General features: G+C 58.8%; 110 protein-coding genes and 2 pseudogenes (1 of these 112 running past the window's edge). 56 read left to right on the top strand and 56 right to left on the bottom strand.

Translation table 11 applies throughout. The annotated features are described in order from the left end of the window. Positions 1-764: the 5' portion of an AraC family transcriptional regulator gene (locus IE038_RS00555; protein WP_163933509.1), read on the bottom strand. Its footprint begins 193 nt before the window's first position; the window shows 764 of its 957 coding nt (coding positions 1-764); its start codon is at positions 762-764; its stop codon lies beyond the left edge, outside the window. 130 nt (positions 765-894) lie between these two features. Here IE038_RS00555 and IE038_RS00550 point away from each other — a divergent pair, with 130 nt between their 5' ends. From IE038_RS00550 to IE038_RS25125, 3 genes and pseudogenes are all read left to right on the top strand, one after another. Beyond that, the gene (locus tag IE038_RS00550) at positions 895-1,782 is read left to right on the top strand and encodes a LysR family transcriptional regulator (protein ID WP_163933507.1); all 888 of its coding nucleotides are present in this window, start codon (positions 895-897) and stop codon (positions 1,780-1,782) included. A 534-nt stretch (positions 1,783-2,316) separates the two neighbouring features. After that, positions 2,317-3,033 (top strand): annotated as a pseudogene (locus IE038_RS25130) (HAMP domain-containing protein); the annotation flags it as partial. A gap of 153 nt (positions 3,034-3,186) precedes the next feature. Further along, positions 3,187-3,891 carry a methyl-accepting chemotaxis protein gene (locus IE038_RS25125; RefSeq protein WP_407682253.1) on the top strand — a complete coding sequence of 235 codons (705 nt, stop codon included), beginning with the start codon at positions 3,187-3,189 and terminating at the stop codon, positions 3,889-3,891. 58 nt (positions 3,892-3,949) lie between these two features. Here IE038_RS25125 and glmS read toward each other — a convergent pair whose 3' ends face one another. The 21 genes from glmS to rpmH all read right to left on the bottom strand — a co-directional run bounded on the left by glmS (position 3,950) and on the right by rpmH (position 24,186). Beyond that, the gene (gene glmS / locus IE038_RS00540) at positions 3,950-5,785 is read right to left on the bottom strand and encodes a glutamine--fructose-6-phosphate transaminase (isomerizing) (RefSeq protein ID WP_189394941.1); all 1,836 of its coding nucleotides are present in this window, start codon (positions 5,783-5,785) and stop codon (positions 3,950-3,952) included. An 11-nt stretch (positions 5,786-5,796) separates the two neighbouring features. Next, positions 5,797-6,564 carry a DeoR/GlpR family DNA-binding transcription regulator gene (locus tag IE038_RS00535; protein ID WP_163933501.1) on the bottom strand — a complete coding sequence of 256 codons (768 nt, stop codon included), beginning with the start codon at positions 6,562-6,564 and terminating at the stop codon, positions 5,797-5,799. A gap of 207 nt (positions 6,565-6,771) precedes the next feature. Further along, positions 6,772-8,139, bottom strand: a complete 1,368-nt coding sequence (gene glmU, locus IE038_RS00530) for a bifunctional UDP-N-acetylglucosamine diphosphorylase/glucosamine-1-phosphate N-acetyltransferase GlmU (RefSeq protein WP_163933498.1) — start codon at positions 8,137-8,139, stop codon at positions 6,772-6,774. Positions 8,140-8,254: 115 nt separating this feature from the next. Then, entirely contained in the window at positions 8,255-8,680 is a 426-nt protein-coding gene (locus IE038_RS00525) for a F0F1 ATP synthase subunit epsilon (protein WP_065759577.1), read from the bottom strand. A 44-nt stretch (positions 8,681-8,724) separates the two neighbouring features. Next, positions 8,725-10,101, bottom strand: coding sequence for a F0F1 ATP synthase subunit beta (atpD, locus tag IE038_RS00520; protein ID WP_065759576.1), 1,377 nt, complete (start codon positions 10,099-10,101; stop codon positions 8,725-8,727). A 27-nt stretch (positions 10,102-10,128) separates the two neighbouring features. Further along, positions 10,129-10,989: a F0F1 ATP synthase subunit gamma gene (gene atpG / locus IE038_RS00515; protein ID WP_065759575.1), complete on the bottom strand. Its 861-nt coding sequence runs from the start codon at positions 10,987-10,989 to the stop codon at positions 10,129-10,131. A 50-nt stretch (positions 10,990-11,039) separates the two neighbouring features. After that, the gene (gene atpA, locus IE038_RS00510; RefSeq protein WP_065759574.1) at positions 11,040-12,584 is read right to left on the bottom strand and encodes a F0F1 ATP synthase subunit alpha; all 1,545 of its coding nucleotides are present in this window, start codon (positions 12,582-12,584) and stop codon (positions 11,040-11,042) included. Between the two features lie 21 nt (positions 12,585-12,605). Next, a complete protein-coding gene (locus IE038_RS00505; protein WP_065759573.1) occupies positions 12,606-13,142 on the bottom strand; it encodes a F0F1 ATP synthase subunit delta in 537 nt (178 codons plus the stop codon). A 12-nt stretch (positions 13,143-13,154) separates the two neighbouring features. Beyond that, a complete protein-coding gene (locus IE038_RS00500; protein WP_065759572.1) occupies positions 13,155-13,625 on the bottom strand; it encodes a F0F1 ATP synthase subunit B in 471 nt (156 codons plus the stop codon). Between the two features lie 57 nt (positions 13,626-13,682). Next, positions 13,683-13,940, bottom strand: coding sequence for a F0F1 ATP synthase subunit C (gene atpE / locus IE038_RS00495; protein WP_003097235.1), 258 nt, complete (start codon positions 13,938-13,940; stop codon positions 13,683-13,685). 144 nt (positions 13,941-14,084) lie between these two features. Next, positions 14,085-14,954 carry a F0F1 ATP synthase subunit A gene (atpB, locus tag IE038_RS00490; RefSeq protein ID WP_065759571.1) on the bottom strand — a complete coding sequence of 290 codons (870 nt, stop codon included), beginning with the start codon at positions 14,952-14,954 and terminating at the stop codon, positions 14,085-14,087. A 16-nt stretch (positions 14,955-14,970) separates the two neighbouring features. Then, positions 14,971-15,378, bottom strand: coding sequence for a F0F1 ATP synthase subunit I (locus IE038_RS00485; RefSeq protein WP_065759570.1), 408 nt, complete (start codon positions 15,376-15,378; stop codon positions 14,971-14,973). Between the two features lie 149 nt (positions 15,379-15,527). Continuing rightward, positions 15,528-16,400 (bottom strand): ParB/RepB/Spo0J family partition protein, encoded by an 873-nt coding sequence (locus IE038_RS00480; RefSeq protein WP_163936450.1) that lies wholly within the window; start codon positions 16,398-16,400, stop codon positions 15,528-15,530. A gap of 9 nt (positions 16,401-16,409) precedes the next feature. After that, positions 16,410-17,201: a ParA family protein gene (locus IE038_RS00475; RefSeq protein WP_065759568.1), complete on the bottom strand. Its 792-nt coding sequence runs from the start codon at positions 17,199-17,201 to the stop codon at positions 16,410-16,412. An 18-nt stretch (positions 17,202-17,219) separates the two neighbouring features. Continuing rightward, the gene (rsmG, locus tag IE038_RS00470) at positions 17,220-17,855 is read right to left on the bottom strand and encodes a 16S rRNA (guanine(527)-N(7))-methyltransferase RsmG (protein ID WP_176717420.1); all 636 of its coding nucleotides are present in this window, start codon (positions 17,853-17,855) and stop codon (positions 17,220-17,222) included. 5 nt (positions 17,856-17,860) lie between these two features. Beyond that, a complete protein-coding gene (gene mnmG, locus IE038_RS00465; protein ID WP_189394940.1) occupies positions 17,861-19,753 on the bottom strand; it encodes a tRNA uridine-5-carboxymethylaminomethyl(34) synthesis enzyme MnmG in 1,893 nt (630 codons plus the stop codon). A 515-nt stretch (positions 19,754-20,268) separates the two neighbouring features. Further along, on the bottom strand, positions 20,269-21,639 hold the full coding sequence (gene mnmE / locus IE038_RS00460) for a tRNA uridine-5-carboxymethylaminomethyl(34) synthesis GTPase MnmE (protein WP_189394939.1): 1,371 nt from the start codon (positions 21,637-21,639) through the stop codon (positions 20,269-20,271). An 83-nt stretch (positions 21,640-21,722) separates the two neighbouring features. Beyond that, positions 21,723-23,396 carry a membrane protein insertase YidC gene (gene yidC / locus IE038_RS00455; protein WP_189394938.1) on the bottom strand — a complete coding sequence of 558 codons (1,674 nt, stop codon included), beginning with the start codon at positions 23,394-23,396 and terminating at the stop codon, positions 21,723-21,725. Positions 23,397-23,398: 2 nt separating this feature from the next. After that, on the bottom strand, positions 23,399-23,644 hold the full coding sequence (gene yidD / locus IE038_RS00450; protein WP_163937592.1) for a membrane protein insertion efficiency factor YidD: 246 nt from the start codon (positions 23,642-23,644) through the stop codon (positions 23,399-23,401). Beyond that, on the bottom strand, positions 23,637-24,038 hold the full coding sequence (gene rnpA, locus IE038_RS00445) for a ribonuclease P protein component (protein WP_065759563.1): 402 nt from the start codon (positions 24,036-24,038) through the stop codon (positions 23,637-23,639). The genes yidD and rnpA overlap by 8 nt, the downstream gene beginning before the upstream one ends. A 13-nt stretch (positions 24,039-24,051) precedes the next feature. Then, positions 24,052-24,186, bottom strand: a complete 135-nt coding sequence (gene rpmH, locus IE038_RS00440; protein WP_002551315.1) for a 50S ribosomal protein L34 — start codon at positions 24,184-24,186, stop codon at positions 24,052-24,054. Positions 24,187-24,768: 582 nt separating this feature from the next. Here rpmH and dnaA point away from each other — a divergent pair. The 4 genes from dnaA to gyrB are packed head-to-tail and all read left to right on the top strand — an operon-like array spanning position 24,769 to position 30,964. Then, complete coding sequence (dnaA, locus tag IE038_RS00435; protein WP_163937595.1) at positions 24,769-26,274, top strand: chromosomal replication initiator protein DnaA; 1,506 nt, start codon at positions 24,769-24,771, stop codon at positions 26,272-26,274. 40 nt (positions 26,275-26,314) lie between these two features. Continuing rightward, the gene (gene dnaN, locus IE038_RS00430) at positions 26,315-27,418 is read left to right on the top strand and encodes a DNA polymerase III subunit beta (protein WP_163937598.1); all 1,104 of its coding nucleotides are present in this window, start codon (positions 26,315-26,317) and stop codon (positions 27,416-27,418) included. Positions 27,419-27,438: 20 nt separating this feature from the next. Next, the gene (gene recF / locus IE038_RS00425) at positions 27,439-28,542 is read left to right on the top strand and encodes a DNA replication/repair protein RecF (RefSeq protein WP_163937602.1); all 1,104 of its coding nucleotides are present in this window, start codon (positions 27,439-27,441) and stop codon (positions 28,540-28,542) included. Between the two features lie 4 nt (positions 28,543-28,546). Further along, positions 28,547-30,964: a DNA topoisomerase (ATP-hydrolyzing) subunit B gene (gene gyrB, locus IE038_RS00420; RefSeq protein ID WP_189394937.1), complete on the top strand. Its 2,418-nt coding sequence runs from the start codon at positions 28,547-28,549 to the stop codon at positions 30,962-30,964. A gap of 185 nt (positions 30,965-31,149) precedes the next feature. On the opposite strand, the gene IE038_RS00415 is transcribed toward gyrB, so the two are convergent. Beyond that, the gene (locus IE038_RS00415; RefSeq protein WP_163937605.1) at positions 31,150-31,578 is read right to left on the bottom strand and encodes a GNAT family N-acetyltransferase; all 429 of its coding nucleotides are present in this window, start codon (positions 31,576-31,578) and stop codon (positions 31,150-31,152) included. Between the two features lie 383 nt (positions 31,579-31,961). Here IE038_RS00415 and IE038_RS00410 point away from each other — a divergent pair, with 383 nt between their 5' ends. From IE038_RS00410 to IE038_RS00375, 8 genes are all read left to right on the top strand, one after another. Then, positions 31,962-33,095 carry a PAS domain-containing protein gene (locus IE038_RS00410; protein WP_163937608.1) on the top strand — a complete coding sequence of 378 codons (1,134 nt, stop codon included), beginning with the start codon at positions 31,962-31,964 and terminating at the stop codon, positions 33,093-33,095. Beyond that, a complete protein-coding gene (locus IE038_RS00405; protein WP_163937611.1) occupies positions 33,092-34,546 on the top strand; it encodes a sigma-54 interaction domain-containing protein in 1,455 nt (484 codons plus the stop codon). Before IE038_RS00410 ends, IE038_RS00405 begins: the two co-directional genes overlap by 4 nt. A 256-nt stretch (positions 34,547-34,802) precedes the next feature. After that, positions 34,803-35,405: a dimethylamine monooxygenase subunit DmmA family protein gene (locus IE038_RS00400; protein WP_163937615.1), complete on the top strand. Its 603-nt coding sequence runs from the start codon at positions 34,803-34,805 to the stop codon at positions 35,403-35,405. Continuing rightward, complete coding sequence (locus IE038_RS00395) at positions 35,402-36,370, top strand: PDR/VanB family oxidoreductase (protein WP_189394936.1); 969 nt, start codon at positions 35,402-35,404, stop codon at positions 36,368-36,370. Before IE038_RS00400 ends, IE038_RS00395 begins: the two co-directional genes overlap by 4 nt. A gap of 13 nt (positions 36,371-36,383) precedes the next feature. Continuing rightward, a complete protein-coding gene (locus IE038_RS00390) occupies positions 36,384-37,424 on the top strand; it encodes a heme-dependent oxidative N-demethylase family protein (RefSeq protein ID WP_189394935.1) in 1,041 nt (346 codons plus the stop codon). Between the two features lie 105 nt (positions 37,425-37,529). Then, the gene (locus IE038_RS00385; RefSeq protein WP_163932827.1) at positions 37,530-39,056 is read left to right on the top strand and encodes an APC family permease; all 1,527 of its coding nucleotides are present in this window, start codon (positions 37,530-37,532) and stop codon (positions 39,054-39,056) included. Between the two features lie 88 nt (positions 39,057-39,144). After that, positions 39,145-40,569: a gamma-aminobutyraldehyde dehydrogenase gene (locus IE038_RS00380; protein WP_163932824.1), complete on the top strand. Its 1,425-nt coding sequence runs from the start codon at positions 39,145-39,147 to the stop codon at positions 40,567-40,569. Between the two features lie 530 nt (positions 40,570-41,099). Beyond that, positions 41,100-41,351 carry a DUF2790 domain-containing protein gene (locus tag IE038_RS00375; RefSeq protein ID WP_163932821.1) on the top strand — a complete coding sequence of 84 codons (252 nt, stop codon included), beginning with the start codon at positions 41,100-41,102 and terminating at the stop codon, positions 41,349-41,351. A 129-nt stretch (positions 41,352-41,480) separates the two neighbouring features. On the opposite strand, the gene pmrG is transcribed toward IE038_RS00375, so the two are convergent. Next, on the bottom strand, positions 41,481-42,134 hold the full coding sequence (gene pmrG / locus IE038_RS00370) for a lipopolysaccharide core heptose(II)-phosphate phosphatase PmrG (RefSeq protein ID WP_163932818.1): 654 nt from the start codon (positions 42,132-42,134) through the stop codon (positions 41,481-41,483). A 123-nt stretch (positions 42,135-42,257) separates the two neighbouring features. Then, the gene (locus IE038_RS00365; RefSeq protein ID WP_163932815.1) at positions 42,258-43,574 is read right to left on the bottom strand and encodes a sigma-54 interaction domain-containing protein; all 1,317 of its coding nucleotides are present in this window, start codon (positions 43,572-43,574) and stop codon (positions 42,258-42,260) included. A gap of 238 nt (positions 43,575-43,812) precedes the next feature. Between IE038_RS00365 and IE038_RS00360 the strand changes: the two genes are divergently transcribed. The 3 genes from IE038_RS00360 to IE038_RS00350 are packed head-to-tail and all read left to right on the top strand — an operon-like array spanning position 43,813 to position 46,828. Next, a complete protein-coding gene (locus tag IE038_RS00360) occupies positions 43,813-44,697 on the top strand; it encodes an MBL fold metallo-hydrolase (RefSeq protein WP_163932812.1) in 885 nt (294 codons plus the stop codon). Positions 44,698-44,735: 38 nt separating this feature from the next. Continuing rightward, a complete protein-coding gene (locus IE038_RS00355; RefSeq protein ID WP_163932809.1) occupies positions 44,736-46,013 on the top strand; it encodes an NAD(P)/FAD-dependent oxidoreductase in 1,278 nt (425 codons plus the stop codon). Beyond that, a complete protein-coding gene (locus IE038_RS00350; RefSeq protein WP_189394934.1) occupies positions 46,010-46,828 on the top strand; it encodes a sulfite exporter TauE/SafE family protein in 819 nt (272 codons plus the stop codon). Before IE038_RS00355 ends, IE038_RS00350 begins: the two co-directional genes overlap by 4 nt. A gap of 9 nt (positions 46,829-46,837) precedes the next feature. Here the strand turns inward: IE038_RS00350 and IE038_RS00345 are convergent, their stop codons facing one another. Then, on the bottom strand, positions 46,838-47,725 hold the full coding sequence (locus IE038_RS00345; RefSeq protein ID WP_163932803.1) for a LysR family transcriptional regulator: 888 nt from the start codon (positions 47,723-47,725) through the stop codon (positions 46,838-46,840). A gap of 137 nt (positions 47,726-47,862) precedes the next feature. Between IE038_RS00345 and IE038_RS00340 the strand changes: the two genes are divergently transcribed. Together IE038_RS00340 and IE038_RS00335 are read left to right on the top strand one after the other, a co-directional pair. Next, complete coding sequence (locus tag IE038_RS00340; RefSeq protein WP_163932800.1) at positions 47,863-49,509, top strand: GMC family oxidoreductase; 1,647 nt, start codon at positions 47,863-47,865, stop codon at positions 49,507-49,509. 105 nt (positions 49,510-49,614) lie between these two features. After that, entirely contained in the window at positions 49,615-51,237 is a 1,623-nt protein-coding gene (locus IE038_RS00335) for an MFS transporter (RefSeq protein WP_163932798.1), read from the top strand. A 169-nt stretch (positions 51,238-51,406) separates the two neighbouring features. Here IE038_RS00335 and IE038_RS00330 read toward each other — a convergent pair whose 3' ends face one another. The 4 genes from IE038_RS00330 to glyQ all read right to left on the bottom strand — a co-directional run bounded on the left by IE038_RS00330 (position 51,407) and on the right by glyQ (position 55,821). Continuing rightward, entirely contained in the window at positions 51,407-52,177 is a 771-nt protein-coding gene (locus IE038_RS00330; RefSeq protein WP_163932795.1) for a lysophospholipid acyltransferase family protein, read from the bottom strand. Positions 52,178-52,285: 108 nt separating this feature from the next. After that, a complete protein-coding gene (gene gmhB / locus IE038_RS00325; protein WP_163932792.1) occupies positions 52,286-52,819 on the bottom strand; it encodes a D-glycero-beta-D-manno-heptose 1,7-bisphosphate 7-phosphatase in 534 nt (177 codons plus the stop codon). A 3-nt stretch (positions 52,820-52,822) separates the two neighbouring features. Further along, a complete protein-coding gene (gene glyS, locus IE038_RS00320) occupies positions 52,823-54,877 on the bottom strand; it encodes a glycine--tRNA ligase subunit beta (protein WP_163932789.1) in 2,055 nt (684 codons plus the stop codon). Next, positions 54,874-55,821, bottom strand: coding sequence for a glycine--tRNA ligase subunit alpha (gene glyQ / locus IE038_RS00315; protein WP_099773224.1), 948 nt, complete (start codon positions 55,819-55,821; stop codon positions 54,874-54,876). The genes glyS and glyQ overlap by 4 nt, the downstream gene beginning before the upstream one ends. A gap of 82 nt (positions 55,822-55,903) precedes the next feature. Here glyQ and IE038_RS00310 point away from each other — a divergent pair, with 82 nt between their 5' ends. Both IE038_RS00310 and IE038_RS00305 read left to right on the top strand, forming a co-directional pair. Continuing rightward, positions 55,904-56,455 (top strand): DNA-3-methyladenine glycosylase I, encoded by a 552-nt coding sequence (locus IE038_RS00310; RefSeq protein WP_189394933.1) that lies wholly within the window; start codon positions 55,904-55,906, stop codon positions 56,453-56,455. A gap of 39 nt (positions 56,456-56,494) precedes the next feature. Then, positions 56,495-57,382 (top strand): lysophospholipid acyltransferase, encoded by an 888-nt coding sequence (locus tag IE038_RS00305; protein WP_163932786.1) that lies wholly within the window; start codon positions 56,495-56,497, stop codon positions 57,380-57,382. A gap of 61 nt (positions 57,383-57,443) precedes the next feature. On the opposite strand, the gene IE038_RS00300 is transcribed toward IE038_RS00305, so the two are convergent. Genes IE038_RS00300 through def form a run of 5 tightly spaced genes read right to left on the bottom strand, consistent with a single transcriptional unit; the run spans position 57,444 to position 61,972 of the window. Then, the gene (locus tag IE038_RS00300; protein WP_163932783.1) at positions 57,444-57,758 is read right to left on the bottom strand and encodes a tetratricopeptide repeat protein; all 315 of its coding nucleotides are present in this window, start codon (positions 57,756-57,758) and stop codon (positions 57,444-57,446) included. A gap of 12 nt (positions 57,759-57,770) precedes the next feature. After that, on the bottom strand, positions 57,771-59,144 hold the full coding sequence (trkA, locus tag IE038_RS00295; protein WP_163932780.1) for a Trk system potassium transporter TrkA: 1,374 nt from the start codon (positions 59,142-59,144) through the stop codon (positions 57,771-57,773). A gap of 23 nt (positions 59,145-59,167) precedes the next feature. Then, positions 59,168-60,478 carry a 16S rRNA (cytosine(967)-C(5))-methyltransferase RsmB gene (gene rsmB, locus IE038_RS00290; protein WP_163932777.1) on the bottom strand — a complete coding sequence of 437 codons (1,311 nt, stop codon included), beginning with the start codon at positions 60,476-60,478 and terminating at the stop codon, positions 59,168-59,170. Next, positions 60,475-61,407 (bottom strand): methionyl-tRNA formyltransferase, encoded by a 933-nt coding sequence (fmt, locus tag IE038_RS00285; protein WP_163932774.1) that lies wholly within the window; start codon positions 61,405-61,407, stop codon positions 60,475-60,477. Before fmt ends, rsmB begins: the two co-directional genes overlap by 4 nt. Before the next feature lie 58 nt (positions 61,408-61,465). Then, positions 61,466-61,972 carry a peptide deformylase gene (def, locus tag IE038_RS00280; RefSeq protein ID WP_102053005.1) on the bottom strand — a complete coding sequence of 169 codons (507 nt, stop codon included), beginning with the start codon at positions 61,970-61,972 and terminating at the stop codon, positions 61,466-61,468. A gap of 232 nt (positions 61,973-62,204) precedes the next feature. On the opposite strand from def, the gene dprA reads away from it, so the two are divergent. Then, positions 62,205-63,308 carry a DNA-processing protein DprA gene (gene dprA / locus IE038_RS00275; RefSeq protein ID WP_189394932.1) on the top strand — a complete coding sequence of 368 codons (1,104 nt, stop codon included), beginning with the start codon at positions 62,205-62,207 and terminating at the stop codon, positions 63,306-63,308. A gap of 37 nt (positions 63,309-63,345) precedes the next feature. Further along, entirely contained in the window at positions 63,346-63,903 is a 558-nt protein-coding gene (gene tsaC / locus IE038_RS00270; RefSeq protein ID WP_163932771.1) for an L-threonylcarbamoyladenylate synthase type 1 TsaC, read from the top strand. 99 nt (positions 63,904-64,002) lie between these two features. Here tsaC and IE038_RS00265 read toward each other — a convergent pair whose 3' ends face one another. After that, complete coding sequence (locus IE038_RS00265; RefSeq protein ID WP_189394931.1) at positions 64,003-64,980, bottom strand: NADPH:quinone reductase; 978 nt, start codon at positions 64,978-64,980, stop codon at positions 64,003-64,005. Positions 64,981-65,114: 134 nt separating this feature from the next. Between IE038_RS00265 and hemF the strand changes: the two genes are divergently transcribed. Further along, positions 65,115-66,044: an oxygen-dependent coproporphyrinogen oxidase gene (hemF, locus tag IE038_RS00260; RefSeq protein ID WP_163932768.1), complete on the top strand. Its 930-nt coding sequence runs from the start codon at positions 65,115-65,117 to the stop codon at positions 66,042-66,044. Positions 66,045-66,112: 68 nt separating this feature from the next. Further along, positions 66,113-66,937, top strand: coding sequence for a shikimate dehydrogenase (gene aroE / locus IE038_RS00255; protein WP_163932765.1), 825 nt, complete (start codon positions 66,113-66,115; stop codon positions 66,935-66,937). Here aroE and IE038_RS00250 read toward each other — a convergent pair. Next, on the bottom strand, positions 66,934-68,505 hold the full coding sequence (locus IE038_RS00250; protein WP_163932762.1) for a SulP family inorganic anion transporter: 1,572 nt from the start codon (positions 68,503-68,505) through the stop codon (positions 66,934-66,936). The two genes, aroE and IE038_RS00250, sit on opposite strands and share 4 nt — an antisense overlap. 114 nt (positions 68,506-68,619) lie before the next feature. Between IE038_RS00250 and IE038_RS00245 the strand changes: the two genes are divergently transcribed. Further along, entirely contained in the window at positions 68,620-68,955 is a 336-nt protein-coding gene (locus tag IE038_RS00245) for a DOPA 4,5-dioxygenase family protein (RefSeq protein ID WP_163932760.1), read from the top strand. Between the two features lie 53 nt (positions 68,956-69,008). Here IE038_RS00245 and trpA read toward each other — a convergent pair whose 3' ends face one another. Continuing rightward, complete coding sequence (trpA, locus tag IE038_RS00240; RefSeq protein ID WP_163932757.1) at positions 69,009-69,821, bottom strand: tryptophan synthase subunit alpha; 813 nt, start codon at positions 69,819-69,821, stop codon at positions 69,009-69,011. Beyond that, a pseudogene (gene trpB / locus IE038_RS00235) lies at positions 69,818-71,018 on the bottom strand (tryptophan synthase subunit beta). Before trpB ends, trpA begins: the two are co-directional and overlap by 4 nt. Before the next feature lie 111 nt (positions 71,019-71,129). Here trpB and IE038_RS00230 point away from each other — a divergent pair. The 3 genes from IE038_RS00230 (at position 71,130) to IE038_RS00220 (ending at position 72,655) form a co-directional block, all read left to right on the top strand. Next, positions 71,130-72,026, top strand: coding sequence for a LysR family transcriptional regulator (locus IE038_RS00230; protein WP_189394930.1), 897 nt, complete (start codon positions 71,130-71,132; stop codon positions 72,024-72,026). A gap of 75 nt (positions 72,027-72,101) precedes the next feature. After that, positions 72,102-72,317, top strand: a complete 216-nt coding sequence (locus IE038_RS00225; RefSeq protein WP_163932750.1) for a dodecin — start codon at positions 72,102-72,104, stop codon at positions 72,315-72,317. 113 nt (positions 72,318-72,430) lie between these two features. Then, positions 72,431-72,655, top strand: coding sequence for a DUF1161 domain-containing protein (locus tag IE038_RS00220; protein WP_163932748.1), 225 nt, complete (start codon positions 72,431-72,433; stop codon positions 72,653-72,655). A gap of 73 nt (positions 72,656-72,728) precedes the next feature. On the opposite strand, the gene IE038_RS00215 is transcribed toward IE038_RS00220, so the two are convergent. Continuing rightward, positions 72,729-73,736, bottom strand: coding sequence for an LLM class flavin-dependent oxidoreductase (locus IE038_RS00215; RefSeq protein WP_163932744.1), 1,008 nt, complete (start codon positions 73,734-73,736; stop codon positions 72,729-72,731). Between the two features lie 182 nt (positions 73,737-73,918). Between IE038_RS00215 and IE038_RS00210 the strand changes: the two genes are divergently transcribed. After that, on the top strand, positions 73,919-74,152 hold the full coding sequence (locus IE038_RS00210; protein ID WP_163932741.1) for a DUF1161 domain-containing protein: 234 nt from the start codon (positions 73,919-73,921) through the stop codon (positions 74,150-74,152). A gap of 3 nt (positions 74,153-74,155) precedes the next feature. Here IE038_RS00210 and IE038_RS00205 read toward each other — a convergent pair whose 3' ends face one another. Both IE038_RS00205 and IE038_RS00200 read right to left on the bottom strand, forming a co-directional pair. Beyond that, entirely contained in the window at positions 74,156-74,566 is a 411-nt protein-coding gene (locus IE038_RS00205) for a PA0061/PA0062 family lipoprotein (RefSeq protein WP_163932738.1), read from the bottom strand. 52 nt (positions 74,567-74,618) lie between these two features. Further along, complete coding sequence (locus tag IE038_RS00200; protein WP_163932736.1) at positions 74,619-75,032, bottom strand: PA0061/PA0062 family lipoprotein; 414 nt, start codon at positions 75,030-75,032, stop codon at positions 74,619-74,621. Positions 75,033-75,097: 65 nt separating this feature from the next. Here IE038_RS00200 and IE038_RS00195 point away from each other — a divergent pair, with 65 nt between their 5' ends. Next, positions 75,098-76,183, top strand: coding sequence for an aminopeptidase (locus tag IE038_RS00195; protein WP_189394929.1), 1,086 nt, complete (start codon positions 75,098-75,100; stop codon positions 76,181-76,183). Positions 76,184-76,209: 26 nt separating this feature from the next. Here IE038_RS00195 and IE038_RS00190 read toward each other — a convergent pair whose 3' ends face one another. Together IE038_RS00190 and IE038_RS00185 are read right to left on the bottom strand one after the other, a co-directional pair. Continuing rightward, the gene (locus IE038_RS00190; RefSeq protein ID WP_163932733.1) at positions 76,210-76,854 is read right to left on the bottom strand and encodes an HAD family hydrolase; all 645 of its coding nucleotides are present in this window, start codon (positions 76,852-76,854) and stop codon (positions 76,210-76,212) included. 28 nt (positions 76,855-76,882) lie between these two features. Next, positions 76,883-77,431 carry a gamma carbonic anhydrase family protein gene (locus IE038_RS00185; protein WP_065759086.1) on the bottom strand — a complete coding sequence of 183 codons (549 nt, stop codon included), beginning with the start codon at positions 77,429-77,431 and terminating at the stop codon, positions 76,883-76,885. Positions 77,432-77,530: 99 nt separating this feature from the next. Between IE038_RS00185 and prlC the strand changes: the two genes are divergently transcribed. The 4 genes from prlC to IE038_RS00165 all read left to right on the top strand — a co-directional run bounded on the left by prlC (position 77,531) and on the right by IE038_RS00165 (position 81,844). After that, positions 77,531-79,582 (top strand): oligopeptidase A, encoded by a 2,052-nt coding sequence (gene prlC, locus IE038_RS00180; protein WP_189394928.1) that lies wholly within the window; start codon positions 77,531-77,533, stop codon positions 79,580-79,582. Continuing rightward, positions 79,579-79,860: a YheV family putative zinc ribbon protein gene (locus IE038_RS00175; protein ID WP_163932727.1), complete on the top strand. Its 282-nt coding sequence runs from the start codon at positions 79,579-79,581 to the stop codon at positions 79,858-79,860. The genes prlC and IE038_RS00175 overlap by 4 nt, the downstream gene beginning before the upstream one ends. A gap of 89 nt (positions 79,861-79,949) precedes the next feature. Then, positions 79,950-81,008 carry a PA0069 family radical SAM protein gene (locus IE038_RS00170; RefSeq protein WP_163932724.1) on the top strand — a complete coding sequence of 353 codons (1,059 nt, stop codon included), beginning with the start codon at positions 79,950-79,952 and terminating at the stop codon, positions 81,006-81,008. A gap of 116 nt (positions 81,009-81,124) precedes the next feature. Then, the gene (locus tag IE038_RS00165) at positions 81,125-81,844 is read left to right on the top strand and encodes a carbonic anhydrase (RefSeq protein ID WP_163932721.1); all 720 of its coding nucleotides are present in this window, start codon (positions 81,125-81,127) and stop codon (positions 81,842-81,844) included. Between the two features lie 74 nt (positions 81,845-81,918). Here IE038_RS00165 and IE038_RS00160 read toward each other — a convergent pair whose 3' ends face one another. Beyond that, positions 81,919-82,566, bottom strand: a complete 648-nt coding sequence (locus IE038_RS00160) for a hypothetical protein (protein WP_163932718.1) — start codon at positions 82,564-82,566, stop codon at positions 81,919-81,921. Positions 82,567-82,929: 363 nt separating this feature from the next. Between IE038_RS00160 and coxB the strand changes: the two genes are divergently transcribed. The 4 genes from coxB (at position 82,930) to IE038_RS00140 (ending at position 87,221) form a co-directional block, all read left to right on the top strand. Then, complete coding sequence (gene coxB / locus IE038_RS00155; RefSeq protein WP_189394927.1) at positions 82,930-84,057, top strand: cytochrome c oxidase subunit II; 1,128 nt, start codon at positions 82,930-82,932, stop codon at positions 84,055-84,057. A 70-nt stretch (positions 84,058-84,127) separates the two neighbouring features. After that, positions 84,128-85,720: a cytochrome c oxidase subunit I gene (ctaD, locus tag IE038_RS00150; protein ID WP_189394926.1), complete on the top strand. Its 1,593-nt coding sequence runs from the start codon at positions 84,128-84,130 to the stop codon at positions 85,718-85,720. Positions 85,721-85,751: 31 nt separating this feature from the next. Then, on the top strand, positions 85,752-86,321 hold the full coding sequence (locus IE038_RS00145) for a cytochrome c oxidase assembly protein (RefSeq protein WP_163932715.1): 570 nt from the start codon (positions 85,752-85,754) through the stop codon (positions 86,319-86,321). A 12-nt stretch (positions 86,322-86,333) separates the two neighbouring features. Next, positions 86,334-87,221 carry a cytochrome c oxidase subunit 3 gene (locus IE038_RS00140; RefSeq protein WP_163932713.1) on the top strand — a complete coding sequence of 296 codons (888 nt, stop codon included), beginning with the start codon at positions 86,334-86,336 and terminating at the stop codon, positions 87,219-87,221. A 6-nt stretch (positions 87,222-87,227) separates the two neighbouring features. Here the strand turns inward: IE038_RS00140 and IE038_RS00135 are convergent, their stop codons facing one another. Further along, positions 87,228-87,431: a twin transmembrane helix small protein gene (locus tag IE038_RS00135; protein ID WP_163932709.1), complete on the bottom strand. Its 204-nt coding sequence runs from the start codon at positions 87,429-87,431 to the stop codon at positions 87,228-87,230. 60 nt (positions 87,432-87,491) lie between these two features. Here IE038_RS00135 and IE038_RS00130 point away from each other — a divergent pair, with 60 nt between their 5' ends. From IE038_RS00130 to IE038_RS00110, 5 genes are read left to right on the top strand one after another with little or no spacing between them, the layout of a single operon-like run. After that, the gene (locus tag IE038_RS00130; protein WP_163932706.1) at positions 87,492-88,232 is read left to right on the top strand and encodes an SURF1 family protein; all 741 of its coding nucleotides are present in this window, start codon (positions 87,492-87,494) and stop codon (positions 88,230-88,232) included. Next, positions 88,198-88,791: a PA_0111/PP_0108 family redox-active disulfide protein gene (locus IE038_RS00125; protein ID WP_163932703.1), complete on the top strand. Its 594-nt coding sequence runs from the start codon at positions 88,198-88,200 to the stop codon at positions 88,789-88,791. The genes IE038_RS00130 and IE038_RS00125 overlap by 35 nt, the downstream gene beginning before the upstream one ends. A 9-nt stretch (positions 88,792-88,800) precedes the next feature. Next, positions 88,801-89,883 (top strand): COX15/CtaA family protein, encoded by a 1,083-nt coding sequence (locus tag IE038_RS00120; protein WP_189394925.1) that lies wholly within the window; start codon positions 88,801-88,803, stop codon positions 89,881-89,883. Continuing rightward, a complete protein-coding gene (gene cyoE / locus IE038_RS00115; protein ID WP_163932697.1) occupies positions 89,868-90,767 on the top strand; it encodes a heme o synthase in 900 nt (299 codons plus the stop codon). The genes IE038_RS00120 and cyoE overlap by 16 nt, the downstream gene beginning before the upstream one ends. Further along, positions 90,764-91,396, top strand: a complete 633-nt coding sequence (locus IE038_RS00110; protein ID WP_189394924.1) for an SCO family protein — start codon at positions 90,764-90,766, stop codon at positions 91,394-91,396. Before cyoE ends, IE038_RS00110 begins: the two co-directional genes overlap by 4 nt. Positions 91,397-91,443: 47 nt before the next feature. Here the strand turns inward: IE038_RS00110 and IE038_RS00105 are convergent, their stop codons facing one another. The 7 genes from IE038_RS00105 to zur form a co-directional block, all read right to left on the bottom strand. After that, entirely contained in the window at positions 91,444-92,217 is a 774-nt protein-coding gene (locus IE038_RS00105; RefSeq protein ID WP_189394923.1) for a MetQ/NlpA family ABC transporter substrate-binding protein, read from the bottom strand. A gap of 60 nt (positions 92,218-92,277) precedes the next feature. Beyond that, positions 92,278-92,949, bottom strand: coding sequence for a methionine ABC transporter permease (locus IE038_RS00100; protein WP_065759069.1), 672 nt, complete (start codon positions 92,947-92,949; stop codon positions 92,278-92,280). Further along, entirely contained in the window at positions 92,949-93,956 is a 1,008-nt protein-coding gene (locus tag IE038_RS00095) for a methionine ABC transporter ATP-binding protein (RefSeq protein WP_189394922.1), read from the bottom strand. The genes IE038_RS00100 and IE038_RS00095 overlap by 1 nt, the downstream gene beginning before the upstream one ends. Before the next feature lie 227 nt (positions 93,957-94,183). Continuing rightward, complete coding sequence (locus IE038_RS00090) at positions 94,184-94,897, bottom strand: PA5502 family lipoprotein (protein WP_163935231.1); 714 nt, start codon at positions 94,895-94,897, stop codon at positions 94,184-94,186. A 144-nt stretch (positions 94,898-95,041) separates the two neighbouring features. Further along, on the bottom strand, positions 95,042-95,824 hold the full coding sequence (gene znuB / locus IE038_RS00085) for a zinc ABC transporter permease subunit ZnuB (protein ID WP_163935235.1): 783 nt from the start codon (positions 95,822-95,824) through the stop codon (positions 95,042-95,044). Beyond that, positions 95,817-96,596 (bottom strand): zinc ABC transporter ATP-binding protein ZnuC, encoded by a 780-nt coding sequence (gene znuC, locus IE038_RS00080; protein ID WP_163935237.1) that lies wholly within the window; start codon positions 96,594-96,596, stop codon positions 95,817-95,819. Before znuC ends, znuB begins: the two co-directional genes overlap by 8 nt. Beyond that, positions 96,596-97,078 carry a zinc uptake transcriptional repressor Zur gene (gene zur / locus IE038_RS00075; RefSeq protein ID WP_163935240.1) on the bottom strand — a complete coding sequence of 161 codons (483 nt, stop codon included), beginning with the start codon at positions 97,076-97,078 and terminating at the stop codon, positions 96,596-96,598. Before zur ends, znuC begins: the two co-directional genes overlap by 1 nt. A gap of 66 nt (positions 97,079-97,144) precedes the next feature. Between zur and IE038_RS00070 the strand changes: the two genes are divergently transcribed. After that, positions 97,145-98,062 (top strand): zinc ABC transporter substrate-binding protein, encoded by a 918-nt coding sequence (locus IE038_RS00070; protein WP_163935243.1) that lies wholly within the window; start codon positions 97,145-97,147, stop codon positions 98,060-98,062. 26 nt (positions 98,063-98,088) lie between these two features. Here the strand turns inward: IE038_RS00070 and IE038_RS00065 are convergent, their stop codons facing one another. Both IE038_RS00065 and IE038_RS00060 read right to left on the bottom strand, forming a co-directional pair. Continuing rightward, positions 98,089-99,039, bottom strand: coding sequence for a homoserine kinase (locus IE038_RS00065; RefSeq protein WP_163935246.1), 951 nt, complete (start codon positions 99,037-99,039; stop codon positions 98,089-98,091). 64 nt (positions 99,040-99,103) lie between these two features. Then, complete coding sequence (locus IE038_RS00060) at positions 99,104-99,388, bottom strand: DUF2782 domain-containing protein (RefSeq protein ID WP_189394921.1); 285 nt, start codon at positions 99,386-99,388, stop codon at positions 99,104-99,106. 74 nt (positions 99,389-99,462) lie between these two features. On the opposite strand from IE038_RS00060, the gene polA reads away from it, so the two are divergent. Beyond that, the gene (gene polA / locus IE038_RS00055; protein ID WP_189394920.1) at positions 99,463-102,225 is read left to right on the top strand and encodes a DNA polymerase I; all 2,763 of its coding nucleotides are present in this window, start codon (positions 99,463-99,465) and stop codon (positions 102,223-102,225) included. Positions 102,226-102,517: 292 nt separating this feature from the next. Here polA and yihA read toward each other — a convergent pair whose 3' ends face one another. Beyond that, on the bottom strand, positions 102,518-103,150 hold the full coding sequence (yihA, locus tag IE038_RS00050) for a ribosome biogenesis GTP-binding protein YihA/YsxC (RefSeq protein ID WP_189394919.1): 633 nt from the start codon (positions 103,148-103,150) through the stop codon (positions 102,518-102,520). Positions 103,151-103,344: 194 nt separating this feature from the next. On the opposite strand from yihA, the gene IE038_RS00045 reads away from it, so the two are divergent. The 9 genes from IE038_RS00045 (at position 103,345) to gltP (ending at position 112,831) form a co-directional block, all read left to right on the top strand. Further along, a complete protein-coding gene (locus IE038_RS00045; protein ID WP_163939090.1) occupies positions 103,345-103,635 on the top strand; it encodes a c-type cytochrome in 291 nt (96 codons plus the stop codon). A 46-nt stretch (positions 103,636-103,681) separates the two neighbouring features. Next, positions 103,682-104,299 carry a c-type cytochrome gene (locus IE038_RS00040; RefSeq protein WP_163939092.1) on the top strand — a complete coding sequence of 206 codons (618 nt, stop codon included), beginning with the start codon at positions 103,682-103,684 and terminating at the stop codon, positions 104,297-104,299. Positions 104,300-104,500: 201 nt separating this feature from the next. Then, a complete protein-coding gene (gene dsbA / locus IE038_RS00035; RefSeq protein WP_163939095.1) occupies positions 104,501-105,130 on the top strand; it encodes a thiol:disulfide interchange protein DsbA in 630 nt (209 codons plus the stop codon). A 12-nt stretch (positions 105,131-105,142) separates the two neighbouring features. Further along, complete coding sequence (locus IE038_RS00030; protein WP_163939097.1) at positions 105,143-105,997, top strand: endonuclease/exonuclease/phosphatase family protein; 855 nt, start codon at positions 105,143-105,145, stop codon at positions 105,995-105,997. Between the two features lie 28 nt (positions 105,998-106,025). Then, positions 106,026-108,035, top strand: coding sequence for a GGDEF domain-containing protein (locus IE038_RS00025; RefSeq protein WP_163939099.1), 2,010 nt, complete (start codon positions 106,026-106,028; stop codon positions 108,033-108,035). Positions 108,036-108,256: 221 nt separating this feature from the next. Beyond that, positions 108,257-109,033, top strand: coding sequence for an N-acetylmuramoyl-L-alanine amidase (locus IE038_RS00020; RefSeq protein WP_163939101.1), 777 nt, complete (start codon positions 108,257-108,259; stop codon positions 109,031-109,033). A gap of 75 nt (positions 109,034-109,108) precedes the next feature. Continuing rightward, the gene (locus IE038_RS00015) at positions 109,109-110,728 is read left to right on the top strand and encodes an EAL domain-containing protein (protein WP_163939103.1); all 1,620 of its coding nucleotides are present in this window, start codon (positions 109,109-109,111) and stop codon (positions 110,726-110,728) included. 30 nt (positions 110,729-110,758) lie between these two features. Beyond that, a complete protein-coding gene (locus tag IE038_RS00010; protein ID WP_163939105.1) occupies positions 110,759-110,917 on the top strand; it encodes a DUF1328 domain-containing protein in 159 nt (52 codons plus the stop codon). A gap of 582 nt (positions 110,918-111,499) precedes the next feature. Beyond that, positions 111,500-112,831 carry a glutamate/aspartate:proton symporter GltP gene (gene gltP / locus IE038_RS00005; RefSeq protein ID WP_163939107.1) on the top strand — a complete coding sequence of 444 codons (1,332 nt, stop codon included), beginning with the start codon at positions 111,500-111,502 and terminating at the stop codon, positions 112,829-112,831. Positions 112,832-112,940: the final 109 nt, after the last annotated feature.

Raw genomic sequence — 112,940 nt, 5'->3', positions numbered from 1 at the left:
AGGCCAGCATGGCGCTCAAACAGGGAGTACAACGTGCGCTCACTGACCCGCGCCACGTTCATCAACTGCACGATGCTGATGTCTTGATTCAGGTTGGCGTCGATGTACTCCACCAACTGCTCAAAGGAATGAGCCTGAACCTGCGGCTCTCCCCGTTGAATGTTGTTATCCAGCAAGGTCAGCAGCTTGCTGGCGACAATACGACCGTAGTGTTCCTGGACCTGCAACAGCGAATTGTCGGACTCGGCCTCAGCACAGACCAACCCGAGCAAACCGATGAAACCATCCAGCGGTTGGGTCTTGTGACGGGCCGACGTAAAGCGAATACCGCCCTCTGGCACCTGCCAGCGCTGTTCCAGGCAGGTCTGTTCAAGCAGACTGGCCGGCAGCTTGAGGATGAATTTCTCGCAGTCGGCCGAATAGGTCAGGTCTACCGGATCATCGGGGTTGATCAGCAACAACTCACCCGGGACGTAAGGGTGCTCATTGCCACGGCAGGCCGAGCGGCAATGACCCTTGAGCAGGATCTGCAAGTGATACAGGCTGCCCAGCGCAGGTGAGGTGACCTGCGCCTTGCCGCCATAGCTCAGGCGGCACAAGTCGAGGCTGGCGAACTTGCGATGGTTGATACTGGCTTGCAGCTCGCCGGTTCTGGGCAAGCGCAAGCAATGACCACCAACATGCTGATTGACGTAGTCGGAGACCGCATAAGGGTCGGCACGCTCGAATACACGGCTGCGCTCGCTCAGCAGGAGACTGCTCATGGGCTGGCCTCGTTTTATTATTATGATGTCGATATCCACAGGGTCTGGTTATCCACAGGCGATCAGCTTGCGTTAGTCGATGTGGGCAGTCCAATATCCGTTAAGTGGGTAACCATACCTTGGAGGTATCATGGAACTGCGCCATTTGCGTTATTTCCGCGTGCTGGCGCAGACCCTGAATTTCACTCGCGCCGCCGAACAACTGCACATTGCTCAGCCGCCGTTGAGTCGACAGATCCGCCAACTGGAGGAAACCCTTGGCGTAGAGCTGCTGGAGCGCAGCCGCCCGCTACGCCTGACCGAAGCCGGGCGCTTCTTCCATGAACAGAGCGCCGCCTTGCTCGACCAGCTCGAACAGGTCGCCGAAGCCACCCGGCGCATTGCCAACAGTGAGCGCCAGTGGTTGCGGATCGGTTTCGCGCCTTCGACGTTGTACGACCTGCTACCGGAGCTGATTCGCCAACTGCGTCGCTCCGAGGATCTGGAACTGGGCCTGCAGGAGATGATTACCCTGCAACAAGTCGAGGCACTGAAGGCCGGGCGTATCGATATCGGCTTCGGCCGTATCCGCATCAATGACCCGGCTATTGAACAGCATGTGTTGCGCGAAGACCCGTTAGTTGCCGCCTTGCCTTGCGGGCATCCCTTACTGGGGCAGCCGCTGGACCTGGCACGGCTGGCACGCGAACCCTTTGTGCTCTACCCCGCCACGCCACGACCGAGTTATGCCGACCACATCATGGCGCTGTTCGCCAACCATGGCCTCAGCGTCAGGGTAGTGCAATGGACCAACGAACTGCAGACCGCCCTCGGGCTGGTGGCGGCCGGGCTGGGGATAACCTTGGTACCCGCGTCGGTACAAACCCAGCACCGCGCAGACATTGTCTATGCACCACTGACCGAGACGTCGGCGGTTTCACCCATCATTCTCAGTCGCCGGGCTGGGGATAACTCCCCCTTGCTCACGCACTGCCTGGCCTTGATCGACCAAATGCAGGCTGTGGATAACAACACCTGAAGCGCCAGTGGACGGCTACCTTGCAGATGCCAAGGGGTAAGGAGAAAACGGTTAGCTGAAATTTAAAACCATAAAAATCAACTACTTACACAATATACAATGCACTTACGAATAGGCCAGTAGCTGCGTATCGCTCTCAACTAATGTTGTTCGAGTTGACCTGAATCAATACAGCATCACCGTCATGTAGTGATGTTGATTAATAACTCATCGGCCTACCTATTACCTTCAACAGAAACCAGTACTTAAGTACATGAAAACTAATTGAAAAGTGAATTACAGGCATGCCCGGTCAATAGTAATATACCCCCCATAACTCCCCCAACGACTCAACTAAACCATCTCGTTGCGCTCGCGCCCAGTGCCGTTCCATCACTGGAAACGATCATTAATAAACTGATTTACCCACACGTCACTACGAGCCGTATGAACAGCGCTTAAGACTCAGGCGCTGTTGAATACGGCTCATGTTCTAGATCGCACGATTTAACTAATAGTAAGGAGCGTTTCGTGAAGTTCACCATCACACGCCTGATGATCAGCAGCGCAACAGCACTGATCCTTGTGGCGCTGGGGCTGTCATTCTGGATATCTCATCAGGTAAACCACCTGGATGATCTCAGTCGGCAGTTGGAAAACCTGAGTAGTGCCCAGCAAGAGGTGGAAGAACTTCGTTATCACACGGCACAAATTCAACAGTTTTACACCGACGCAAGCTTGACCGGCGAAAACGAGGCAGCAGCGGCCGCACATCGACACTTTCAGCGGATGCGAGACAAGCTGGGTGAACTCAAACAGGCAATTCCAGCATTCAGCCTCGAACTGGAGGCGATGAACGCTCCGGCAGAACGACTCGACAGTGAAGGCCTGCGCATGTTCCAGGCCTACAGCGGCGCTGGTAAGGCGGCTGGCGACAAGGTGATGGAAGACTTCGACCAGCGTTCGGCAGAAGTGATTCGTACGTTCGCCGGGCTACGTGACCCGCTGTCGGCCAAATACAAGGCCACCCTCAACGAAACCAGCGCAGTGCGTGAGTCACTGAAGGTCAATACGCTCGTGGCCTGGGGCATAGCACTGCTGCTGATCCTTGGTACCCTTTGGCTGATCAGCCGCCGCGTCCTGCCTCCCCTTAAGCGGATGTCCAGTTCGTTACGCGATTTGAACACCGGTAATGGTGACCTCAGCCGTACCCTGCGCCAGGACAACGATGATGAGATCGGTGAGGTGGTTGCGGGCTTCAATCAGTTCGTTGCCGGCCTCAGGGGGCAAATTGCGACGGTAGCCCAGGTAGGCTGCACCTTGGGCCAGTCATCGACGCATTTGGTCAATGATGCGCAAGCTGCCGAAGCGAGCGCCGAAACCTTGCGTTCGGAAGTGGATCAGGTGGCCACAGCGGTCAATCAGATGGCTGCTACCGTACAGGGCGTGGCCGCCAACGCACAGGCAAGCTCGGCCCAAACCGGTGATGCTGATCGCCAGACGCAAGAAGCCATTGGCGTGGTGAACCAGACGATTGTCGAGATCCGTACCTTGGCCAACGAAGTAGGCCGGGCATCCGAAGTGATTCAGACCCTGGAAACCCACTCACGCTCCATTGGTGGCGTATTGGAGGTAATCCGGACCATCGCCGAACAGACCAACTTGTTGGCATTGAACGCAGCCATTGAAGCGGCACGCGCCGGCGAGCAAGGCCGAGGCTTTGCCGTGGTCGCCGATGAAGTACGCACGTTGGCCAGCCGCACCCAGGCCTCGACCCAAGAAATCCATGGCATGATCGAACGCCTGCAGAATGCGTCCCAAGAAGCCGTCGCGGTCATGCAGGAAAGCCGTACCTATGCCGAGAAAGGTGTTATGCAGGCCGAAATAGCCGGTCAGGCACTGGTGAACATCAGTACCTTGATGGCCTCGGTGTCGGGGATGAGCTTGCACATCGCTGAAGCGGCTCGCGAGCAGTCCATGGTCAGCGATGAAATCAACCAGCGGATCAGCAGCGTGGCAAATGTCGCCGGGCGTACCGCAGAACTGTCAGAAAGCACGCTGGCAAGCGGCCGAGCGGCTGGTGAAGACGCTCGACGGCTGGATGAGATTGTCAGCCAGTTCAGGCTCTAGGCCGGCCTGAAACAGGCGAGCAGCGCTGGTAAGCAACGCGCTCGCCTCAACCGCAGCCTTACTCCACGGTCACCGACTTGGCCAGGTTCCGTGGCTGGTCAACGTCGGTGCCTTTGAGCACGGCAACGTAGTACGACAGCAACTGCAGCGGAATGGTGTAGAGAATCGGCGCCAGGGCATCAGCGATGTGCGGCATCGCAATCACGTGAGTGCCTTCACCATTGCTCATGCGAGCTTGCTCATCGGCAAAGACGACCAACTGACCACCCCGGGCGCGAACTTCCTGCAAGTTGGACTTGAGCTTCTCCAACAGTTCGTTGTTCGGCGCTACGGTAACCACCGGCATATCGTTGTCGACCAGTGCCAACGGGCCATGCTTGAGCTCGCCAGCCGGGTAAGCTTCGGCGTGGATATAAGAGATCTCCTTGAGCTTGAGCGCCCCCTCCATCGCCACCGGGAACTGCGCGCCACGACCGAGGAACAAGGTGTGGTGTTTGTCGGCGAACAGCTCAGAGATTTTCTCGATGGTGGCATCCATCGCCAAGGCTTCGCCCAAGCGAACCGGCAGGCGGCGCAATTGCTCGACCAGATCAGCCTCGACACCCGCCCCCAGGGTGCCACGCACTTGGCCCAGGGCCAGGGTCAGCAGCATCAATGAGACCAGTTGGGTGGTGAACGCCTTGGTGGAGGCCACACCGATTTCCGGGCCAGCCAGGGTCAGCAGGGTCAGGTCCGATTCACGTACCAGCGAGCTGATCCCGACGTTGCAAATTGCCAGGCTGGCCAGGAACCCCAGCTCCTTGGCATTACGCAGCGCCGCCAGGGTGTCTGCTGTCTCTCCAGACTGAGAGATCGAAACAAACAGGGTATCGGGTTGCACAACCACCTTGCGGTAGCGGAACTCGCTGGCCACTTCGACCTGACACGGAATACCGGCCAGTTCTTCCAGCCAGTACCGCGCAACCATACCCGCGTGATAACTGGTGCCACAGGCAACAATCTGAACATTGCGAACCTTGGCAAACAGCTCGGCGGCTTGCGGGCCAAAGGCCTGAACCAGCACATGGTCACTGCCCAGACGACCTTCTAGCGTGCGTTGCACCACGGTAGGTTGCTCGTGGATTTCCTTGAGCATGAAGTGACGGTATTCACCCTTGTCAGCCGCTTCTGCACCTTCGTGGTACTGCACCGCTTCACGCTGAACAGCTTGGCCGGCCTGGTTCCAGATACTGACCTTGTCGCGGCGAATCTCGGCGATATCACCTTCTTCCAGGTACATGAAACGGTCGGTGACCTGACGCAGGGCCAGCTGATCGGACGCCAGGAAGTTTTCCCCATGGCCCAGGCCAATCACCAGCGGGCTGCCGCTACGCGCCGCAACGAGGCGATCCGGTTGCTTGGCACTGATAACGGCCAGGCCATAGGCACCGTGCAACTGCTTGACCGCCACCTTCAACGCTTCGGTCAGATCAGGCTGAGTCTTGAGGGTGTGATGCAACAGGTGAACGATCACCTCGGTATCGGTTTCCGAGCTGAACACATAACCCAGGCCTTTGAGCTGCTCACGCAGTTCTTCATGGTTCTCGATGATGCCGTTATGCACCACCGCCAAGTCATGGCCAGAGAAATGTGGGTGTGCGTTGTGCTCGCTTGGCGCGCCGTGAGTCGCCCAACGAGTGTGGGCAATACCCAGTTTCCCCGATAGCGGTTGCGCAGCAACGGCCGCTTCCAGTTCACTGACCTTGCCAATGCGGCGACGGCGTTCCAACGCACCTTGTGCACTGTAGACGGCCAAGCCGGCACTGTCGTAACCACGATACTCGAGGCGCTTGAGACCTTCGATGAGGATGGTGGTGATGTTACGTTCGGCGACGGCACCAACGATTCCACACATAGAAATTACTCCTAGCTGATTGCGGCACAAATCACGTTTACGCCGCGGGCTTCAATCTGTTCGCGTGCCGCTTGGGGCAGGCGTTCATCTGTAATCAGGGTATTGATGCTGCTCCAGGGCAGCTCGAGATTCGGTATCTTGCGACCGACCTTATCCGACTCGACCATGACAATCACTTCCCGCGCGACCTCGGCCATGACCCGGCTCAAACCCAGCAACTCATTGAATGTGGTTGTGCCACGCACCAGGTCAATGCCGTCGGCGCCAATGAACAACTGGTCGAAATCGTAAGAGCGTAATACCTGCTCGGCGACTTGGCCCTGGAATGACTCGGAATGCGGATCCCAGGTACCGCCGGTCATCAGCAGCACCGGTTCATGCTCAAGCTCGCTGAGGGCGCGGGCAACATTCAACGAATTGGTCATCACCACCAAGCCCGGTTGCTGACCAAGCTCAGGGATCATGGCGGCAGTCGTACTGCCACTGTCGATAATGATCCGCGCATGTTCGCGAATCTTGCCTACCGCAGCACGGGCAATGGCCTGTTTGTAGGCAGATACCGGCTGTGCTTGATCAGCAATCAGCTCCTGGGGCAGTGTGACCGCACCACCATAGCGACGCAGCAGCAGGCCATTGGCCTCAAGCGCAGCCAGGTCTTTGCGGATAGTGACTTCCGAGGTCTCGAAACGTTTGGCCAACGCATCGACACTGACCTCGCCCCGCTCATTCAGCAGCGCGAGAATGTTGTGCCGTCGTTGTGGAGTGTTTCGTTTCGACATTTTGGCTTTAAGTTTCGTTTCGTAAGTTAGTGAAGCCAATCAAAACCTAAAGCTTTCACTTCGTCAAGGGCGATACCTGTGTTTTTGCCTGTGCATAACTAGACATGACTGACGCTTTTATCCTCAATGACCGACCTAGAGCGTCTGGCACAAAAAAAGCCGACTTATGCACAATCCAGTCGGCTTTTTATTCACATGTGGATAACGTCAGTTCTTCTTGATTTTCTCTGGTCGCTTCCAGCCATCAATGTTGCGCTGACGTGCCCGACCAACGGCTAACTGAGCCGTATCGACATTCTGCGTAATGGTCGAACCGGCTGCCGTTGTAGCGCCAGAAAGGATATCCACAGGCGCGACCAGGGAGTTGTTGGAGCCGATAAAGACATCCTCACCCAACACGGTCTTGAACTTGTTCGCACCGTCATAGTTGCAGGTGATGGTGCCCGCGCCAATGTTGGTCCGCGCGCCGACTTCCGCGTCGCCCAGGTAGGTCAGGTGACCGGCTTTGGCGCCTTCGCCCAGGTGAGCATTCTTCAACTCGACAAAGTTACCCACATGGGCTCGTGCTTCCAGCACGCTGCCAGGGCGCAGGCGCGCAAATGGGCCGGCATCGCTGCCCTCACCCATGATGGCACCTTCGATATGGCTATTGGCCTTGACCACCACGCCCTTGCGCAGCGTACTGTTCTTGATCACACAGTTAGGGCCGATCACCACGTCGTCTTCAATCTCGACGCGGCCTTCCAGGACTACGTTGATGTCGATCAGCACATCGCGGCCGACGGTAACCTCACCGCGTACATCAAAGCGCGCCGGATCACGCAGGGTGACGCCCAGCGCCATGAGTCGACGCGCCTCACGCAATTGATAGTGACGCTCCAGCTCAGCCAATTGGCGACGGTCATTGGCGCCCTGCACTTCCATCGGATCGTGCGGCTGCTCGGTGGCCACCACCAGGCCATCGGCAACGGCCATGGCAATCACGTCGGTGAGGTAGTACTCACCCTGTACGTTGTTGTTGGACAGTCGGCCAAGCCACTCTGCCAAACGTGCACCCGGGACAGCGAGGATACCGGTGTTACCTTCCTTGATCGCCCGCTGTGCTTCGCTGGCATCCTTGTGCTCGACGATAGCCGCCACCTGACCCTGTGCATCACGCACAATGCGGCCATAGCCTGTCGGGTCGTTCAGCGTCACGGTCAGCAAGCCCAGTTGCTGCGGAGTGACCTTGGCCAGCAACCGCGTGAGGGTGTCGACTTCGATCAGCGGCACATCACCATAAAGGATCAACACGGTATCGGCGGTCAGATGTGGCAGCGCCTGTGCAACAGCATGGCCAGTGCCTAGCTGCTTGTCCTGCAGGACAAAATTCAGATCGTCGGCAGCCAAACGCTCACGAACCACTTCTGCGCCATGCCCGATCACCACATGCATGCCCTGTGGCTGAAGCTGCCGGGCGCTGTGGATAACATGACCCAGCATGGAATTGCCTGCAACCGGGTGCAGCACTTTGGGCAAGGCAGAGCGCATGCGCGTGCCTTGGCCCGCAGCGAGAATAACGATATCGAGAGACATGACTGGCTACCAATCCTGGGTGGTCAGCGACTGCGACCAAAAAGAAGGAATTACAGAAAAAGAAAAAGGGTAGCCGAGGCTACCCTTTAACTCAATCACACGACAGAGGCTCGGCTTAACCGCCGAACTTCTTGCGGATCTGCTGGACGGTGCGCAGCTGGGCTGCGGCTTCGGCCAGACGTGCAGCGGCGGAACCGTAGTCGAACTCCGCGCCTTTTTCGTGCAGAGCCTTTTCAGCAGCCTTGACGGCTTCCTGAGCGGAGGCTTCATCCAGGTCGCTGGCGCGTTGCACAGTATCGGCAAGCACCTTGACCATGTTCGGCTGGACCTCGAGGAAACCACCGGAGATGTAGAACACCTCCTTGTCGCCACCCTGCTTGGTCAGCGTGATCGGACCCGGCTTCAGATCAGTGATCAGCGGGGCGTGGCCTGGAGCGATACCGATATCACCCAGGTTGCCGTGCGCAACCACCATCTCGACCAGACCGGAGAAAATTTCTCCTTCCGCACTGACGATATCGCAATGGACTGTCATAGCCATCTGCTTGCCTCAACCTGATTAGCGCCCCTTTCGGGGCGCCGGGATTACAGTTTCTTGGCTTTCTCGATCGCTTCTTCGATGCCGCCGACCATGTAGAACGCTTGTTCTGGCAGGTGGTCGTAGTCACCGTTGAGGATGCCTTTGAAGCCAGCAATGGTGTCTTTCAGGGAAACGTATTTACCCGAAGCACCGGTGAAGACTTCAGCCACGAAGAACGGCTGGGACAGGAAGCGCTGGATCTTACGAGCACGGGATACCAGTTGCTTGTCGGATTCGGACAGTTCGTCCATACCCAGAATAGCAATGATGTCCTTCAGCTCTTTGTAGCGCTGCAGCACGTACTGAACACCGCGAGCGGTTTCATAGTGCTCAGTGCCGATGACCAGAGGGTCCAGCTGACGCGAAGTCGAGTCCAGTGGATCGACCGCTGGGTAGATACCCAGGGAGGCGATGTCACGGGACAGTACCACGGTGGCGTCCAAGTGGGCGAAGGTGGTCGCTGGCGACGGGTCAGTCAGGTCGTCCGCAGGTACGTATACGGCCTGGATCGAGGTGATCGAACCTTGCTTGGTCGAAGTGATGCGCTCTTGCAGCACGCCCATCTCTTCAGCCAGGGTCGGCTGGTAACCTACTGCGGAAGGCATACGGCCCAGCAGTGCGGATACTTCGGTACCGGCCAGGGTGTAACGATAGATGTTGTCGACGAACAGCAGAACGTCGTTACCTTCGTCACGGAACTTCTCAGCCATGGTCAGGCCGGTCAGCGCTACGCGCAGACGGTTTCCTGGCGGCTCGTTCATTTGGCCGTATACCAGAGCAACCTTGTCCAGTACGTTGGAATCCTTCATCTCGTGGTAGAAGTCGTTACCCTCACGAGTACGCTCACCCACACCGGCGAACACGGAGAAACCGCTGTGCTCGATGGCGATGTTACGGATCAGTTCCATCATGTTTACGGTTTTGCCTACACCGGCACCACCGAACAGACCGACCTTACCACCCTTGGCGAATGGGCAAACCAGGTCGATAACCTTGATACCGGTTTCGAGCAGGTCGTTGCCACCAGCCTGTTCTGCGAAGGAAGGTGCGGCACGGTGAATGCCCCAACGCTCTTCTTCGCCGATCGGACCGGCTTCGTCGATTGGGTTGCCCAGGACGTCCATGATACGGCCCAGAGTCGCTTTACCGACTGGAACGGAGATGGCTGCCTTGGTGTCAACGACGTCCAGACCGCGCTTCAAGCCTTCGGTCGAGCCCATCGCAATGGTACGTACTACGCCGTCGCCCAGCTGCTGCTGAACTTCCAGAGTAGTTTCCGCGCCCTGTACTTTCAGCGCGTTATAGACACTCGGTACGCTGTCACGTGGGAATTCCACGTCAATGACGGCGCCGATGATTTGAACGATACGTCCGCTACTCATAGCTGGATCCTCTGAATATTTGAACCGTTAAACCGCGGCAGCGCCGCCGACGATTTCCGAGATCTCTTGGGTGATCGCAGCCTGACGTGCCTTGTTGTAGATCAGCTGCAAATCGCTGATCAGGTCGCCGGCGTTGTCGGTGGCGTTTTTCATTGCGATCATCCGCGCAGCTTGTTCAGCCGCGTTGTTCTCGACTACCGACTGGTAGACCTGCGACTCCACGTAACGCACCATCAGGCCGTCCAGCAGCTCTTTGGCATCGGGTTCGTAGAGGTAGTCCCAGTGGTGCTTGAGTTCTTGATCCGGGGTTGCGACCAACGGAATCAACTGCTCGACCGTTGGTTTTTGCGTCATGGTATTGATGAACTTGTTCGACACCACGGACAGGCGATCGATACGACCTTCCAGGTATGCGTCCAGCATGACTTTGACGCTGCCAATCAGATCGTTGATCGATGGCTCTTCGCCCAAGTGGCTGATTGCAGCAACGACGTTACCGCCGAAGTTACGGAAGAATGCCGCACCTTTGCTGCCGATCACGCACAGGTCGATCTCGACGCCTTGTTCGCGGTTTGCCGACATGTCCTTGACCAGGGCCTTGAACAGGTTGGTGTTCAAGCCGCCGCACAGACCACGGTCACTGCTCACCACGATATAACCGACACGCTTGATGGCGCGATCGATCATGAACGGGTGGCGGTATTCCGGGTTGGCGTTGGCCAGATGACCAATCACCTGGCGGATGCGCTCCGCGTAAGGACGGCTAGCAGCCATACGCAGTTGAGCCCTGCGCATCTTGCTGACCGCCACTTTTTCCATGGCGCTGGTAATTTTTTGCGTGCTTTTGATGCTCGCAATCTTACTGCGAATCTCTTTTGCGCCTGCCATGTAACACCTATCAGGTTAGCAAGCGGGGGCTGCAAAGCCCCCGCTGCGGCTTACCAGGTTTGGGTGGCCTTGAACTTCTCGATACCGGCTTTGATGCCAGCGTCGATTTCGTCGTTGAAGTCACCCTTCACGTTGATCTTCGCCATCAGTTCGGCGTGATCACGGTTGAAGTAAGCAATCAGCGCTTGTTCGAAGCTACCGATCTTGGCGATTTCAACGTCGACCAGGAACCCACGCTCAGCGGCATACAGCGACAGCGACATGTCAGCGATGGACATTGGCGCGTATTGCTTCTGCTTCATCAGCTCGGTAACACGTTGACCGTGCTCGAGTTGCTTACGGGTGGCTTCGTCCAGGTCAGAGGCGAACTGGGCAAATGCAGCCAGTTCACGGTACTGAGCCAGAGCGGTACGGATACCACCGGACAGCTTCTTGATGATCTTGGTCTGAGCGGCACCACCTACACGGGATACCGAAACACCGGCGTTAACTGCAGGGCGGATGCCCGAGTTGAACATGGCCGATTCCAGGAAGATCTGACCGTCGGTGATCGAAATCACGTTGGTCGGAACGAACGCGGAAACGTCGCCAGCCTGGGTTTCGATGATCGGCAGAGCGGTCAAGGAACCGGTTTTGCCAGTTACTGCACCGTTGGTGAACTTCTCGACGTACTCTTCGGAAACGCGCGATGCACGCTCCAGCAGACGGGAGTGGAGATAGAACACGTCACCTGGGTATGCTTCACGTCCTGGTGGACGACGCAGCAGCAGGGAGATCTGACGGTAAGCAACAGCTTGCTTGGACAGGTCATCGTAAACGATCAGCGCATCTTCACCGCGGTCGCGGAAGAATTCGCCCATGGTGCAACCGGCGTATGGCGCCAGGAATTGCAGTGCGGCGGATTCCGAAGCACTGGCAGCAACAACGATGGTGTTAGCCAGAGCGCCGTTTTCTTCCAGCTTGCGAACAACGTTGGCGATGGTCGATTGTTTCTGACCAACGGCGACGTAGACGCAGAAGATGCCACTGTTTTTCTGGTTGATGATCGCGTCAACCGCCATAGCGGTTTTACCGATCTGACGGTCACCGATGATCAGCTCACGCTGGCCACGGCCGACTGGAATCATGGCGTCGACGGATTTGTAGCCAGTCTGTACAGGCTGGTCTACCGATTTACGCCAGATAACGCCCGGAGCAACTTTCTCGACCGCATCGGTCTCGGTGTTGTTCAGTGGGCCTTTACCGTCGATTGGGTTACCCAGTGCGTCGACTACGCGACCCAGCAGTTCCTTACCAACCGGAACTTCCAGGATGCGGCCGGTGCACTTGGCACTCATGCCTTCAGCAAGGGAGGTATATGCGCCCAGTACTACCGCACCAACGGAGTCTTGCTCCAGGTTGAGGGCCATACCGTAAACGCCGCCCGGAAACTCGATCATTTCGCCGTACATAACGTCGGCCAGACCGTGGATCCGCACGATACCGTCAGAAACGCTGACGACAGTACCTTCGTTGCGGGCTTGAGAGGCGACATCGAGTTTCTCGATGCGACCCTTAATGATTTCACTAATTTCGGAAGGATTGAGTTGCTGCATTGCTCTGCTGCCCCTTCAAACTCAAGATTTCAATGCTTCGGCCAGTTTCGCGATTTTGCCGCGAATCGAGCCATCGATTACCAGGTCGCCGGCGCGGATCACGACACCACCTATGAGGGAGGTATCCTCCACAGCGTGCAGTCGCACTTCCCGGCTGAGCCGTGCACTGAGAACCTTGGCGAGTTTGTCTTGCTGTTCTTGGTTCAACGCAAAAGCACTAGTGACTTCCACGTCCACGGATTTCTCCTGCTCGGCCTTGTACAGCTCGAACAGCGACGAAATCTCCGGCAACAGCAGGAGACGGTCGTTTTCCGCGGCAACATGAATGAAATTCTGTGCCTGGGCATCAAACTTGTCACCGCACACTTCAATAAAAGTGGCGGCCTTTTCTGCGCTCGTCAGTCGCGGGGCCTTGAGCAGGCGCTGCATGGTGCCGTCTTGCGACACCGCAGCAGCCAGGCCGAGCATGGCTGACCAATTGGCCAGTTGCTGATGGGCCTGGGCATGCTCAAAGGCAGCCTTAGCGTAAGGTCGGGCCAACGTGGTCAATTCTGCCATGATCGCCCTCGCTTAAATTTCAGCGGCCAGTTTGTTAACCAGCTCCGCATGCGCGTTTTGATCGATTGTGGCACCAAGGATCTTTTCAGCGCCGTTAACGGCCAGGCTACCCAGTTGGGCACGCAGCGCGTCTTTGACACCGTTAAGTTCCTGTTCGATCTCGGCCTGAGCCTGAGCCTTCACACGGTCAGCTTCGACGCGGGCCTGATCACGGGCTTCCTCGACGATCTGAGCACCGCGCTTCTTGGCTTGCTCAATGATTTCAGCTGCCTGAGCTTTCGCTTCGCGCAGTTGCTGACCCACTTTATCTTGGGCCAGCTCCAGGTCGCGAGCTGCTCGGCTGGCAGCGTCCAGTCCATCCGCGATCTTCTTCTGACGTTCTTGCAATGCCGCGATGACCGGAGGCCACACGAACTTCATGCAGAACAGTACAAAGATGAAGAACGCAACGGACTGGCCAATCAGGGTTGCATTAATGTTCACGCCAACACCTCGCTCGTTCTTTGTCCATCACACCAGACCACTCGAAAAATCGAGTGATTAGCCGGCGATTTGACCAACGAAGGGATTAGCGAAGGTGAAGAACAGAGCGATACCAACACCGATCATGGTTACGGCGTCGAGCAGACCGGCAACGATGAACATTTTAACTTGCAGCATTGGAACCATCTCTGGCTGGCGAGCAGCGCCTTCCAGGAACTTGCCGCCCAGCAGGCCGAAACCAATGGCGGTACCCAGTGCACCCAGGCCGATCAGCAGAGCAACAGCGATAGCGGTAAGACCAACTACAGTTTCCATCTTTCCTCCCGACTTTTACGTCGTATTGGTTAGGTTTTTTAGTTTGAAGCGGTAAAACAAAATCGTTTTGTACAGCTGCCCTTGCGGACCTTTTTCGACCCTTCCCCGTACTGGCGAAAGGGCCTTCAGACACGCCAGGCGGTCTTAATGGTTATCTTCGTGAGCCATCGACAGGTAGACGATGGTAAGCATCATGAAGATGAACGCTTGCAGGGTGATGATCAGGATGTGGAACACAGCCCACGCCCACTGCAGCACCACGCCCAGGCCACTGAGCCAGAGCAGACCGGCGCCGAACATCACGGCAATCAGGATGAACACCAGCTCACCGGCATACATGTTGCCGAACAGACGCAGTGCCAGAGAGATTGGCTTGGCGATCAGGGTCACGAATTCCAGCAGGAAGTTAACTGGAATCAGCAGGATCTGAACGAAAATATTCTTGCTGCCAAACGGATGCAGGGTCAGTTCGCCGAGGAAACCGCCGATGCCCTTGACCTTGATGCTGTAGAAAATGATCAACGCGAACACGCAGAAGGCCATGGCCAGGGTAGCGTTCGGGTCAGTCGTGGAGACCGCACGGAAAGGAATGTGCTTGTCGCCGGAAATCAGCATGGCCAGTTGAGGAATCCAGTCAACCGGTACCAGGTCGATGGCGTTCATCAGGAAGACCCAGACGAAGATGGTCAGCGCCAGAGGGGCAATAACCGGGCTACGACCGTGGAAACTGTCCTTGACCGAACCGTTGACGAACTCCACCAGCACTTCAACGAAGTTCTGCAGACCGCCAGGTTGACCGGATGTTGCTTTCCGGGCCGCCATGCGGAACAGGAGAATGAAGATCAGACCCAGCGCAAAGGACCAACCCAGGGTGTCCACGTGGAACGCCCAGAAGCCCATTGCTTTGGCTTCTGCTGCGGAATGGGCAAAGCCCCAACCGCCGTCTGGTAGTTGACCGTAGGTCAAGTTCTGCAAGTGGTGCTGGATATAGCCCGAAGCGGTTTCTGCTGCCATGTTTGCCTCAAACGCCCTAAGGTCTCGAAAGTCTTGTTTTCACTAGCAGGGGCGCGAACCAGCTGACCAACTGGGTCAGCAGAAAGACGCCGAATACTGCTAATGGCGCCAATGGCTTCACTCCTGCAAACGTCAGCGCGAACAGCACTGCCGTCAAAATCAATTTGCCTGCCTCGCCAGCGTAGAACGACTTGACGATGGCCTGCGCTGCCCTGGCTCCGGTAAACCTAAAAGCCTTCCAGGCAAAGTACACATTCGGTAGCCAGGCAATCAGCCCTCCGCAGAGGCCTGAATATCCGTCGACTGCCCCGCGCCACTGCCACAACGCCAAGGCTGCCAACAGAAACACGACACACTGAGCCAGCAGTACCGGAAAAACCGCCCAGCGATGGAAAGGCAAGCGGTTTGGCGTGCGGGTTTCCATCACAACTGCTCCTCAAAAGCCGGCCAACCCGTCAACTCTGACTTGGCATAATTTGTGCCGACAAAATGCGCGCAGAGTATAGGGGCGGTTTAACCCCTATTCAACTGCTGGGTAGTGATTTCCGATTGTGCGCTACAACAGGAATTGTTTCAGCGGATGTGAGCAAGGACACCCTGCAACTCATCCAGCGAGTTATAACGAATCACCAACTGGCCTTTGCCCTTGTTGCCATGACGGATCTGGACAGCCGAGCCCAACCGCTCTGCGAGCCGCTGTTCAAGGCGTGCGATGTCCGGATCAGGCTTGGCCGGTTCGACCGGTTCAGGCTTGCCACTGAGCCACTGGCGAACCAGCGCTTCAGTCTGGCGCACCGTCAGTCCACGTGCGACAACATGTCGCGCCCCATCAACCTGTTGCTCATCCGGCAATCCGAGCAATGCACGTGCATGGCCCATTTCCAGATCACCGTGGGAAAGCATGGTCTTGATGACTTCCGGCAGAGTGATCAGACGCAGCAGGTTAGCCACGGTGACCCGCGACTTGCCCACAGCATCGGCAACCTGTTGCTGGGTCAGCTGGAACTCATGCTGCAGGCGCTGCAGTGCAATCGCCTCTTCCACCGGGTTGAGGTCCTCGCGCTGGATGTTCTCGATCAGGGCCATTGCGATGGCAGCCTCATCAGGTACATCGCGCACCATTGCCGGAATGGTTTCCATGCCGGCCTGCTGGCTGGCTCGCCAGCGGCGTTCACCGGCAATGATCTCATAGCGGTTTTCAGCGATCGGACGAACCACGATCGGCTGCATGACGCCCTGGCTGCGGATCGAGTGCGCCAGTTCTTCCAGCGCCTGCGGATCCATGTCCCGGCGAGGTTGGTACTTACCGCGCTCGATCAGGTCGAGCGGCAGGTGTTGCAGTTCTTTCTGATCGACCTTGACAGCCTGCTCTTCGAGCGCGCTGACGGTCGGACCACTCAGCAGTGCATCCAACCCACGTCCGAGACCTCGTTTCTTAACGGCCATGCGGATTCCTTAAGTTGCTTGTGCAGTGCGAGATTGACGACGCTGGCGACGTACCATCTCACCAGCCAGGGCCAGATAGGCCAAGGCTCCGCGCGATTGCTTGTCATAGGCCAACGCCGGCATACCGAAGCTTGGAGCCTCAGCCAGGCGAATGTTGCGCGGGATCACGGTGTCGTAGAGTTGATCACCGAAATGCTCCTTGAGCTGCGCCGATACATCGTTGATCAAGCTCAGGCGCGGGTCGTACATGGTCCGCAGCAGGCCTTCGATCTTCAGTTGCGGATTGAGCCGTTCGGCAATCCGCTTGATGTTATCCACAAGGTCACTCAGACCTTCCAGTGCAAAGTATTCACATTGCATTGGAATGATCACGCCATCGGACGCAACCAAGGCATTGAGGGTCAACATCGACAGCGATGGCGGGCAATCGATGAGGATGTAGTCGTAACTTTCCCGGATCGGCGCCAACGCAGTGCGCAGACGGCTCTCCTTCATCTGCATTTCCAGCAACACCACCTCGGCGGCGGTCAGGTCACGGTTGGCCGGCAGCAGTTGATAACCACCGTGCTCGGAGAAGCGCATGGCCTGGGCCAGATCGCATTCACCGATCAACAGGTCATAGACCGAATGTTCCAGGACGTGTTTATCCACACCACTGCCCATGGTGGCGTTGCCCTGTGGATCGAGATCGATCAGCAACACGCGGCGCTTGGTCGCCACCAGCGATGCTGCGAGATTGATACAGGTGGTGGTCTTACCCACACCACCCTTCTGGTTCGCGATTGCGAATACCTTAGCCATTCTTGCTTGTGTTCCCAGTCATGCCGTGCGGCGCAGTATCAGCAGATGGCGCTGGCCTTGGCAACCCGGTACGGTCAAGGCCTGCTCGCTATCCACTTTGAAATCTGCCGGCAATGCTACCAGCTCATCAGCTGGATGCAGCCCTTTCATTGCCAGCCACTGCGTCTGGGTATCACCCAGGTGCCGCGTCCAGTTAGTGAAGTTTTCCATGCTGCTGAAAGCACGCGAAATGATTCCGGTGAAAGGGCGCTCCGGCTGGAACGCCTCAACCCGATTGTGGATAACTTGCAGGTTATCCAGTTTCAATTCCAGCTTTACCTGAGTCAGGAAGCGGGTTTTCTTGCCATTGCTGTCGAGTACGGTGACCTGTTTTTCCGGATGCAGGATAGCCAATGGAATACCCGGCATGCCACCGCCGCTGCCGACGTCGAGCCAACGCTCGCTGTGGATAAACGGCATTACACTCAGGCTGTCGAGCAGATGACGGGAAACCATCTCGTCCGGGTTACGCACAGCGGTCAGGTTATACGCCTTGTTCCACTTGATCAGCAGTGCCAGATAGGCCAGCAGTTGCTCCTGCTGGCTGGCACTCAGCTCGACGCCCAGTTCGCGGGCGCCTGTGGACAACTCTTCGGCATGTTGAGGGGTAACCATGGAACTCAAGCGCTTTGCTCCAACTCACGGCCTGCGCCGCGTTTTTTCAGGTGAATCAGCAACAGTGAAATTGCTGCCGGGGTGACGCCAGGGATACGCGATGCCTGACCCAACGTTTCCGGACGAGTCTGGCTGAGTTTGCTCTGAATTTCCTTGGAAAGCCCGGAAATGTTCGTGTAGTCGATATCCTCGGGCAGACGGGTATCTTCGCTGGCACGCAGACGAGCAATTTCTTCCTGCTGGCGATCGATGTAGCCGGCGTACTTGGTCTTGATTTCGACCTGCTCGGCAACTTGTGGATCAACCCCTTCGGCACCGGTGACTTCGATCAACCCGGCGTAATCGATTTCCGGACGGGTGAGCAGGTTGAGCAGGTTGTACTCATGGCTCAGCGGCGTACCGAATTTCTCTGCAATGGCCTGGCCTTGCGCCGTGCCTGGGCGTACCCAAGTGCTTTTCAAACGTTGTTCTTCGCGCTCGATACCTTCGCGCTTGGCGGTGAACGCGGCCCAACGGGCATCGTCGACCAGGCCCAGTTCGCGACCTTTTTCGGTCAGACGCAGGTCGGCGTTGTCTTCGCGCAGGATCAACCGGTATTCGGCCCGAGAAGTGAACATGCGGTACGGCTCTTGAGTACCGAGGGTGATCAGGTCATCGACCAACACACCGATGTACGCCTCATCGCGGCGCGGGCACCAGCTTTCACGGCCTTGCGCACGCAGCGCGGCGTTGGTCCCGGCCAGCAATCCTTGTGCACCGGCTTCTTCGTAGCCGGTGGTGCCATTGATCTGGCCGGCAAAAAACAGGCCGCCGATCACTTTGGTTTCAAGGCTGTACTTCAGGTCTCGTGGATCGAAGTAATCGTACTCGATGGCATAACCCGGGCGAACGATATGCGCGTTCTCCATGCCGCGGATCGAGCGAACGATCTGCAGTTGCACATCGAATGGCAGGGATGTGGATATCCCGTTCGGATACAACTCGTGGGTCGTCAGGCCTTCAGGCTCGATGAAGACCTGATGGCTCTCCTTGTCCGCAAACCGGTGAATTTTGTCTTCGATCGACGGGCAGTAACGCGGACCAATACCCTCGATGACACCGGAATACATCGGCGAACGATCAAGGTTCGACGCAATGATTTCATGGGTGCGTGCGTTGGTGTGGGTAATCCAGCAACTGACCTGGCGCGGGTGCATCTGCTGCGACCCCATGAACGACATCACCGGGGTGGGCGTATCACCCGCCTGTTCGGTCATTACCGAGAAATCCACAGAGCGGCCATCGATGCGCGGCGGGGTACCGGTTTTCAGACGACCAACCCGCAATGGCAATTCACGTAGGCGACGGGCCAAGGCAATCGACGGCGGATCGCCGGCACGACCACCGGAGTAGTTCTGCAAACCGATGTGGATAAGTCCACCCAGGAAGGTACCGGTGGTCAGTACCACCGCATCGGCGAAGAAACGCAGGCCCATCTGAGTAACCACGCCACGCACCTGGTCCTGCTCGACGATCAGGTCATCGCACGACTGCTGGAATATCCACAGGTTGGGCTGGTTCTCAAGGATCTCGCGCACTACTGACTTGTAGATCGCACGGTCTGCTTGTGCACGTGTGGCACGTACCGCTGGACCTTTGCGGTTGTTCAGAACGCGGAACTGGATACCACTCTTGTCGGTTGCCAGCGCCATTGCGCCACCGAGTGCATCGATTTCCTTGACCAGATGGCTTTTGCCGATACCACCGATGGCCGGGTTGCAACTCATGTGACCGAGGGTTTCCACGTTATGGGTCAACAGCAGGGTTTTCACACCCATGCGTGCTGACGCAAGCGCAGCCTCGGTACCGGCATGGCCGCCGCCGATGACGATCACTTCAAAACGGGAAGGGAAATCCACCACGCACCTCGTGCCTGTTTCGCGAATAAATAAGGGATAGCCGACAAGTATAGGGACTTCACCCCCTCTAAAGGAACCTTTTGCACAAAATTTAACCAGCCTGTGGATGAGTGGCAGGTAATAGAAATTAGAGAGAGAAATTTATTAAAGCTTTGTTTTTATGTTTATTCTTATGCAGCCACCTTTCTGTGGATAAAGCTCTACAGGCCTTTAAATACGTCGTGTACAGCGATTTATAAGCCTGTGATCTAGTGGGTCTGAGCGTTCTGGATAAGCGGTTTAAGCCTGTGGATTAAATGGCCACTTACCCACAGCGCAGGTTATCTCCAACCTTGAAGGCCAGTTATCAACGGAGCTGAAGGTTAGTTTTCCACAGGGCTTAATTCACAGGCAGCCGACACGCGGGCAGGGAAAATCCTCAGGCGTGACCTGTGACGACATTCGTGTCAGGAGAGAAAGGCAGGAGATGACGCGCAGCAGTCGGCTCGAAACCGAGCCGACTGTGGATAAGGTGCTTACTTGCCGATGCAGAAGCTGGAGAAGATTCGGCCCAACAAGTCATCGGAGCTGAATGCGCCGGTGATTTCACCAAGCGCTTGTTGTGCCTGGCGCAGGTCTTCGGCCAAGAGCTCACCAGCGCCAGCCAGGGTCAGTTGGGCACGACCGTGTTCAAGGTTGTCGCTAGCCTGGCGGAGCGCTTCCAGATGGCGCCTGCGGGCACTGAAGCTGCTCTCGGCAGTCTGTTCGTAACCCATGCAGGCCTTGAGGTGTTCACGCAGCAGATCAAGCCCCATGTCCGCATCCTTGGCACTCAGGGTAATGGTGACGTGGCCATCATCACTGTGCGTCATGGTGATCGGTTCGCCACTGAGGTCGGCCTTGTTGCGAATCAGAGTCACCTTGGCGGGATCCGGACGCAGATCAAGGAACTCAGGCCAGAGCGCAAAGGGATCGCTGGCTTCAGGTGCGGTGCTGTCCACAACCAGCAATACCCGGTCGGCCTCGCCAATGGCTTTCAGTGCACGTTCCACACCGATCTTTTCCACATGGTCGTCGGTGTCACGCAAACCGGCGGTATCGATGACATGCAGCGGCATACCATCGATGTGGATATGTTCACGAAGAATATCCCGGGTAGTACCGGCAATATCAGTCACGATGGCTGCCTCGCGACCGGCGAGCACGTTCAACAGGCTGGATTTACCGGCATTGGGACGCCCGGCGATCACCACGTTCATGCCATCACGCAGCAAGGCCCCCTGCCCGGCTTCGCGCAGTACTGTGGATAATTCAGCACGTACCTGATCAAGCATGCTCAAGACATGGCCATCGGCAAGGAAGTCGATTTCCTCTTCGGGGAAGTCGATAGCGGCTTCCACATAGATGCGCAGGTTGATCAACCTCTCGGTGAGTTTATCCACACGTCGGGAAAACTCACCCTGCAACGAACGTAAGGCATTACGTGCCGCTTGTGCAGAACTGGCCTCAATCAGGTCAGCAATTGCTTCAGCCTGAGCCAGATCAAGCTTGTCGTTGAGGAAAGCACGCTCGCTGAATTCACCTGGGCGAGCAAGCCGGCAGCCTAACTGCAGGCAACGCTGCAAGAGCATGTCCAGCACCACAGGGCCACCGTGCCCCTGGAGTTCCAGTACGTCTTCACCGGTAAACGAATTCGGCCCTGGAAAGTACAGCGCCAGCCCTTCGTCGATGACGTGGCCATCGTCACCGCGAAACGGCCCGTAGTGGGCATAGCGCGGGGTCAGTGTCCGTCCAGCGATCGACAACCCGGCTTGGCTCGCCAAGGGACCGGAGATACGCACAATACCTACCCCTCCGCGCCCTTGGGCGGTAGCGATGGCAGCGATGGTTTCACGCGGAGTATTCATGATCGACAGCCTCACGACAAAAACGACAGATAGCAAAACGCCCCACGAGGGGGCGTTTATCCACAGGTTAGCTGGCTAACCCGTTATGCAGCAGCTTTCTTGCTGGCTGCTTCGATGCTACGGGTGATGTACCACTGCTGAGTGATGGACAGCACGTTGTTCACAACCCAGTACAGCACCAGACCTGCTGGGAACCACAGGAAGAAGAAGGTGAAGATGATTGGCATCAGCTTCATCACCTTGGCCTGCATCGGATCCGGCGGGGTTGGGTTCAGGCGCTGCTGAATGAACATGGTCGCGCCCATGATGATCGGCAGGATGAAGAACGGATCCTTGATCGACAGGTCGGTGATCCAGAACATCCAAGGTGCCTGGCGCATTTCCACGCTTTCCAGCAACACCCAGTACAGCGAAAGGAAGACTGGCATCTGCACCAGGATCGGCAAGCAGCCACCCAGCGGGTTGATCTTCTCTTTCTTGTACAGCTCCATCATGGCCTGCGACATTTTCTGCCGGTCATCGCCAAACTGCTCTTTCAGCGAAGCAAGCTTAGGTGCCACGGCACGCATGCGCGCCATCGAACGATAGCTGGCAGCCGACAGCGGGAAGAACAGTGCCTTGATCAGCATGGTCAGGACAATGATCGACCAGCCCCAGTTACCCAGGAGGCTGTGGATATGTTGCAGCAACCAGAAAATTGGCTGAGCAATGAACCAGAGAATGCCGTAGTCGACGGTCAGTTCCAGGCCTGGGGACAACTCCTTGAGCTTGGACTGAATTTTTGGACCGGCATACAGCATGGTGCTGGTTTCGACTTTCCCGCCGGCAGCGACATTCAGTGTCGGGCCAGTAAAGCCGATGATGTAGTTGCCTTGGCTGTCCTTGCGCGTCTGAACGATGTTGTTGTCAGACTTGTTCGGAATCCAGGCCGTCACGAAGTAGTGCTGCAGCCAGGCTACCCAACCGCCGGACACATTTTCTTTCAGATTGCCCTTGTCGATATCTTTCATCGACACTTTTTTGTACGGCTCTGCACTTGTCCACAGGGCTGCACCCAGGTAAGTGGCAGTACCGGTCGCGGTGCTCGAGGACGGATCCGAGCTGGCATCGCGCTTGAGCTGGGCGAACAGGTTACCGCTCCAGGCCTGGCTGCTCTGGTTGTCGATCAGGTAACTGACGGTCAGGTCGTACTCGCCGCGCTTAAGCGTAAAGCGCTTGATGTAGTTGACGCCGTTGTCGCTGAACTTCAGGTCGACGACCAGTTGATCCTGACCATCGGCCAGTTGATAACTTTTTTGCTCGGTGGCGTACAGCGGACGACCAGACGGACGTGCATCCGGACCATTGGTACCGGTCAGGCCGCTCTGCGCCAGGTAAACACGTTCACCACCGTTGTCGAACAGCTGGAACGGAATATCTGGATGGTCCTGACGACGTGGATATTTCGGCAGCATCAACTGCGCGATATCACCACCGTTGGGATCGATAGCCAGATCAAGAACATCAGTCTTGACCCGAATCAGGTCTTTGCTGATGGCAACCGGGGCCAATTCGGTCGAATGCGACTCGGGGTTGGCGCTCGGTACATCGGCACTGGCGGAATTGCTTGCGGCCCGCGCGGTGTCCGGCAACGCCGGCGCGGTGGCGGCGTTCTGGGTCGGCAAGGCTGCCTGTCCGTAGTCCTGGTTCCACTTAAGAACCATGACATAAGACACGATTGCCAGGGCGACGATCAGGATCGTGCGTTTAATATCCATGATTACTCGGCTATCGAAGAAGTACGGGAAGAAGAAGCGGGCGGAACCGGGTCGTATCCACCAGGGTTCCACGGATGGCAACGCCCCAGTCGACGAACGGTCAGCCAACTGCCACGCAGAAGACCATGAGATTCAATGGCTTCGAGTGCGTAGCAGGAGCAGGAGGGGTAAAAACGACAGTGACTGGCCATCAGAGGACTAATGGCATAACGGTAAAACTGGATCGGAACGAGTGCCAGTTTACGCATCTGGACTGTCTACCCCTACGGATTCGGTGGGCGCTGGAGCGGGCCGATTACGCGCAAGACGCTTCCAGAGCTTGCCAAAATGTTGGTGCAATTCTGGGTTTTCGATCTCGCCCAGGCCTTTGCGCGCAACGATAACGATATCCCAACCTGCCAATAAATCTTGGTGAAGGCGGAATGAGTCGCGCATCAATCGCTTGAGTCGATTTCGCTGAACGGAGAGCTTGACGCTCTTTTTCCCGATCACAAGCCCCAAACGGGGATGATCCAGACCGTTCTCGCGGGCAAGGAGCAAAAGATTCTTGCCTGGAACCTTGCCGGTTGGGGAGTCGAAGACCGCTTTGAAATGTCGGGGGGTCAGCAGACGCTTTTCCCGACTGAAGTCCTGACTCACCACCTGTGCCGAATGATCAAACGGCCAGACGCTTACGGCCTTTGGCACGACGACGCGACAGAACGGCACGACCGTTCTTGGTGGCCATACGGGCACGGAAACCGTGAGTGCGAGCGCGCTTGATGGTGCTTGGTTGGAAAGTACGTTTCATGGCGTGTTACCTGGTTCGTCGACTACGGGCCGGAATGGCCCCCGTTTTAAGAGATCGGCGATTCTAGAGAAAGCAAGGCCATAGGTCAATTTCCAACCAGCTTTTCCTTATAGGTGGTCACGTCGGTGAGGGCTGGAGGTGAACGCGTCGAGGAACAGGGTTCACACCTAAACATAAAAAAAGAGAGAGGAATTATTTAAAGCTTTTCTGTAAATCTTATAAAGCTTATGTAGAAGAATTCTGTGGATAAGGTTCTACAGGCCTTTATTTTCATGGTGTACAGAGAACTGAAACCTTGTCGGGAAGCGGTGCTTTGGCTGTGCCGAACGCTCGGAAAATCTGTGGATAAAAAAGCGAGTTATCAACATGCGAGTTATCAACAGATTTCGACCCGGACTTGTGCAAAGACCTCAGGCGCGGTTATCCACAGGGCTTATTCACACCCCTCCAGCATCATTTTGTTCACTAAGTTGCTGATCTATCACCTCGCTCATCGCATCGGCATGTGGATAACTGCGCGGCCGGTCGGGTACAATGGCCGCTTGTTTTTGCCTCACCGGCTTTCAAACTCAGGGGATATCCGTGTCAGTGGAACTTTGGCAGCAGTGCGTGGAGCTTCTGCGCGATGAACTGCCTGCCCAGCAATTCAACACCTGGATCCGTCCGCTACAGGTCGAAGCCGAAGGCGACGAGTTGCGCGTTTATGCGCCCAACCGTTTCGTTCTCGATTGGGTCAATGAGAAGTACCTTGGGCGTCTGCTCGAACTGCTAGGCGAACAGGGCAACGGCATTGCGCCAGCGCTTTCCTTATTAATAGGCAGCAGACGCAGCTCTGCGCCTCGCGCTGCGCCTAATGCGCCGCTGGCGGCTGCCGTTGCCGCTTCCCAGGCACAAGCCGCTCAAGTTGCCCCGCCGGTCGTTGAACCGATCGCTGCGCCAGTTGTGGCTCAAGTCGAGGATGCGCCTTCACGCGATAGCTTCGATGCCATGGGTGACGCCAACGCTTCTCCCGCATCTGGCGGCAGGGCCGAACAGCGAACAGTGCAGGTTGAAGGTGCGTTGAAACACACCAGCTACCTGAACCGGACCTTTACCTTCGAGAACTTTGTCGAAGGTAAGTCCAACCAGCTTGCCCGTGCCGCTGCCTGGCAAGTCGCCGACAACCCGAAACATGGTTACAACCCCCTCTTCCTTTATGGGGGCGTTGGCCTGGGTAAAACGCACTTGATGCATGCTGTGGGTAACCACCTGCTCAAGAAAAATCCGAATGCCAAGGTGGTCTACCTGCATTCCGAGCGTTTTGTTGCGGATATGGTGAAGGCACTGCAGCTCAATGCCATCAACGAATTCAAGCGTTTCTACCGCTCGGTCGATGCGCTGCTGATCGATGACATTCAGTTCTTTGCCCGTAAAGAGCGTTCGCAGGAAGAGTTTTTCCACACCTTCAACGCCTTGCTTGAGGGCGGTCAGCAGGTCATTCTCACCAGTGACCGTTACCCGAAGGAAATCGAAGGCCTGGAAGAACGCCTGAAGTCTCGTTTTGGATGGGGGTTGACGGTTGCCGTCGAACCGCCGGAGCTGGAGACGCGGGTCGCAATCCTGATGAAGAAGGCCGATCAGGCCAAGGTCGATCTTCCGCATGATGCGGCGTTCTTTATCGCCCAGCGGATTCGTTCCAACGTCCGTGAACTTGAAGGTGCGCTGAAGCGCGTTATCGCACACTCGCACTTCATGGGTCGTGACATAACCATCGAACTGATTCGAGAGTCACTCAAGGATCTTCTGGCGCTACAGGACAAACTGGTGAGTGTGGATAACATCCAGCGCACCGTTGCCGAGTACTACAAGATCAAGATCTCCGATCTGTTGTCCAAGCGACGTTCCCGCTCGGTCGCACGACCACGACAAGTGGCGATGGCGTTGTCCAAGGAGCTGACCAACCACAGCTTGCCCGAAATCGGCGACGTATTTGGCGGTCGTGACCACACCACGGTGTTGCACGCTTGCCGCAAGATCAACGAACTCAAGGAATCCGACGCGGATATCCGCGAGGACTACAAGAACCTGCTGCGGACGCTGACAACGTGATGACTGTCAGCGCAGCTTATTAAAGGCAAGGGACTAGACCATGCATTTCACCATTCAACGCGAAGCCCTGTTGAAACCCCTGCAACTGGTCGCAGGCGTCGTCGAGCGCCGTCAGACCTTGCCGGTATTGTCCAATGTGCTGCTGGTTGTCCAGGGCCAACAACTGTCGCTTACCGGTACTGACCTGGAAGTGGAACTGGTTGGCCGTGTGCAATTGGAAGAGCCTGCCGAACCAGGCGAGATCACCGTACCTGCGCGCAAGCTGATGGACATCTGCAAAAGCCTGCCAAGCGATGCGCTGATCGACATCAAGGTTGATGAGCAAAAGCTGCTGGTGAAGGCGGGTCGCAGCCGCTTCACCCTGTCGACATTGCCTGCCAACGATTTCCCGACGGTCGAGGAAGGCCCGGGTTCGTTGACCTGCACCCTGGAGCAAAGCAAGCTGCGCCGATTGATCGAGCGCACCAGCTTTGCCATGGCTCAGCAGGATGTTCGTTACTACCTCAACGGTATGCTGCTGGAAGTATCCACAGGCACACTGCGGGCAGTGGCTACCGATGGTCATCGCCTGGCAATGTGCTCGATGAGCGCGAACATCGACCAAGCGGATCGTCATCAGGTGATCGTGCCACGCAAGGGTATCCTCGAGCTGGCGCGTCTGCTGACCGAACCGGATGGCACGGTCAGTATCGTGCTTGGCCAACATCATATCCGTGCGACCACTGGCGAGTTCACCTTCACCTCGAAACTGGTGGACGGCAAGTTCCCAGACTATGAGCGCGTGCTGCCTAAGGGGGGTGACAAGCTGGTAGTGGGCGACCGCCAGGCACTGCGTGAAGCGTTCAGCCGTACCGCAATTCTGTCCAACGAAAAGTACCGTGGTATTCGTCTGCAACTGGCTAATGCCCAGCTGAAGATTCAGGCGAACAACCCGGAGCAGGAAGAGGCAGAAGAGGAAATCAGCGTCGACTACAACGGCAGCTCGTTGGAAATCGGTTTTAACGTGAGCTACCTGCTGGATGTACTGGGTGTCATGACCACCGAGCAGGTTCGCCTGATTCTGTCTGACTCCAACAGCAGTGCATTGCTGCAGGAAGCAGGCAATGACGATTCCGCATACGTCGTCATGCCGATGCGTCTGTAATCTTGTCTCGCATAGTCTAGATGTCCCTCAGTCGTGTTTCTGTCACCGCGGTGCGTAACCTGCACCCGGTGACATTCTCCCCCTCCCCCCGCATCAACATTCTGCATGGCGCCAACGGCAGCGGAAAAACCAGCGTTCTTGAAGCGATCCACTTGTTGGGGCTTGCCCGCTCTTTTCGCAGCACGCGTTTGAACCCTGTTATTCAATATGAGCAGTTGGCCTGCACCGTGTTCGGTCAGGTTGAATTGGCTGAGGGTGGTTCAAGCAACCTGGGTATTTCCCGTGATCGCCAAGGGGAGTTCACTATTCGTATCGACGGGCAGAATGCCCGTAGCACGGCTCAATTAGCTGAGATTTTGCCGTTGCAATTGATTAACCCAGACAGCTTTCGACTGCTCGAAGGGGCTCCGAAAATTCGCCGGCAGTTTCTCGATTGGGGGGTGTTCCACGTGGAACCACGCTTCATGGGAACCTGGCAGCGACTGCAGAAGGCCCTGCGGCAGCGGAACTCATGGTTGCGGCATGGTACACTTGACCCAGTTTCGCAAGCGGCATGGGACCGGGAATTGTGCCTGGCCAGTGCGGAGCTGGATGAATACCGCCGTACCTACATAAAAGCCTTGAAGCCGGTTTTCGAGCAAACCTTGAGTGAGTTGGTCGAGCTTGAAGGATTGACCCTCAGCTACTACCGCGGTTGGGACAAGGATCGGGAACTGAGTGAAGTTCTCGCCAGCTCTCTGCAACGGGATCAGCAAATGGGCCACACCCAGGCAGGGCCGCAACGTGCGGATCTTCGCTTGAGGCTAGGCGGGCATAACGCCGCGGAGATTCTCTCCCGGGGCCAGCAAAAGCTTGTGGTGTGCGCATTACGTATCGCCCAAGGCCATCTGGTTAGCCAGGCTCGGCGAGGTCAGTGTATTTATCTGGTGGATGATCTGCCGTCCGAGTTGGATGAGCAACACCGCCGCGCACTTTGTCGCTTGTTGGAAGAATTACGCTGCCAGGTGTTTATCACCTGTGTAGATCACGAATTATTGAGGGAAGGCTGGCAGACGGAAACGCCAGTTGCCTTGTTCCACGTGGAACAGGGCCGTATCACCCAGACCCACGACCATCGGGAGTGAAGGCATGAGCGAAAATCAAACGTACGACTCCTCCAGCATTAAAGTGCTGAAAGGGCTGGATGCCGTGCGCAAGCGTCCCGGTATGTACATTGGCGACACCGATGATGGTAGCGGCCTGCACCACATGGTGTTCGAGGTGGTCGATAACTCGATCGACGAAGCCCTCGCCGGCCATTGTGACGACATCACCGTAATTATTCACCCGGACGAATCCATCACCGTCCGCGACAACGGCCGTGGCATTCCGGTCGATGTGCATAAAGAAGAAGGCGTCTCCGCCGCAGAGGTCATCATGACCGTTCTGCACGCTGGCGGTAAGTTCGACGACAACTCCTATAAAGTCTCCGGTGGTCTGCACGGTGTGGGTGTTTCCGTAGTAAACGCCCTCTCTGAGCAACTGGTATTGACCGTTCGCCGTAGCGGCAAGATCTGGGAACAGGTCTACGTTCATGGTGTTCCACAAGCTCCGATGAAGATCGTTGGCGAAAGTGAGACCACCGGTACCCAGATCCACTTCAAGCCATCGGCTGAGACCTTCAAGAATATCCACTTCAGCTGGGACATCCTGGCCAAGCGTATTCGTGAGCTGTCGTTCCTCAACTCGGGCGTCGGCATTCTGCTGAAGGATGAGCGCTCCGGTAAGGATGAGAGCTTCAAATACGAAGGTGGTCTGCGCGCATTCGTTGAATACCTGAACACCAACAAGACGCCGGTCAACCAGGTGTTCCACTTCAATGTTCAGCGTGAAGACGGCGTAGGTGTCGAGATTGCCCTGCAGTGGAACGACAGCTTCAACGAAAACCTGTTGTGCTTTACCAACAACATTCCGCAGCGTGATGGCGGTACTCACCTGGTTGGTTTCCGTTCGGCGCTGACCCGTAACCTGAACAACTACATCGAGCAGGAAGGTCTGGCCAAGAAGAACAAGGTCTCGACCACTGGCGACGATGCCCGTGAAGGTTTGACCGCGATCATCTCGGTCAAGGTTCCAGATCCGAAGTTCAGCTCCCAAACCAAAGACAAGCTGGTTTCATCTGAGGTGAAGACGGCAGTGGAACAGGAGATGGGCAAGTACTTCTCCGACTTCCTGCTGGAAAACCCGAACGAAGCCAAGGCCGTTGTTGGCAAGATGATCGACGCGGCGCGTGCTCGTGAAGCAGCGCGCAAGGCGCGTGAGATGACTCGCCGTAAAGGTGCACTGGATATCGCCGGCCTGCCAGGCAAGCTGGCTGACTGCCAGGAGAAGGACCCTGCCCTTTCCGAACTGTACCTGGTGGAGGGTGACTCCGCAGGTGGTTCGGCCAAGCAAGGTCGTAACCGCAAGACCCAGGCAATCCTGCCGCTCAAGGGTAAGATCCTCAACGTCGAGAAGGCACGTTTCGACAAGATGATCTCCTCCCAGGAAGTCGGTACGCTGATTACCGCATTGGGTTGTGGTATCGGTCGCGACGAGTACAACATCGAAAAACTGCGTTATCACAACATCATCATCATGACCGATGCTGACGTTGACGGTTCGCACATTCGTACTCTGCTGCTGACCTTCTTCTTCCGTCAGTTGCCGGAGCTGGTTGAGCGTGGCTACATCTACATTGCCCAGCCACCGCTGTACAAGGTGAAGAAAGGCAAGCAGGAGCAGTACATCAAGGACGACGAGGCCATGGAAGAGTACATGACCCAGTCGGCCCTGGAGGACGCCAGCCTGCACCTGAACGAGTCGGCCCCGGGGATTTCCGGTGAGGCGCTGGAGCGTCTGGTCAACGAGTTCCGCACTGTGATGAAGACCCTCAAGCGTCTGTCGCGTCTGTACCCACAGGAACTGACCGAGCACTTCATCTACCTGCCAGCGGTATCGCTTGAACAACTGTCCGACCATGCTGGAATGCAAGCCTGGCTGGCGAAGTTCGACGAGCGCCTGCGTACCAGCGAGAAGTCTGGCCTGGTCTACAAAGCCAGCCTGCGTGAAGACCGCGAGCGTAATGTCTGGTTGCCAGAAGTGGAAATCACTTCCCACGGCTTGGCCAGCTACGTGACGTTCAACCGTGACTTCTTTGGCAGCAACGACTACAAGACCGTTACTGCTCTGGGTTCGCAGTTGGTCACTCTGCTGGACGACGGCGCCTACGTTCAACGTGGCGAGCGCAAGAAGGCCGTCACCGAGTTCAAGGAAGCCCTTGACTGGCTGATGACTGAAAGTACCAAGCGTCACACCATCCAGCGCTACAAAGGGTTGGGTGAGATGAACCCGGACCAACTGTGGGAAACCACGATGGACCCAAGCGTGCGTCGCATGCTCAAGGTGACCATCGAAGACGCGATCGCTGCCGACCAGATCTTCAACACCTTGATGGGTGATGCGGTCGAACCGCGTCGTGAGTTCATTGAGAACAACGCACTGGCAGTGTCCAACCTGGACTTCTGATTCACAAAAAAGCTGCGTGTTTTCACACATAAGTGACCGGCCAAGCTCAGTCTTCAGAGCCAGGCCGGTTAGCTGAAAGGCCCGCGAAAGCGGGCTTTTTTTTTGCTCAAACAGTCATCGCTTCAAACGAGTGCGAATGGATCGGCGCATCTCGCTGGATTAGTGCTGTTTTCCTTGGAGCCCTTTCAGTCCTTCAGTGGCTTTTTCAGGTAGTAACGCTGGTGTCCAGGTGGGCAGTCTTCCAACACGCCCATCACTTGGTACCCCTGCTTCTGATAGAAGTCGGGGGCTTGGAAGCTGTAGGTATAAAGAAACACACCCTTACAGCCCCGGCGCCGTGCCTCATCCTCTGCCCGCTTCAACAAGTTGCTGCCCAGGCCGTGGCTGCGCAGGGTGTCGTTTAACCAAAAATAGTCAATGTAGAGCCAGCCCATCCCACTGTGGCCGAACAGACCACCCATTACCTGGCCGCTGCTATCGCGGGCATAGAGCTGGAAATCGGTATAGGTATAGGGGCCAATCTGCCCCACATTGAAGTGTTCCAGACCTTGGCGAACCACCGCCATGGCCTCGGCGTCAGCACCTAAGCTGAAGCTGTAAGTGTTATCCGTCATACACTCTCCTGTGTGGCGTTCTTAGAAAAACAAATATTCTCATGGCTACACACGCTTGTGGCGATGAAACTACCCTCCTCAATTTCTGCCGGCTGCCAGTGAGCACAAAGCAGCTGATCCGTGTCACAAATGATGATCTGCTAATCTCTCGAATAGGGACCAAAAGGCCAATTCTTTGAATTGGCCTTTTTTGTGTGCGTTCGGAAATGAAATTCCCTCGGCACTTCTGCCAAGGATGGTGTGCATTTTTGAGGTCGGCTGCTGCGAAAATGCAGCGGCTGGGTGAGTTTTCTTGCTGAAAGCCTCGGTCTTTCTGCTGCTTGAGGTTGGCATGCATTATGCGCATCTAGCCCCGAGCCCATTTCCACAGCCCGGACGCATACATGTCGCTTATTCAAACCCTCGCTGATCGGGGTGCCCTACTGAGCTGCACGGTCTGCGAAAGCGGACGCCTGACCAACGTCTCTTCGTCGTTGAGTGACCAACTCGGCTACTCCCCGGTAGAGATGCAGAACTGCAGCATTGAAAGCATTTTCACTGCGGAGTCCACACACCTTCTGCGTAAGCTGTTTTCCTGCCCGCCGGCTGATGAAAAGCTGGGCAGCCTGGCGCTTACATTGATACGGCACAGCACAGGCCTGTTTCCCGTGCTGGCTAGCGGCCTCGTTGAATGGCGTGATGTTCACTCCCCCAGAATTCACCTCGTGTTTATACCGCTGGGTTCGTTGAGTCACCGCTTGAGTGAGCTGCAGAACGCCAACGAAGTCATGACCCAGATGCTCTATAGCGCCAAGGTGGCCTACTGGTGCATTGAGTTCGCTGAAGCAGTGGACATTACCCAGACACCCGACGAAGTCGTCCGTCAGGTGTTCGAAAACCGCTCTTACTGGCGCATGTGTAACCGTGCCATGGCGGATGTCTACGAGATGCCGGCGGACGTCGACTTTAACCAGCAGCCGGTCCGACTTTACTGGCCGCGCAGCCCGGCTAACGAAGAGTTCGTAAGGCGTCTGGTGGAGACCGATTTCTGTGTCGACGGCGCGCTGTCGGTGGACCGCCGCCACGATGGTTCCCCTGCCTATGTGGAGAACGATGTCCGTGCCGCTATCCATGACGGTCGCCTGCTACGCATGTGGGGCAGCATCCGCGACGTTAGCCAGGAACTGCGGATGCAGCACGATGCTGAGCAGCGCATCGATGCCTTGCGCCGAGTCTTCGACGCGGTACCGGACGCTGTGCTGGTGATCGACGAAGAGCTGCAACCGCGGTGGCGTAACGCCGCCTTTGAGCAGGCCTTCGGTATCACCCAAGGTGCGAGCATCGCCCACGCCCTGCTCGATCAGTCACTGCCTGAGCGCACCTGGCACAGCCTGCACTTGACCAATCTCAGTGGGCACCTGCAACTGTTTAACGTCCACTGCTCGCGCATCCTCATGCAAGAAGGCGTGGCCTGGAAGGTGGCAGTACTGCGCGCAGCGGAACGTACCATCCAGCACAACGGCGAGCTACATCCATGATCGAGAAAAGTCTCTTGCCGCCCCTGAAGATGGGCATGCGATCTTCGGTCAATGTCAGCAGCGACGTACTTTCCGCGCTGCTGGAAACCCCTGCGTTGCATGCCCTGCTGGACAGCTTCAGTGAGGCAATCATCCTGTGCGATGGCGAGTCTCGGGTGCGCTTTCTCAACCTTGCCGCTGAGCGGGTGAATCGAGTGTCCCGAGAAGACGCGATCGGCTTGCCCAATGCCGAGTTCTTCCAGCGTTCGGCCCTGAGCTTCGATGATTTCCAGCAAGCTGTTGGGCGGGGTGGGAACAGCGCCTTGACCCGCTCCCGCGATGGCCGCATGTTCCTCACCAGCACCCAGGCGGTTCCCACCGGCGCTTACGAAAAGCCTTATACGTTATTGGTGCAGCGAGATTTTGAAGGTCGTGAGAGCCCTCGTCGCACGTCGCAGCAGGCTTTCGCCCCTGCGGAAAATAGCGGCCTTGGCGATCCGCAGGATAACGCCCTGCACCTCTCCCCTTTGCTCTCCAGCATCGCCGACACGGGTGTACGTGCATTTCGCCGCCGCGCTCGTTTGCTCTTGCTGGGGGAACCCGGCGTTGGCAAGACCGCTATTGCCCGGCATATCCACCGCGCGGCTGGTTGGGGGGATCGGCCCTTCATTCACGTCAATTGCGGCAGCATTCCGGAAAGCCTGTTTGAGTCAGAGATGTTCGGCTACGAGCGCGGTGCCTTCACAGGTGCCTTGCAGAGTGGCAAGCGCGGTTACATCGAAAGCGCCTCGGGCGGCACCCTGTTCCTTGATGAGATTGGCGAAATCCCTCTGCATGTCCAGGCCAAGCTGCTCAAGTTCCTTGAAGACGGCAGCATTCAGTCGGTCGGCTCGCCCTTGAGCAAGACGGTGCAAGTCCAGGTGATCGCCGCCACCAACAAGGACTTACGGCGGCTAGTAGAGTCCGGCGAGTTCCGTGCCGACCTGTACTACCGCCTTGCTGTGTTGCCGGTGGAGATTCCTCCGCTCCGCCAGCACCTGGAAGACTTGCCAGTACTCATGGACATCCTGCTGATGCGCATCAACCGTGACCGCCAGCCCACGCTGCGGTTGTCCGGCGGTTGCCGTCAACGTCTATTGAGCTATGACTATCCGGGCAATATCCGCGAGCTGGTGAACATTTTTGAACGCCTGGCTGTGCTGGCTGATGATGAGGCCAGTGAACAGCATCTGCCACCGGAACTGCTGGGGCTCATTGCACCGATTTCCATCAGACCAACGACTCCACGCCAGGAGGTTGATGCAGAGCTGCCAGCCGACGACGAACTGGGCGAAAGCCTTAAGGCGCAGGTTCAGCGCTATGAGCGCCAGCTCATTCTCCAGGCAGTCCAGAGCCAAGGCAGCAAACGCAAGGCGGCCCAGCAACTGGGCATTGATATCGGTACCTTGATTCGCAAGCTGCAACGCGATTGATTTTTCCGGCACAGGGATGTGCCGTCTGCTGCAATTTCCCCTCTCCGCCGCCTCCCATACCGCTGCAAGAATGCCTACGGCACACGCTATTTTTGCCAACATTTTCGCCAGCAGATAATAAAAATCCATATTTTTCAATGAGTTAAAAATTGGCACAGCATGTGCAATAGCAACCTGCAACCCATCCACCTGATGGGTCATTGCATCGATGCTGAATGCCCTATCGGGCATCGGCGGTCCTGGAGGTAAAACAACAATGCTGATCACAGGTATCAAGAGTCGGCCGGTCTACGACCAACTGCGCCCCCTGCCGGGTGGAATCCGTCACCTCGTCGCAGGCCAGGGTAGTGGTGGCCGCGCCATGCTACGCCTGCTGGATGAGATGCCCGAGCAAGGCATGCAGACCACTCTGCTCTATTCACAGGAATCTTTCTCCGGCCTGGATTTCCTCGCCGAACTACAGCAGCGGCAGGTCGCCGAGCTGCGTGTGTACCCCAGCAATCAAGAGTTGGTGGCGGATCTGGAGCGCATCCTGGGTAATGCCCGCATGGGCACCCGGCTCTACCTTTCGGGCTCGGAGAGCTTTATCGGTACCGCCATGCAGGTGGCCACCCACTACGACATGAACAGTGATGAAGTGCTCCGCGAACACGCCGGTTCTTTCGTCCGTCGTATCTGGTGCGTGCATTGCGACAGCTACACCGAGAACGTCACCCAGCGCGTGTTCCAGTGCCCTGGCTGCAACGCAATGCTGGTCGTGCGTGACCATTACTCCCGCCGTCTCGCCGCCTTCCAGGCCGTGAAGGCCGACGCCGAAGTCCCCGGTGAATTGCCAGAAGCAGAGGAGCTCGACACATGAGCTTGAGCAACGGAACCCTGAATGTGCGGGTTGCCCGCATCGAAGCTGTCACACCAGAAATCAAGCGATTTACCCTGGTGGCCACCGACGGCGCGCACCTGCCGCCCTTCTCGGGTGGCAGCAACGTGGTGGTGTTGATCCCTCACGAGAATGGCACCTACCGCAATGCCTACTCGCTGATGAGTTCACCATACGACTCCAGTGCCTACCAGATCGCCGTGCGCCGTGTTGAAGAGGGCCGTGGCGGTTCGCTGCGGATGCACGAAGCCGTGAACGAAGGTGATGTGCTGGAAATCCTGCGTCCGGTGAACCTGTTCCCGTTGAGCAAGCATGCTCGTCTGCACCTGTTCATCGCGGGTGGTGTCGGCATTACTCCGGTGTGCTCGCAACTGGCCGAACTGCGTCTGCGAGGCACGCCTTTCGAGGTGCATTTGGCCGTACGCGGTGCCGAGCACGCGCGCTTGGGCGAAGAGCTGGTGCGCGAATATGGCGATGCCGTACGTCTGTATCGCAACGACCTCGACCAGCGCCTGGATATCTCGGTTGTAGTCGCCGCGCGCCCGCTGGGCAGCCACTTGTATGTGTGCGGCCCTGAATCCATGATTCAGGACGCCATCGACAGTGCCCATGCTCAAGGCTGGACCGATAGCCACATTCACTACGAGCGCTTTCTAGAGCAAGGCAGTGTTGGCGAGGCGTTCAGCGTTACCTTGGCGCGCAGTGGCGCGACGATCGAAGTATCGCCTGACCAGAGCCTGCTGGAAGCCGCTGAAGCTGCCGGTCACTCGATTCCCTACCTGTGCCGTGGCGGCGCCTGCGGCGAGTGCGAAACCCGCGTGCTCGAACTCGACGGCGAAATCGTCCACACCGACGACTGGCTGTCCGACGAAGACAAGGCCGCCAATACAAAAATCATGCCCTGCGTGTCGCGTGCCAAATGCTCGCGGCTGGTCATCGACTGCTGAACGGAGAACCCCCATGACCATCCAGTTCCGACCCGACGAAACGTACCGCGACGACTACACCTACGCGAACAGCCCGGAGTGCATCGCCCGTGCACCCTTCCCTTTCCCGGACGACGAGTACATGTACTCGATGAACCTGGAGCCCCATGTATCGGTGGGTGACGGTGCGCTGAAGGCCATCTTCGACATCGACGAGCACTACATCAGCGAGTGCCGTGACCGTGCGATCACCCTGGAGAAAGATCCGGGCATGCACTACGTGTCGGCGCCGCACATGATGGAAGCGCAGTGGGACCTGCTCGAGCTGATCATGGAGTCCTACGCCAGCGACTACCCCGAATACTTCACTCTGGAGAAGGATGGCACTCGCTGGCACTGGACCAACACGCTGCTGAACATCGATGACACCTTCACCTTCGGTGACCCGTCCACCTTGCCCTATGAGCCGATGGAGTACATCACCCGCCAGGCTCAGGGCGATTGGGTTCTGCAGGAAGAGCGCGACGGCACCCTTTACTGGGGTGCTGGTATCGCTACCCAGCGCGCCGACTACTCGTTGCGTTTCAACCTCGGCATGGCCTGGCACGAATTTCACGGCCCAGTGCCGTTGCTGAAGGAAACCGGCATGCTCGACCGTGCGCTGAAGTTCCTTCTGCGTCTGCGCTGCGGTCACCCGGTACGCCGCCTGAACTGGTCGCTGACGGTCAATCCGCGGCTGGACGTCTCGGCCGAAAGCCTGCCGGACTGGGCACCTGACCGCACCACGGTCACTGCTGAAAACGCTGGCAAGCTGGTTTACCTGCGTATTGAGCTGCAACCCTTGCACCGCCTGCCGCGCAGTAACGCGATCGTATTCCCGATCCGCACTTACTTGCTGAACCTGGAAGACATCGCCACCAACCCGGCCTGGGCCAAGCGCATGCACCGTGTGCTCAAGTCCCTGAATCAGGAGCTGGTGGACTACAAGGGCTTTACCCGCTACCGCGACGCCGCTGTTGAATGGCTCTCGCAGTTTGACGACGGCCAAGACGAGGAGGTGGTCAAGGCTGGATAAGTTCGCATCACGCTTCACCCATAACAATAAAGGCTCTTCGATGAGCACCGGCGGGCAGTGACCCGCCGCCATGCAAACGACTGCCATTCAAATGAGGAAAACAATATGAGTGGGTCTTCTGCGGCAAGTGCAACCGCTTCTATCGATCAGGATGCCGAGCAACTGCGTGCGCTTGGCTACAGCTCCAACTTCAACCGTAGCATGAGCCTGTGGGAGAACTTCTCCCTGGGTTTCACCTATCTGTCGCCGGTGGTCGGCGTCTATACGTTGTTCGGCCTCTGCCTCGCGGCAGGTGGTCCGCCAATGTTCTGGTCCTACCTGCTGATTGGCCTCGGCCAGATGCTGGTGTGTCTGGTGTTCGGTGAGGTGGTGTCCCAGTTCCCCATCTCCGGTGGTGTCTACCCTTGGGCGCGACGCCTGGTCGGCAAGCGCTGGGCCTGGATGGTGGGTTGGGTCTATGCCTGGGCGCTGTGCGCCACCATCGCCGGTGTCGCCGTCGGTGCTGGCCCTTACATGGCCGCCATGCTCGGTTTCGATTCCAGCTCCAACGCCAATATTTACATCGCCCTCAGCCTGATTCTGTTGTCTACAGGACTCAACCTGGTGGGCACCAAGCTGCTTGCTCGGGTGGCCATGTTCGGCTTCCTCTGCGAACTGGTGGGTGCAATCCTGGTGGGGGGTTACCTGCTGATCTTCGAGCGTCACCAACCGATTAGCGTGCTGTTCAATACCTTTGATCTCAACGTCAACGGCTCCTACCTGCCAGCCTTCCTTGCCGCTTCCCTGGCGGGCCTGTTCCAGTACTACGGCTTTGAGGCCTGCGGTGACGTGGCGGAAGAAACCCCCAACCCCGGCAAGCGCATCCCCAAAGCCATGCGCATGACTATCTACATTGGTGGCGCCGCTGCCATGTTCGCCTGCCTGGCGCTGATTCTGGCTGTCCCGGATATGCAGAAAGTGATTGCTGGCGAAGACACCGATCCGGTTTCCACCATCCTTGCCAATGCCTTCGGCCCGGTAGGTTCGAAATTGGTGATGGCGGTGGTGATGGTCTCCTTCATCTCTTGCGTTCTGAGCCTGCAAGCCGCGGCGAGCCGCTTGTTGTTCTCTTACGCCCGTGACGAGATGATCGTTGGCAGCAACCTGCTGAAGCGCTTGTCTGCCAACCATGTACCGTCTTTCGCGCTGGTCGTGAGCGGCGTGATGCCGGCGTGCATCGTCTGCCTGGGTCTGTTCATGGCCGATGCCGTGGCTACCATCGTCGGCTTCGCTGCCATTGGCATCTATGTGGCGTTCCAGTTGATTGTCATCGCTGCGCTGATCGCCCGTGGCAAAGGCTGGCGCCCAAGCGGCCAGTTCAGCCTCGGTGGCTGGGGGCTGTTGGTGAACATCGCCGCGCTGATTTACGGTGTTGGCGCCATCATCAACATGGTCTGGCCGCGCAGTCCTGATGCGGCCTGGTACATCAACTACTCAATGATTCTGACTACGGTGGTGGTGATGGGCGCTGGCTTCCTCTACATGCTGCTGGCCAAGCCGTATGACAAAGGTACGGCCCCGGCCGGTGACGCCTGGAAGTTCTCCAAGCCTCTGCCCAAGGCCGCTAACGTCGCTGGCGTGCCAGTACGTTAATCCAACGCCTTTATCCAACCTCCCTTACTCACGCTGCCCCCCTTCTCCTTTCAGGGAGAAGGGGCTCAGGCAGCCGAAGGACTGAATCATGCAAACAAAACTCCTGATCAACGGCCAACTCATTGCTGGCGAAGGCCCTAGCATCGCAGTGCTCAACCCGTCCTTGGGTACCGCCCTGGTGGAAATCCCCGAGGCCAGCGCGGCCCAGGTCGATGCTGCCGTGCGCGCCGCCGATAACGCCTTTGCGCAGTGGTCTCAGACCTCGCCGAAGGACCGTTCGACCCTGCTGCTCAAGCTTGCCGATGCCATTGACGCCCATGCCGAGGAGCTTGCCCGCCTGGAGTCGCAGAACTGCGGCAAGCCCTTCACCGCCGCCTTGAACGACGAGCTGCCGGCCATCGCCGATGTGTTCCGCTTTTTCGCCGGTGCAAGCCGCTGCATGAGCGGTTCTGCGGCAGGTGAGTACCTGCCTGGCCACACCTCGATGATTCGCCGCGACCCGGTCGGCGTGGTCGCCTCTATCGCGCCGTGGAACTACCCGCTGATGATGGCGGCCTGGAAGCTGGGCCCAGCCCTGGCGGCGGGCAATACGGTGGTGCTGAAACCTTCGGAACAGACGCCGTTGACCGCGCTGAAGCTGGCTGAGTTCATCGCCGACATTTTCCCCGCAGGCGTAGTGAACATGGTGTTTGGCCGTGGTCCGAGCGTTGGCGAGCCGCTGGTCACCCACCCGAAAGTGCGCATGGTCTCGCTGACCGGCTCGGTCGCCACGGGTTCGCGGATCATCAGTGGCACTGCCGACAGCGTGAAACGCATGCACATGGAGCTGGGCGGCAAGGCGCCGGTCATCATCTTTGATGATGCGGATATCGATGCCGCCGTAGAGGGTATCCGTACATTTGGTTTCTACAATGCTGGTCAGGACTGCACCGCTGCCTGCCGTATTTATGCGCAGAAAGGTATCTACGAGCAGTTCGTGGCCAAGCTCGGCGAGGCGGTGAGCACTATCCAGCCTGGCCTGCAGGACGACCCGACGACCGAACTCGGCCCGCTGATCACCGAGCAGCACCTTGAGCGTGTCGAAGGCTTTGTCCAGCGCGCCAGCGCCCTGCCGCACATCCAGGTGGTCACCGGTGGTCATCGCGTTGACGGCCCTGGCTTCTTCTTTCAACCCACCGTGCTGGCTGGCGCCCGCCAGGACGATGAAATCGTTCGTCGCGAGGTATTCGGCCCAGTGGTTTCGGTTACTGCCTTTGATGAGGAAGAGCAAGTTCTGGGCTGGGCCAACGATTCGGACTACGGCCTGGCCTCATCGGTCTGGACGTCGGATGTCGGTCGCGCCCATCGCTTGTCTGCGCGCCTGCAATACGGCTGCACCTGGGTGAACACGCATTTCATGCTGACCAGCGAAATGCCTCACGGTGGGGTCAAGCACTCCGGCTACGGTAAGGACATGTCCATGTACGGGCTAGAGGACTACACCGCCGTACGCCATGTAATGTTCAAGCATTGATATGGACTGACTGAACCGGTGGTGCCAATAGCGGCCAGGCAAGCAAGGTTGCTGAAGCTGGCCGCTTTCCGTCGTAATTCCGATCTGGAGTGAAGATCATGCAAACAGCATTATCGAGTGCCTGGCATGTTCTCCTGGCCCTCTGGGCCGACCAAGCATTGGTGGCCTGCTGACCCTAGGTTGGCAGTTACAAGCAACCCGGCGGCGAGCTGCAAGCGGCCGCCGCTTTCATGGCTGACTTAATGCGGCCTCCGCAAAACACCGCATGTTTAAACCGTTTCTGGTCAGGTTGTAGATACAACGGCGGTGGCCGTGAAGCGATTGTTCCATTTCGCTAAAGATTGCTTTGCCAACATTGGCATTTATCTAAATTCGCAGCGGAATAAACTGTACCCAGCTTCCAGACAAAGCCGCGAAACGCAGAACTTCAAGGGTGTAAGCAAACGACCCTGCCACGTTTCGCAGAGCCTTCAGCCTTACCGATTCCGACTGAAGACGTTGACCGTTTGCATCGTTGGGACACTGTAAAAATGAAACTGTTTACCGCTCTGGTTACCACTGCTTGTGTAATGATCGGCACTCAAATGGCATTCGCTGCCGAAGTCCCTGCAGTAGAGCAATATACGTACGGTAGCCACCCTGATATTGCCCACGTGATCCATCAGGATCGCATCCCTGATGTGTGTGGTGTGGTGCAGATGAAAATGACCTACGAAGACCACCAGGGTCAGGTGCACACCCTGCAGTATGCGGTGATGGGTAACGGATGCTTTGACAACTAACTGAGTCCCTGCAAACCCTGCTTGTTGTTTGCGTGCAAGCAGGCTTAGTGAAACGCCCCTGATTTCAGGGGCGTTTTTTATTACGCCACGGGAACTAACGCGTTCACGGGCGTACAGCAAGTAGGGTGACTATTTCTGGTTCATCCAATCGCTATTGAAGTCGCGCGCATAAAAGAAACCCAATGCTCGAGGTTTTTTGTCGTCATGGCCCAAGACGATGAACAGTGACGAGGCATAGGGTGGCTTTTCAGGGGCATGCACATTCAAGTGCTTTTCTATTTCCCGAATGCAATCGCTGTGGGTAACCAGAATCAGGTTGTGTCCGGGGCGCTTGGTTTCAAGTGATGTCTTAAGCATGATGCCTTTGCAGCCAGCGAGCCACTTCTGGGCCTCGACGTCGCGGTTGAACATAAAGTTCGCGGTTTGTCGGGTTCTGGTCAGGGGGCTGACAAAGATATCTGCCTGGTCCAGGCCGAGCTTTTGATAATGCTCACCCAGCTTCACGGCGGTGTCTTTGCCGCGCTTGGTGATGCCATCAGGGGCATTCAGACAGGGTGCACTCGACAGGTCGCAGCGTTCCGCGTGGCGAATCACGACAATGACGTCGCCATTGGCCCACGCTGTTTTTAACGGTGCGAGCTGTACCACACTGCTCTGGGCAAGATTGGTCAGCCGAGGTGTTCTGAATAGAAAGTAGGAGCCAATAATTAAGAGCACGATCGCAAGTACGGTAATAAGCACGTTTCTTGCGCGCCGGTTTGACCCCGTGAAAGACAACGACATAAAGCTGGACCCCATCAAGAGCTAAGCAGATTCAGCCAGAATCTTGCCCGATGGACCGTGAAGAAACCGTTGTTTGGGCAACTGAAAATCAAGGAACGGTGTTATTGGTTTTCTCGCCCGTGTTTACAGACCCAGCTCGCGCAAGCGCCGGTACAGTGTTCGCTCACTCATTCCCAGTTGTTGAGCCAGCTCACTGCGTGAACCTTCAAACGCCTGGAGTGCCTGTGCCAGTTGGCCAAGGTGTTCCTTTTTGCGTCGTTGCGATTGCCCTGCCGTGGCATTGTCGGGTTTCACATCGTCGGGTAGATGCTCTGCCCGAATGACCCCGTCATCGGCAAACAATCGTGCCCGCTCAAGGATGTTTCTCAGCTCACGGATGTTCCCTGGGTACGTGTGCAGGTTGAGCCAGCGCATGGCCTGCGGATCTACCCGTGGCGCTTGGGGCCCGGCCATGCGTTGCAACAGGCTGTCGATCAATAGCGGCAGGTCTTCGACACGCTCGCGCAGGGCGGGAAGACGAATCGGAAAGGCGCTGATCCGGTAGTAGAGGTCTTCACGGAAGGTACCGTTGGCAACCATTTCCTTGAGGGGTTTATGGGTGGCCGAGATCAGGCGGAAGTCCGAGTGAACAGTACGCAGGCTGCCCACCGGGCGGAAGCTGCCTGACTCGATCAGACGCAACAGTTTCACTTGCATCGCCAGTGGCACTTCACCGATTTCATCGAGAAACAGGGTGCCGCCATGTGCGGCTTCAGCCAGACCGATCTTGCGCTGCAAGGCGCCGGTAAAGGCGCCCTTTTCATAGCCGAACAGCTCGCTTTCGAACAGCGATTCGGTCAGGCCGGTACAGTCAACGACCACCAGCGGACCGTTGGCGCGGGGGCCACTCAGGTGCAGCGCACGGGCGAACAGCTCTTTGCCCGTGCCGGACTCACCCTGCAGCAGCACTGGAATCTGTGATGGCGCTGCGCGTTGCAGGCTGGCCAATGCCTGCTTGAACGCGGGTGCCCGGCCGACCAGGCCATGTTGCTGGGGTTGAGCCGAGGCCACGGTGATGCTGGTCAGGCGCTCGACGAACGCGACGACTTCACCCTGCTCATCGAGTATCGGCCTTAGCTCCACATCGACATGTTCCGGGCCACGTGGCGTGTGGTGAATATGCAGCATCCGCTCGGGTACACGGCTTTCTCTGGCCTTGCGCATCGGGCAATGCTCGCCAGCCTGATCGCAGGGCACAGCGTAATGGTGGGAGACCTGATGGCACTTGGCGCCCACGGTTGATTGGCCTTCCACGCCGAACTGACGTTGGTACGCGCTGTTGGCAGCAAGGATGTTGTAGCGGGTATCCAGCACGATGGTGGGCTGGGGGTCATGTTCGAGGTATGACACCAGCGCCTGGACGGCGGGGATGTTCGGGACAGCAGTAATCAAGCGGGACATGGCGACACCTGGGCAAGCACTCGAAGAGCTTACCCGAAGGTGACGAAGACTGCCAAAAACTGCCAGGCACTGCCACATCACTGCCAAACGGCACGGCAGTCTGTTAGCAGGGATACAGCCAGACCCTGTAAACACGGGGGCTATACGCTTCCCGACCGATGGCACATATCTTGATGACAGCCTTGCGACTGCCAGCTATGCCTTACGTTGGCATCAATGGATTTATCGGGAGAAGGTCATGATCATTGGCGGCAACCTGTATGTGGAAGCACTGTTCGACAGCGCGACCTGGACCATCAGTTATCTGGTGATGGATCGCGGCAGCGGACACTGTGCACTGATCGACAGTGTGCTGGACTACGATCCCAAGTCTGGACGTACCGATACCGGCTCGGCGGACAAGCTGATTGCGCGGGTGACCGAGTTGGGCGCCAAGGTGCAATGGATTCTGGAAACCCATGTGCATGCTGATCACCTGTCGGCTGCTGCGTACCTGAAAGAGAAGCTCGGTGGGCAGGTCGCCATTGGCAGCCATATCACCCAAGTGCAGAAAGTCTTCGGTGCGCTGTTCAATGCCGATAGCCGATTCGCCCGAGACGGCAGTCAGTTCGATGTGCTCTTTGAAGACGGTAGCGAATTCCTGATTGGCGGCTTGCGCGCGCGCGCCATGCATACGCCGGGTCATACCCCGGCCTGTATGACTTACATCGTCGAAGCCGGCGGTGAAACGGTGGCATTCGTCGGCGATACCTTGTTCATGCCTGACTACGGCACCGCGCGGTGTGATTTCCCTGGTGCTGACGCCCGCACGTTGTACCGCTCGATCAACCGCATTCTTGCCCTGCCCGACCATACCCGCCTGTTCATGTGCCACGACTACCTGCCAGGCGGTCGCGAGTTGCGCTACATGACCACGGTTGCCGAACAGCGTGCCAGCAACATCCATGTGCGTGAAGGCATCGACGAAGATGCATTTGTGGCAATGCGCGAGGCCCGTGACGCGACCCTGGATATGCCGGTTCTGATCCTGCCCTCGGTGCAGGTCAACATGCGCAGCGGTCAGCTGCCCGAGCCCGAAGACAATGGTGTGCGCTATCTGAAGATCCCGCTCAACGCCATCTGATTCCGGCGCGACAGAATTATTATTAAGGAAACACAGCCATGCTTGCTCAACCTTCATCAACGCCAGCCTCCTGTGCGCACCACAACGTCCTGATCATCGGTGCCGGTGCAGCAGGCCTTGCCACGGCCTCCAGCCTGATGGCCCGCGATCCGTCTCTGGATGTGGCAATCATCGACCCGGCCGAGGTTCATTACTATCAACCTGGCTGGACACTGGTGGGTGCCGGCGTATTCCAACCCAAGAGCACAGTACGCAGTATGGCTTCGGCCATTCCCAAGGGCGTGACCTGGATCAAGGGTGCCGCACAGTTCTTCGACCCCCAGGCGCAGACGGTGCAGTTGGAGGACGGTCGGCTGATCAGTTATGCACAGCTGGTTGTATGCCCGGGCCTCAAGCTCGACTGGGACGCGATCGAAGGCTTGAGTGAAACCTTGGGCCGCAATGGTGTGACCTCCAACTACCGTTATGACTTGGCGCCGTACACCTGGCAGTTGGTGCAACAGCTGCAGAAAGGCAAGGCCCTGTTCACCCAGCCGCCGATGCCGATCAAGTGTGCAGGTGCGCCGCAGAAGGCGTTGTACCTGTCGTGCGATCACTGGTTGCGCAGTGGGCGTCTGGGCAACATCCAGGCACAGTTCTTCAATGCGGGCGCGGTGTTGTTTGGCGTAGCGGACTATGTGCCGGCGCTGATGGAGTACATCGACAAGTATGCGGTCGACCTCAACTACGCCCATCGTCTGGTGGCGGTGGATGGGCCGGCAAAACAGGCAACCTTTGTGCGCACACTGCCTGACGGCAGCAGCGAAACCCTGGTTCAGCCATTCGACATGCTGCATGTGGTGCCGCCACAGGTGCCCCCGGCGTTCATTCGTAACAGCCCCTTGTCGGATGCCGCGGGTTGGATCGATGTCGATCCAGCAACCTTGCGCCACCGTCGTTTTGCCAATATCCACGGCCTTGGCGATGCCACAAACACCACGAATGCCAAGACCGCCGCCGCCGCACGCAAGCAGGCCCCTGTGGTTGCCAATAACGTACTGGTCGCGCTGGGGCGCCTGGCGAATGTCGTGCATTACGACGGATATGGTTCCTGCCCGTTGACCGTGGAGCGCGGCAAGATCGTGCTGGCGGAGTTCACCTATGGTGGCAAGGTTGCCCCGAGCTTCCCTCGCTGGCTGCTTGATGGGCGTAAGCCGACCCGCCTGGCGTGGCTGTTGAAGGAGCGTATCCTGCCGCCGCTGTACTGGCGTTGCATGCTCAAAGGCCGTGAGTGGATGGCCAAGCCATTGCCCGCACCACGCGAGGCCCATCAGTGATCGAGCACGAATTTCTGGGTGCCGGGCTGGGCGCGATCATTGGTGCCATTCTTGCGCTGACCGGTGCTGGCGGTGGCATTCTTGCCGTGCCGCTTCTGGTGTTCGGTCTGGGCTTGTCGATGGCCGAAGCTGCGCCTGTTGGCTTGCTGGCGGTGGGCCTGGCCGCAGGCGTTGGCGCTGTGCTGGGCTTGCGTCAGGGCGTGGTGCGCTATCGTGCAGCGCTGTTCGTTGCCTCGCTTGGGTTGCTCACGGCGCCACTGGGTTTGTTGCTGGCGCATCGGCTGCCCAATGCGCCGCTGGCGTTGGCCTTTGCCTTGGTACTGATCTATGTCTGCGTGCGGATGTTGCTCAAGGCGCGGCATGAACTGAAAGGGGGCGCGGGATCGCTGCCGCGTGATGTTCAGCCTTGTGTCCTTAACCCTCTGCAAGGTCGCCTGCGTTGGACGTTGCCCTGTGCCCGTGCGCTGGCCTTCACGGGGCTGCTCTCCGGGCTGTTGTCGGGTTTGCTCGGGGTGGGCGGTGGCTTTGTGATCATCCCGGCCTTGAGTCGTTACACCAACCTGGAGATGAGGAGCATTGTCGCCACTTCACTGGCGGTTATTGCGCTGGTGTCTGTTGGCAGTGTGGTGAGTGCCAGCGTGGGTGGTGTGATGCATTGGAGTGTTGGCCTGCCCTTTGCGGTCGGCGCGGTGGTCGGCTTGGTCATCGTCCGGCAGTTCGCGCACAAAGTCGCCGGGCCTCGACTCCAGCAGGTGTTCGCTCTGGTCGGCATTGCCGCCGCCCTGCTGCTCATCGTCAAGACCCTGGGCACCTGACTCGGTGCCCTACTCGGCCAGCAAGGCGCTCTGTTCTTCGGCGCAGAGCGCCAGCAGGTAGTCCCATACCACTCTCAAGCGTACCGACTTGTGCAGCTCGCGACGGGTGCAGATCCAGTAACTGCGCTGGATGGTTTCGCCGGGCAGTACGCGTACCAGCCCAGGGTCATGACGAGCCATGTAGTTGGGCAGTACTGCGATACCCAGCCCGGCGCGTGCGGCTTGCTGTTGAGCGATCACACTGGTGCTGCGAAAGACCACATTCGGGGCTCGACAGAAGCTGTTGAGGAACAGCAGTTCCTGGCTGAACAACAGGTCATCGACATAGCCGATCCAGTTATGCCGAGCTAGGTCCTCGCGGCAGTTCAGGAGGGGCGCCTGTGCCAGGTAGGCGGGGCTGGCATACAGGGCCAGCCGGTAATCGGTGAGCTTGCGGGTGATCAGCAGGTCGGCGTTGGGACGTTCCAGGTGAATGCTGATCTCGGCTTCGCGGTTGAGGATACTGACGAAGCGTGGCACGGCCACCAGTTCCACTTCCAGCCCTGGATAGCGCTCGAACAGGCCAGCCATACGAGGGGTGAAGAACATGATGCCGATGCCCTCGGTGACGCCCAGGCGAATCTTGCCCAGCGGTGTCATGGCCTGGGTGATTTCTTCCTGGGCCAGCAGGGCAACGTTTTCCATGGCTTCGGCGTGCTTGAGCAGGGCCTGGCCGGATGGGGTCAGTTCGTAGCCTTGGGCGTGTTGCACGAACAAGGGCGTACCCAGGCTTTGCTCGATGCTTTCGATATGCCGGGCCACGGTACTGTGGGTGGTGTTGAGGCGCTTGGCGGCGGTCAGTAGTCGGCCACTGCGCTGCAACTCGAGAAAAAACCGCAGATCATTCCAGTCGAACATGCTTTTCCTTGTGAATCAGGTATTCACGTGCGTTGTTCTAAAACGCACAGCACTTGAGTGAAATCTAACGTTTTCATCTCGAAATTAATCAATAACATGGATCGGGACAAGAATAATAAATAGGCGCGAGGTCCCTCATGGCATCAGCCGATCACTCCTACGACTATGTCATCGTCGGCGCTGGCCCTGCCGGCTGTCTCCTGGCCAATCGGCTTTCCGCCGATCCGGGGTGCCGGGTGCTGCTGCTGGAGGCAGGGGGGCGCGATAACTATCCGTGGATCCATATCCCCGTCGGTTACCTCTATTGCATTGGTAACCCGCGCACCGACTGGTGCTTCAAGACTCAGGCTCAACCCGGTTTGCAGGGCCGCAGCCTGGGCTATCCACGTGGCAAGGTGCTGGGCGGCTGTTCCTCGATCAACGGCATGATCTACATGCGTGGTCAGGCCCAGGACTATGATCGTTGGGCAGAGGCAGGCAACCCCGGCTGGGCCTGGGAGGATGTGTTGCCGCTGTTCAAAGCCAGCGAAAAGCATTTTGCCGGTGCCAGCGACGTGCATGGTGCCGACGGTGAGTGGCGGGTCGAGCAACAGCGTTATTCCTGGGCGATTCTCGATGCCTTTCGCGAAGCGGCGGCCCAGAGCGGCATTGCCAGCGTGAGTGATTTCAACGGCGGCGATAACCAGGGCTGTGGATATTTTCAGGTCAACCAGCGCTCTGGTGTACGTTGGAATGCATCAAAAGCCTTTCTGCGGCCGGTTCAGGCGCGGGCCAACCTGACCGTACTGACCGATGTTCTGGTCGATAATCTGATACTTGAGAACGGGCGTGCCACGGCAGTGAATGCTCGCTGGCAGGGGAACTGGCAACGCTTTACGGCGCGTCGAGAGATCATCCTGTGTGCCGGCGCGATTGGCTCTCCAGGTATTCTCCAGCGTTCGGGTATCGGCCCACGGCCTCTGCTTGAGCGCTTGGGTATCGCCGTGCAGCACGAACTCCCAGGGGTTGGCGGCAACTTGCAGGATCACCTGCAGTTACGCCTGATCTACCAGGTCAGCAATGTCCGAACCCTGAACCAGGTCGCCAACAGTCTGTGGGGCAAGGTCGGCATGGGTTTGCGCTACCTGTACGACCGTAGCGGGCCATTGGCGATGGCGCCGAGCCAATTGGGTGCCTTTGTGCGCTCCGGGCCGGAGCAGGCCAGTGCCAACCTGCAGTATCACGTGCAGCCGTTGTCACTGGAGCGTTTTGGTGAGCCGCTGCACCGGTTCCCAGCCTTCACTGCATCGGTCTGTAACCTGCGCCCGGCCAGCCGTGGTCGAGTCGACATCGGTTCGGCAGATCCTGCAGCCGCTCCAACGATCGATCCCAATTACCTCAGCGACCCTCAGGACCTGAAGGTTGCCGCCCAGGCCATACGCCTCACCCGGCAGATCGTGCAGGCACCTGCTCTGGCACCCTTTCAGCCGCGGGAATACCTGCCGGGTACGGCACTGCAGACCGAGGAGCAGTTGTACGAAGCGGCCGGCAAGATCGGTACCACCATCTTCCATCCGGTCGGTACGTGCCGCATGGGCAGTGGGCCGCTGGATGTGGTGGATGCTCAATTGCGTGTACACGGCGTATCCGGCCTGCGTATCGCCGATGCGTCGATCATGCCGCAGATCGTCTCGGGCAATACCTGCTCGCCGACCTTGATGATCGCCGAGAAGGCAGCACACCTGATACTCAACAATGCGGCAAGCCCAAGGGGGACCGTTACAGCGGCAGTCGTTACACCTTGATCTGACAGGGTGATGTGGTAAACGGAGCGCCGGATGCAGTCGCCCGGCACCGACAGTGGAACAACAACAATAATCACTGTGGCCTCAAGGCCGAGGACAACAACGATGTCGGACTACATCCAAGAGCGTGGCGCGGCAACGGTGGTGAATAGCCGCCGGGAAGAACGCAAGATCATCTTTGCGTCATCCCTCGGGACGGTTTTCGAGTGGTATGACTTTTTCCTCTATGGCGCCCTGGCGGCAGTCATCAGCAAGCAGTTCTTTGCCGGGGTCAACGACACCACAGCCTTTATCTTCGCCTTGATGGCCTTTGCTGCCGGTTTCCTGGTACGCCCATTCGGGGCGCTGGTGTTCGGCCGCCTGGGTGACATGATCGGGCGCAAGTACACCTTCCTGGTGACCATTGTGCTGATGGGGCTGTCGACCTTTGCCGTGGGCTTGTTGCCGACCTACGCGAGCATCGGCATTGCGGCGCCGATCATTCTGGTGGTGCTGCGCATGCTTCAAGGGCTGGCGCTGGGGGGTGAGTATGGTGGCGCCGCGACCTATGTCGCCGAGCACGCTCCGCCCGGCAAGCGTGGCTTCCACACCGGCTTCATCCAGTCCACAGCCACTCTGGGTTTGCTGTTATCCCTGCTGGTGGTGTTGGCTAGCCGTTACGTCAGTGGGGACCAGTTCGAAGTCTGGGGCTGGCGCCTGCCGTTCCTGTTGTCGATTGTGCTGCTGGCGATCTCCACCTGGATTCGCATGAGCATGCACGAATCGCCGGCCTTCGTGAAAATGAAGGCTCAGGGCAAAACCAGTCGTGCGCCGATTCGTGAGTCCTTCGGCTCCTGGGAAAACCTCAAGGTGGTTTTCACCGCGCTGTTCAGTATCAATGCCGGGCAGGCAGTGACGTTCTACACCGCGCAGTTCTACGTGCTGTTTTTCCTGACCCAGATGCTCAAGATGGACCCTGGCCAGGCCAACACCTTGTTGATCATCAGCGTGGTCATCGGTGCACCGTTCTTTGTGTTCTTCGGCTGGCTGTCGGACCGGGTCGGACGCAAGCCGATCCTGATGACAGGCCTGCTGCTGGCCACCCTGCTCTACTTCCCGTTGTTCAAAGCCCTGAGCCATTACGCCAACCCGCAGATCGACGCGGCCAGCCGCCAGGCGCCGATTGTGGTCATTGCTGATCCACAAGGTTGTACTTTCCAGTTCGACCCGGTGGGCAAGGCGCGTTTCGACAGCCCATGTGACAAGGTCAAAACCTTCCTGGTCAAACAGGGCCTGCCCTACAGCTCCGAGACGGCAGAACCTGGCAGCCCAGTGGTTGTGTCCATTGGCGATCAGAAAATCAGTGGTTTCGATGAAGCGGCGATGCGTGCAGCCATCGACAAGGCCGGTTACCCAGCCAAGGCGGATGCCGCGTCGGTGAATCAGCCGATGGTGGTTTTGTTGATCGTGGTGATGATCCTGATTGCGACCATGACCTATGGACCGCTGGCGGCAGTGATGGTCGAGTTGTTCCCGACCCGCATTCGCTACACCTCGATGTCGCTGCCTTACCACATTGGCAACGGTTGGTTTGGTGGCTTCCTGCCGACGGTGTCATTCGCCTTGGTGGTCTACACCGGCGATATCTTCTATGGCCTCTGGTACCCGGTATTGATCACCGGCGTAAGCCTGGTGGTGGGGCTGTTCTGCTTGAAAGAAACCCGCGACGTGGACATCGACAAGGTCTGATCTGAAGGTAAAAAAAACCGGCGTAAACGCCGGTTTTTTTATGCCTTGAAAAAACTTATGCACGATTTTCAGAAAACAGTCATACAGAGAAATAAGTATTTAAATTAAGCACTTAGCTCATCGTAGCGGTGATTTATCAAAATACTGTACACAAGTTATCCACAGATCGTCAGGGTACGCTATGGGCTTCATTCTGAGCCACCGGCGGCAGGGAGCCCATGTCGCGTTGGGTCTGCTCGTTCCAGGCGGCTGCGCGGTCATTGAGCTCGGCGATGGCCCGTGGGCCAGTACCTTCGGCCCACATTGGCGCACCGATGACGACCTCGATGGTGCCGGGCAATTTGCCCCAGCCTTCCTTGGGCCAGTACTTGCCGGCGTTGTGAGCAATTGGCAATACCGGCAGCCCGGCATTTACCGCCAAGGCGGTACCGCCACGGGAGAATTTGCCGATGGTGCCAAATGGCACACGGGTGCCCTCCGGGAAAATCAGTACCCAGATGTTTTGCTTGAGCAGCTTGTCACCTTCGCTGGCGACCTGTTTCAACGCGGCCTTGGGGTTGTCACGATCAATGGCAATGGGTTTGAGCATGGCCATTGCCCAGCCAAAGAACGGTACGTAGAGCAGTTCGCGCTTGAGCACCTGGCTCAAGGGCTGGAAATAGGCGGAGAGGAAAAAAGTCTCCCAGGTGCTCTGGTGATTGGAAAGAATCACACAGGGCTGTTCAGGAATGTTCTCAGCCCCGGTTACCTTGAACCGTATACCGAGAAAAACCCGAACCAGAAGCAGTGCGAAGCGGCACCAATACACGTTGATAAAACGGTATCGGGCGCGGAACGACAGGAACGGCGCAATAAAAAAGCTCAGGGTGCACCAGAGCAAGGAGCTGGTACCCAACAGCAGGTAAAAAAGAAAGATTCTGATCGCCTGCAGGATCGACATAGCGGCATGTACCGTTGCGGGCTCGCCCGCCTGTTGGAGTGCACCGGAGGAACGCTCGTCGCAGAACCGTTACTGCGGTTCTGGAGGCGACGAAGATTCGGCGGCGCTCTACGTGTGGATAAGTGCTCTGGCGACGGCCGCCAGATCCTCGAAAACCAAGGTGCCTGCTGGTAGCCCTTTGCTCAGGGTCCGTTCGCCCTTCCCGGTTTTAACCAGAACGGGTTGTGCATCGACGGCCAGCGCGGCCTCCAAGTCACCCTTGCTGTCACCGACAAACCAAAGCCCGGTCAATTCCACTGCATAGTGTGCGGCAATGGTCTTGAGCATGCCCGGCTTTGGCTTGCGACAATCGCAGCCGTCATCCGGGCCATGCGGGCAATGGACTATCAGGCCGACCTCGCCACCCAGCTCGGCCACCAGGGCGCGTAGGCGCTCATGCATGGCGTCGAGGGTGGTCGTGGGGTAGTAGCCGCGTGCAATGCCGGACTGGTTGGTAGCGACTGCCACCGTCCAGCCGGCTTTGCTCAACTGCGCGATCGCTTCGATCGAGCCGGGAATCGGTATCCACTCCTCCACCGACTTGATGTACGCGTCGGAGTCCTCATTGATCACCCCGTCCCGATCGATAATCAGCAGTTTCAAGGCTTACCCCAGCAGCGAGATGTCAGCTACGCCCAGGAACAGACCGCGCAGGCGGCTGAGCAAGGCATAACGGTTGGCCCGAACTTTGGCGTCTTCGGCGTTGACCATCACTGCCTCGAAGAACGCATCAACCGGCTCACGCAGGGCAGCCAGACGCGCTAGCGACTCGCTGTACTGACGCGCTGCGGCCATTGGCTGCACCGCTTGATCGGCTTGTTGAATCGCCGAGTACAGGGAGAACTCGTTGGCGTTGTCGAAGTACTTCGGCTCGACGTGCTGGGCAACCGTGCCTTCGGCTTTGCTCAGCAAGTTGGATACCCGCTTGTTCACGGCGGCCAGTGCTTCGGCTTCCGGCAGCTTGCGGAAGGCTTGAACGGCTTGCACGCGCTGGTCGAAGTCCAGTGCAGAGCCTGGCTTCAGCGCACGTACCGACAGGTAAGTGGCGACGTCGATGCCTTCGTCTTCATAACGTGCACGCAGACGGTCGAAGATGAACTCGAGCACCTGATCGGCCAGCCCAGCGGTTTTGACCGTGTGGCCAAACTGGGCCACGGCGAAGGCCACGGCATCGTTCAGGTCCAGGTCCAGCTGTTTTTCGATCAGGATACGCAGCACGCCCAGCGCTGCACGGCGCAGGGCATAGGGGTCCTTGCTGCCGGTTGGCAGCATGCCGATGCCGAAGATACCGACCAGGGTATCGAGCTTGTCGGCGATGGCCACGGCGGCGCCGGTCAAGGTCGACGGCAGCTCGGCACCTGCACCGCGCGGCATGTACTGTTCGTTCAGGGCCAGGGCGACATCTTCCGGCTCACCGTCGTTCAGTGCGTAGTAGTAACCTGCTACGCCCTGCATTTCAGGGAACTCGCCGACCATCTCGGTGGCCAGGTCGCACTTGGACAGCAGACCGGCACGGGCGGCACGCTTGGCATCACCGCCGATATGCGGGGCGATGAAGGCGGCCAGCTTGGCCACGCGCTCGGCTTTATCGAAGACACTGCCCAGTTGGGCCTGGAACACGACGTTCTGCAGGCGCAGGTTGAAGCTTTCCAGGGACTGCTTCTTGTCTTGCTTGAAGAAGAACTCGGCGTCAGTCAGGCGCGGGCGCACGACTTTCTCGTTACCCAGGATGATTTGCTTCGGATCGCGGCTCTCGACGTTGGCCACGGTGATGAAGCGCGGCAGCAACTTGCCATCGATGTCCAGCAGGCAGAAGTACTTCTGGTTGTCCTGCATGGTGGTAATCAGGGCTTCCTGCGGCACTTCGAGGAAACGTTCCTCGAACGAGCAGACCAGCGGCACAGGCCACTCGACCAGCGCGGTCACTTCGTCGAGCAGTGCCGGAGGCACGATCGCGGTGCCTTCCTGCTGCATCGCCAGCTCGGCGGTACGCTTGCTGATCAGCTCGCGGCGCTCGGCGAAGTCGGTCAGAACGTAGGCCTTGCGCAGGTCTTCCTGGTAGCTGCCCGGCGAGCTGATGCGCACGTTTTCCGGGTGATGGAAACGGTGGCCACGGGACTCACGGCCGGCCTTCTGGGCGAGGATGGTGCAGTCGACCACTTCATCGCCCAGCAGCATGACCAGCCATTGGGTTGGGCGGACGAACTCTTCCTTGCGCGCGCCCCAGCGCATGCGCTTCGGAATGGGCAGGTCGTTCAGCGAGTCTTCAACGATGGTCGGCAGCAGGCTGGCGGTGGCCTTGCCCGGAATGTGCTGGGAGAAGCGCAGCTTGGCGCCGCTCTGGTCGATTTGCGCCAGCTCTACGCCGCACTTCTTGGCGAAGCCAAGGGCTGCCTGGGTTGGGTTGCCTTCGGCATCGAACGCGGCCTGGCGCGGTGGGCCATCGACATTGATGCTGCGGTCAGGCTGCTGGGTATCGAGCTGACGGATCAGTACCGCCAGGCGACGTGGTGCCGCGAACACGACCTTGTCGCTGTAGTTCAGGCCGGCAGCTTGCAGGCCTTTTTCGATACCGGCGAGGAAGGCATCGCCCAGGGCGCTGAGGGCCTTGGGTGGCAGTTCTTCGGTGCCCAGTTCAACCAGGAAATCTTGAGCACTCATTGTGCTGCCTCCAGCTTAGCCAGTACTTCATCACGCAGTTCGGGGGATGCCATCGGGAAGCCCAGCTTGGCGCGGGCTTGCAGGTAGCTTTGTGCCACGGCCCGGGCCAGGGTCCGTACACGCAGGATGTAACGCTGACGTTCGGTTACCGAGATGGCCCGGCGGGCGTCGAGCAGGTTGAAGGTGTGCGATGCCTTGAGGACCATTTCATAGGTCGGCAGCGGCAGCTCCAGCTCGATCAGGCGGTTGGCTTCGCTTTCGTAGAAGTCGAACAGCTCGAACAGCTTCTCGACGTTGGCGTGCTCGAAGTTGTAGGTCGACTGTTCTACTTCGTTCTGATGGAACACGTCGCCGTAGGTCACCTTGCCGAACGGACCGTCGGTCCAGACCAGATCGTAGACCGAGTCGACACCCTGCAGGTACATGGCCAGACGTTCCAGGCCGTAGGTGATCTCACCAGTGACCGGGAAGCACTCGATACCACCCACTTGCTGGAAGTAGGTGAACTGGGTGACTTCCATGCCGTTGAGCCAGATTTCCCAGCCCAGGCCCCAGGCGCCGAGCGTCGGCGATTCCCAGTTGTCCTCAACGAAGCGGATGTCATGGACCAGTGGGTCAAGACCGATGGCTTTCAGAGAACCCAGGTACAGTTCCTGGAAGTTCGCCGGGTTTGGCTTGAGTACTACCTGGAACTGGTAGTAGTGCTGCAGGCGGTTAGGGTTTTCGCCATAACGGCCGTCAGCCGGACGACGGCTGGGCTGTACGTAGGCGGCGTTCCAGGTTTCCGGGCCGACGGCGCGCAGGAACGTGGCGGTATGGAAAGTGCCGGCGCCTACTTCCATATCGTAGGGCTGAAGTACCACACAACCTTGCTCGGCCCAGTAGTTCTGCAGGGCGAGAATCAAGTCTTGGAAGGTACGCACGGCTGGCGTAGGCTGGCTCACGAAATTCACCTGTTTCTAGGGCTGCGAATATAAAGAGCGGGAGTATAACCCGATTCTTGCGGGCCTCTACCTATGGAGCCTTATGCCACGCTGCTTTTGGTGTACCGACGATCCACTTTATCAGGCGTATCACGACCTAGAGTGGGGTGTTCCGCTGCGAGATCCCGGCCGATTGTTTGAAATGTTGCTGCTCGAAGGCTTTCAGGCCGGGCTGTCGTGGATCACCGTATTGAAGAAACGAGAGCGCTACCGGCAAGTGCTGTTTGGCTTCGATCCTCAGCGACTGGCACAGATGAGCGACGACGAAATCGAGGAGCGCCTGCTTGATCCGGGCATCATTCGCAACCGTCTGAAGCTGAATGCCGCCCGCCGCAATGCCCGGGCCTGGCTTGAGCTGGAAAACCCAGTCGATTGGCTCTGGTCGTTTGTCGGCGGTGAGCCGAAGATCAATCATTTCAGCCAGCGCAGCGAGGTGCCTGCAGTGACCGTCGAGGCCCAGGCCATGAGCAAGGCGCTGCAGAAAGCCGGCTTCACCTTTGTCGGACCTACCATCTGCTATGCCTTCATGCAGGCCACCGGCATGGTCATGGATCACACCACCGATTGCGATCGCTACGCCGCCTTGCTGCGCTGAGGGGTACAATGCCCGGCTTGCAGAAGGAGGAACCTGCCTGTGGATAAATTCAAGGGCGCCTTGATGGTCGGGGTGCTGCGATTGTTTGCCAAGCTGCCGTGGGGCGCAGTGCAACGGGTCGGCGCGGCGATCGGCTGGATCATGTGGAAGCTGCCGAACAGCTCGCGCAATGTCGTGCGCATCAACCTGGCCAAGTGTTTTCCGGAGATGGACGCCGCCGAGCGTGAACGGCTGGTAGGCCGCACGCTGATGGACATCGGCAAGTCTTTCACCGAGAGCGCCTGTGCCTGGATCTGGCCAGCCAAGCGCTCGCTGGCGCTGGTGCGTGAGGTTGAAGGGCTTGAGGTGCTGGAAAAAGCCCTGGCGTCGGGCAAGGGTGTTGTTGGTATCACCAGCCACCTGGGCAACTGGGAGGTGCTCAACCACTTCTACTGCAGCCAGTGCAAACCGATCATTTTCTACCGTCCGCCCAAGCTCAAGGCCGTCGATGACCTGTTGCGCGAGCAGCGTGTGCAATTGGGTAACCGTGTCGCGGCCTCGACCAAGGAAGGCATCCTCAGCATCATCAAGGAAGTGCGCAAGGGCGGTCAGGTGGGTATTCCAGCCGACCCTGAACCGGCTGAATCGGCAGGTATCTTCGTGCCGTTTTTCGCTACCCAGGCGCTGACCAGCAAGTTTGTGCCGAACATGCTGGCCGGTGGAAAGGCCGTGGGGGTGTTCCTGCATGCACTGCGCCTGCCGGACGGTTCCGGTTTCAAGGTCATCCTTGAGGCGGCCCCAGAGGCCATGTACAGCGATGACACCGAAACCTCGGCTGCAGCGATGAGCCAGGTGATCGAGCGTTACGTGCGGGCCTACCCGAGCCAGTACATGTGGAGCATGAAGCGCTTCAAGAAGCGCCCTGCAGGCGAAGCGCGCTGGTATTGAGGCTAGCTTCGCTGGCAAGGCCGCCCCTGCAGGAGTCGGCCTTGCCAGCGACAAACACACCTCAGTGTTGAGCTTTATCGAGCTTTTTCAGAAACACCGTCATCTCCTTTTCCGCCTGCTTGTCGCCGTGTGCCTTTGCCGCGTCCAGGCCTTGCTGCCAGGCCTGGCGCGCCGCTATCAGGTCGCCCTGCGCCTGATGCGCCTTGCCCAGCAGCTTCCACGCCGCGGAATACTTCGGATCGAAATCCACACAGCGTTGCAGGTGTACGGCGGCTTCGGCAGCGTTGCCCTCATCCAGCCAGGATTTGCCCAGACCGAAGCGTAACAGGGCGTTATCCACACCCTTGGCGAGCATTTTTTCCAGCGATTCGCGCATCTGCCGTTCCTCTTAGAAGAAGCTCAAGCCAACGTGGAAGAGTTTCTCGACGTCACGGATGTACTTTTTATCCACAACAAAGAGGATCACCCGATCACCGGCTTCGATCACGGTGTCATCGTGGGCGATCAGCACTTCCTCGTCGCGGATGATTGCGCCAATCGTGGTGCCCGGCGGTAGCGCAATGTTTTCGATGGCCTTGCCGATGACCTTGCTTGATTTCGAATCGCCATGGGCGATGGCCTCGATGGCCTCGGCTGCCCCACGGCGCAGCGAGTGGACGCTGACGATATCGCCGCGCCGCACGTGGGCCAGCAAGGTGCCGATCGTCGCCAGTTGCGGGCTGATGGCGATGTCGATTTCGCCACCTTGAACCAGGTCGACATAGGCCGGGTTGTTGATGATGGTCATCACCTTGCGCGCACCGAGGCGCTTGGCCAGCAGTGAGGACATGATGTTGGCTTCGTCGTCGTTGGTCAGGGCCAGGAAAATGTCGGCTTCGGCGATATTCTCTTCGACCATCAGGTCGCGGTCCGAGGCGCTGCCCTGCAGGACTACGGTGCTGTCGAGGGTGTCGGACAGGTAGCGGCAGCGTGCCGGGTTCATCTCGATGATTTTGACCTGGTAGCGGCTTTCGATGGCCTCGGCCAGGCGCTCGCCGATCTGCCCACCGCCGGCGATGACCACCCGCTTGTTGGTTTCGTCGATACGTCGCAGTTCACCCATGACGGCGCGGATGTGGGCCTTGGCGGCGATGAAAAACACTTCATCGTCAGCTTCGATAACCGTGTCGCCCTGCGGCAGGATGGGTCGGTCGCGGCGGAAGATCGCTGCAACACGGGTATCCACATTCGGCATGTGCGCGCGGATCTGGCGCAGTTGCTGGCCCACCAGCGGGCCACCGTAATAGGCTTTGACCGCCACCAGTTGGGCTTTGCCGTCGGCGAAGTCGATCACCTGCAACGCACCTGGGTGTTCGATCAGACGCTTGATGTAATGGGTCACCACCTGTTCTGGGCTGATCAACACATCGACCGGAATGGCCTCGTTGTCGAACAGGCCAGCGCGGGTCAGGTAGGCTGACTCACGTACCCGGGCAATTTTGGTCGGGGTATGGAACAGGGTGTAGGCGACCTGACAGGCGACCATGTTGGTCTCGTCACTGTTGGTCACTGCAACCAGCATGTCGGCATCGTCGGCACCGGCCTGGCGCAGGACCGTTGGGAACGAACCACGGCCCTGGACCGTACGGATGTCCAGGCGGTCGCCGAGGTCGCGCAGGCGATCACCATCGGTATCGACCACCGTGATGTCGTTGGCTTCGCTGGCCAGGTGTTCGGCCAGTGTACCGCCGACCTGCCCTGCCCCCAGGATGATGATCTTCATCCGCTACTCCCCTTCCATTGTCGTTATCCGCGAGCCGCGGCGATCTTGATCAGCTTGGCGTAATAGAAACCGTCGTGCCCACCCTCTTGCGCCAGTAACTGGCGGCCATGAGGTTGACGGATCCCGGCGCTGGTCGCCAGGTCCAGCTCGCGGGCACCTGGCGTGCGGGCGAGGAAAGCCTCTATCACTTCCGTGTTTTCCGTTGGCAGACTCGAACAGGTGGCGTAAAGCAGGATCCCGCCGACTTCCAGGGTTGGCCACAGGGCATCGAGCAGTTCACCCTGCAGGCTGGCCAGGGCCGGAATGTCCTCGGCCTGGCGGGTCAGCTTGATGTCCGGGTGTCGGCGGATGACCCCGGTCGCCGAGCAAGGGGCGTCGAGCAGGATGCGCTGGAAGCCCTTGCCATCCCACCAGCTGGCGGTGTCCCGTGCGTCGCAGGCGATCAATTGGGCCTCAAGGCCCAGGCGGTCGAGGTTTTCCCGCACGCGTGTCAGGCGTTTGGCTTCCAGGTCGATGGCGACAACCTGCTGCAGTCCGGCCTCTGCTTCGAGCAGGTGGCAGGTTTTGCCGCCTGGGGCGCAGCAGGCGTCCAGCACCCGTTGCCCCGGGGCCAGGTCCATCAGGTCGGCGGCCAGTTGTGCGGCTTCGTCCTGAACGCTGATCCAGCCTTGGTCGAAGCCTGGCAGGTTACGCACGTCACTGGCTTCGGCCAGGACAATGCCATCGCGGCTGTACTGACACGGTGTGGCTTGAACACCGGCCTCGGCGAGCAGCTGCAGGTAGTTGTCGCGGCTGTGGTGACGACGATTGACCCGCAGGATCATCGGCGGGTGCGCGTTGTTGGCGGCGCAGATGGCTTCCCACTGCTCTGGCCAGAACGCCTTGAGCGATTTTTGCAGCCAGCGCGGGTGGGCGGTACGTACCACCGGATCGCGTTCCAGCGCACTCAGCAACTCACTGCCTTCGCGTTGGGCCCGGCGCAGCACGGCATTGAGCAAGGCCTTGGCCCACGGCTTTTTCAGCTTGTCGGCACAGCCAACGGTCTCGCCGATGGCCGCATGCGCGGGAGTACGGGTGTAGAGCAGTTGATACAGACCGACCAGCAGTAATGCCTGCACATCGGCGTCGGCACTCTTGAAGGGCTTTTGCAGCAATTGCTCGGCCAGTGCCGACAAGCGCGGCTGCCAGCGGGCCGTACCGAAGGCCAGGTCCTGGGTCAGGCCGCGATCACGCGCCTCGACTTTATCCAGTTGTGCCGGGAGCGAGCTGTTCAACGATGCCTTGCCGCTGAGAACGGCGGCCAGGGCGCGTGCTGCGGCCAGACGCGGGTTCATTGGCCCAGCACCGTGCCGATGGCGAATTTTTCGCGACGGCTGTTGAACAGGTCGCTGAAGCTCAGCGCTTTGCCCCCGGGCAGTTGCAGGCGGGTCAGGCGCAACGCCTGATCAGCACAGGCGACCAGCAGGCCATCCTTGCTCGCGCCGATGATTTCACCGGGTTGACCATGGCCTTCTGCCAGGGTTGCCGCGAGTACTTTCACGGCTTCGCCGCTCAGGGTGCTGTGGCACACGGGCCAGGGGTTGAACGCACGGATCAGGCGTTCCAGCTCAACCGCTGGCCGGTTCCAGTCCAGGCGCGCTTCGTCCTTGTTCAACTTGTGCGCATAGGTGGCCAGTGCATCGTCCTGCACTTCGCCCTGAAGCGTACCGTCGGCGAGGCCGGCAATCGCTTGCAGGACTGCGGGCGGGCCCATTTCGGCGAGGCGGTCGTGCAGGCTGCCACCGGTATCGGTGGCACTGATCGGCGTGCTGACCTTGAGCAGCATCGGCCCGGTATCCAGGCCCGCCTCCATGCGCATCACGGTTACGCCGCTTTCCCGGTCGCCCGCTTCCACGGCCCGCTGGATCGGCGCCGCACCGCGCCAGCGCGGCAGCAAGGAGGCGTGGCTGTTGATGCAACCCAGGCGCGGAATATCCAGCACGACCTGCGGCAGGATCAAACCATAAGCCACCACCACCATCAGGTCCGGTTGCAGGGCGGCCAGTTCGGCCTGGGCGTCGGCATCGCGCAGGGTCGGCGGTTGCAGCACGGGGATACCGTGCTGCTCGGCCAATTGCTTGACCGGGCTAGGCATCAGTTTTTGTCCGCGCCCGGCGGGCCGGTCTGGCTGGGTGTAGACAGCGACGATGTCGTAGGGGCTGTCGAGCAGGGCTTTGAGGTGTTCGGCGGCAAACTCAGGAGTGCCCGCGAAGACGATGCGCATGGAGTTCTCGCTTAAAAAAGAAAAAGGCTTGCCGGAGCAAGCCTTCTGGATGAGGGGATCACGCTTGCTGGCGGTGAAGTTTTTCCAGCTTTTTCTTGATCCGGTCGCGTTTCAGTGTCGACAGGTAATCGACGAACAGCTTGCCGTTGAGGTGATCGCACTCATGTTGAATGCACACGGCCAGGAGGTCTTCGGCGATCAGTTCAAACGGTTGGCCATCACGGTCCAGGGCCTTGACCCGGACACGCAGTGGGCGGTCGACGTTCTCGTAGAAGCCCGGTACCGACAGACAGCCTTCCTGATACTGGCCCATGTCGTCGGTGAGCATTTCCAGCTCGGGGTTGATGAACACCCGTGGTTCGCTGCGGTCTTCGCTCAGGTCCATGACCACGATGCGCTTGTGCACGTTGACCTGGGTTGCGGCCAAGCCGATACCCGGCGCTTCGTACATGGTTTCAAACATGTCGTCGACCAGCTGGCGTACGGCGTCGTCAACTTCCACTACCGGTTTGGCGATGGTGCGAAGACGCGGGTCAGGGAATTCGAGGATGTTCAGAATGGCCATAAGCGTATGAGCTGCACTGTGCGAAGTAATACAAACATGAATGCACATAATAAAGGGATTCGACGCGTTCGGCACCTGTGAAAAGGTCAGCTAACGTTTAGCAGCTACCCCCATGCATCGGCCTGGTGAGCGGAGTGGTGTTGACTGACGCACATGTTGTCAATCGCTTATCAACAGAGTTATCCACAGCTTGTTATCGGCTTCACCGGGCCTCTGGATCAAGGATGATCAGATGATGTGCAGCGATTTTTCGACCTGTCCGCCAGCCGAACTGGAGGCACGCCTGCGCTTGCATCGGCTGCCAGAGCTTGGCCCCCGGCGTTTTCGTAAACTGATCGAGGCCTTTGGCAGCGCCTCGGCAGCACTCAGTGCACCTGCTGCGGCCTGGCGCCCATTGGGCGTGCCAGCCATTGCTGCCGAGGCGCGGCGCAGCCCAGATGTCCGAGACGGTGCTGCGGCTGCAATGGCCTGGCTAGAGCGCCCCGGTCAGTGTTTACTGATGTGGGACGCAGCCACATACCCGGCCTTACTGGCTCAGTTGGACGATGCCCCGCCGTTGCTGTTTGTGGCCGGTGACCCAAGCATTCTGGAGAAACCGCAGCTGGCGATCGTCGGCAGTCGGCGTGCATCACCCCCTGCCCTGGCGACCGCGGCGGCGTTTTCCCGTTGTCTGGCACAGGCTGGTTTTGTTGTCACCAGTGGTTTGGCCGCGGGCATTGATGGTGTGGCCCACCAGGCTGCACTGGACATTGGCGGGCAGACAATCGGGGTGGTTGGTACCGGGCTGCAAAAATGTTATCCACAGCGCCATCGGGCGCTGGCGGCGGCAATGGCTGAACGCGGTAGCGCAGTGGTGTCCGAGTTTCCGTTGGACGCCGGGCCCGTCGCCGGGAATTTTCCCCGGCGCAATCGCATCATCAGCGGCCTGTCGCTGGGCGTGCTGGTGGTCGAGGCCAGCCTGGCCAGTGGTTCGTTGATTACGGCACGTCTGGCCGCCGAGCAAGGGCGAGAGGTCTATGCCATTCCTGGGTCGATCCATCACCCGGGCGCCAAGGGCTGTCACCAATTGATCCGCGATGGCGCGCTGCTGGTCGAGAGCGTTGAGCACATACTGGAGACCTTGAGTGGGTGGCAGAACCTGCCGACGACGTCGTCGGTGTTGCAAGCGCCGTCCAACCCGTTGCTGGCACTACTCCTGGCTGCGCCGCAAAGCAGCGAAAGCCTGGCTCATACCAGTGGTTGGCCGTTGTCGCGTGTGTTGGCAGCATTGACCGAGCTTGAACTGGCCGGACAGGTCTGTAATGAAGCGGGCCGTTGGTTTGCTCAGCCTGGCTAAGTACACTGCTCATCAGCCTTTTAGCGGAGTGACAGCAATGGTGAGCAATTGGCGTGTGCAACAAGCTGCACGCGAGATTCGGGCGGGTGCGGTGATTGCCTATCCCACCGAAGCAGTCTGGGGTCTGGGCTGTGATCCCTGGAATGAGGAAGCGGTTGATCGGTTACTGGCAATCAAGTCGCGCTCGGTGGACAAGGGCTTGATCCTTATCGCTGACAATATCCGCCAGTTCGACTTTCTGTTCGAGGACTTCCCGGAAACCTGGCTCGACCGTATGGGCAGTACCTGGCCAGGTCCGAACACGTGGTTGGTACCCCACCAGGGAATGCTCCCGGAGTGGATTACCGGCATGCACGACACGGTTGCCTTGCGTGTTAGCGATCACCCGGTGGTGCGGGATCTGTGTGCGTTGGTCGGGCCGCTGGTGTCGACCTCGGCCAATCCCCAGGGCCGGCCGGCAGCCCGGACGCGGTTACGGGTTGAGCAGTATTTCCATGGCCAGTTGGACCTGGTGCTCGGTGGTGCCTTGGGTGGTCGCAAGCACCCAAGCGTGATTCGTGACCTGGCGACTGGCAACATCGTTCGGCCTGGTTGACCGGCAGTGAACTGCCCTTGCCAGTGATCCGCGCGCCATGAAAGAACAGGCATGGCGCTGCGGGTGTCACCGGCAAGGCGGGTTTCTACTGAAGGCGTATCAAGGCAACAGCACTGTGGACCCGACTGTCCGCCGCGCCGACAGTTCGGCCTGGGCCTTGGCGGCTTCGCTCAACGGGTAGCGTTGCTGTATATCCACCGTCAGCTTGCCGCTGGCGATCATCCCAAACAACTCATCAGCCATCGCTTGAGTGTTGGCGGCGCTGTTGGCGTAGCTGGCCAGCGTTGGCCGGGTGACATACAGCGAACCTTTCTGCGCCAGAATGCCCAGGTTGACGCCGCTGACTGCCCCGGAGGCATTGCCAAAGCTGACCATCAGGCCGCGTGGTGCCAGGCAGTCAAGAGACGTCAGCCAGGTATCCTGACCAACACCGTCATAGACCACCGGGCATTTCTTGCCATCCGTCAGCTCCAGAACCCGCTTCACGACGTCTTCGCGGCTGTAGTCGATGGTCGCCCAGGCGCCCAGTGCCTTGGCACGTTCGGCTTTTTCCGCCGAACTTACGGTACCGATCAGCTTGACCCCAAGGGCCTTGGCCCATTGGCAGGCGAGTGAGCCGACACCCCCGGCAGCGGCATGGAACAGAATGGTCTGGCCCGGTTGCACGGCATAGGTCTGGCGTAGCAGGTACTGCACGGTCAGGCCCTTGAGCATGACGGCGGCAGCCTGTTCAAAGCTGATGGTGTCCGGCAGTTTCACCAGATTGGCCGCTGGCAGCACATGCACCTCACTGTAGGCGCCCAGCGGGCCGACAGCATAGGCCACGCGGTCGCCGACCTTGATATGCTCGACGCCCTCGCCGACGGCTTCAACTACGCCCGCGCCTTCTGTGCCCAGGCCCGAGGGCAGTGACGGTGGTGCGTAGAGGCCGCTGCGGAAGTAGGTATCGATGAAGTTCAGGCCAACGGCCTGATTGCGCACACTGACGTGCTGTGGCCCGGGTGCCTGTGGTTCGAAATCGACCCACTGCAGGACCTCTGGACCTCCATGCTGGCTGAACTGGATACGCTTGGCCATCTGTTCTCTCCTGTATCGATCCTGGGGAAAGCTGCTATCGGACTCTGTTGCTTGATCGCCGTCAACTGCGGCAGGCCCATGGCCGGTGGTATGCTACGCGCCGAATTTGCCTTAGCCCGTTTCCAGGTGATCTGATGACTAGCCGCACCGAGGCCGTGAAAGCCTACCTGCTTGACCTGCAAGACCGGATTTGCGCTGCCCTTGAGAACGAAGACGGCGGTACACGTTTCGTCGAGGACAGCTGGACGCGTGAAGCTGGCGGCGGCGGGCGAACCCGAGTCATCAGCGATGGCAAGGTGATCGAGAAAGGTGGGGTGAACTTCTCCCACGTGTTCGGCAGCGGTTTGCCGCCGTCGGCCAGTGCCCATCGGCCAGAACTGGCGGGGCGTGGTTTTGAGGCGCTCGGGGTGTCGTTGGTGATCCACCCGCACAGCCCGCACGTGCCGACTTCTCACGCCAACGTGCGTTTTTTCATCGCCGAGAAAGAAGGCGAGGAAGCGGTCTGGTGGTTTGGCGGCGGTTTTGACCTGACACCTTACTACGCCAATGAAGAAGACTGTGTGCATTGGCATCGGGTTGCCGAGCAGGCCTGCGCACCGTTTGGCGCTGACGTTTACCCGCGTTACAAAGCCTGGTGCGATCGCTACTTTCACCTCAAGCACCGTAACGAGCCTCGCGGTATCGGTGGCTTGTTCTTCGACGACTTGAACGCGTGGGACTTCGACACCTGCTTCGCCTTCATGCGGGCTATCGGCGATGCCTACGTTGAGGCCTATCTGCCCATCGTCCAGCGTCGCAAGGCCCAGCCGTACACGGCACAGCAGCGTGAATTCCAGGAGTTCCGCCGTGGCCGTTATGTGGAATTCAACCTGGTTTATGACCGTGGCACCCTGTTCGGCCTGCAGTCGGGTGGGCGTACCGAGTCGATCCTGATGTCGCTGCCGCCGCAAGTGCGCTGGGGCTACGACTGGAAGCCTGAACCCGGCAGCGAGGAAGCGCGCTTGACCGAGTACTTCCTGCAGGATCGTGATTGGCTTGGCGAAGCTGTCAAAGCCGGTCATTGAACCGCGTTGTGGATAACTCGCAGTGGATAACTTGCCCGTGCCTCGGGCCTGACTCAGGAATCGCGTGAATGGACCAGTATGTCGTCTTCGGCAACCCGATTGGCCACAGCAAATCGCCTTTGATCCATCGGCTGTTTGCCGACCAGACCGGTGAGCACTTGGAGTACAGCACCCTGCTTGCGCCGCTGGACGACTTCAGTAACTGTGCCCTGGGCTTTTTCAAGCAGGGTCGTGGGGCCAATGTCACCGTGCCGTTCAAGGAAGAAGCCTTCCGCATGGTCGATAGCTTGACCCCGCGGGCGCGCCGAGCCGGTGCGGTGAACACCTTGAGCAAGTTGGCTGATGACAGTCTGCAGGGCGACAACACTGATGGCGCCGGGCTGGTCCGTGACCTGACCGTGAATGCCGGGGTGCAACTGACTGGCAAGCGCATTTTGCTGCTCGGCGCCGGTGGCGCCGTGCGTGGTGTGCTGGAACCGTTGTTGGCGCACAATCCGGCGTCGCTGGTGATTGCCAACCGCACGGTGGAAAAGGCCGAACAACTGGCGCGCGAGTTCGCTGACCTTGGACCGGTGGCGGCCAGTGGGTTTTCCTGGTTGAAAGAGCCGGTTGACCTGATCATCAATGCCACCTCGGCCAGCCTGGCCGGTGAGGTACCGCCGATTGCCGCCAGCTTGATCCAGCCGGGACATACCGTGTGCTACGACATGATGTATGGCAAGGAACCGACCCCGTTCTGCCGCTGGGCCAGCGAAAAGGGTGCGGCGCAGGTGCTGGACGGTTTGGGCATGCTCGTTGAACAGGCCGCCGAAGCGTTCTTCATCTGGCGTGGTGTACACCCTGATACCGCGCCTGTCCTCGATGAGTTACGCCGCCAGCTGGCGCGTGGCTAATCCTCGAAATGAATGGGGCAGTGCGCTGCCCCCTCCAGCTTGTGCAACTCTTCTATCACCTGGGGTCGTGCGCGACGTAGTGTCAGGCTGCCATCCTGCCGACGCAGGCGGCGGGCTTCACGGTGCAGCATCTCGACGCCGGAATAGTCGATGAAGTTGATCTGTCGCGCATCGATCACCACTTTCGGGCCTTGGCAGCGTTGCAGGCGCACCTGCAAGTAATGGCTGGCGCCGAAGAAAATCGACCCGCCGACCCGCAGGATATCCTCATCACCTTCCCGGCTGTGCTGGACGCTAGGCTGCGATGTGCGCTTGAGGTAGAAGAACAGCGATACCAATACGCCCGCATAGATAGCGGTCTGCAATTCCAGCAGCAGCGTGGCGGCGCAGGTCACCGCCATCACCAGGAACTCCGCTCGGCTGACGCGGAACAGTGCCCGAATCGCCTGGTGGTCAACCAACCCCCAGCAAATCAGCAGAATACTGCCGGCCATGGCCGGTAGCGGAATGTGGGCGATCAGCGTGGCACCGGTTACGGCGAACAGCGCGACCCACAGCGCGGAAAACACGCCGGCCAGCGGCGAGCGGGCACCTGCTTCCAGGCTCAATCCCGAGCGGGTGAAAGAGCCAGAGGACAGGTAACCGGAGAAGAAGGCCCCGACCATGTTCGACAGGCCCTGAGCGCGGACTTCCTGATTGACGTTGATCAGTTGCTCCGAGCGTGCTGACAATGCACGGGCAATCGACAGGCTCGTCACCAGACCGAGCATACCCACCGCTACGGCACCGGGCAGCAGTCGCAGCAGCAGTTCCAGGTCCCATAGTGGCAGTGGACTCAAGGGCGGTAGTTGGCCGACGAAGCCCTGCACCCGTGCTACCTGGCCGAAGGCGGAGGGCCATAACCCGCTCAGCAGGCTGGCGCTGGCCAGGCTGATCAACAGGCTCGGCCAACGCGGTCGCAGCTGTCTCAGGGCAATGCCCAGCAGCAGCGTACCCGTACCTAGGACGAGTGAACGCAGGTCGGCGTCTTTTGCATGCTCAAGCAGGCCCTGCAAGGCTTTCAAGGCCGTTGTCTGGCTGGGCAGGTTCAGCCCCAGAAGGCTGGGGAGTTGCCCCAAGGCAATAACCACGGCGGCGCCGAGGGTGAAGCCGAGTACCACGGGCTGGGAGACAAAATTGACCAGAGCACCGAACCGGAGCATGCCCAGCACGCACTGAAACACGCCGGCGAGGAACGTCAGCAGCAGGATAAGCGTGATGTAATCGCTGCTGCCCACGACGGCCAGAGGGCTGACACTGGCATACAGCACGACCGATATCGCGGCGGTGGGGCCGCAGATCAGGTGCCAGGACGAACCCCACAGGCACGCGATCAGCACCGGCACGATGGCTGCGTACAGGCCATACTCGGCGGGCAGTCCTGCGATCAGGGCATAGGCAATGGATTGTGGCAGGGCCAGGATCGCCCCGCTCAGGCCTACGTGCAGGTCGCGGCCAATGCTGGCACGGGTCTGCCGAGGTAGCCAGGAGAGGAACGGCAGCAGTGTGTGGCGGTCGGGCCAGGCCATGGGGTTCTCGGTCGGCTGAGCAGTGCACAGGGTGCGATTTCCTGCGCGGTGGTGCAAGCCGTCACTGAGCGGGCGGCGTATAGTTGTGAAAGTTCTTTGGGGTCAGGAGTTCGTGTGCAAAGAATCAAGGGCTATCACGCCCACGTCTATTACGACGCTAGCACCATGGCACAGGCCCGGGCGCTGTGCGAGGAAGCTTCACAGTTGTTTCCGGTGACGATGGGGCGGATGCACCAGCAGCCAGTAGGGCCACACCCCGACTGGAGTTGCCAGTTGGCGTTTGCCCCGGAAGTGGTCGGCGTGGTGCTGCCGTGGCTGGCGTTGTACCGCCATGGGCTGGTGGTGTTCCTGCACCCGCTGACCGGTGATGAACTGGCCGATCATCGTGACCATGGGATCTGGATGGGGGCGGTGCGACCGCTCGACCTGTCGATCTTCAGTCAAGCGTGAGGTGCCGCAAGCAAGCCCCCAAAAGGTGCAGGAGGCTTGCTTGCGATTGAGGCTTACGCCTTGCGTGCTGCCCGCACACCTTCGGCCAGCGCCGAGCACAGCTCCAGCACATCGCCTACGGCCTGTTCAGCGTTGGTTGCGTGGGCAATCTTGTCCACCAGTGCCGAGCCGACGACCACGCCGTCTGCCAGTCGGGCGATGGCCGCGGCCTGTTCCGGTGTGCGGATGCCAAAGCCAACACTGATCGGCAGGTCGGTATGCCGACGCAGGCGCTCGATGGCGCTGCTGACTTGATCGGTGGTGGCAGAGCCTGCACCGGTCACGCCTGCAACCGAGACGTAGTAGACAAAGCCCGAACTGCGCTCCAGCACGCGCGGCAGACGTGCATCGTCGGTGGTCGGGGTGGTCAGGCGGATGAAGTCGATCCCGGCGGATTGGGCCGGAGTCGCCAGTTCGGCATCATGCTCTGGCGGCAAATCAACAATGATCAAGCCATCGACACCGGCTTCCTTGGCTTCAGCGACGAAGGCTTCGACACCAAAGCGGTGGATCGGGTTGTAGTAGCCCATCAAGACAATGGGCGTGGTGCTGTCGTCGACACGGAACTCGCGCACCATCTGCAGGGTTTTCGCCAGGGTCTGACCGGCGTCCAGGGCGCGCAAGGTCGCCAGCTGGATTGCCACGCCATCGGCCATTGGGTCGGTGAAGGGCATCCCCAGTTCGATCACGTCGGCGCCAGCCGCTGGCAGACCCTTGAGAATGGCCAGTGAGGCATCGTAGCCTGGGTCGCCGGCGGTGACGAAGGTGACCAGTGCCGCACGGCCTTCGGCCTTGAGCGTGGCAAAACGTTGTTCAAGACGGCTCATGCCTGCTTCTCCTGCTGTGCGGTCGCTGCCATATGGTTCATCACGGTTTGCATGTCTTTGTCGCCGCGCCCGGACAGGCACACCACCATCAGGTGATCCTTGGGCAGGGTCGGTGCGCGTTTGATCGCTTCAGCCAGGGCGTGGGCGGTCTCCAGCGCCGGGATGATGCCTTCCAGGCGGCAGGTGGTGTGGAATGCGGCCAGGGCTTCATCATCGGTGATGCTGACGTACTCGACACGCTTCACTTCGTGCAGGTAAGCGTGTTCCGGACCGATGCCCGGGTAGTCGAGACCCGCAGAAATCGAGTGGGCGTCGGTGATCTGGCCGTCTGCGTCCTGCAGCAGGTAGGTACGGTTACCGTGCAGTACGCCCGGTACACCGCCGTTGAGGCTGGCAGCGTGCTTGTCGGTGTCAACGCCATGGCCACCGGCTTCGACGCCGATAATCTGCACGCTGGCGTCATCAAGGAAGTCGTGGAACAGGCCCATGGCGCAGGCTGTCAGGCAGGCGACCTTCCTTGGCGTTCATCTGTTCGCGGGTTTCCTTGCCGATGATCGACTGGAAGTCACGAACCATGGCGGGATACGGGTGCGGACCTGCAACAGTACCAATCAGGTAGAAGGTCTCATCAACGTTGGTCACCCAGTCGCGCAGGGCTTCGTTCATCGCGTCCTTGAGCGTACCGGTACCGGCAGTGACGGGGACGATCTCGGCGCCCAGCAGCTTCATGCGGAACACGTTGGCCTGCTGACGCTCGATGTCAGTGGCGCCCATGTAGATCACGCAAGGCAAGCCAAAGCGGGCGGCAACGGTGGCAGTGGCCACGCCGTGCATGCCGGCGCCGGTTTCAGCGATCAGGCGCTTTTTGCCCATGCGCTTGGCCAGCAATACCTGGCCGATGCAGTTGTTGATCTTGTGCGCGCCGGTGTGGTTGAGCTCTTCGCGCTTGAAGTAGATCTTTGCACCGCCGCAGTGCTCGCTCAGGCGTTCAGCGAAGTACAGCGGGTTAGGGCGACCGATGTAATCGCGCTGGAAGTAGGCCAGTTCTTCAATGAAAGCAGGGTCGGCCTTTGCTGCTTCGTATTCTTTGGCCAGGTCAAGAACCAGTGGCATCAGGGTTTCCGCGACGTAACGGCCGCCGAAATCGCCAAACAGGCCGTTGGCATCAGGGCCGCTGCGGTAGTGGGTCTGGGTCATGGGTCGCTCCAGGGCGTTATCTAGACTGGGATTGGCTCTACTCTAACCACGACACGCACATCTGAAAACCGATAAGATCGCCACAACCTGTCAGGAAAACTCACAAATAAAATGGCCCACGACTTGCCTCCCCTGAACGCTTTGCGAGCGTTTGAAGCCACCGCCCGGTTAAACAGCGTCAGCCAGGCTGCCGAGCAACTACACGTTACCCACGGGGCAGTCAGCCGTCAGCTCAAGGTATTGGAAGAGCACTTGGGCGTGAGCTTGTTCGTCAAGGATGGGCGCGGCATTAAACTCACAGATGCCGGAGTGCGGCTACGGGATGCCAGTAGCGATGCGTTCGAGCGCCTGCGGGCCGTGTGCGCCGAGTTGAGCCGCGACAGTGCCGAGGCGCCCTTCGTTCTGGGCTGTTCAGGTAGCCTGCTGGCGCGGTGGTTCATACCGAGGCTGGGGCGGTTGAAAGCCGATTTGCCGGAGTTGCGGCTGCACTTGTCTGCGGGCGAAGGTGACCTTGATCCGCGCCGCCCAGGCCTGGATGCCCTCTTGGTGTTCGCTGAACCGCCGTGGCCTGCAGACATGCAGGTACATGTGTTGGCCGAGGAGCGTATCGGTCCGGTGCTGAGCCCGCACTTCAGCGGCTTTGCGCGCTTGCAGCAGGCACCGGCCAGCGCCTTGCTCGGTGAAGCGTTGTTGCAGACCACATCGCGCCCACAGGCGTGGCCCAGTTGGGCCCGGCAACAAGGTCTGGACCCGCAGGCGCTGAGGTATGGGCAGGATTTTGAGCACCTGTATTACCTGCTGGAGGCGGCTGTCGCCGGCCTCGGTGTTGCCATCGCGCCACAGCCCCTGGTAGCCGATGACCTGCGCGCCGGACGTCTGGCTGCACCGTGGGGTTTTTGCCAGACCCACGCCGCGCTGGTGCTGTGGGTGCCACGCCGCGCAGCCGACGGGCGCGCCGAACAGCTTGCCCGTTGGCTGCGTGCCGAATTGGCGCAGCAAATTGCCTGATGGTTGCATGGGTTCGGCAGGTAAATCCGTATGGCGCTGCTAGGCTCTGAATTCAGGCCCGTCAGGAGAAACGCCATGTCCGATCATCACACTTACAAGAAAGTCGAGCTTGTCGGCTCATCCCCCAACAGCATCGAAGAGGCCATCAACAATGCGCTGGCCGAGGCTGGCAAGAGTATCCAGCTCCTGGAGTGGTTTGAGGTGGTCGATACCCGTGGGCATATCAAGGACAACAAGGCCGCGCATTTTCAGGTGACGCTCAAGGTGGGTTTTCGCATTGCCAATAGTTGATGCGTCCTGATGCCGCAGTACTGGCTTGAAGGCGTAGCTTGGGGTACATAGGTAAAGATGCCGGGCAATGTCCGGTACCCGTTTCTTTTTGATCTGAACAAGGAAAGCGATCGATGAAGAAGGTGGTTATGGCGTTCGGTTTGATGATGCTCGCTGGAACGGCTTTGGCAGCCGGTAAACCCTGCGAAACACTGAAGAGCGAGATCGACGCGAAGCTCAAGGCGAAGGGCGTTTCCGGTTATTCACTGGAGATCGTTGCCAAAGGGGCCGCTGCGGGTGGAAAAGTTGTAGGTACCTGCGAGGGCGGTACCAAGGAAATCATCTACAAGCGCGGGTAAGCCAGTAAGCGTCGGCTCCCGCGGTTTACACCTGCGCAGGAGCCGACATTGCCACGTGAATGGCTTGATAACGTTATCGGCTGCCAAGCACCGTCTGCGCCAACAACTCGTAAGACCGTATCCGGTCTGCATGCTCATACAGGTCGCAGGTGAAGATCAGCTCATCGGCCTGGGTCTGCTCCAGCAATACCTCCAGTTTGGCGCGGATCTTCTCCGGGCCGCCGACCATTGCCAGGCCAAGGAAACTGCCCACTGCTTCGCGTTCGTGGGGCAACCACAGGCCATCCATTGATTCTACCGGCGGGCGTTGCATCAGGCTTTGCCCCCGCATCAATGCCAGGATGCGCTGGTACACCGAGGTGGCCAGGTAATCGGCCTGCTCGTCGGTATCGGCGGCGACCAACGGTACACCGAGCATCACATAAGGTTTGTCGAGCACGGCTGAAGGCTGGAAATGGTTGCGATACACGCGAATGGCTTCGTGCATGTAGCGTGGGGCGAAATGTGAGGCAAAGGCGTAGGGCAAACCCCGCTGGCCGGCCAGTTGGGCGCTGAACAGGCTTGAGCCGAGCAGCCATATCGGTACCTGAGTGCCATAGCCGGGCACAGCGATCACTTTTTGATCAGCTGTACGCGGGCCCAGGTAGCGCGCCAGCTCGGCAACATCTTCAGGGAAGTCGTCGGCACTGCCGGAGCGTTCACGGCGCAGGGCCCGGGCGGTCAATTGATCGGAACCTGGTGCACGGCCCAGGCCCAGGTCGATTCGGCCTGGATAGAGGCTGGCCAAGGTGCCGAACTGTTCGGCTATGACCAGTGGCGCATGGTTTGGCAGCATGACGCCACCGGCACCGACGCGAATAGTCGAGGTGCCGCCCGCCAGGTAACTGAGCAGTACTGCCGTGGCCGAACTGGCAATGCCGTCCATGTTGTGGTGTTCGGCAACCCAAAAGCGGTTATAGCCGAATTTTTCGACATTACGCGCCAGATCGATGGCGTTTCGTAGGGATTGTGCCGGACCGCCGTCCTGGCGTACTGGCACCAGGTCGAGGGTGGAAATCTTGATATCCGCAAGTCGCTTCATGGGCTGCTGGGGCTCCTGGACAGTCGTTTGGCCGACGTCGAGCGACGACCCTCCCTGCTCTGTATGGGCATATCCCCGGGATTCAATGCCCCGTCTATGAAATCGAGCTGAACTTGCCTGCCGTTTGGGTCTCTGAAACCAGGCAGGGCACAAGCCTTCGTGCCACTACAAGGAGCCGTTCAATGATTCGTTTTGTACTTACCGTATTGGCCATGCTGATGACGTCGGCGGTACTGGCAGCGCCCAAACCTTGTGAAGCGCTCAAGGCGGAGATCGAAGCCAAGATCCAGGCGCGTGGTGTTACCACTTACACCCTGGAAATCGTCCCCAACCACGAGGTTCATGACCAGAACATGGTCGTGGGGAGTTGCGACGGCGGAACCCGAAAGATCATTTACCAGAAGAATGATCGCTAGCACTCAGGGGATGCAGTGCACGTCTCGCTCCTCCGCGAGTACCTTGCGTTCGGCGTCGTAAAGCCACGCATTGGGGGTCATGCTCATTGCGCGGGCTTCCAGGCGGTAACGTTGGCCCGCTTGAAAGTTGTCGTAGCGAACGGTGAGGTAGCAGGTTCTTTCGACTGGCTCGCTGGTGAAACCGCCGGCATAGACTTCGTAGTCGAAACGCACGATCAGTTCGTGTGGGCCTGGTGGTACCTGGAAGTAGCGACCGTCATTCAGGCGCGTGCCGTCCAGACGATCAGCCATCACCAGACGACCAGGGGTAATAGTGTAGAGGTCGACCCAGGCCTGCTTGGTATCGATGGGGGGCAAGGGGTTGCTACAGGCGGCCAAGGTACTGACGGTGAGCAACATCAGCGGCTGGCGCATGATGGTCTCCAATGGCAGGTTTCAAAGTTCAAGCATAGCGCCATTATGCTCGTCAGGTACGCTGACAGCCTGCCGGTGATCCCTTGCCGACCAGCCGACGTTGGTCATCATAGAGCTTCACCCAGGGGTTCAGGCCGATACTCCCCGCCTCCAACTGATAGCGTTGACCAGCATTGAAGTCCTTGTATTTCACGTTCAGTTGGCAATCGCGCCACAGCGGCTCGCTGACCGGGCCAATATTGCCGGGAGCGACCGGGAACTGATAACGCACCGTCAGTTCATGACTACCGGGGGAGACTTCAAAGTAGCGTCTATCAGCCCAGGCTCGCTCGTCCACTTCAATGGCATGCAGTGATTCGTCCGAATGGGGCGTGAGGTCGATCCAGGCCTGGTTGGGGTCGGGGGCAGGCAGGCCTGCACAACCGGACAATATCAGCAGGCTGCAGGCAACAAGCATCATACGCATGGCAAAACTCCGGGTTGGCAGGATAGTCTTGAGGCGACAAGGACTTGAGCGGAACGCCTGGCGTCATGATTCGACTGATTTTTTTGCTGCGCTCAGGTCTTCGGGTACTCGACCGCGTCAGCCGGCTGTTTGTTCCCCTGTCAGCACTTTTGCTGCTCAGCGGTTGTTCCAGCCTGGGTTATTACGGCCAGTTGGCGAGTGGTCAGTGGCACCTGCTGCAAGCCCGCGAACCTGTGGCCGAGATCATCGCCGACCCTGCCCGCGATGCCACCTTGCGTGAACATCTGGCGAAGGCAGAGCAGGCCCGCGCCTTTGCCAGCGCGCAGCTGAAACTGCCGGACAACCGCAGCTATCGGGTGTATGCCGACATCGGTCGACCATTTGTGGTGTGGAACGTGTTCGCAACCCCCGAGTTCGCCCTTGAACCCCTCACCCATTGCTTCCCTGTTGCCGGTTGTGTGGCGTATCGCGGCTACTACACCCAAGGTGCGGCGCGTGGTGCGGCGGCACTGGCCCGGCAGCAGGGGCAGGATGTTTACATTGGCGGTGTGCAAGCCTATTCGACGCTGGGCTGGTTCGATGACCCGATCCTCAGTTCGATGATGGGTTGGGGGGATGAACGTCTGGCCACGCTGATATTCCATGAGCTGGCTCATCAGCGGGTGTACGTGAAGGATGACACCGAATTCAATGAGTCCTTCGCCACCTTCGTCGAGCAGGAAGGCACGCGCCAATGGCGCCAGGCGAGGAACTTGCCGCCCCAGCAGGACAGTACCAGTCAACAGCGAGACCAGTTCATCGCCTTGGTGTTGGCCAGTCGTGAACGCTTGAAGGCCTTGTACGCTGAACCTCTGGCGGTACCTGCCAAGCGTGCAGCGAAAGCTGCCGAGTTCGAGCGGCTGCGGCGTGAGTACCGGGCGCTGCGCGACAGCGCGTGGGGCGGTGTTGGCCGGTTTGATGCCTGGGTTGAATCGCCGCTGAACAACGCAAAGTTGTTGCCCTTTGGCTTGTATGACCAGTGGGTGCCGGCGTTTGCCACGTTGTTCAAGCAGGTGAATGGTGATTGGACGGCCTTTTACACCGCGGTGGAGGCTTGGGGGCGGTTGCCGCCAATGCAACGCAAGCAGGCGCTTGAGAATGCCCTGCACTGACGGACAGGCCCTGCCATCGGCACCCGTTACAGAAAGGCGCGATGCAGATCACTCAACGTGGCGAAGTGGTAGGCCGGTTGTTCGGCGTTGAGTTCCTCGAAACTGCCGAAGCCATAGCCCACTGCCGCTGCATCCAGGCCATTGCGGCGGGCTCCGATCAGGTCGTGCTTGCGGTCGCCGATCATCAGGGTTTGCGTCGGCTCAAGTTGCTCCTGCTCAAGCAGGTGGGCGATCAGTTCGACCTTGTCGGTGCGGGTGCCGTCCAGTTCACTGCCGTAGATGACCTTGAAATGGCGGTCGAACTCGAAGTGCCTTGCGATTTCGCGCGCGTACACCCAAGGCTTTGAGGTCGCGATGTACAGCGTCCTGCCCTGCCCTTGCAGTGCCTGCAATAGCTCGCCAACACCCTCGAAGACGCGGTTCTCATAAAGCCCGGTGACCTTGAAGCGCTCGCGGTAGAAGTTCACCGCGTCCCAGGCACGTGCTTCGTCAAAGTGATAGAACTGCATGAAGGCCTGCAGCAATGGCGGGCCGATGAAGTGTTCCAGGCGGCTCAGGTCTGGCTCGTCAATGCCCAGTTTGCTCAGCGCATACTGGATCGAACGGGTAATGCCCTCGCGCGGGTCGGTCAGGGTGCCGTCCAGGTCGAAGAGGATGTTCTGATAGTGCATGGCAATCTCTAATGGGCTGTGGATAACGTCATTCCGGGCGATCGTAGCCTTCAGCCAGGTGCTGGTCCTTGAGCTTGACGTAGTTGGCGGCGCTGTAAGGGAAGAAGGCGCGCTCCTTGTCGGTCAGCGGGCGTGCCTGCTTGACCGGGCTGCCGACGTAGAGGAAGCCGCTTTCCAGGCGCTTGCCAGGAGGCACCAGGCTACCCGCCCCGATGATGACCTCGTCCTCGACGACCGCGCCATCCATGATTGTGCTGCCCATGCCCACCAGGATCCGGTTGCCGAGCGTGCAGCCATGCAGCATGACTTTGTGCCCGATGGTCACATCGTCACCGATCAGCAGCGGGAACCCGTCCGGGTTGAAGGGGCCGGCGTGGGTGATATGCAACACGCTGGCATCCTGCACACTGGTGCGTGCCCCGATGCGGATGCGGTGCATGTCGCCACGAATGACGGTCAGTGGCCAGACAGAGCTGTCGTCGCCGATCTCGACATCACCCAGCACGACCGCCGAGCGGTCGACAAAGGCCCGTTCGCCCAAGCGTGGCGTGTGGTTCTGGAAACTGCGAATGGCCATGATCGTTTCCTTGTATGGAATGTATAACTTTGGATAGCTGCGGGGAGCGCTGATTGTAATTAAGATGGGCCTGTGTTTCTTCTGCCAAGGTGTTTAACCGTGAGTGCGAACAACCCGCTTCTGCAGTCCTACGACCTGCCGCCCTTCTCGGCGATCCGTGCCGAGCATGTGCTGCCGGCGATTGAACAGATCCTGGCCGACAACCGTAGTGCTATCGCCGCTATTCTGAAATCCCAGCGTGATAATCCCACCTGGGAAGGCCTGGTCTTGGCCATGGATGAACTCAATGACCGTCTGGGCGCTGCCTGGAGCCCGGTCAGCCACCTCAACGCAGTGTGCAACAGTGCTGAGTTGCGCGAGGCCTATGAGTCTTGCTTGCCCGCACTTAGCGCCTACGCCACCGAGCTTGGGCAGAACCGCGAACTGTTCCAGGCCTATGAGGCTCTGGCCGCCAGCCCGGCTGCGGCACACTTCGATGTTGCGCAGAAAACCATCATCGAACATGCCCTGCGTGACTTCCGTCTGTCGGGTATCGACCTGCCTGCGGACAAACAGAAGCGTTATGCCGAGGTCCAGAGCAAGTTGTCGGAACTGGGCAGCCGGTTCTCCAACCAACTGCTGGACGCTACTCAAGCCTGGACCAAGCATGTCACTGACGACGCGGCTCTGGCTGGCCTGACCGATTCGGCCAAGGCGCAAATGGCTGCAGCTGCCCAGGCCAAGGGCCTCGAAGGCTGGCTGATCAGCCTGGAATTCCCAAGCTATTACGCCGTGATGACCTACGCCCAGGACCGAGCCCTGCGTGAAGAAGTCTATGCCGCGTACTGCACGCGTGCGTCCGACCAAGGCCCCAATGCCGGCCAGTTCGACAATGGCCCGGTGATGAGCGAAATCCTCGACCTGCGTCAGGAACTGGCCGGGCTGCTTGGTTTTGCCAACTTCGCCGAGTTGAGCCTGGCGACCAAGATGGCCGAGTCCAGCGATCAGGTATTGAGTTTCTTGCGTGATCTGGCCAAACGCAGCAAGCCGTTCGCAGCTCAGGACCTGGCTCAGCTCAAGGCCTACGCTGCTGAGCAAGGCTGTGCCGATCTGCAGAGCTGGGACAGTGGTTACTTCGGCGAGAAGCTGCGAGAGCAGCGCTATAGCGTTTCCCAGGAAACCCTGCGCGCCTACTTCCCGATCGATAAGGTGCTGACGGGATTGTTTGCAATCGTTCAGCGTTTGTACGGCATCGAAATTACCGAGCTCAAAGGTTTCGACAGCTGGCACCCGGACGTACGTCTTTTCGAAATCAAGGAGCATGGCCAGCATGTTGGGCGCTTCTTCTTCGACCTGTATGCACGCGCCAACAAGCGCGGTGGTGCCTGGATGGACGGCGCTCGCGATCGTCGGCGCACAGCAACTGGCGACCTGCAGAACCCGGTAGCCAACCTGGTGTGTAACTTCACACCGGCAGCGCCCGGCAAGCCAGCGTTGCTGACTCACGATGAAGTTACCACGCTGTTCCACGAGTTCGGCCACGGCCTGCACCACTTGCTGACGCGAATCGAGCATGCAGGTGTTTCCGGTATCAATGGCGTGGCGTGGGATGCTGTCGAGTTGCCGAGCCAATTCATGGAAAACTGGTGCTGGGAGCCTGAAGGTCTGGCGCTGATTTCCGCGCATTATGAAACTGGCGAAGCACTGCCCAAGGACCTGCTGGAAAAAATGCTGGCGGCGAAAAACTTCCAGTCCGGTTTGATGATGCTGCGCCAACTGGAGTTCTCGCTGTTCGACTTTGAACTGCATGCTCACCATGGCGATGGTCGCAGCGTGCTGGAGGTGCTTGAGAGCATCCGTGAGGAAGTGTCGGTCATGCGTCCTCCAGCGTATAACCGTTTCCCCAACAGCTTTGCGCACATCTTTGCTGGCGGCTATGCCGCGGGTTACTACAGCTACAAATGGGCAGAAGTGCTGTCGGCAGACGCGTTTTCGCGTTTTGAGGAAGAAGGCGTACTGAACGCCGAAACTGGCCGCGCCTTCCGCGAGGCGGTGCTGGCGCGCGGTGGTTCGCAGGAGCCGATGCTGCTGTTCGTCGACTTCCGTGGCCGTGAACCGTCAATCGATGCACTCTTGCGTCACAGTGGTCTGAGTGAGGATGTGGCGGCATGAGCGAAGCGCCTGTGAATGTAACGAAACGACGCTTTATCGCCGGTGCTGTTTGCCCGGCATGCAGTGAGCCGGACAAGTTGATGATGTGGAGCGAAGACAGCGTGCCACACCGTGAATGCGTAGCCTGTGGTTTCACCGATACCCTCAATGAGCAGGGCTTGTCGGTACCTAAGGAACTCGGCACGCGGGTCAATCATGTCGAGCTCAAGCCGGCCAGGCCTGCGGTGCAGACGGTTCAGTTCTTTCCGAACCCGAAGCTGAAGAAACCAGCCGAGTAATCCGGCCGGTAGTACCGGGCGCCAGACGGTTCTGGTAATTGGTTATCGCCCCATATACTGTATATAAAAACAGTATATGGGGCGTTTTCATGTCCACTCCACCACCCGTGCGCGGCCGCGGTACTGCGAGCAATCCACACAACCGCTTCGCGCCGAACCGCTCGGTGCGTGAGGACGACGGCTGGTATCAGGAAGTCCCGCTCACGCAGGGCACTGAAGTTCGCATCGAGACGGCGAAGACCATCATCACCCGCAACCGTTCGCCAGACCTGCCCTTCGACCGCTCCATCAATCCCTACCGGGGCTGTGAGCATGGTTGCATCTACTGCTATGCACGGCCCAGTCATGCGTATTGGGACCTGTCCCCCGGGCTGGACTTCGAGACCAAGCTGATCGCCAAGACCAATGCTGCAGCGGTGCTGGAACAGCAACTCTCCAAGCCGGGTTACGTCTGTGCGCCGATCAACCTGGGTTCCAATACCGACCCTTATCAACCGATCGAGCGTGAGCAGAAACTGACCCGCCGCCTGCTGGAAGTACTGTTGCGCTATCGCCACCCAGTCACGATCGTTACCAAGGGTTCGTTGATCCTGCGCGACCTGGACCTGTTGGCCGAACTGGCGAAGCAGCGATTGGTGAGGGTGATGATCAGCCTTACCACACTGGATGATGAGCTAAAGCGTGTCCTGGAGCCCCGTGCAGCGGCTCCGAAGGCACGTTTGCGGGCCATTCGAGTCATGCGCGAGGCGGGTATTCCGGTCGGCGTGCTGTGCTCGCCAATGATTCCGATGATCAATGACAGCGAGCTTGAACACCTGCTGGAAGCGGCCAAGGGTGCAGGGGCTTTGAGCGCCGCGTACATGTTGTTGCGTTTGCCCTTGGAGGTCGCGCCGCTGTTCGAGCAGTGGCTGCACGACCACTACCCGCAACGGGCTGCACATGTACTCAGCCTGATTCGTCAGAGCCGAGGTGGTGATTTGTACGACAGCCGGTTCGGTGCGCGGATGCGCGGTGAGGGGGTGTTTGCTGAACTGTTGGCACAGCGCTTCAACAAGGCAATTCGCGGCCTTGGGCTGAACCACCGCGAAGGACTGGGCCTGGATTGCAGCGCGTTTTGCCCGCCTGGGGGGCAATTGTCTTTGCTGTGAATGACGCGTGCAGGTGTGATGGGTGTGTCAGTGACGTCATCTAATAGTCACGCTTTGCCTGAATCAATATCCCGTTAATATGGAATTAACGTTCAAACCGTCAAAGAGGATAAATCATGCAAGACAAGGAACCCTCTCCGTCCGGCCCGGTGGTTGATGCCAATGACGCCGATGCGGCGCTCAAGCACATCGTCGACGGCTTTCTGCGTTTTCATCATGAAGTCTTCCCACAACAGGAAGAGCTGTTCAAGAAGCTCGCTACCGCGCAGACACCCCGAGCGATGTTCATCACCTGTGCGGACTCGCGAATTGTCCCTGAACTGATCACTCAGAGCTCGCCTGGCGACCTGTTCGTAACCCGTAATGTCGGTAACGTGGTGCCGCCCTACGGGCAAATGAACGGCGGTGTTTCCACCGCGATCGAATACGCTGTCATGGCGCTTGGTGTGCACCACATCATCGTTTGCGGCCACTCCGATTGTGGTGCCATGCGTGCGGTGTTGAACCCTCAAAGTCTTGAGAAAATGCCGACAGTAAAGGCCTGGTTGCGCCATGCAGAGGTTGCCAGGACCGTTGTCGAGGACAACTGCCATTGCAGTAATGAGCATGAAAGCATGCAGGTGCTGACCAAGGAAAACGTGATTGCGCAATTGCAGCATTTGCGCACGCATCCTTCGGTGGCCTCGCGCATGGCGGCTGGTCAGTTGTTCATCCATGGCTGGATCTACAATATCGAGACCAGCGAAATCAGCGCTTACGATGCTGAGCGCGATGCGTTCCTGCCGTTGAGCGTCGGGCAACCTATTCCCTGCGCGACTCCCAAGGGGCGCTTCTAGTCAAACGCTGCCTGACCGGCTTGAACCCCACAGGTACCCGAGTTGCCGGCAAGGCCGGCTTCCCGGGAATACCTTCAGGCCGATTGGTCGAGGTCCAGGCCCACGCCCAATTGGCGTGACAGGCACGGCCAGCGCTTCCAGGCTGCACCGGTATCCGGGCTGCTGAGCTTCTCTCGATAGGCTTCCACCGATTCCAGTGCGAAGCTTTCCTCATTGAGCAGGTTATCCACTGAATGGTGTACCACCTCGTCCAATTGATTGGCGAAGCTTTCGCCGATCAACTGGTGGGCGATCAGGTTGGCAACCGTGGTATCCAGTGGGATAAGCGGCTGCTGGAAATGCTTGATGTACAGGTCGTTCACTTCCTCGACCAGGCGATGGGCCAGGTAGGCTTCATCGAGCAGGCTGTCGAGGCCGACATGGCCATCCATGATTGTTGGGGGCGTGACGAAATACGCCTCGGCGATCGCCAAAACCGGCTTGATCTGGGACTCGATGCCCGCTTCTCGGGCAACGTCGTGGGCGGCTTCCAATACTTCAGGTACTTGATCGATGTAGGCACTGACGAAGCGGGTCAGCACACCCTGAGCATCCTGCTCAGGCAGTTGGATCGCAGGATGCAGGTGTGGCAGTTGTTGTGCGAGTTGCTGTTTCAGCTGGCCGGTTTCGGCCTCATGTTGGTGGGCACGGGTGATCTGCTCGCGCAATGCGGCGATGTTCATGACAACTCCAGGGACAAAGGATTACAAACGGAAGACATAAGGTAGCTCGGTTCTGCGAGAGATTAAGACGCATTTGTCATAATCAGAGGGCACTTATAGTCGGAGGTTATATTGAAGTGCCAACACGCGGGTATTGGTCGTTGGTTGCGGAAATCACCTCGAACATTTGACCTTTGTGCTGAATTTTTCCGATCGATTGCGCGGTCAGGGTCGCTGTCTATACTCCGGTTGAAAGTGATTGGCTGACGAGGCCCGACTGCACAGCAGCAGGGGCTCGGCCCCAAAGTGTGCAGTCTTGGCCGCCGTACCCTTAGCCGTAGGTCCATGCCTCCGGGATAACAAGAACGATAAGGGGAACCCGCAATGATGCGACATCCACATGTCTGGATGGGCCTCCTGTTGTGGTCGGTATTCGGTCAGGCACACGCCGCCTGGACAGTGAATATGGCGCCGGGGGCGACTGAAGTCAGCAACGCGGTCTTCGACCTGCACATGACCATCTTCTGGATTTGCGTGATCATCGGCCTGGTGGTCTTCGGCGCGATGTTCTGGTCGATGATCATTCACCGTCGCTCTACCGGGCAGGAGCCCGCTCACTTCCATGAGCATACCTGGGTAGAAATCCTCTGGACCGTGGTGCCCTTTCTGATTCTCGTGGCGATGGCCATTCGGGCCACGAAAACGCTGATCGATATCTACGATGCCAGTGAGTCAGACCTGGATGTTCAGGTTACCGGCTATCAGTGGAAGTGGCACTACAAGTACCTGGGCCAGGATGTCGAGTTCTTCAGCAACCTGGCCACGCCCGCCGATCAAATCCATAACAAATCACCCAAGGACGAGCATTACCTGCTCGAAGTGGATCAGCCGCTGGTGCTGCCGGTCGACGCCAAGGTGCGCTTTCTGGTGACGGCAGCCGATGTCATCCATTCCTGGTGGATGCCGGCCTTCGCCGTGAAGCGCGATGCGATTCCGGGTTTCGTCAATGAAGCCTGGACCCGGGTCAAAAAGCCCGGAATCTATCGGGGGCAATGCACCGAACTGTGTGGCAAGGACCATGGTTTCATGCCGATCGTGGTCGAGGTCAAGTCCAAGCCGGACTTCGATGCCTGGCTGGCCGAGCGTAAGGCTGAGAGCGCCAAGCTCAAAGAACTGACCAGCAAGGAATGGACGCTGCAGGAATTGGTTGAACGCGGTGACAAGGTTTACCACACCACCTGCGTAGCCTGTCACCAGGCCGAGGGGCAAGGCCTGCCGCCCATGTTCCCGGCGCTCAAGGGCTCGAAAATCGCCACCGGGCCTAAAGAAGGACACCTGAGCCTGGTGTTCCACGGCAAGCCGGGTACGGCGATGGCGGCGTTCGGCAAGCAACTGTCGGAAGTGGATATTGCTGCTGTGGTGACCTACGAGCGCAACGCCTGGGGCAACAACAAGGGCGACATGGTCACACCAAAGGATGTGCTGGCGCTCAAGCAGGCAGAAAGCCAGTGAGCCGGCCCTTCGTCGGAACTCGCGTTGGCCGGGTGGCCAGACACGTACAGCGGATTGCAGGAGACAGGACATGAGTGCAGTGATCGACGACCACGGTCATGCCGGCGCTGACCACGCCCACGGCCCGGCCAAGGGCCTGATGCGCTGGGTACTGACCACCAACCACAAAGACATTGGCACGATGTACCTGTGGTTCAGCTTTTGCGCGTTTCTGTTGGGCGGCTCGTTCGCCATGGTGATTCGCGCCGAACTGTTCCAGCCGGGCCTGCAGATCGTCCAGCCGGAGTTCTTTAACCAGATGACCACCATGCATGGCCTGGTGATGGTCTTCGGTGCCGTGATGCCGGCCTTCGTTGGGTTGGCCAACTGGATGATTCCGCTGATGATCGGTGCGCCGGACATGGCGCTGCCGCGGATGAACAACTTCAGCTTCTGGCTATTGCCTGCGGCCTTCCTGTTGCTGGTTTCGACCCTGTTCATGCCTGGCGGCGGGCCGAACTTTGGCTGGACCTTCTATGCGCCCCTGTCGACCACCTATGCGCCAGAGAGCGTGACTTTCTTCATTTTCGCCATTCACCTGATGGGTATCAGCTCGATCATGGGGGCGATCAACGTCATTGCCACCATCCTCAACCTGCGCGCACCCGGCATGACCCTGATGAAAATGCCGTTGTTCGTCTGGACCTGGCTGATTACCGCGTTCTTGCTGATCGCCGTGATGCCGGTGCTGGCCGGGGTGGTGACCATGATGCTGATGGACATCCATTTTGGTACCAGCTTCTTCAGCGCTGCCGGCGGTGGCGACCCGGTGCTGTTCCAGCACGTGTTCTGGTTCTTCGGCCATCCTGAGGTGTACATCATGATCCTGCCGGCTTTCGGCGCGGTCAGTTCGATCATTCCGGCCTTCTCGCGCAAGCCGCTGTTTGGCTACACCTCGATGGTCTACGCCACCGGTGCGATTGCCTTCCTGTCCTTTATTGTCTGGGCGCACCACATGTTCGTGGTTGGTATTCCGGTGGTCGGCGAACTGTTCTTCATGTACGCCACCATGTTGATCGCAGTGCCGACCGGGGTGAAGGTGTTCAACTGGGTGAGCACCATGTGGCAGGGCTCGTTGACCTTTGAGACGCCCATGTTGTTTGCCGTGGCCTTTGTGATTCTGTTCACCATTGGTGGCTTTTCCGGGTTGATGCTGGCCATCGCACCGGCGGACTTCCAGTACCACGACACCTACTTCGTGGTCGCGCATTTCCACTACGTGCTGGTGCCGGGGGCGATCTTCGGGATCTTCGCTTCGGCCTACTACTGGCTGCCGAAGTGGACCGGGCACATGTATGACGAGACGCTGGGCAAGCTGCATTTCTGGCTTTCGTTCATTGGCATGAACATGGCTTTTTTCCCGATGCACTTTGTCGGCCTGGCCGGCATGCCCCGGCGGATTCCGGACTACAACCTGCAGTTCGCTGACTTCAACATGATCTCTTCGATTGGTGCGTTCACCTTCGGCGCTACGCAGATCTTCTTCCTGTTCATCGTCATCAAGTGCATTCGGGGCGGCAAACCGGCCCCGGCCAAACCATGGGACGGAGCGGACGGCCTGGAGTGGACGATCCCTTCACCTGCGCCCTACCACACGTTCGTGACCCCACCGGAGGTGAAATGAGCACCGCGGCGGGCGGTTCAGGGAGCGAGCCATGAGCGAACAACTCGCCACGCGAACACTGATCGTCCGGCTGATGCTGCTGGCGGTGGTGATGTTCGTTTTTGGCTTTGCCCTGGTGCCGATCTATGACGTCATGTGCAAGGCCTTCGGTATCAACGGCAAAACCGGTGGGCAGTACGAGGGCAGCCAGGTCAGTGACCCGAGCCGTACGGTAAAGGTGCAGTTCATGTCGACCAATGCCAGCGACATGGTCTGGGACTTCTATTCCAAGGCCGATCAGTTGGATGTGCACCCGGGCGCGTTGAACCAGATGATTTTCGTGGCCCGCAACCCCAGCAATCGGCCGATGACTGCCCAGGCGATTCCGAGCATTTCGCCGGCCGAGGCGGCGGCGTATTTCCACAAGACCGAATGCTTTTGTTTCAGCCAGCAGGTGTTGCAACCGGGTGAACGCATCGAGATGCCGGTACGGTTCATTGTTGACCGTGACCTGCCCAAGGATGTGAAGCACCTGACACTTGCTTACACGCTGTTCGACATCACCGCTCGTCAGCCGCCGGTGGCTCAGGTGGCCGGCCAGGCTTCCCAGGGCGCTCGATAAGGAGAACATCCCATGGCTTCACATCAGCACTACTACGTACCGGCGCAGAGCAAGTGGCCGATCATTGCCACGATCGGGATGTTGATCACTATGTTCGGCCTGGGCACCTGGTTCAACGACATGAAGGCTGGTCGTCCCGATTCCCATGGGCCGCTGATCTTCTTCGTCGGGGCGCTGTTTCTGGCCTACATGCTGTTTGGCTGGTTCGGCTCGGTGGTCAGGGAAAGTCGTGCTGGGCTGTACAGTCCACAGTTGGACCGCTCATTCCGCTGGGGGATGTCCTGGTTCATTTTCTCCGAAGTGATGTTTTTCCTCGCCTTCTTCGGCGCATTGTTCTACGTGCGTACGCTGGCCGGGCCGTGGCTTGGCGGTGATGGTGCCAAGGGCGTGGCACACATGTTGTGGCCAAATTTCGAGTTTGCCTGGCCGTTGCTGCAGACCCCTGATCCGAAGTTGTTTCCGCCCCCCCGGGAAGTCATCGATCCTTGGCATCTGCCGCTGATCAACACCATCTTTCTGGTCAGCTCGAGTGTCACCGTCACCATCGCTCACCACGCGTTGCGCAAGGACCATCGTGGACCGCTCAAGCTGTGGCTGGGCCTGACCATCCTGTTGGGGATCTCTTTCCTGATACTGCAGGCCTACGAGTATCACGAGGCCTACACCAAGCTCGGTTTGACACTGGGTTCGGGGGTCTACGGCGCAACCTTTTTCATGCTCACCGGCTTTCACGGCGCCCACGTGACACTGGGCACGGTGATCCTGCTGGTGATGTTCATCCGTATCCTGCGTGGACACTTCAATGCCGACAAGCACTTCGGGTTCGAGGCCGCCAGCTGGTACTGGCACTTCGTCGATGTGGTCTGGGTCGGTCTGTTTATTTTCGTGTACGTGCTTTAGCCGGGCTTACCAAGGGGCGTGGGACACCAGTTGGCCGCTGTAGAAGCCCCACGTGATGAGAACCAGGGTAGCGGCGGCCAGGCTCACCCGCACGGTGAGTGCTTTGAGCAGACGGGTCGAGTGTCCTTCGTCCTTGGCCAGAAAGACCAGACCGCTGAACAGGCTGGCGATGGTCGCCAGCAGCATCAGGACAATCGCGGCTTTTAGCATGGCGAAACTCCGGGGGGATGCGATGACTTTCAGTATAGCGACTGACTGTGGGGTGGCCGGGTGAAGCCCTTCCGGCCTGGTGTACTGCCGACCGTGGTAGTGCTTTTGCTGCTGCCCGGTCTGGTGGCGCTTGGCTGTTGGCAACTGAGCCGTGCCGAGCAGAAGCGTCAGCTGCTGGCCACGTATGCCGAGCGCCGCAGCGCCGATCCGGTGGCCGCTACACAGTTGCCGCTGATTGAGGACTCGGCCTACCGGCGAGTCAGGCTCTACGGCCGTTTCGAGGCGCAGCACAGCCTGTTGCTGGACAACCGGATACGTGATGGCCGCCCGGGGGTCGAGGTGCTGCAACCCTTCCATGATCAGCCCAGCGGGCTGTGGCTGCTGGTCAATCGCGGCTGGGTGCCGTGGCCTGACCGACGCATACCCGTGTCGTTCAGTACGCCGGATCAGCCAATGAGCCTGGAGGCTTGGGTCTATGTGTCGCCCGGTGCGGCATTTCAACTGCAGGCCGACCCGCAAGGCGGTGCTTGGCCGCATTTGGTGACCGCTGTGGATGCCATGCAGTTCTGGCCACAGCTGCAGCTTGAAGGTTTTGCCCACGAATTGCGCCTGGAACCTGGTCCGGCAGCCTTCAGGCTGGATTGGCCGGTGGTTGCCATGGGCCCGGAAAAGCACCTGGGCTATGCCGTTCAGTGGTTTGCGCTGGCGCTGGCCTTGATCGCGCTCTACCTCTACTTCGGCTGGCATAACAACAAGGAGAAACGCCATGGGGACCGTCATGAATCCGTCCAGCACCTCTGACCTCAAGGCCCCGCAAGGGCGTGGTCGTGGTCGGTTGCAACTGCTGTTGATTCTATTGCTGACGATCGGGCCGATGATTCTTGCCACAGGCATGTACAAGTATCAGTTCTGGGTCCCCGACAGCCGTATCTACCACGGCGAGTTGATCGGCAATGGTCAGAACCGCACTGACCTTGGCGTGCAGGCTGACGAGCAACGCTGGCAGCTATTGGTCAGTGCGCCGAATGAGTGCGCTACGGACTGTCAGCAGTTGGTCTATCTGGCCCGTCAGATTCAAATCGGCCTGGGACGTGATGCCAGCCGAGCCAGCCATGCGCTGGCCGTCGGCCAAGCATTGGCGTCGGACTATCAAGCCAAGCTCGCACGTGAATACCCGCAACTGCAGCGCTATCCGCTGGACCTTTCCCAGTACGGTCGGATGAGCCAAGGCAAGCCGGATGCTCAACTATGGATTATCGATCCTCACGGCAACCTGGTGCTGCGTTACGACGCCAGAGCCAACGGCAAGGACGTGCTCAACGACCTGCGTCAGTTGCTGAAGCTTTCTAACATTGGTTAGGAGATGGTCATGGTCAGACCCGGTTATCGCCTTGCGGTGTTCGCTACGTTGCTGGCACTGGTGGTTATCTTGCTCGGTGCCTACACCCGCCTGACCCATGCCGGACTCGGCTGCCCTGACTGGCCGGGTTGTTACGGTTTCCTCAGCGTGCCGAAGACCGAAGCGCAGTTGGCGCATGCCGAGTTGCATTATCCCGATGCGCCGGTGGAGGCCCATAAGGGCTGGAACGAAATGATCCACCGTTATTTTGCCGGAACCCTGGCGCTGGTGATTTCAATGCTTGCTGTTCAGGCGATCCGTCGTCATGGGCGGGATGGCCAGCCTTTTAAACTGCCCTTGGTGCTGCTTGGGGTGGTGGTGGCACAGGCGGCGTTTGGCATGTGGACCGTCACCCTCAAGTTGTGGCCACAGGTCGTGACGGCGCATCTGCTGGGCGGTTTCACCACGCTTGGCCTGTTGTTTCTGTTGAGCCTGCGCCTGTCACACGCGCTTGCCCCGCTACCGGTTTTGCCCACGGGTTTACGCCGTCTTGCGGCCTTGTCGTTGCTGATGGTGATAGGTCAGATTGCCCTGGGTGGCTGGGTCAGTGCCAACTATGCGGCCGTGGCGTGTATCGATGTGCCTACCTGCCATGGCCAGTGGTGGCCGACGGCCGACTTCGCCAATGGTTTCCACCTGACCCAGCATATCGGTCCGAACTACCTGGGTGGGCAGTTGGACAGCGATGCGCGCACGGCCATCCATATCACTCACCGCCTCGGCGCCTTGTTGCTGACAGGTACCCTGCTGGCATTGGCCTGGCAATTGCGCCGCGTTGGCCTCAAGCGGTTGGCGGCTCTGGTGCTGGTGGCGCTGGCGGTACAAATCAGCCTGGGTATCAGCAACGTGCTGTTCCACCTGCCATTGGCCGTGGCCGTGGCACATAACGCTGGGGGTGCCGCCCTGCTTCTGACCCTGGTACTGGTCAATTACTGCACCCGCCGTGTGGCTCAACCGAAGGTGCGTCGTGTGGGCCGCGAATGGCGGCTGCGGCCTCTGAGTGCCGGAGGCGTGGTGCATTATCTGGGGGATAATCCATGGCAACGCTTCTGAGTGCGGGTCGTAGCCAGGCAGGTTGGCGTGACTACCTTGAGTTGACCAAACCCAAGGTTGTGCTGCTGATGCTGATCACCTCGCTGGTCGGCATGTTCCTGGCCACCCGGGCAGGCGTACCGTGGACGGTACTGATCTTTGGCAATCTCGGAATCGCGTGTTGTGCGGGTGCAGCGGCGGCGGTCAACCATGTGCTGGACCGGCGCATTGATGCATTAATGGCCCGCACCCATAAACGTCCGCTGGTTGCAGGGCGCGTGGCGCCAGCCGCAGCACTGGCATTTGCCCTGTTGCTCGGCGTGTTGGGTATGGCCCTTCTGCTGACCTTTACCAATGTCCTGACTGCTTGGCTCACCCTGGGCTCACTGTTGGGTTACGCGGTGATCTATACCGGCTTTCTGAAGCGCGCAACGCCGCAGAATATCGTCATCGGCGGCCTGGCCGGTGCGGCGCCACCGTTACTGGGTTGGGTGGCAGTCACTGGGCATCTCAGTGCTGAGCCCCTGCTGTTGGTACTGATCATCTTCGCCTGGACCCCGCCGCACTTCTGGGCCCTGGCCATTCACCGCAAACAGGAGTACGCCTTGGCAGACATACCGATGCTGCCAGTGACCCACGGTGAGCATTACACCAAGGTTCATATCGTGCTCTACACCTTGGTGCTACTGGCTGTCAGCCTGCTGCCTTATGCCATCCATATGAGTGGGCCGCTCTATCTCGGTTGTGCCCTGCTGTTGGGCGCGCGCTTCCTGCAGTGGGCGTGGGTGTTGTACCGTGGCAGTCGGCCGCACGCGGCGATCAAGACCTTCAAGTACTCTATCTACTACTTGTTCCTGTTGTTCATCGCGCTGCTTGTAGACCATTACCTACTGTTGAACCTATGACCCGAACCCAGAAAACAGTCTTTATCCTCGTCGCCCTGGTCGCCATTGTACTGGGGCTTACCATCAACAAGGTGATCACCACCAAAGGCCAGGCCAACCCCGCCGAGCTGATTGATGCCGGGATCATTCTGTTGCCGCAAAGCCGCAGCGTGCCTGCGCTGGAAATGACCGACCAGAATGGCCAGCCTGTGACGATGGACCAGTTGAAAGGCAAGTGGTCATTGCTGTTCTTCGGCTACACCTTCTGCCCGGACGTTTGCCCGACCACCTTGGCGCAACTGCGCCAGGTCAGGGCTGAATTGCCTAAAGAGGCGGCTGAGCACTTGCAGGTGGTTCTGGTCAGTGTTGATCCGAACCGCGACACGCCGACTCAGCTCAAGCAGTACCTGGGTTACTTCGATACGGAGTTCCGTGGCCTGACAGGCTCACTGGAGACGACCCAGAAGCTGGCCAACGCGCTGAGCATCCCGTTTATTCCAGCCGATACCAGCAAGCCGAACTACACAGTTGACCACAGCGGCAACCTGGCCCTGCTGGGGCCGGACGGGAAGCAGCGTGGTTTCATTCGAGCGCCCTTCAACAACCAGAAACTGATCGCCCAGCTACCGGGGTTGGTCAAGCGTGATTGAGGGGGATGTGCTGGAGCCGGTCACACCGGCCCCAGCAGGCAGGTCGATCAGAACGCTGGAACGACAGCGCCTTTGTATTTCTCGAGGATGAACTGCTTCACCTCAGGCGTATGCAGTGCGCCAACCAGTTTCTTCATGGCGTCGGAGTCCTTGTTGTCTGGACGTGCAACCAGGATGTTGACGTAAGGCGAGTCGCTGCCTTCGATGATCAGTGCATCCTTGGCCGGGTCCAGCTTGGCTTCCAGCGCGTAGTTGGTGTTGATCAGCGCCAGGTCGACCTGGGTCAGGACGCGCGGCAGGGTCGCAGCTTCCAGTTCGCGGATCTTCAGGCCTTTCGGGTTTTCGGCGATGTCTTTCGGCGTGGACAGGATGTTCTTGGCATCCTTGAGCTTGATCAGGCCCGCCTTCTCCAGCAGCAGCAATGCACGGCCGCCGTTGGTGGCGTCGTTAGGGATCACCACGTTGGCGCCCGACGGGATTTCGTCCAGCTTCTTGTACTTGCTCGAGTAGGCCCCCAGTGGCTCCAGGTGCACGCCGGCAACGCTGACCAGATTGGTGCCCTTGCCCTTGTTGAACTCATCCAGGTATGGCTGGTGCTGGAAGAAGTTGGCGTCCAGACGTTTCTCGGCAACCTGCACGTTAGGCTGGATGTAGTCGGTGAAGACCTTCACTTTCAGGTCTACGCCTTCTTTGGCCAGGCTCGGTTTGACGAACTCGAGGATCTCGGCGTGCGGCACGGCGGTCGCAGCGACGGTCAGGGTCTCGGCCGCTTGGGCGGAGAAGGCCGCAACGGCGGCGACAACAGCAAGCAGTTTTTTCATTCATCACTCCTTGTGAGGGCCGTTACGGCCCCCGGGTGTCGGCATGGCCGACCCATGGGGTTATTTACGGGAAAAATGCACAACCAGTTTGTCGCCGACGCTCTGCAGTACTTGAACCAGCACCAACAACAGCACCACGGTGACCACCATGACATCGGTCTGGAACCGCTGATAACCAAAGCGGATAGCCAGGTCACCCAGCCCGCCAGCGCCGACGACGCCGGCCATGGCGGTGTAGGACACCAGGGTAATGGCGGTGACGGTGATCGCCGCGAAAATACCGGGCCGAGCTTCTGGCAGCAGCGCGTTGACGATGATCTGTCGCGTGGTGGCGCCCATGGCTTGCGTGGCTTCGATAATGCCGCGGTCGACCTCACGCAAGGCGGTTTCCACCAAGCGCGCGAAGAACGGTGTGGCCCCGACCACCAGCGGTGGAATGGCCCCGGCGACGCCCAGCGAGGTGCCGGTAATCAGTACGGTGATCGGGATCATCACGATCAGCAGAATGATGAACGGCAGCGAGCGCAGGATGTTGACGATCAACGATAACAGCGCATACACGCGTTTCTCTTCAAACAGCTGGCGCGGGCCGCAGAGAAACAGCAATACGCCCAGCGGCAGGCCGAGCAGAACAGTGAAGAATAGCGAACCGCCGAGCATGGTCATGGTGTCGACGGTGGCCAACCAGATTTCACTCCAGTCGACGTTGGCAAAGAAATTCAAGGCGTCCATTAACGCAGTACCTCCATATGAACGTCGGCCGCGTGGAAGCGGGCAAACGCCGCATCCATGTCGCCACCGGTGATGGCCAGGGTCAACTGCCCATAGGGAGTGTCCTTGATACGGTCGATACGTCCGGCCAGGATGCTGTAGTCCACCCCGGTTTCACGGGCAATGGTACCCAGCAGCGGCGCATAGGTGGCATCGCCCTGGAACGTCAGTCGCACAATCCGCCCGGGTACATGGGCGAAGTCATCGCGTTGTTCGTTTTCGTCGATCTGTTCGTCTTCTTGAACGAAACGCTTTGTGGTCGGGTGCTTCGGGTGCAGGAACACCTCTGCCACCGGGCCGTGCTCGACGATCTGCCCAGCGTCCATCACGGCAACCTGATCACAGACCCGGCGGATCACATCCATTTCATGGGTAATCAAGACGATGGTCAGGTTCAGCTCGCGGTTGATCTCTGCCAGCAGTTGCAGCACCGAGGCGGTGGTTTGCGGGTCAAGGGCGCTGGTGGCTTCGTCGCACAGCAGGATTTTTGGCTTGGTAGCCAAGGCGCGGGCGATGCCGACGCGCTGCTTTTGCCCACCAGACAGTTGCGCCGGGTACTTCTTGGCGTGTTCGCTCAGGCCGACACGGGCCAGCAGCTCGCTGACGCGCTTATCGATTTCGTTGCGCGACAGCTCACCGGCCAAGGTCAATGGCAGGGCTACGTTGTCGGCGACCGTCTTGGACGCCAGCAGGTTGAAATGCTGGAAGATCATCCCGACCTGCTGCCGGAAGCGGCGCAGCTCATTGGCATTGAATGCGGTGACATCTTCACCGTCGACAATGATTTTCCCGCCGCTTGGGGCTTCCAGGCGGTTGATCAGGCGCAGCAAGGTACTTTTGCCAGCACCGGAATGGCCAATCAGGCCGAATACCTGCCCGTTCTCGACGCGCAGGTCGGTCGAATGCAGGGCGGGGATTTCCTTACCGGCAACGCGGTAGGTTTTATGGACGTTTTGAAACTCGATCACGTAGCGAACCTTGTGGGGCGCATGAATTAGGGTCAGCGGATGGCCGGGCGCGCATTTTAGCCTGTTCACATAGAGGTTCTTAGCATTTATTTCGAAAACAACCAACGATACGGGAATAACGCGATCAGTGGTCAGTTGCGCGAAATGAGTGCCAGGGCTGTCTGTGAGCGTGGGCTAGCGGGCTCGGAGCAGGCCGGGATACCCGAAGGGCGTCCCGGCAACTGGGCTCAGGGACGGCGCGGTGTCAGCACAACCTGGGCTGGCTGGTTGCGGTGTATCTCATGGCGCTGCTGCAGCGCGAAGTCAGGGGCAAGCTTGTGTACGCGCTTGCTCAGCAGTGTGGAAAGCCAGGGGTAGTCCTGCTTGCGTGGCACCTGAAACAGCAGGTCACAGTCATAGTTGACGGTATCGCTGGCAATATCGTCGAGTTGGCGGCGAAGTTCGCTTATTTTGCCAACTTTCAGCGTGATCACCGTGTTGGTTGCCGAGGGGTCGATGAGCTTGGCTGCAGGGCGTGCCTCAGCCGCCTTCAGTGCAGCTTCTGCCTTGTCGAGTTCGGCTTTACGCGCCTGGGTAATGGCGCCGTTGACACCACCGGTGAGTGCCGGGGCTTTGGGCATCAGCGCGCGGGCGCGGCTAAGTGCTGTGGCGGCGGCATTCACATCGCCTTTTTGCAGCACGACCTGGCTGCGTTGCAGGTAGGCTTCGGCCAGTTGCCGCTGATACTGCTCCAGGCGACTGTCGCCCGGCGCTTGAACCTGCAGTGCGGCGAGTTGATCTTCGGCTGTTGCCAGCTCGCTGCTGGCGATGCTTTGTTCCAGCTGCTGCCAGGCGTCCGGCACTGCAGGCGAAGCAGTGCTGTCGGCAGGGTTGCTGGAGCATGCGGCCAAGGCCAGGGAAAACGCGGCAAGGAGCAGATAACGGGAGGCGAACGGCTTCATTCCTGCGACTCTCTATTTGCGCAAAAAACGAGCAAGTCTACACCCAGCTCGCTGACTCGAAAATAATTCTTCAGAGTGTATGCGCGATTAAAATGTCGCAGGGTGCAACCTGTGTGGTTGTACCCTGCGCGACTGCGCCGCCGTTCAGCGCCGGGGAAGCGCCAGGCTAATCAAGAATAGCACTGCAGCGCAGACCACGATTGACGGCCCGGCCGGCGTGTCTTTGAACCAGGACAGGGCCAGCCCGCAGCATACCGCCACTACCCCCAGAAGGCTGGCGCCCAAGGCCATCTGCTCAGGTGAGCGAGCATGACGTTGGGCCGCTGCTGCGGGGATAATCAGCAGTGATGTAATCAATAGCACGCCGACGATTTTCATGGCCACCGCAATGACCACCGCAATCAACAGCATCAGGGCCAAGCGCAATGCGGCCACTGGCAGGCCTTCGACCATGGCCAGTTCTTCGTGGACGGTCACGGCCAGCAAGGGTCGCCACAGGGCCACGATCAGCACCAAGGCCACGGTACTGCCGCCGAGTATCCAGGCAAGATCGCCAGGGCTGATTGCCAACAGATCACCAAACAAGTAGGCCATCAGGTCGATTCGCACATCGTGCATGAAGCTGAGTACGACCAGACCGAGGGACAAGGTGCTGGGCGCGAGAATACCCAGAAGGGTGTCGGAGGCCAGCGGCTGGCGCTGTTGCAGGGTGACCAGCAGTAAAGCCAGCAACAGGCAGCCTACCGTAACAGCCAGCGCTGGGCTGATGTCGAGGACGAAGCCCAATGCCACGCCCAACAGCGCCGCGTGAGACAGTGTGTCGCCAAAATAGGCCATGCGCCGCCAGACCACGAACGATCCCAAGGGGCCCGCGACCAGAGCCAGAGCCAAGCCTGCAAGCAGGGCGTAGAGCAGAAAATCAGCCATGCTTGCAGTGGTCTCCGTGTACATGGCCGGCTTTGGCCGGCGCGACCACTGAACCGTGCAGGTCGTGGGCGTGGTCGTGGTGGTGGTGATAGATCGCCAGGCTTGGCGCGTTGTTGCCGAACAGTTCGACAAAGGCCGGGTCGCCGCTGACTTGCTCGGGATGCCCGGAGCAGCACACGTGCCGGTTGAGACAGACAACCTGATCGGTGGTGCTCATGACCAGGTGCAAGTCATGGGAGACCATCAGTACGCCGCAGCCGTGCCGATCGCGTAGCCGCGTGATCAGGCTATACAGTTCGGCCTGGCCTGCCACGTCGACGCCCTGGACTGGCTCGTCGAGCACCAGCAGCTCAGGCTCGCGCAGCAGCGCCCGGGCCAGCAACACGCGTTGCATTTCACCGCCGGAAATACCCTGAACAGGACTGTCGATAACTTGTTCGGCACCCACTTCCTTGAGCGCTGCCAGGGCTGTGTTGCGGTCTACGCCGGGTACCAGGCGCAGAAACCGTAGTACCGAGAGCGGCAAGGTCGCATCGACGTGCAGTTTCTGTGGCATGTAGCCAATACGCAGTCTGGGTTTGCGCCAGACCTTGCCGCTGTCGGGCTTCAGTAGCCCGAGCACCGCGCGCACGAGGGTTGTTTTGCCGGCACCGTTGGGGCCAATCAGGGTGACGATCTGGCCGGGTTCGACACTGAGGTCGATGTTGTCGAGGACAGCCTGGCCAGCGAAGCCGACGCTCACCTGCTCCAGGCGAATCAGGGCATTGCTCATCACGCGCTCCGGCAACTGGCGCAGAGCCCAACCACTTCGACGGTCTGCGTTTCAACGCTGAAACCGACATTCTTGGCGCTGGCAACGATGGCATCGCTGATCGACGCCTGTTCCAGTTCCAGCGCTACATGGCATTCGCGGCAAATCAGGAATTGCCCTTGGTGGGCATGTTCTGGATGGCTGCAGCCGATGAAGGCATTGAGCGATGCAATTCGGTGAACCAGGCTGTTTTCCAGGAGGAAATCCAGTGCCCGGTATACCGTGGGCGGCGCGGCGCGGCGGCCGTCCTGCTCACTGAGCACGGCCAGGATGTCGTAGGCGCCCAATGGCTTGTGGCTCTGCCAGACCAACTCCAGCACGCGCCGACGCAAGGCGGTCAGGCGCAGGCCTTGACGAACGCACAGCGCGTCGGCCTCGGCCAGGGCGCTGTGGACGCAGTGGGAGTGGTCGTGGGGACGATTGGCCAGCGGTGTAGTAGGCATGAGCGGCGACGGTTCTTGTGAGAGACGTTATTATGTTACCTGTTCCTGACTGATTGAGTGGCCATCGTGTCCCGATTTTTTGCCCTTTTTGTCGCTTTTGTCTCCAGCCTTGTCGTCTTGGCGCCAGCGCAGGCCGAGGTCCGTGTACTGACCAGCATCAAGCCGCTGCAGTTGATTGCGGCAGCGGTTCAGGACGGTGTCGGTACACCCGAAGTGCTGCTGCCGCCGGGCGCTTCGCCTCACCATTATGCCCTTCGTCCCTCCGATGTTCGGCGGGTGGCCGAGGTCGACCTGCTCTACTGGATCGGCCCTGATATGGAAGGTTTTCTGCCGCGTGTGTTGAACGGTCGCAGCAAGCCCAGTGTGGCGGTACAGGCTGTGCCGGGGCTGCAGTTGCGGCACTTTGGCGAAGACAGCCACTCCCACGAGTCGGCGGATGAGCATGATCATGATCATCGGCCGGGTAGCCTGGATGCGCACCTCTGGTTGGCGCCGGCCAATGCACGGGTAATCGCCGCAAAAATGGCGGCTGATCTTGCGGTTGCGGATCCGGCCAATGCTGTCCGTTATCAGAGCAACCTGAGCGCGTTCGAGCAGCGCCTGGACGCCCTCGATGTGCGCTTGAAGGCCCGGCTGGCAGGTGTTTCGGGCCGACCGTACTTTGTCTTTCACGAAGCCTTTGATTACTTCGAGGCGGCCTATGGTTTGCAACATACCGGCGTGTTCAGCGTTGCCGCCGAAGTGCAGCCTGGTGCCCAGCACGTGGCGGCCATGCGCAAGCGTTTGCAGGACGTCGGCAAGACCTGTGTCTTCAGTGAGCCGCCGTTGCGTCCTCGGTTAGCCGAGACCCTGACGGCCGGGTTGCCGGTACGTCTGGCCGAACTGGACGCATTAGGGGGCAACACTCCAGCGACCGCCCAAGGCTATGAGCAGGTGCTGGAAAAGCTCGGCAATGATCTGGCGGGTTGCCTGGAGGCGCTCTAGGTAGCCGCCTCCGTGCAATAACGGGCTCAGAGCGCGAACGGCAACGCCACGCTGACCTGCTGGCGCGCCGCCAGGCGCACTTCGAAATCGGCAGGGTCGTGAATCAATACGTCCATGCCCGCGAAGGACTCTGCCGCAATAAGCCGCGACAGCCAGAAACGTACACAGGCCACGCGCAGCATGACAGGCCAGAGCTGCGCCTCAGCTGCGGTGAAGGGGCGCAGTGCCGCGTAGGCACCCAGCAGCGCCCTCGCCCGCGCACCGTCAATCTGCCCGTCGTCGTCACAGCACCAGTCGTTCAGCGTAATCGCCAGATCGTAGAGCATCGGCCCGGAGCAGGCGTTGTAGAAGTCGATCAGGCCGGTCAGGTGCGTGCCTTCGAACAGCGCGTTGTCACGGAACAGGTCCGCGTGCAGGTTGGCGCGTGGCAAGGCCATGATCTGCGCGTGATGGGTTCTGATTTCCTCCAGGCAGGCTTGCAGCAGCTGGCGCTGATCCGTGTTCAGGCGCGGCATCAGCTCGGCACCGGTTTGCAGCATCCAGTCCAGGCCACGGTCGGTTTTACGTTCCAGCACATGTTCGAGGGTCGCCACATGCAGGTGGCCGAGCAGCTCGCCAACCTGATGGCAATGCTGGTTGTTCGGCTCCTTGATGTGCTTGCCTGGCAACCGCGGTTGGAGCAGGGCCGGTTTACCAGCCAGCTCGCGCAGCGCCACGCCGTCCGTGGTTCGCAGCGCGTATGGCACGGGCAGGTCGGCTTCGTGCAGGACGTCGAGCAGTTCAATGAAGAACGGCAAATCCTGGATCGGCCCGCGCTCGACCAGCGTCAGCACAAACTCACCCTGTTCGAGGCTGACGAAGAAGTTGCTGTTTTCGGTTCCGGCGGCAATGCCCTGGAAATCCCGAAGGCGGCCCAGGCCATAAGGGGCCAGAAAGGTTTCCAGCTCAGGCCGGGTCAAAGGGGTGAACACAGACATGGTCAAAACTGCTCGTTCGGGCACTTCGGCCAGGAAGTGCCGGGTTGATAGTAGAGTTCGCGCATTACCACTCGAAAATCTTCCAGGATGGAATCAGCATGTCCGGTTGATCCGAGCGAATAAAATTGGCTTCGGTGCCGTCGGCGCGAACCAGGAAGTAAGGTTTGCCATGCTTGGGGGTAATCTTGATGGCATACAGAAAACCATTCTGGCGGTACTCCTGAATGGTTTTATCGCCTTCCTGGCGAATGGTGACTTGTGGTTCTGGCGACGGCGCATCATCCGCAGCCATCGCCGCGAACGGTGTAGCCAGGAGGCCTAGCAGCAACAGGCGATTGAGTGTGCGCATGATAACCTTGTCCCTTTGTCGTCAATGATCCGGACATTCTAGCGCCGGGCCCGCCGAAAAGGTTGATTCTGCTCATGAGCCAAGCTCCCCTCGTCCTGGTGGACGGTTCTTCCTACCTGTACCGTGCCTTCCATGCGCTGCCGCCACTGACTACCTCAAAGGGCCTGCCGACCGGTGCGGTCAAGGGCGTGCTGAACATGCTGAAGAGTCTGCGCAAGCAGTACCCTGATAGCCTTTTTGCGGTTGTTTTCGATGCAAAAGGCGGCACATTCCGCGATGAAATGTTCGCCGAGTACAAAGCCAATCGCCCTAGTATGCCGGATGACCTGCGGGTGCAGATCGAACCGCTGCACGCCAGCGTGCGCGCACTGGGGTATCCGCTGCTCTGCGTGGAGGGCGTTGAAGCCGATGACGTGATCGGCACCCTGGCCCGCAGCAGCGCAGCTGCCGGACGTCCGGTGATCATCTCCACAGGTGACAAGGACATGGCGCAACTGGTCGACGGCCACATTACGCTGGTCAATACCATGACCGGTAGTGTCTTGGACGTCGCGGGCGTGAAAGAGAAATTCGGTGTCGGCCCTGAACATATCATCGACTTCCTGGCCCTGATGGGTGACAAGGTCGATAACATTCCTGGCGTGCCGGGGGTGGGTGAGAAGACTGCTCTGGGCCTGCTGACCGGCGTCGGTGGTGGTCTGCGCGATCTTTACGAAAACCTCGACAAAGTGCCCAGCCTGGCTATTCGGGGGGCCAAGACCTTACCGGCCAAGCTTGAGGAGCACCGCGATGCGGCCTTCCTTTCGTATGAGCTGGCGACGATCAAGCTCGATGTCCCGCTGGATGTCGAGGTCGATGCCCTGGTGTGCGGCGAACCTGATCGCGAGGCCTTGCTGGCGCTGTATACCGAGTTGGAGTTCAAGAGCTGGGTCGAGGACCTTCAGCGTGAAGCCAAGCGTGAAGGCCTGGCGATTGCAGAGGTGACAGAAAAGCCCACTGCCGAAGTGAAGTACGAAACCATTCTTGATCAGGCGCGCTTTGATACCTGGCTTGAGAAGCTGAAGAAAGCCAAGCTGATTGCCTTTGATACCGAGACCACGGGCCTGGATGCCCAGCAAGCGCAACTGGTCGGTGTGTCGTTTGCTGTTGAGCCTTTTGAGGCGGCCTATGTACCTTTGGCTCACGCCTACATGGGGGTGCCTGAGCAACTTGATCGTGATGCCGTGCTGTTGGCGCTCAAACCGATCCTGGAAGATCCGAATACGCTGAAAGTCGGTCAAAACGCCAAATATGACATGAATATTCTGGCTAATTGCGCGATTGGTGGTGATCAATCCAACGGTATCGCACTGCGCGGCGTTGCTTTTGACACGATGTTGGAGTCCTACGTGCTGGACTCCACCGCGACCCGTCATGACATGGACAGCCTGGCGCTCAAGTACCTGGATTACACCACCATCGCCTTTGAGGACATCGCAGGCAAGGGTGCCAAGCAGCTGACCTTCGATCAAATCTCACTTGAACAGGCCGGCCCTTACGCGGCCGAAGATGCCGATGTGACGTTGCGTCTGCATCAGGCGCTGCAGGCGCGCTTGGCCAAGACGCCGAGCGTGCTGCCGGTGCTGAATGAAATCGAGATGCCGTTGGTGCCGGTGCTGGCGAAGATCGAGCGTCAGGGTGCCTTGGTCGACGCCAAGTTACTCGGTATCCAAAGCCTGGAGCTAGGCGAGAAACTGGTCGCGCTGGAGCGCGAAGCCTTCGCGATCGCGGGTGAAGAATTCAACCTGGGTTCGCCCAAGCAACTGGGGGTCATTCTGTACGAAAAACTCGGCCTGCCAATCCTGAGCAAAACCGCCAAGGGCCAGGCTTCAACGGCCGAAGCCGTGTTGGCGGAACTGGCCGAGCAGGACTATCCCCTGCCCAAGGTGCTGATGCAGTACCGTTCATTGAGCAAGCTGAAAAGTACCTATACCGACCGTCTGCCTGAGCAGATCAACCCGCGCACCGGGCGTATTCATACCTCGTACCATCAGGCCGTGGCAGCTACCGGTCGCTTGTCCTCAAGTGATCCGAACCTGCAGAACATTCCGATCCGCACCCCTGAGGGACGACGTATTCGCCAGGCGTTTGTTGCTGCGCCCGGTTACCGCCTGCTGGCTGCGGACTATTCGCAGATCGAGCTGCGCATCATGGCTCACTTGGCCAAGGACGAAGGCTTGTTGCATGCGTTCCGACACAACCTGGACGTTCACCGGGCCACGGCATCTGAGGTCTTCGGTGTTGCCTTGGAAGATGTCACGAGCGACCAGCGACGCAGTGCCAAGGCGATCAACTTTGGCTTGATCTACGGTATGAGCGCTTTCGGCCTGGCCAAGCAGATTGGTGTCGACCGCAAGCAGTCCCAGGCTTACATCGACCGCTATTTCGCCCAGTACCCAGGCGTGCTGGCCTACATGGAGCGCACGCGTGCTCAGGCTGCGGAGCAAGGGTTTGTCGAAACGCTGTTTGGTCGTCGGCTGTACCTGCCGGACATCAATGCAAAGAACCCGGCACTGCGCAAAGGCGCCGAGCGCACGGCGATCAACGCGCCGATGCAGGGTACTGCAGCCGACATTATCAAGCGTGCCATGGTGGCAGTAGACAATTGGTTGAACGACTCCGGGCTGGATGCCCGGGTGATTCTGCAGGTTCACGACGAATTGGTGCTTGAAGTACGTGAAGACCTGATCGATCAGGTGCGTGAACAGATCCGTCCTTACATGAGCGGCGCCGCACAGTTGGATGTTCCGCTGCTGGTTGAGGTGGGTGTGGGCTCGAATTGGGATGAAGCGCACTAAATAACCCTGAAAAAGCTGCGGCATATCGTCGCGGCTTTTGGGCTGGGCAGAGGCTGCTAGTGCTAGAAATTCTATCGCTATCGCAAATAGTTTCTAAACGCCCGGAACTAATCAGGCGAACCAAGACTCAGAGTAACTGAATGGGTGGTGAAGCCCTTCAATGCTCCTATGTTGTGTTAAGTGTTGGCAGATATCTGGACCCCGCCCTAGCGGTCCGGAACTTGAACCCCGAACTTCCCCCTCCCCATACGAAGTCCGGGGTTTTTTTTGCCTTGCGTTTGGCGCCGGGCCCTTATTCTGCGGGCTTGTCGGCCAATTCCATCCAGTTCGCCAGAACGCCGTAGGCTTCTTCCAACCCTTGTCGTTTAGGTGCGGAGAACAGCTGAATGGTCACGCCCTCTCCCCAGCCCTTGCGGATTTCCGCTTGCACCTTGAGCAGGGTGTTTTTTGCCGCGCCATAGGTGAGTTTGTCGGCTTTGGTCAGAAGAATATGCATCGGCATGTTACTGGCCACTGACCAGTCGAGCATCATCTGGTCGAAGTCGGTCATGGGATGACGCACATCCATCATCAAAATCACGCCCCGCAAGCTCTCACGGCTGCCCAGATAGGCTTCCAGGTGGCGCTGCCAGTGCTGTTTTAGCGGGATTGGGACTTTCGCATAGCCATAGCCTGGCAGGTCGACCAAACGCCGTTCTTCGTCCAGACTGAAAAAATTGAGTAACTGGGTGCGACCAGGTGTTTTCGAGGTGCGCGCCAGGCTGGCGTGGGTCAGTGTGTTGAGGGCGCTGGACTTGCCGGCGTTGGAGCGCCCGGCAAAGGCCACTTCATAGCCCTGGTCTTCTGGACACTGGTCCACTTTGGCAGCGCTGAGAGCAAATTTGGCCTGTTGGCAGAGGCCGAGAATGGGGTTTTTTACGTGCATGGGGTATCCGCTTGGGGGCTTGTCCGAGGCAGGCTCGGCAAGGGGTGTCGTTTCCGTTTCGATAACGGGAGTATATAATGCCGCAGATTTTGTGTGCGCTTTATCCCAGCGTAGGATGAGGTTCACGGGGGTACCCGATTCAATATTGCGCGTTAGAACGCAGTGCAGGCCCCCAGCCCTGAAAGGTCGTTCGCATGACGAAATGGCTGTTGGTTACCGTTGTCTTGGTACCGTTTTTCAGCGCTCAGGCTACACAGGATCCCGAGGCGTTGTACAACCGCGCATGCGCGGCGTGTCACGCCGGGCAGCTGCCACAGGCACCGAAACCAGGTGATCGTGCAGCCTGGGAACCGAGACTGGCGCGGGGTATGGAGACGTTGGTGGTGCATGTCACCCAGGGTTTCAAGGCTATGCCGCCGCGTGGATTGTGCATGGACTGCAGTGCCGAAGACTACCGGGCAATTATCCAGTGGATGAGCCGGTAGCATCGATACATAACTCTTTCACCCTTAGCCGTAGTTGGATTAGCTGATGAACAAACTACTCGTGAGTCTGCTGTTGACCTTGGGCGTCACCGGCGCTGCAAATGCCGCTGGCAATCTTGTTGGCGATGCCGCTGCCGGTCAGGGCAAAACTGCTGTATGTGGCGCTTGTCACGGTCCAGACGGTAATAGCATGGCGCCGAACTTCCCGAAACTGGCTGGCCAGGGTGAGAAGTACCTGGAGAAGCAGTTGCACGATATCAAGTCGGGTAAGCGCACCGTGCTGGAAATGACCGGCCTGCTGACCAACCTGAGTGATCAGGACATGGCAGACATCGCGGCCTACTTCGCCAGCCAGAAAGGCAGTGTCGGTGCCGCCGATCCGAAACTGGTTGCTCAGGGCGAGGCCCTGTTCCGCGGTGGTAACCTCGACAAAGGCATGCCTGCGTGCACCGGCTGTCACTCGCCTAACGGCGCAGGCCTGGCCGCTGCCGGCTTCCCGCACCTGGGTGGCCAACATTCGCAGTATGTCGCCAAGCAATTGACCGACTTCCGTGAAGGCAACCGCACCAACGACGGCGACGCGATGACCATGCGCTCCATCGCTGCCAAGCTGAGCAACAAGGATATCGAGGCCGTATCGAGCTACATTCAGGGTCTACACTGACCGATGGCGGTGCGGCGTTGCTTGGGAATACATCTCTCGCAACGTTAACGTGCCGTTAATGCAGCTGCGGAAGCATGAAAAGGGTGGCTTGGGCCACCCTTTTTTGTGCCCGCTACCGTTACACTATCGAACTCAGGCCTGTGTCGATCTGTCAGAAGACAGGTCGCGTCGTGGCGACTCATTACTGCTCAGGAGTAAAGCATGCGTAATCTGATTCTCAGCGCCGCGCTGGTCGCCGCCAGCGTCTTTGGCATGTCCGTCCAGGCTGCCGAGCCACCTGCAGACGGTAAGTATGTCGAGCTGAACAATCCGGTACCGGTTGCGGTACCTGGCAAGATCGAGGTGGTGGAACTGTTCTGGTACGGTTGCCCACATTGCTACAGCTTTGAGCCGACCATCAACCCATGGATCGAGAAGCTGCCAAAGGATGTCCACTTCGTGCGCGTACCTGCCATGTTTGGCGGCGCCTGGGATGCCCACGGGCAGATGTTCCTGACCCTGGAAGCCATGGGTGTCGAGGGCAAGGTGCACAGTGCCGTGTTCAATGCGATCCAAGTGGAGCACAAGCGCCTGACCAAGCCTGAGGAAATGGCCGACTTCCTTGCGACACAGGGTGTCGACAAGGACAAGTTCCTGGCGACATTCAACTCCTTTGCGATCAAGGGCCAGGTACAGAAGGCTCGTGATCTGGCCAAAAAATATGAAATCAGCGGTGTTCCAACCATGGTTGTCAACGGCAAGTACCGTTTCGATCTGGGCTCTGCCGGCGGTCCTGAGGAAACCATCAACGTTGCTGACCAACTGATTGCCAAGGAGCGCGCCGCCCAGTAAGCGGCGATTGCCATGCGGCGTTGGAAAACTGAGCGGTGTGTTGGCCTGCATGATCCGCAGGTCAACGAACACCATTTGCAGACCAGTAGCCTCCCGCAGGACGGCCGCCTGCGCCTGCTCAGTTTCAATATCCAGGTGGGTATCAGTACCGAGCGTTACCGCCATTACCTGACGCGTAGTTGGCAGCACCTCTTGCCTACTACCGGCCGGGCCGGCAATTTGCAGAAAATCGGTGACCTGCTCGGTGACTTTGATCTGGTCGCCTTGCAGGAGGCCGATGGTGGCAGCCTGCGTTCAGGTTTCGTCAATCAGGTCGAATACCTGGCGCAACTGGGTGCTTTCCCTTACTGGTACCAACAGCTCAATCGCAACCTTGGCCGTTTCGCCCAGCACAGCAATGGGGTACTCAGTCGCCTGAAACCGCAGTTGCTGGAAGACCATCCGCTGCCCGGCCCTTCCGGTCGTGGTGCGATTCTGGTGCGTTTTGGTGAAGGGGACGATGCCTTGGTCGTGGTGATGATGCACCTGGCGCTAGGGTCGCGGACCCGTGCACGTCAGCTTGCCTACATCCGTGAGTTGATTGGTGGCTATCGCCATCAGGTATTGATGGGCGACATGAACACCCATGCCAGCGATTTGCTGGAGCACTCGCCGCTGCGTGATCTCGGTTTGATTGCCCCGCAGGCGCAAGCCACGTTCCCCAGCTGGCGACCACAGCGTTGCCTTGATCATATTTTGCTCAGTCCTAGCCTGACGCTGGAGCGCTTCGAGGTCCTTGCCCAGCCTATTTCCGATCATCTTCCGGTCGCGGTTGAGATTCGTTTGCCTGATGCTCTTGCGATGGATACGCTTCCGGTCTTGAGCTAATTGCCCCTACTCCTTTGCGAAATCAGGCATGACCGAAGAAGCCCAGCGCTGGAAAGAGAAATACCTCAAGAGTATTGAGCAGCAAGAAAAACTCGAACGTCGCTGGGAAGCTCGCCTCGACTTGCTGCGTCGAGGCTTGGTGCGCAGCACTTTGGCGGCCGAAGGTAGCGACCTGGCTGTTGATAAGTGCATGAAAGAGATGCGCGATGTCATCCGTACCGACAATATGGACGCCGCGCTGGCTGGCTTGATTCCGCGATTGGAGAAGGCCGTACTGGACTCTGAGCAGCGTCGGGAAACCCGGACTGCACAGATTGGTACGGCATTGGCCGCACTGGTGAACCAGTTGCAGGCGTTGCCATTGCCGAGTGATGTTAATCGGCCGTTGAAAAAGTTTGCCAAACAACTGGATGCGCGTGCGGGCCAGCCCCGCGAGATGCCCCTGCTGCTTGGCGAGCTGAGCAGTTTGCAAGGCAAGGCGTTTGCTGCTCTCGATAAACCGGAAGACGCAGGTCGCCCAGGTTTTTTGCAGCGATTGTTCGGCAACCGTGAGGCGGTTTCCGAAGCGCCGACAGCGCCGACAGCGACTCCTGTGGCTGTCGACGCAGTCTCTGCGACCGTTGATGTTCATGCTGACCTTAACGTTGAGGCTGCAGGCCCTGAAACGGTGCGTCTCGCAGTACCTGACGAGGCCGATGCAGATGAGCTGCATGCACTGCCGGAGCCGGTAGTCGAGACAGGCGGTGAGGTCGTGACGCCTGGGATGGTCGAACAACCTCAGGCCGAACAATCGCAAGTCGAGGCTGTACAAGCTTCCCCTCCTCCAGTCATTGCGCCACTGGACGTGTTGGCACCGGAGCCAATGCCAGCGCCTGAGCCAGCTGAAACGCCTGAGTTGCGCGCAGACGTTCTGCCGTTCATCGCTGACATCCCGGCGGGTGAGCTTGCACCGACTGAAGAAGCGTACGCCCTGCCTGAAAACACGGAGCCAAGCTACAGTTCGGTCGCCAGTCACATCGAAGAAACCCTGCTCGGCTTACTGGATGATCTGACGCTGCCTGAGCGGCACAAGGCTCAGGCGCAATCCATGCGTGAGCGCCTGCAGCATGGCCTGAACTGGTATGAGCTGTTACCGGTCCTGGACGATCTGGTTGTACTGATGTTGGCAATTACCAGCAGTGGCCAGCATGAGTTTGAAGCCTACCTGCAGCAGGTCAACGAACGGCTGGAGTCGTTCCAGAGCCATTTGCAGGAAGCCAGTGCCGGACATGCCGATAGTCGTACGGCAGCTCGTGATCTGGATAGTCAATTGCGCGAACAGGTTGATGGGCTGCAAAGCAGCGTTCAGGGTGCGGCCGATCTGGACAGCCTCAAACATATTCTGGATAACCGCCTGGAAGGCTTGTTGAACACGATTGACGTGCACCAGCAGCAACGCGATCAGCGCGAACAGGAAATGGCCGGTCGTTTGCGCGGACTGGCCGAGCGGGTCACACATATGGAGCAGGAAGCCCAAGGTTATCGGGAGCATCTGGAAGAACAGCGGCAAAAGGCCTTGATCGACCCGCTCACCGGCCTACCCAACCGTGCGGCCTGGTCCGAACATCTTGAACGTGAAATGCAGGCTTGGCAGGCACAGGGTGGCCATCTTTTGGTCGCGATGCTTGATCTGGACCATTTCAAGAGGATCAATGACAACTACGGTCATCTTGCCGGTGACAAGGTGCTGAAAATTGTTGCCAATGAACTGCGCAAACGGCTGCGCGGTCGTGACTTTATTGCACGATTTGGTGGCGAAGAGTTTGTTCTGTTGATGCCACAGAGCAATCTGGCCAGTGGATGCCAGCAGGCTGAAATCTTGCGCTCAGCCGTCGAGGCCTGCCCTTTCCACTTCAAAGGCGAACGGGTGACGATCACGATGTCGATAGGCATTACCGCGCTGCGTGACGGAGAGCGAAGTGATATCGCCCTCAAGCGTGCCGACGAGGCGCTGTATCGCGCCAAGCACCAAGGCCGTAACCGCGTCGAGCAAGGATGAGCGCTATATAGTTATCACTGTTTGGGTCATCCCGTTGGTCAGGGTTGACGTTGCTTGGGCAAGTGCCCTTGTCGTTAACTAAATCAAGGACCCGAACCATCAAAACAGTGTCTCTCCTGCTTGTGTGCGGTTGATGCAACGCCTTGATGTATTTGCGCCATCGCTAGAGAGGGTACGTTATGCTATTGCATTACTGATATCCATAGATGTGCCCTCTTGCCATGAAAGCCTTCTTCTGCGCTCTGTTTCTTCTGTCTCTGGCGGGTTGTGCAAACACCCTCCAGATTGACCGAAGCCACCCATCCGCCAACCAGGACAGCCGTATCCAGTTTGTTGTCCTGCACTACACCAACGCTTCGTTGGAACGTTCACTGGCGTTGTTGACCCATGGTGAAGTCAGCAGCCACTACTTGATCGGCGATAATCCAGCGACCATCTACCAATTGGTAGACGAGAACCGCCGTGCCTGGCACGCCGGTGACAGCCAATGGCAGGGGCGTACCTGGCTCAACTCAAGCTCCATTGGCATCGAGATCGTAAACCCAGGTTTTACCGACACACCTTCTGGACGTGTGTGGCACCCCTACTCCGAGGCGCAGATACAAGCGTTGATTCTGCTGCTCAAGGACATCGTCAAACGTAATGACATCGATCCACGGCATATCATCGGGCATAGCGATATAGCCCCGTCACGTAAACTCGATCCAGGCCCGCTCTTTCCTTGGAAGCGCCTGGCTGATGCCGGTGTTGGTGTCTGGCCCGATGCCGGTGCCGTGGCACAGCAGCAAGCCCGTTTCGAGGTGAATCCGCCGAGTATCATCTGGTATCAGCAGCAGCTGGCCCGTTTCGGTTATGCCATCGAGCAGACAGGGGTCAATGATGTCAGCACCCGGCACGTGTTGGCGGCCTTCCAGATGCGCTTCCGTCCGCAACGTTTTGATGGTGTGCCTGATTCACAGACGGCGGCAATATTGCAGGTACTCAACCGTCCGCGCTGATGAGCGCCGCCCAACGGCGAAGCTGATTCGTCACTCAGTTGCTATACCTCTTGGTATTCAACTGGATATCGCCTGATGTCATCTGCCTTCGCCGCGCTACGCAATCTGTTCCTTCGCCCCTGGCTACTGGCCGCACTCGCGGCTTCGGCTAGTGCGATTCTGTTGCTGATCGCCAGCATTGGTTTGGCCATGCATCAAGTGCAGCAAAGCGAACGTGAACAGATGAATGCCAAGGGCGAGCGTTTTCTGGAGCGATTGGAGCAGATCTTTGGTCAGTTACGCGAAGGTGTTGACCAGCTTCAGGCTCAGCCGTTGCGAGGGTGCAGCCCGCAGATGCTCGCCGCATTGCAGCAGGTGGGTTTCAACAATCGCTTTGTCTTTGAAGCCGCTTATATAGACGGTGAAACCCGTTGTTCCAACCGTCTTGGTGAGCACAGCACAGAGCCTGTAAGGCCTCCGGATATTCAAGGGCCGACCTACAGCTACTGGCTAAATACCAGTACGGAGCCAAACGATAATCTGGCGGCGTTGATGTTGGGTCGAGGACATTTTCGTATCTCGACGTCCCGTGGGCACCTCAGCGATGTTGTTGATCTTCCACCTGGCGGGAGCCTGCTGGTAGTGCTCGACAATGGCATGCGTGCAGTACCGGTGTTGGGACCGGCGCAGGCTTGGCCTCCAACCCCTGACTGGTCACTCGACGTTGCAAACTCCATGTGGGAGTTGCCCGATCACCTGATTTATCGGATGCCAACCAAGTCTCCGGATTATCAACTGGTGCTGATCACCCCAAGAGCCAGCCTGCCGTTGAAAATGAATGGGGTCATCTGGTTATTGTTCCCAGGCAGTCTGCTGCTGGCCTGGTGTATCGGCTGGCTGGTACTGCAACTGGTACGTCAACGCCAGTCAATGAGCTCGGAGTTGCAGGGGGCGTTACGACGTGGGGAGTTGCAGGTGCTCTATCAACCCATCCTCGAACTCAACAGTCGACGATGCGTGGGGGCCGAGGCGCTAGTGCGCTGGCGCCATCCAGATGGCACGCTGACCAGTCCGGATCTGTTTATTCCGTTGGCAGAAAACACGGGCCAGATTCGCCAGATCACCGACTTTGTTCTGCAGCGCGTGCTGGAACAATTGGGGCAACTGCTGCGTGCGAACCCTCAGTTGTACATATCTATCAACCTGGCCGCTTGCGATGTAATGGTGCCCCGGATTGGTCGCGTGGCGGCTCGTTTGCTGGCACTGCACCATGTTGCGGCCAGTCAGATTGCATTTGAGGTGACTGAGCGCGGGCTGATCGATGTGGTAGTCGCACGGGATAACCTGCAAGCGTTGCGTTCGGTGGGGCATCAAGTGCTGATCGATGACTTTGGCACGGGTTACTGCAGCCTGGCCTACCTGCAAACATTGCCGGTCGATTGCCTGAAGATCGACAAGGCATTTATCGACGCGTTGGGGCATGACGCCGCCAGTAGCGGCGTTGCTCCTCATATCATCCGCATGGCGCATGCTCTGCAGTTAAGGGTCATCGCGGAAGGGATCGAGTACGAGGATCAGGCGCTGTTGCTGAACAGCGAGGGTGTGAACTATGGACAGGGCTGGCTGTTTGCGCATCCACTCAGTGCCAGGCAATTTGCCGAGCTGGTGACCCGAGGTCGGCGCAGGGGGCCTCGGCGGATCGACGATGAGGCGTGAACCTTCTCTATAACGCTAAGGAGAATCACCATGTTGAGTTGGGCTATTACCTTCCTGATTATCGCCATTGTCGCTGCCGTTCTGGGTTTCGGTGGCATCGCGGGCACAGCGACCGGTATCGCGAAGATCCTCTTCATCCTCTTCCTCGTACTATTCGTGGCGTCTTTATTTTTCGGTCGTCGCGGTTGAGGTAGGCGCAGCCCTTCGGGCTGCTCTGTCTAGAGCACTGAATGTTCAAGTGTTGGCGTGGGCACTGAGCGGACATCCGAACGCCTGTTGGGGTGATAGGCATCATTGCCGCTGTTTTTGGTTGTTTCCTACAGGGCGTGTCGATGCATGCGTCTTGCCGACCGTACATCGATATTTTTTTAGCTGACCCCTTCGACAATTTCGAGGTGCTTTCACGCATTCGGATTGTCGAACAAAGGCATTTAGCACCCAAGCGGATATGGCTAAATCGGCCTAAATATGGCGCTTTGGCCATCTTCGGAATTCCGAACGCCTCTATTTAAACCGTTTCGGATGTGCGTTTTTGGCGAGAATCATTATGCCGATTCGGCATAGGGTAGTCGCTTACGGCATTAGACGTTACCCCTTCGCGTCGGAATAGTTGCGCCTTTTTTCGCTGGCACGAGCGTTCTTTCGCTTGCCTGCGGTGACCTTCTACGGCGCCTTGCTTGCTGTTACCAACTGATTCCTTGAGGCTTTCAATGGCTCTAGGTCGATGTTTTCAGCGCAATGCCCGTGACCACTTGAAGAAAGGGTAACGATATGAAGAAGGCAAAACTAAGCCTCGCTTGGCAGATACTCATCGGTTTGATTCTCGGGATTGCAATCGGTGCGGTACTGAATCATTTCAGTGCAGAAAAGGCATGGTGGATCAGTAACGTTCTGCAGCCAGCGGGTGACATCTTCATTCGCCTGATCAAGATGATCGTCATCCCGATCGTGATCTCTTCACTGGTCGTGGGTATCGCCGGGGTTGGCGATGCGAAAAAATTGGGCAGTATTGGCCTGAAAACCATCATCTACTTCGAGGTGGTCACCACCATCGCGATCGTGGTGGGCCTGCTGTTGGCCAACCTGTTCCACCCGGGTGCCGGTATCGACATGAGCACGCTGGGTACGGTGGATATCTCCAAGTACCAGGCAACTGCTGCTGAAGTGCAGCATGAGCACGCATTCATCGAGACCATTCTCAACCTGATCCCGTCGAACATCTTCGCGGCGCTGATGCGCGGTGAAATGCTGCCGATCATTTTCTTCTCTGTGTTGTTCGGCCTGGGTCTTTCTAGCCTGCAGGCGGATATCCGCGACCCGTTAGTGAAAACCTTCCAGGGTGTCTCCGAAGCCATGTTCAAGGTCACTCACATGATCATGAACTACGCACCAATCGGTGTGTTTGCGCTGATCGCGGTCACTGTTGCCAACTTCGGCTTCGCGTCACTGCTGCCGCTGGCCAAGCTGGTGCTGTTGGTTTACTTCGCCATCGCCTTCTTCGGTTTCATGGTGCTTGGCCTGATCGCCCGGTTGTTCGGCTTTTCGATCTTGAAGCTGATGCGTATTTTCAAGGACGAACTGGTCCTGGCCTATTCCACCGCCAGCTCCGAGACGGTACTGCCGCGCGTTATCGAGAAGATGGAAGCCTATGGTGCGCCAAAGGCCATCTGCAGCTTCGTCGTCCCGACTGGCTACTCGTTCAACCTCGACGGTTCGACCTTGTACCAAAGCATTGCTGCGATTTTCATCGCCCAGCTCTACGGCATTGATCTTTCGATCAGCCAGCAACTGCTGCTGGTGCTGACCTTGATGGTTACTTCCAAAGGTATCGCTGGCGTTCCGGGTGTGTCCTTCGTTGTACTGCTAGCCACCTTGGGCAGTGTTGGTATTCCGCTGGAAGGTCTGGCTTTCATCGCCGGTGTCGACCGCATCATGGACATGGCCCGTACGGCGTTGAATGTGATCGGCAACGCCCTGGCGGTATTGGTTGTTGCTCGTTGGGAAGGCATGTACGACGATGCCAAAGGCCAGCGCTACTGGAACTCGCTGCCGCACTGGCGCAGCAAGGAAGCCGTACCTGCCGGTAAAATGGCGACCAAGTAAGCGACTGCATGATCTGATTAAAAGCCCCGACGTGTCGGGGCTTTTTGTTGTGCGCCAGGCATGGCGCGTTGCGCGTTAGCGCAACCCGTTTGGCTGTGGTGGCTGAATG

The sequence above is a fragment of the Pseudomonas laurentiana genome, assembly GCF_014648275.1.
GTDB classification, from domain to species: Bacteria; Pseudomonadota; Gammaproteobacteria; order Pseudomonadales; family Pseudomonadaceae; genus Aquipseudomonas; species Aquipseudomonas laurentiana.
The sequence above is the reverse complement of the archived record's forward strand: the minus strand, read 5'-3'. Positions and strand labels throughout refer to the sequence as shown.

What these genes read in the sequence shown, in the direction of transcription:
- IE038_RS00550 (WP_163933507.1), top strand. Translation starts at nt 895, where the DNA reads ATGGAACTGCGCCATTTGCGTTATTTCCGCGTGCTGGCGCAGACCCTG.
- IE038_RS25125 (WP_407682253.1), top strand. Translation starts at nt 3,187, where the DNA reads ATGGCTGCTACCGTACAGGGCGTGGCCGCCAACGCACAGGCAAGCTCG.
- glmS (WP_189394941.1), bottom strand. Translation starts at nt 5,785, where the DNA reads ATGTGTGGAATCGTTGGTGCCGTCGCCGAACGTAACATCACCACCATC.
- IE038_RS00535 (WP_163933501.1), bottom strand. Translation starts at nt 6,564, where the DNA reads ATGTCGAAACGAAACACTCCACAACGACGGCACAACATTCTCGCGCTG.
- glmU (WP_163933498.1), bottom strand. Translation starts at nt 8,139, where the DNA reads ATGTCTCTCGATATCGTTATTCTCGCTGCGGGCCAAGGCACGCGCATG.
- IE038_RS00525 (WP_065759577.1), bottom strand. Translation starts at nt 8,680, where the DNA reads ATGGCTATGACAGTCCATTGCGATATCGTCAGTGCGGAAGGAGAAATT.
- atpD (WP_065759576.1), bottom strand. Translation starts at nt 10,101, where the DNA reads ATGAGTAGCGGACGTATCGTTCAAATCATCGGCGCCGTCATTGACGTG.
- atpG (WP_065759575.1), bottom strand. Translation starts at nt 10,989, where the DNA reads ATGGCAGGCGCAAAAGAGATTCGCAGTAAGATTGCGAGCATCAAAAGC.
- atpA (WP_065759574.1), bottom strand. Translation starts at nt 12,584, where the DNA reads ATGCAGCAACTCAATCCTTCCGAAATTAGTGAAATCATTAAGGGTCGC.
- IE038_RS00505 (WP_065759573.1), bottom strand. Translation starts at nt 13,142, where the DNA reads ATGGCAGAATTGACCACGTTGGCCCGACCTTACGCTAAGGCTGCCTTT.
- atpE (WP_003097235.1), bottom strand. Translation starts at nt 13,940, where the DNA reads ATGGAAACTGTAGTTGGTCTTACCGCTATCGCTGTTGCTCTGCTGATC.
- atpB (WP_065759571.1), bottom strand. Translation starts at nt 14,954, where the DNA reads ATGGCAGCAGAAACCGCTTCGGGCTATATCCAGCACCACTTGCAGAAC.
- IE038_RS00485 (WP_065759570.1), bottom strand. Translation starts at nt 15,378, where the DNA reads ATGGAAACCCGCACGCCAAACCGCTTGCCTTTCCATCGCTGGGCGGTT.
- IE038_RS00480 (WP_163936450.1), bottom strand. Translation starts at nt 16,400, where the DNA reads ATGGCCGTTAAGAAACGAGGTCTCGGACGTGGGTTGGATGCACTGCTG.
- IE038_RS00475 (WP_065759568.1), bottom strand. Translation starts at nt 17,201, where the DNA reads ATGGCTAAGGTATTCGCAATCGCGAACCAGAAGGGTGGTGTGGGTAAG.
- rsmG (WP_176717420.1), bottom strand. Translation starts at nt 17,855, where the DNA reads ATGGTTACCCCTCAACATGCCGAAGAGTTGTCCACAGGCGCCCGCGAA.
- mnmE (WP_189394939.1), bottom strand. Translation starts at nt 21,639, where the DNA reads ATGAATACTCCGCGTGAAACCATCGCTGCCATCGCTACCGCCCAAGGG.
- yidC (WP_189394938.1), bottom strand. Translation starts at nt 23,396, where the DNA reads ATGGATATTAAACGCACGATCCTGATCGTCGCCCTGGCAATCGTGTCT.
- yidD (WP_163937592.1), bottom strand. Translation starts at nt 23,644, where the DNA reads ATGCGTAAACTGGCACTCGTTCCGATCCAGTTTTACCGTTATGCCATT.
- rpmH (WP_002551315.1), bottom strand. Translation starts at nt 24,186, where the DNA reads ATGAAACGTACTTTCCAACCAAGCACCATCAAGCGCGCTCGCACTCAC.
- dnaN (WP_163937598.1), top strand. Translation starts at nt 26,315, where the DNA reads ATGCATTTCACCATTCAACGCGAAGCCCTGTTGAAACCCCTGCAACTG.
- recF (WP_163937602.1), top strand. Translation starts at nt 27,439, where the DNA reads ATGTCCCTCAGTCGTGTTTCTGTCACCGCGGTGCGTAACCTGCACCCG.
- gyrB (WP_189394937.1), top strand. Translation starts at nt 28,547, where the DNA reads ATGAGCGAAAATCAAACGTACGACTCCTCCAGCATTAAAGTGCTGAAA.
- IE038_RS00415 (WP_163937605.1), bottom strand. Translation starts at nt 31,578, where the DNA reads ATGACGGATAACACTTACAGCTTCAGCTTAGGTGCTGACGCCGAGGCC.
- IE038_RS00410 (WP_163937608.1), top strand. Translation starts at nt 31,962, where the DNA reads ATGTCGCTTATTCAAACCCTCGCTGATCGGGGTGCCCTACTGAGCTGC.
- IE038_RS00405 (WP_163937611.1), top strand. Translation starts at nt 33,092, where the DNA reads ATGATCGAGAAAAGTCTCTTGCCGCCCCTGAAGATGGGCATGCGATCT.
- IE038_RS00400 (WP_163937615.1), top strand. Translation starts at nt 34,803, where the DNA reads ATGCTGATCACAGGTATCAAGAGTCGGCCGGTCTACGACCAACTGCGC.
- IE038_RS00395 (WP_189394936.1), top strand. Translation starts at nt 35,402, where the DNA reads ATGAGCTTGAGCAACGGAACCCTGAATGTGCGGGTTGCCCGCATCGAA.
- IE038_RS00390 (WP_189394935.1), top strand. Translation starts at nt 36,384, where the DNA reads ATGACCATCCAGTTCCGACCCGACGAAACGTACCGCGACGACTACACC.
- IE038_RS00385 (WP_163932827.1), top strand. Translation starts at nt 37,530, where the DNA reads ATGAGTGGGTCTTCTGCGGCAAGTGCAACCGCTTCTATCGATCAGGAT.
- IE038_RS00380 (WP_163932824.1), top strand. Translation starts at nt 39,145, where the DNA reads ATGCAAACAAAACTCCTGATCAACGGCCAACTCATTGCTGGCGAAGGC.
- IE038_RS00375 (WP_163932821.1), top strand. Translation starts at nt 41,100, where the DNA reads ATGAAACTGTTTACCGCTCTGGTTACCACTGCTTGTGTAATGATCGGC.
- pmrG (WP_163932818.1), bottom strand. Translation starts at nt 42,134, where the DNA reads ATGTCGTTGTCTTTCACGGGGTCAAACCGGCGCGCAAGAAACGTGCTT.
- IE038_RS00365 (WP_163932815.1), bottom strand. Translation starts at nt 43,574, where the DNA reads ATGTCCCGCTTGATTACTGCTGTCCCGAACATCCCCGCCGTCCAGGCG.
- IE038_RS00360 (WP_163932812.1), top strand. Translation starts at nt 43,813, where the DNA reads ATGATCATTGGCGGCAACCTGTATGTGGAAGCACTGTTCGACAGCGCG.
- IE038_RS00355 (WP_163932809.1), top strand. Translation starts at nt 44,736, where the DNA reads ATGCTTGCTCAACCTTCATCAACGCCAGCCTCCTGTGCGCACCACAAC.
- IE038_RS00345 (WP_163932803.1), bottom strand. Translation starts at nt 47,725, where the DNA reads ATGTTCGACTGGAATGATCTGCGGTTTTTTCTCGAGTTGCAGCGCAGT.
- IE038_RS00340 (WP_163932800.1), top strand. Translation starts at nt 47,863, where the DNA reads ATGGCATCAGCCGATCACTCCTACGACTATGTCATCGTCGGCGCTGGC.
- IE038_RS00335 (WP_163932798.1), top strand. Translation starts at nt 49,615, where the DNA reads ATGTCGGACTACATCCAAGAGCGTGGCGCGGCAACGGTGGTGAATAGC.
- IE038_RS00330 (WP_163932795.1), bottom strand. Translation starts at nt 52,177, where the DNA reads ATGTCGATCCTGCAGGCGATCAGAATCTTTCTTTTTTACCTGCTGTTG.
- glyS (WP_163932789.1), bottom strand. Translation starts at nt 54,877, where the DNA reads ATGAGTGCTCAAGATTTCCTGGTTGAACTGGGCACCGAAGAACTGCCA.
- IE038_RS00310 (WP_189394933.1), top strand. Translation starts at nt 55,904, where the DNA reads ATGCCACGCTGCTTTTGGTGTACCGACGATCCACTTTATCAGGCGTAT.
- IE038_RS00300 (WP_163932783.1), bottom strand. Translation starts at nt 57,758, where the DNA reads ATGCGCGAATCGCTGGAAAAAATGCTCGCCAAGGGTGTGGATAACGCC.
- trkA (WP_163932780.1), bottom strand. Translation starts at nt 59,144, where the DNA reads ATGAAGATCATCATCCTGGGGGCAGGGCAGGTCGGCGGTACACTGGCC.
- rsmB (WP_163932777.1), bottom strand. Translation starts at nt 60,478, where the DNA reads ATGAACCCGCGTCTGGCCGCAGCACGCGCCCTGGCCGCCGTTCTCAGC.
- fmt (WP_163932774.1), bottom strand. Translation starts at nt 61,407, where the DNA reads ATGCGCATCGTCTTCGCGGGCACTCCTGAGTTTGCCGCCGAACACCTC.
- def (WP_102053005.1), bottom strand. Translation starts at nt 61,972, where the DNA reads ATGGCCATTCTGAACATCCTCGAATTCCCTGACCCGCGTCTTCGCACC.
- dprA (WP_189394932.1), top strand. Translation starts at nt 62,205, where the DNA reads ATGATGTGCAGCGATTTTTCGACCTGTCCGCCAGCCGAACTGGAGGCA.
- tsaC (WP_163932771.1), top strand. Translation starts at nt 63,346, where the DNA reads ATGGTGAGCAATTGGCGTGTGCAACAAGCTGCACGCGAGATTCGGGCG.
- IE038_RS00265 (WP_189394931.1), bottom strand. Translation starts at nt 64,980, where the DNA reads ATGGCCAAGCGTATCCAGTTCAGCCAGCATGGAGGTCCAGAGGTCCTG.
- hemF (WP_163932768.1), top strand. Translation starts at nt 65,115, where the DNA reads ATGACTAGCCGCACCGAGGCCGTGAAAGCCTACCTGCTTGACCTGCAA.
- aroE (WP_163932765.1), top strand. Translation starts at nt 66,113, where the DNA reads ATGGACCAGTATGTCGTCTTCGGCAACCCGATTGGCCACAGCAAATCG.
- IE038_RS00250 (WP_163932762.1), bottom strand. Translation starts at nt 68,505, where the DNA reads ATGGCCTGGCCCGACCGCCACACACTGCTGCCGTTCCTCTCCTGGCTA.
- trpA (WP_163932757.1), bottom strand. Translation starts at nt 69,821, where the DNA reads ATGAGCCGTCTTGAACAACGTTTTGCCACGCTCAAGGCCGAAGGCCGT.
- IE038_RS00230 (WP_189394930.1), top strand. Translation starts at nt 71,130, where the DNA reads ATGGCCCACGACTTGCCTCCCCTGAACGCTTTGCGAGCGTTTGAAGCC.
- IE038_RS00225 (WP_163932750.1), top strand. Translation starts at nt 72,102, where the DNA reads ATGTCCGATCATCACACTTACAAGAAAGTCGAGCTTGTCGGCTCATCC.
- IE038_RS00220 (WP_163932748.1), top strand. Translation starts at nt 72,431, where the DNA reads ATGAAGAAGGTGGTTATGGCGTTCGGTTTGATGATGCTCGCTGGAACG.
- IE038_RS00215 (WP_163932744.1), bottom strand. Translation starts at nt 73,736, where the DNA reads ATGAAGCGACTTGCGGATATCAAGATTTCCACCCTCGACCTGGTGCCA.
- IE038_RS00210 (WP_163932741.1), top strand. Translation starts at nt 73,919, where the DNA reads ATGATTCGTTTTGTACTTACCGTATTGGCCATGCTGATGACGTCGGCG.
- IE038_RS00205 (WP_163932738.1), bottom strand. Translation starts at nt 74,566, where the DNA reads ATGCGCCAGCCGCTGATGTTGCTCACCGTCAGTACCTTGGCCGCCTGT.
- IE038_RS00200 (WP_163932736.1), bottom strand. Translation starts at nt 75,032, where the DNA reads ATGCGTATGATGCTTGTTGCCTGCAGCCTGCTGATATTGTCCGGTTGT.
- IE038_RS00195 (WP_189394929.1), top strand. Translation starts at nt 75,098, where the DNA reads ATGATTCGACTGATTTTTTTGCTGCGCTCAGGTCTTCGGGTACTCGAC.
- IE038_RS00190 (WP_163932733.1), bottom strand. Translation starts at nt 76,854, where the DNA reads ATGCACTATCAGAACATCCTCTTCGACCTGGACGGCACCCTGACCGAC.
- IE038_RS00185 (WP_065759086.1), bottom strand. Translation starts at nt 77,431, where the DNA reads ATGGCCATTCGCAGTTTCCAGAACCACACGCCACGCTTGGGCGAACGG.
- IE038_RS00175 (WP_163932727.1), top strand. Translation starts at nt 79,579, where the DNA reads ATGAGCGAAGCGCCTGTGAATGTAACGAAACGACGCTTTATCGCCGGT.
- IE038_RS00170 (WP_163932724.1), top strand. Translation starts at nt 79,950, where the DNA reads ATGTCCACTCCACCACCCGTGCGCGGCCGCGGTACTGCGAGCAATCCA.
- IE038_RS00165 (WP_163932721.1), top strand. Translation starts at nt 81,125, where the DNA reads ATGCAAGACAAGGAACCCTCTCCGTCCGGCCCGGTGGTTGATGCCAAT.
- IE038_RS00160 (WP_163932718.1), bottom strand. Translation starts at nt 82,566, where the DNA reads ATGAACATCGCCGCATTGCGCGAGCAGATCACCCGTGCCCACCAACAT.
- coxB (WP_189394927.1), top strand. Translation starts at nt 82,930, where the DNA reads ATGATGCGACATCCACATGTCTGGATGGGCCTCCTGTTGTGGTCGGTA.
- ctaD (WP_189394926.1), top strand. Translation starts at nt 84,128, where the DNA reads ATGAGTGCAGTGATCGACGACCACGGTCATGCCGGCGCTGACCACGCC.
- IE038_RS00145 (WP_163932715.1), top strand. Translation starts at nt 85,752, where the DNA reads ATGAGCGAACAACTCGCCACGCGAACACTGATCGTCCGGCTGATGCTG.
- IE038_RS00140 (WP_163932713.1), top strand. Translation starts at nt 86,334, where the DNA reads ATGGCTTCACATCAGCACTACTACGTACCGGCGCAGAGCAAGTGGCCG.
- IE038_RS00135 (WP_163932709.1), bottom strand. Translation starts at nt 87,431, where the DNA reads ATGCTAAAAGCCGCGATTGTCCTGATGCTGCTGGCGACCATCGCCAGC.
- IE038_RS00125 (WP_163932703.1), top strand. Translation starts at nt 88,198, where the DNA reads ATGGGGACCGTCATGAATCCGTCCAGCACCTCTGACCTCAAGGCCCCG.
- IE038_RS00120 (WP_189394925.1), top strand. Translation starts at nt 88,801, where the DNA reads ATGGTCAGACCCGGTTATCGCCTTGCGGTGTTCGCTACGTTGCTGGCA.
- cyoE (WP_163932697.1), top strand. Translation starts at nt 89,868, where the DNA reads ATGGCAACGCTTCTGAGTGCGGGTCGTAGCCAGGCAGGTTGGCGTGAC.
- IE038_RS00110 (WP_189394924.1), top strand. Translation starts at nt 90,764, where the DNA reads ATGACCCGAACCCAGAAAACAGTCTTTATCCTCGTCGCCCTGGTCGCC.
- IE038_RS00105 (WP_189394923.1), bottom strand. Translation starts at nt 92,217, where the DNA reads ATGAAAAAACTGCTTGCTGTTGTCGCCGCCGTTGCGGCCTTCTCCGCC.
- IE038_RS00100 (WP_065759069.1), bottom strand. Translation starts at nt 92,949, where the DNA reads ATGGACGCCTTGAATTTCTTTGCCAACGTCGACTGGAGTGAAATCTGG.
- IE038_RS00090 (WP_163935231.1), bottom strand. Translation starts at nt 94,897, where the DNA reads ATGAAGCCGTTCGCCTCCCGTTATCTGCTCCTTGCCGCGTTTTCCCTG.
- znuB (WP_163935235.1), bottom strand. Translation starts at nt 95,824, where the DNA reads ATGGCTGATTTTCTGCTCTACGCCCTGCTTGCAGGCTTGGCTCTGGCT.
- znuC (WP_163935237.1), bottom strand. Translation starts at nt 96,596, where the DNA reads ATGAGCAATGCCCTGATTCGCCTGGAGCAGGTGAGCGTCGGCTTCGCT.
- zur (WP_163935240.1), bottom strand. Translation starts at nt 97,078, where the DNA reads ATGCCTACTACACCGCTGGCCAATCGTCCCCACGACCACTCCCACTGC.
- IE038_RS00065 (WP_163935246.1), bottom strand. Translation starts at nt 99,039, where the DNA reads ATGTCTGTGTTCACCCCTTTGACCCGGCCTGAGCTGGAAACCTTTCTG.
- IE038_RS00060 (WP_189394921.1), bottom strand. Translation starts at nt 99,388, where the DNA reads ATGCGCACACTCAATCGCCTGTTGCTGCTAGGCCTCCTGGCTACACCG.
- polA (WP_189394920.1), top strand. Translation starts at nt 99,463, where the DNA reads ATGAGCCAAGCTCCCCTCGTCCTGGTGGACGGTTCTTCCTACCTGTAC.
- yihA (WP_189394919.1), bottom strand. Translation starts at nt 103,150, where the DNA reads ATGCACGTAAAAAACCCCATTCTCGGCCTCTGCCAACAGGCCAAATTT.
- IE038_RS00045 (WP_163939090.1), top strand. Translation starts at nt 103,345, where the DNA reads ATGACGAAATGGCTGTTGGTTACCGTTGTCTTGGTACCGTTTTTCAGC.
- IE038_RS00040 (WP_163939092.1), top strand. Translation starts at nt 103,682, where the DNA reads ATGAACAAACTACTCGTGAGTCTGCTGTTGACCTTGGGCGTCACCGGC.
- dsbA (WP_163939095.1), top strand. Translation starts at nt 104,501, where the DNA reads ATGCGTAATCTGATTCTCAGCGCCGCGCTGGTCGCCGCCAGCGTCTTT.
- IE038_RS00030 (WP_163939097.1), top strand. Translation starts at nt 105,143, where the DNA reads ATGCGGCGTTGGAAAACTGAGCGGTGTGTTGGCCTGCATGATCCGCAG.
- IE038_RS00025 (WP_163939099.1), top strand. Translation starts at nt 106,026, where the DNA reads ATGACCGAAGAAGCCCAGCGCTGGAAAGAGAAATACCTCAAGAGTATT.
- IE038_RS00020 (WP_163939101.1), top strand. Translation starts at nt 108,257, where the DNA reads ATGAAAGCCTTCTTCTGCGCTCTGTTTCTTCTGTCTCTGGCGGGTTGT.
- IE038_RS00015 (WP_163939103.1), top strand. Translation starts at nt 109,109, where the DNA reads ATGTCATCTGCCTTCGCCGCGCTACGCAATCTGTTCCTTCGCCCCTGG.
- IE038_RS00010 (WP_163939105.1), top strand. Translation starts at nt 110,759, where the DNA reads ATGTTGAGTTGGGCTATTACCTTCCTGATTATCGCCATTGTCGCTGCC.
- gltP (WP_163939107.1), top strand. Translation starts at nt 111,500, where the DNA reads ATGAAGAAGGCAAAACTAAGCCTCGCTTGGCAGATACTCATCGGTTTG.